The sequence below is a fragment of the Agrobacterium sp. P15N1-A genome, from assembly GCF_044626815.1.
Taxonomy (GTDB): domain Bacteria; phylum Pseudomonadota; class Alphaproteobacteria; order Rhizobiales; family Rhizobiaceae; genus Agrobacterium; species Agrobacterium leguminum.
Genome location: NZ_JBIUPF010000002.1, coordinates 668191 through 780490, shown reverse-complemented (window position 1 = coordinate 780490; position 112300 = coordinate 668191). Strand labels below are relative to the sequence as shown.

The 112300-nt window shown below is 61.0% G+C and carries 110 protein-coding genes and 1 tRNA gene (2 of these 111 running past the window's edge); 58 read left to right on the top strand and 53 right to left on the bottom strand.

Annotated elements, in window-relative coordinates; genetic code table 11:
* The 5 genes from nikC to ACIK7D_RS11745 form a co-directional block, all read left to right on the top strand.
* Positions 1–111, top strand: the end of a protein-coding gene (gene nikC / locus ACIK7D_RS11765; RefSeq protein ID WP_004433196.1) for a nickel transporter permease. 792 nt of this gene lie to the left of the window's left edge; only the last 111 of its 903 coding nucleotides appear in the window; its start codon lies beyond the left edge, outside the window; the stop codon is at positions 109–111.
* A 3-nt stretch (positions 112–114) separates the two neighbouring features.
* Positions 115–945, top strand: coding sequence for an ABC transporter ATP-binding protein (locus tag ACIK7D_RS11760; RefSeq protein WP_004433197.1), 831 nt, complete (start codon positions 115–117; stop codon positions 943–945).
* On the top strand, positions 942–1682 hold the full coding sequence (locus ACIK7D_RS11755) for an ABC transporter ATP-binding protein (RefSeq protein WP_065114131.1): 741 nt from the start codon (positions 942–944) through the stop codon (positions 1680–1682). Before ACIK7D_RS11760 ends, ACIK7D_RS11755 begins: the two co-directional genes overlap by 4 nt.
* 213 nt (positions 1683–1895) lie before the next feature.
* Positions 1896–3407, top strand: a complete 1512-nt coding sequence (locus ACIK7D_RS11750) for a serine hydrolase domain-containing protein (RefSeq protein WP_400156356.1) — start codon at positions 1896–1898, stop codon at positions 3405–3407.
* An 87-nt stretch (positions 3408–3494) separates the two neighbouring features.
* Positions 3495–4391: a LysR substrate-binding domain-containing protein gene (locus ACIK7D_RS11745; RefSeq protein WP_400156355.1), complete on the top strand. Its 897-nt coding sequence runs from the start codon at positions 3495–3497 to the stop codon at positions 4389–4391.
* Positions 4392–4456: 65 nt separating this feature from the next.
* Here ACIK7D_RS11745 and ACIK7D_RS11740 read toward each other — a convergent pair whose 3' ends face one another.
* The 9 genes from ACIK7D_RS11740 to ACIK7D_RS11700 all read right to left on the bottom strand — a co-directional run bounded on the left by ACIK7D_RS11740 (position 4457) and on the right by ACIK7D_RS11700 (position 13458).
* The gene (locus ACIK7D_RS11740; protein WP_065114128.1) at positions 4457–5323 is read right to left on the bottom strand and encodes a D-amino-acid transaminase; all 867 of its coding nucleotides are present in this window, start codon (positions 5321–5323) and stop codon (positions 4457–4459) included.
* A gap of 20 nt (positions 5324–5343) precedes the next feature.
* Complete coding sequence (locus ACIK7D_RS11735; protein WP_400156354.1) at positions 5344–6402, bottom strand: P1 family peptidase; 1059 nt, start codon at positions 6400–6402, stop codon at positions 5344–5346.
* Positions 6403–6546: 144 nt separating this feature from the next.
* Complete coding sequence (locus ACIK7D_RS11730) at positions 6547–7506, bottom strand: sugar kinase (RefSeq protein WP_400156353.1); 960 nt, start codon at positions 7504–7506, stop codon at positions 6547–6549.
* Between the two features lie 20 nt (positions 7507–7526).
* A complete protein-coding gene (locus ACIK7D_RS11725) occupies positions 7527–8585 on the bottom strand; it encodes an ABC transporter ATP-binding protein (protein WP_400156352.1) in 1059 nt (352 codons plus the stop codon).
* A gap of 100 nt (positions 8586–8685) precedes the next feature.
* The gene (locus tag ACIK7D_RS11720; RefSeq protein WP_170985890.1) at positions 8686–9507 is read right to left on the bottom strand and encodes a carbohydrate ABC transporter permease; all 822 of its coding nucleotides are present in this window, start codon (positions 9505–9507) and stop codon (positions 8686–8688) included.
* A 14-nt stretch (positions 9508–9521) separates the two neighbouring features.
* Entirely contained in the window at positions 9522–10460 is a 939-nt protein-coding gene (locus ACIK7D_RS11715; RefSeq protein WP_400156351.1) for a carbohydrate ABC transporter permease, read from the bottom strand.
* Positions 10460–11791, bottom strand: a complete 1332-nt coding sequence (locus ACIK7D_RS11710) for an ABC transporter substrate-binding protein (RefSeq protein WP_400156350.1) — start codon at positions 11789–11791, stop codon at positions 10460–10462. The genes ACIK7D_RS11715 and ACIK7D_RS11710 overlap by 1 nt, the downstream gene beginning before the upstream one ends.
* A gap of 104 nt (positions 11792–11895) precedes the next feature.
* On the bottom strand, positions 11896–12552 hold the full coding sequence (locus ACIK7D_RS11705; RefSeq protein WP_137452718.1) for a GntR family transcriptional regulator: 657 nt from the start codon (positions 12550–12552) through the stop codon (positions 11896–11898).
* A 21-nt stretch (positions 12553–12573) separates the two neighbouring features.
* Positions 12574–13458, bottom strand: coding sequence for a dihydrodipicolinate synthase family protein (locus ACIK7D_RS11700; RefSeq protein ID WP_137452719.1), 885 nt, complete (start codon positions 13456–13458; stop codon positions 12574–12576).
* A 306-nt stretch (positions 13459–13764) separates the two neighbouring features.
* On the opposite strand from ACIK7D_RS11700, the gene ACIK7D_RS11695 reads away from it, so the two are divergent.
* From ACIK7D_RS11695 to rutF, 7 genes are all read left to right on the top strand, one after another.
* Entirely contained in the window at positions 13765–14376 is a 612-nt protein-coding gene (locus ACIK7D_RS11695) for a biliverdin-producing heme oxygenase (protein ID WP_135397854.1), read from the top strand.
* A 461-nt stretch (positions 14377–14837) separates the two neighbouring features.
* A complete protein-coding gene (gene rutA / locus ACIK7D_RS11690) occupies positions 14838–15929 on the top strand; it encodes a pyrimidine utilization protein A (RefSeq protein WP_003524195.1) in 1092 nt (363 codons plus the stop codon).
* On the top strand, positions 15926–16666 hold the full coding sequence (gene rutB / locus ACIK7D_RS11685; RefSeq protein ID WP_003492071.1) for a pyrimidine utilization protein B: 741 nt from the start codon (positions 15926–15928) through the stop codon (positions 16664–16666). Before rutA ends, rutB begins: the two co-directional genes overlap by 4 nt.
* 25 nt (positions 16667–16691) lie before the next feature.
* Entirely contained in the window at positions 16692–17078 is a 387-nt protein-coding gene (gene rutC, locus ACIK7D_RS11680; RefSeq protein ID WP_003492069.1) for a pyrimidine utilization protein C, read from the top strand.
* Between the two features lie 13 nt (positions 17079–17091).
* Positions 17092–17883, top strand: a complete 792-nt coding sequence (gene rutD / locus ACIK7D_RS11675; protein WP_400156349.1) for a pyrimidine utilization protein D — start codon at positions 17092–17094, stop codon at positions 17881–17883.
* 16 nt (positions 17884–17899) lie between these two features.
* Positions 17900–18490: a malonic semialdehyde reductase gene (locus ACIK7D_RS11670; RefSeq protein ID WP_020810327.1), complete on the top strand. Its 591-nt coding sequence runs from the start codon at positions 17900–17902 to the stop codon at positions 18488–18490.
* A 26-nt stretch (positions 18491–18516) separates the two neighbouring features.
* Positions 18517–19041, top strand: a complete 525-nt coding sequence (gene rutF, locus ACIK7D_RS11665; protein ID WP_400156348.1) for an NADH-dependent FMN reductase RutF — start codon at positions 18517–18519, stop codon at positions 19039–19041.
* A gap of 272 nt (positions 19042–19313) precedes the next feature.
* Here the strand turns inward: rutF and ACIK7D_RS11660 are convergent, their stop codons facing one another.
* The 3 genes from ACIK7D_RS11660 to ACIK7D_RS11650 all read right to left on the bottom strand — a co-directional run bounded on the left by ACIK7D_RS11660 (position 19314) and on the right by ACIK7D_RS11650 (position 24434).
* Complete coding sequence (locus tag ACIK7D_RS11660; RefSeq protein WP_400156347.1) at positions 19314–20759, bottom strand: NAD(P)(+) transhydrogenase (Re/Si-specific) subunit beta; 1446 nt, start codon at positions 20757–20759, stop codon at positions 19314–19316.
* 19 nt (positions 20760–20778) lie between these two features.
* Entirely contained in the window at positions 20779–22353 is a 1575-nt protein-coding gene (locus tag ACIK7D_RS11655; RefSeq protein WP_127757678.1) for a Re/Si-specific NAD(P)(+) transhydrogenase subunit alpha, read from the bottom strand.
* 197 nt (positions 22354–22550) lie between these two features.
* Positions 22551–24434: an MFS transporter gene (locus ACIK7D_RS11650; RefSeq protein WP_400156346.1), complete on the bottom strand. Its 1884-nt coding sequence runs from the start codon at positions 24432–24434 to the stop codon at positions 22551–22553.
* A gap of 508 nt (positions 24435–24942) precedes the next feature.
* Here ACIK7D_RS11650 and ACIK7D_RS11645 point away from each other — a divergent pair.
* Together ACIK7D_RS11645 and ACIK7D_RS11640 are read left to right on the top strand one after the other, a co-directional pair.
* A complete protein-coding gene (locus tag ACIK7D_RS11645; protein WP_003522626.1) occupies positions 24943–25977 on the top strand; it encodes an aspartate-semialdehyde dehydrogenase in 1035 nt (344 codons plus the stop codon).
* A gap of 214 nt (positions 25978–26191) precedes the next feature.
* Entirely contained in the window at positions 26192–27007 is an 816-nt protein-coding gene (locus tag ACIK7D_RS11640) for a lytic transglycosylase domain-containing protein (RefSeq protein WP_080815871.1), read from the top strand.
* Positions 27008–27163: 156 nt separating this feature from the next.
* Here ACIK7D_RS11640 and ACIK7D_RS11635 read toward each other — a convergent pair whose 3' ends face one another.
* On the bottom strand, positions 27164–27805 hold the full coding sequence (locus ACIK7D_RS11635; RefSeq protein ID WP_035224474.1) for a carbonic anhydrase: 642 nt from the start codon (positions 27803–27805) through the stop codon (positions 27164–27166).
* A gap of 74 nt (positions 27806–27879) precedes the next feature.
* Positions 27880–28755, bottom strand: coding sequence for a pyridoxal kinase PdxY (gene pdxY / locus ACIK7D_RS11630; protein ID WP_080815873.1), 876 nt, complete (start codon positions 28753–28755; stop codon positions 27880–27882).
* A 225-nt stretch (positions 28756–28980) separates the two neighbouring features.
* Here pdxY and ACIK7D_RS11625 point away from each other — a divergent pair, with 225 nt between their 5' ends.
* A complete protein-coding gene (locus tag ACIK7D_RS11625; protein ID WP_080815875.1) occupies positions 28981–30441 on the top strand; it encodes a phosphatidylserine/phosphatidylglycerophosphate/cardiolipin synthase family protein in 1461 nt (486 codons plus the stop codon).
* A gap of 49 nt (positions 30442–30490) precedes the next feature.
* The gene (locus ACIK7D_RS11620; RefSeq protein WP_080815877.1) at positions 30491–31336 is read left to right on the top strand and encodes an endonuclease/exonuclease/phosphatase family protein; all 846 of its coding nucleotides are present in this window, start codon (positions 30491–30493) and stop codon (positions 31334–31336) included.
* A gap of 58 nt (positions 31337–31394) precedes the next feature.
* On the opposite strand, the gene ACIK7D_RS11615 is transcribed toward ACIK7D_RS11620, so the two are convergent.
* The 4 genes from ACIK7D_RS11615 to ACIK7D_RS11600 form a co-directional block, all read right to left on the bottom strand.
* The gene (locus tag ACIK7D_RS11615; protein WP_003522620.1) at positions 31395–31589 is read right to left on the bottom strand and encodes a hypothetical protein; all 195 of its coding nucleotides are present in this window, start codon (positions 31587–31589) and stop codon (positions 31395–31397) included.
* Between the two features lie 291 nt (positions 31590–31880).
* On the bottom strand, positions 31881–35075 hold the full coding sequence (locus ACIK7D_RS11610) for an efflux RND transporter permease subunit (RefSeq protein ID WP_400156345.1): 3195 nt from the start codon (positions 35073–35075) through the stop codon (positions 31881–31883).
* Between the two features lie 131 nt (positions 35076–35206).
* Complete coding sequence (locus ACIK7D_RS11605; protein WP_080850934.1) at positions 35207–36397, bottom strand: efflux RND transporter periplasmic adaptor subunit; 1191 nt, start codon at positions 36395–36397, stop codon at positions 35207–35209.
* A gap of 56 nt (positions 36398–36453) precedes the next feature.
* On the bottom strand, positions 36454–37260 hold the full coding sequence (locus tag ACIK7D_RS11600) for an alpha/beta hydrolase fold domain-containing protein (protein ID WP_080815883.1): 807 nt from the start codon (positions 37258–37260) through the stop codon (positions 36454–36456).
* A 247-nt stretch (positions 37261–37507) separates the two neighbouring features.
* Between ACIK7D_RS11600 and ACIK7D_RS11595 the strand changes: the two genes are divergently transcribed.
* The gene (locus tag ACIK7D_RS11595) at positions 37508–38407 is read left to right on the top strand and encodes a LysR family transcriptional regulator (RefSeq protein ID WP_003522616.1); all 900 of its coding nucleotides are present in this window, start codon (positions 37508–37510) and stop codon (positions 38405–38407) included.
* A gap of 9 nt (positions 38408–38416) precedes the next feature.
* Here ACIK7D_RS11595 and ACIK7D_RS11590 read toward each other — a convergent pair whose 3' ends face one another.
* Positions 38417–39316, bottom strand: coding sequence for a LysR family transcriptional regulator (locus tag ACIK7D_RS11590; RefSeq protein WP_400156344.1), 900 nt, complete (start codon positions 39314–39316; stop codon positions 38417–38419).
* Between the two features lie 161 nt (positions 39317–39477).
* On the opposite strand from ACIK7D_RS11590, the gene ACIK7D_RS11585 reads away from it, so the two are divergent.
* Positions 39478–40659 carry an MFS transporter gene (locus ACIK7D_RS11585; RefSeq protein ID WP_400156343.1) on the top strand — a complete coding sequence of 394 codons (1182 nt, stop codon included), beginning with the start codon at positions 39478–39480 and terminating at the stop codon, positions 40657–40659.
* Between the two features lie 61 nt (positions 40660–40720).
* A complete protein-coding gene (locus ACIK7D_RS11580) occupies positions 40721–41554 on the top strand; it encodes an aldo/keto reductase (protein ID WP_400156342.1) in 834 nt (277 codons plus the stop codon).
* Between the two features lie 137 nt (positions 41555–41691).
* Here the strand turns inward: ACIK7D_RS11580 and ACIK7D_RS11575 are convergent.
* Positions 41692–41766 (bottom strand) — tRNA-Gly (locus tag ACIK7D_RS11575).
* A gap of 383 nt (positions 41767–42149) precedes the next feature.
* Here ACIK7D_RS11575 and ACIK7D_RS11570 point away from each other — a divergent pair.
* A complete protein-coding gene (locus ACIK7D_RS11570) occupies positions 42150–42371 on the top strand; it encodes a hypothetical protein (protein ID WP_003522612.1) in 222 nt (73 codons plus the stop codon).
* Positions 42372–42449: 78 nt separating this feature from the next.
* Here ACIK7D_RS11570 and dps read toward each other — a convergent pair whose 3' ends face one another.
* The 9 genes from dps to ACIK7D_RS11525 form a co-directional block, all read right to left on the bottom strand.
* Positions 42450–42938: a DNA starvation/stationary phase protection protein Dps gene (gene dps, locus ACIK7D_RS11565; protein WP_003522611.1), complete on the bottom strand. Its 489-nt coding sequence runs from the start codon at positions 42936–42938 to the stop codon at positions 42450–42452.
* A 122-nt stretch (positions 42939–43060) separates the two neighbouring features.
* The gene (locus tag ACIK7D_RS11560) at positions 43061–43819 is read right to left on the bottom strand and encodes an ABC transporter ATP-binding protein (protein ID WP_400156341.1); all 759 of its coding nucleotides are present in this window, start codon (positions 43817–43819) and stop codon (positions 43061–43063) included.
* Positions 43816–44784 carry an iron chelate uptake ABC transporter family permease subunit gene (locus ACIK7D_RS11555; RefSeq protein WP_137003960.1) on the bottom strand — a complete coding sequence of 323 codons (969 nt, stop codon included), beginning with the start codon at positions 44782–44784 and terminating at the stop codon, positions 43816–43818. Before ACIK7D_RS11555 ends, ACIK7D_RS11560 begins: the two co-directional genes overlap by 4 nt.
* Entirely contained in the window at positions 44777–45742 is a 966-nt protein-coding gene (locus ACIK7D_RS11550; protein ID WP_400156340.1) for an ABC transporter permease, read from the bottom strand. The genes ACIK7D_RS11555 and ACIK7D_RS11550 overlap by 8 nt, the downstream gene beginning before the upstream one ends.
* Positions 45743–45962: 220 nt before the next feature.
* The gene (locus ACIK7D_RS11545) at positions 45963–46901 is read right to left on the bottom strand and encodes a siderophore ABC transporter substrate-binding protein (protein WP_400156339.1); all 939 of its coding nucleotides are present in this window, start codon (positions 46899–46901) and stop codon (positions 45963–45965) included.
* Positions 46902–47195: 294 nt separating this feature from the next.
* On the bottom strand, positions 47196–47453 hold the full coding sequence (locus tag ACIK7D_RS11540) for a hypothetical protein (RefSeq protein WP_137003958.1): 258 nt from the start codon (positions 47451–47453) through the stop codon (positions 47196–47198).
* 129 nt (positions 47454–47582) lie between these two features.
* Positions 47583–49100: a tripartite tricarboxylate transporter permease gene (locus tag ACIK7D_RS11535; RefSeq protein WP_020809148.1), complete on the bottom strand. Its 1518-nt coding sequence runs from the start codon at positions 49098–49100 to the stop codon at positions 47583–47585.
* Between the two features lie 106 nt (positions 49101–49206).
* The gene (locus ACIK7D_RS11530; RefSeq protein WP_065655556.1) at positions 49207–49701 is read right to left on the bottom strand and encodes a tripartite tricarboxylate transporter TctB family protein; all 495 of its coding nucleotides are present in this window, start codon (positions 49699–49701) and stop codon (positions 49207–49209) included.
* Positions 49698–50642 carry a tripartite tricarboxylate transporter substrate binding protein gene (locus ACIK7D_RS11525; protein ID WP_078051664.1) on the bottom strand — a complete coding sequence of 315 codons (945 nt, stop codon included), beginning with the start codon at positions 50640–50642 and terminating at the stop codon, positions 49698–49700. Before ACIK7D_RS11525 ends, ACIK7D_RS11530 begins: the two co-directional genes overlap by 4 nt.
* A gap of 298 nt (positions 50643–50940) precedes the next feature.
* On the opposite strand from ACIK7D_RS11525, the gene ACIK7D_RS11520 reads away from it, so the two are divergent.
* Positions 50941–51924, top strand: coding sequence for an alpha/beta hydrolase (locus ACIK7D_RS11520; RefSeq protein ID WP_400156338.1), 984 nt, complete (start codon positions 50941–50943; stop codon positions 51922–51924).
* A 10-nt stretch (positions 51925–51934) separates the two neighbouring features.
* Here ACIK7D_RS11520 and ACIK7D_RS11515 read toward each other — a convergent pair whose 3' ends face one another.
* The gene (locus tag ACIK7D_RS11515; RefSeq protein WP_400156337.1) at positions 51935–53032 is read right to left on the bottom strand and encodes an ABC transporter substrate-binding protein; all 1098 of its coding nucleotides are present in this window, start codon (positions 53030–53032) and stop codon (positions 51935–51937) included.
* A gap of 52 nt (positions 53033–53084) precedes the next feature.
* Between ACIK7D_RS11515 and ACIK7D_RS11510 the strand changes: the two genes are divergently transcribed.
* Positions 53085–53765, top strand: coding sequence for a response regulator transcription factor (locus ACIK7D_RS11510; RefSeq protein WP_127757669.1), 681 nt, complete (start codon positions 53085–53087; stop codon positions 53763–53765).
* Entirely contained in the window at positions 53762–55153 is a 1392-nt protein-coding gene (locus ACIK7D_RS11505; RefSeq protein WP_400156336.1) for a sensor histidine kinase, read from the top strand. Before ACIK7D_RS11510 ends, ACIK7D_RS11505 begins: the two co-directional genes overlap by 4 nt.
* 27 nt (positions 55154–55180) lie before the next feature.
* Here ACIK7D_RS11505 and purU read toward each other — a convergent pair whose 3' ends face one another.
* The 4 genes from purU to ACIK7D_RS11485 form a co-directional block, all read right to left on the bottom strand.
* Positions 55181–56065 (bottom strand): formyltetrahydrofolate deformylase, encoded by an 885-nt coding sequence (gene purU / locus ACIK7D_RS11500; RefSeq protein ID WP_035259300.1) that lies wholly within the window; start codon positions 56063–56065, stop codon positions 55181–55183.
* Positions 56066–56271: 206 nt separating this feature from the next.
* Positions 56272–57048 (bottom strand): YbaY family lipoprotein, encoded by a 777-nt coding sequence (locus tag ACIK7D_RS11495; protein WP_400156335.1) that lies wholly within the window; start codon positions 57046–57048, stop codon positions 56272–56274.
* A 176-nt stretch (positions 57049–57224) separates the two neighbouring features.
* The gene (hutX, locus tag ACIK7D_RS11490; protein ID WP_127757666.1) at positions 57225–57749 is read right to left on the bottom strand and encodes a heme utilization cystosolic carrier protein HutX; all 525 of its coding nucleotides are present in this window, start codon (positions 57747–57749) and stop codon (positions 57225–57227) included.
* Between the two features lie 9 nt (positions 57750–57758).
* The gene (locus ACIK7D_RS11485; RefSeq protein WP_400156334.1) at positions 57759–58106 is read right to left on the bottom strand and encodes an antibiotic biosynthesis monooxygenase family protein; all 348 of its coding nucleotides are present in this window, start codon (positions 58104–58106) and stop codon (positions 57759–57761) included.
* A gap of 186 nt (positions 58107–58292) precedes the next feature.
* Here ACIK7D_RS11485 and ACIK7D_RS11480 point away from each other — a divergent pair, with 186 nt between their 5' ends.
* From ACIK7D_RS11480 to ACIK7D_RS11470, 3 genes are read left to right on the top strand one after another with little or no spacing between them, the layout of a single operon-like run.
* Positions 58293–59186 (top strand): hemin ABC transporter substrate-binding protein, encoded by an 894-nt coding sequence (locus tag ACIK7D_RS11480; protein ID WP_400156333.1) that lies wholly within the window; start codon positions 58293–58295, stop codon positions 59184–59186.
* A complete protein-coding gene (locus ACIK7D_RS11475; RefSeq protein ID WP_400156332.1) occupies positions 59183–60271 on the top strand; it encodes a FecCD family ABC transporter permease in 1089 nt (362 codons plus the stop codon). The genes ACIK7D_RS11480 and ACIK7D_RS11475 overlap by 4 nt, the downstream gene beginning before the upstream one ends.
* On the top strand, positions 60268–61050 hold the full coding sequence (locus tag ACIK7D_RS11470) for a heme ABC transporter ATP-binding protein (protein WP_400156331.1): 783 nt from the start codon (positions 60268–60270) through the stop codon (positions 61048–61050). Before ACIK7D_RS11475 ends, ACIK7D_RS11470 begins: the two co-directional genes overlap by 4 nt.
* Positions 61051–61066: 16 nt before the next feature.
* Here ACIK7D_RS11470 and ACIK7D_RS11465 read toward each other — a convergent pair whose 3' ends face one another.
* Positions 61067–61423, bottom strand: a complete 357-nt coding sequence (locus ACIK7D_RS11465; protein WP_059754575.1) for a YbaN family protein — start codon at positions 61421–61423, stop codon at positions 61067–61069.
* 257 nt (positions 61424–61680) lie between these two features.
* On the opposite strand from ACIK7D_RS11465, the gene ACIK7D_RS11460 reads away from it, so the two are divergent.
* The 5 genes from ACIK7D_RS11460 (at position 61681) to ACIK7D_RS11440 (ending at position 65919) form a co-directional block, all read left to right on the top strand.
* Positions 61681–62076, top strand: coding sequence for a VOC family protein (locus ACIK7D_RS11460; RefSeq protein ID WP_080815914.1), 396 nt, complete (start codon positions 61681–61683; stop codon positions 62074–62076).
* Positions 62077–62094: 18 nt separating this feature from the next.
* Positions 62095–62808: a uracil-DNA glycosylase gene (gene ung, locus ACIK7D_RS11455; RefSeq protein WP_400156330.1), complete on the top strand. Its 714-nt coding sequence runs from the start codon at positions 62095–62097 to the stop codon at positions 62806–62808.
* A gap of 71 nt (positions 62809–62879) precedes the next feature.
* Positions 62880–63956, top strand: a complete 1077-nt coding sequence (locus ACIK7D_RS11450) for a siderophore-interacting protein (RefSeq protein ID WP_400156329.1) — start codon at positions 62880–62882, stop codon at positions 63954–63956.
* A 162-nt stretch (positions 63957–64118) separates the two neighbouring features.
* Positions 64119–65063 carry a VOC family protein gene (locus tag ACIK7D_RS11445; protein ID WP_400156328.1) on the top strand — a complete coding sequence of 315 codons (945 nt, stop codon included), beginning with the start codon at positions 64119–64121 and terminating at the stop codon, positions 65061–65063.
* Positions 65064–65304: 241 nt separating this feature from the next.
* Positions 65305–65919, top strand: a complete 615-nt coding sequence (locus tag ACIK7D_RS11440) for an alpha/beta hydrolase (protein ID WP_127757661.1) — start codon at positions 65305–65307, stop codon at positions 65917–65919.
* A gap of 189 nt (positions 65920–66108) precedes the next feature.
* Here the strand turns inward: ACIK7D_RS11440 and ACIK7D_RS11435 are convergent, their stop codons facing one another.
* Positions 66109–66693: a transglycosylase SLT domain-containing protein gene (locus ACIK7D_RS11435; RefSeq protein ID WP_003522586.1), complete on the bottom strand. Its 585-nt coding sequence runs from the start codon at positions 66691–66693 to the stop codon at positions 66109–66111.
* Between the two features lie 661 nt (positions 66694–67354).
* Between ACIK7D_RS11435 and ACIK7D_RS11430 the strand changes: the two genes are divergently transcribed.
* Entirely contained in the window at positions 67355–67888 is a 534-nt protein-coding gene (locus tag ACIK7D_RS11430) for a transglutaminase-like cysteine peptidase (protein ID WP_400156327.1), read from the top strand.
* Between the two features lie 52 nt (positions 67889–67940).
* Here the strand turns inward: ACIK7D_RS11430 and ACIK7D_RS11425 are convergent, their stop codons facing one another.
* On the bottom strand, positions 67941–68828 hold the full coding sequence (locus ACIK7D_RS11425) for a DMT family transporter (protein WP_400156326.1): 888 nt from the start codon (positions 68826–68828) through the stop codon (positions 67941–67943).
* Positions 68829–69069: 241 nt separating this feature from the next.
* Between ACIK7D_RS11425 and ACIK7D_RS11420 the strand changes: the two genes are divergently transcribed.
* Positions 69070–70368, top strand: coding sequence for an adenylosuccinate synthase (locus ACIK7D_RS11420; protein ID WP_174022807.1), 1299 nt, complete (start codon positions 69070–69072; stop codon positions 70366–70368).
* Between the two features lie 70 nt (positions 70369–70438).
* A complete protein-coding gene (locus ACIK7D_RS11415; RefSeq protein ID WP_400156325.1) occupies positions 70439–72739 on the top strand; it encodes a hypothetical protein in 2301 nt (766 codons plus the stop codon).
* Between the two features lie 320 nt (positions 72740–73059).
* Here the strand turns inward: ACIK7D_RS11415 and rpoH are convergent, their stop codons facing one another.
* The 3 genes from rpoH to ACIK7D_RS11400 all read right to left on the bottom strand — a co-directional run bounded on the left by rpoH (position 73060) and on the right by ACIK7D_RS11400 (position 76250).
* Positions 73060–73962 carry an RNA polymerase sigma factor RpoH gene (gene rpoH, locus ACIK7D_RS11410; protein WP_003522581.1) on the bottom strand — a complete coding sequence of 301 codons (903 nt, stop codon included), beginning with the start codon at positions 73960–73962 and terminating at the stop codon, positions 73060–73062.
* Positions 73963–74128: 166 nt separating this feature from the next.
* Positions 74129–74953 (bottom strand): class I SAM-dependent methyltransferase, encoded by an 825-nt coding sequence (locus ACIK7D_RS11405; RefSeq protein WP_003522580.1) that lies wholly within the window; start codon positions 74951–74953, stop codon positions 74129–74131.
* A 274-nt stretch (positions 74954–75227) separates the two neighbouring features.
* The gene (locus tag ACIK7D_RS11400; RefSeq protein WP_035259711.1) at positions 75228–76250 is read right to left on the bottom strand and encodes an RluA family pseudouridine synthase; all 1023 of its coding nucleotides are present in this window, start codon (positions 76248–76250) and stop codon (positions 75228–75230) included.
* A gap of 38 nt (positions 76251–76288) precedes the next feature.
* Between ACIK7D_RS11400 and ACIK7D_RS11395 the strand changes: the two genes are divergently transcribed.
* Entirely contained in the window at positions 76289–76681 is a 393-nt protein-coding gene (locus ACIK7D_RS11395) for a hypothetical protein (protein ID WP_137003945.1), read from the top strand.
* Entirely contained in the window at positions 76671–77525 is an 855-nt protein-coding gene (locus tag ACIK7D_RS11390) for an RNA methyltransferase (RefSeq protein WP_137003944.1), read from the top strand. The genes ACIK7D_RS11395 and ACIK7D_RS11390 overlap by 11 nt, the downstream gene beginning before the upstream one ends.
* 220 nt (positions 77526–77745) lie before the next feature.
* On the opposite strand, the gene ACIK7D_RS11385 is transcribed toward ACIK7D_RS11390, so the two are convergent.
* Both ACIK7D_RS11385 and ACIK7D_RS11380 read right to left on the bottom strand, forming a co-directional pair.
* Entirely contained in the window at positions 77746–78972 is a 1227-nt protein-coding gene (locus ACIK7D_RS11385) for a hypothetical protein (RefSeq protein ID WP_174022803.1), read from the bottom strand.
* A gap of 143 nt (positions 78973–79115) precedes the next feature.
* On the bottom strand, positions 79116–79712 hold the full coding sequence (locus ACIK7D_RS11380; RefSeq protein WP_003522931.1) for a DUF1134 domain-containing protein: 597 nt from the start codon (positions 79710–79712) through the stop codon (positions 79116–79118).
* A 251-nt stretch (positions 79713–79963) separates the two neighbouring features.
* Here ACIK7D_RS11380 and chpT point away from each other — a divergent pair, with 251 nt between their 5' ends.
* From chpT to ACIK7D_RS11365, 3 genes are all read left to right on the top strand, one after another.
* Positions 79964–80611 carry a histidine phosphotransferase ChpT gene (gene chpT, locus ACIK7D_RS11375; RefSeq protein ID WP_174022802.1) on the top strand — a complete coding sequence of 216 codons (648 nt, stop codon included), beginning with the start codon at positions 79964–79966 and terminating at the stop codon, positions 80609–80611.
* An 84-nt stretch (positions 80612–80695) separates the two neighbouring features.
* Positions 80696–81223 (top strand): GNAT family N-acetyltransferase, encoded by a 528-nt coding sequence (locus ACIK7D_RS11370; RefSeq protein WP_080815931.1) that lies wholly within the window; start codon positions 80696–80698, stop codon positions 81221–81223.
* Positions 81224–81437: 214 nt separating this feature from the next.
* On the top strand, positions 81438–82484 hold the full coding sequence (locus ACIK7D_RS11365; RefSeq protein WP_400156324.1) for an alpha/beta hydrolase family protein: 1047 nt from the start codon (positions 81438–81440) through the stop codon (positions 82482–82484).
* Positions 82485–82536: 52 nt separating this feature from the next.
* On the opposite strand, the gene ACIK7D_RS11360 is transcribed toward ACIK7D_RS11365, so the two are convergent.
* Positions 82537–83052, bottom strand: a complete 516-nt coding sequence (locus tag ACIK7D_RS11360; RefSeq protein ID WP_400156323.1) for a GNAT family N-acetyltransferase — start codon at positions 83050–83052, stop codon at positions 82537–82539.
* A gap of 228 nt (positions 83053–83280) precedes the next feature.
* A complete protein-coding gene (ctrA, locus tag ACIK7D_RS11355; protein ID WP_003522926.1) occupies positions 83281–83985 on the bottom strand; it encodes a response regulator transcription factor CtrA in 705 nt (234 codons plus the stop codon).
* A gap of 480 nt (positions 83986–84465) precedes the next feature.
* On the opposite strand from ctrA, the gene ACIK7D_RS11350 reads away from it, so the two are divergent.
* Entirely contained in the window at positions 84466–84816 is a 351-nt protein-coding gene (locus tag ACIK7D_RS11350) for a flagellar export protein FliJ (RefSeq protein ID WP_003491821.1), read from the top strand.
* A gap of 287 nt (positions 84817–85103) precedes the next feature.
* Positions 85104–85307: a DUF1059 domain-containing protein gene (locus tag ACIK7D_RS11345; protein WP_400156322.1), complete on the top strand. Its 204-nt coding sequence runs from the start codon at positions 85104–85106 to the stop codon at positions 85305–85307.
* A gap of 216 nt (positions 85308–85523) precedes the next feature.
* On the opposite strand, the gene ACIK7D_RS11340 is transcribed toward ACIK7D_RS11345, so the two are convergent.
* The 4 genes from ACIK7D_RS11340 to cysQ form a co-directional block, all read right to left on the bottom strand.
* Positions 85524–85805 carry a GNAT family N-acetyltransferase gene (locus tag ACIK7D_RS11340; RefSeq protein WP_003522924.1) on the bottom strand — a complete coding sequence of 94 codons (282 nt, stop codon included), beginning with the start codon at positions 85803–85805 and terminating at the stop codon, positions 85524–85526.
* Between the two features lie 223 nt (positions 85806–86028).
* Positions 86029–86304, bottom strand: a complete 276-nt coding sequence (locus tag ACIK7D_RS11335) for a DUF1153 domain-containing protein (protein WP_003491799.1) — start codon at positions 86302–86304, stop codon at positions 86029–86031.
* A gap of 191 nt (positions 86305–86495) precedes the next feature.
* Positions 86496–87536 (bottom strand): DUF2793 domain-containing protein, encoded by a 1041-nt coding sequence (locus ACIK7D_RS11330; RefSeq protein ID WP_400156321.1) that lies wholly within the window; start codon positions 87534–87536, stop codon positions 86496–86498.
* 357 nt (positions 87537–87893) lie between these two features.
* Positions 87894–88682, bottom strand: a complete 789-nt coding sequence (gene cysQ, locus ACIK7D_RS11325) for a 3'(2'),5'-bisphosphate nucleotidase CysQ (RefSeq protein ID WP_400156320.1) — start codon at positions 88680–88682, stop codon at positions 87894–87896.
* A gap of 334 nt (positions 88683–89016) precedes the next feature.
* Here cysQ and ACIK7D_RS11320 point away from each other — a divergent pair, with 334 nt between their 5' ends.
* From ACIK7D_RS11320 to ACIK7D_RS11295, 6 genes are all read left to right on the top strand, one after another.
* Positions 89017–89919, top strand: a complete 903-nt coding sequence (locus tag ACIK7D_RS11320) for a branched-chain amino acid ABC transporter permease (RefSeq protein WP_004430050.1) — start codon at positions 89017–89019, stop codon at positions 89917–89919.
* A gap of 49 nt (positions 89920–89968) precedes the next feature.
* The gene (livM, locus tag ACIK7D_RS11315) at positions 89969–91321 is read left to right on the top strand and encodes a high-affinity branched-chain amino acid ABC transporter permease LivM (protein WP_371733942.1); all 1353 of its coding nucleotides are present in this window, start codon (positions 89969–89971) and stop codon (positions 91319–91321) included.
* Positions 91321–92211: an ABC transporter ATP-binding protein gene (locus tag ACIK7D_RS11310; RefSeq protein WP_400156319.1), complete on the top strand. Its 891-nt coding sequence runs from the start codon at positions 91321–91323 to the stop codon at positions 92209–92211. The genes livM and ACIK7D_RS11310 overlap by 1 nt, the downstream gene beginning before the upstream one ends.
* Positions 92211–92939 carry an ABC transporter ATP-binding protein gene (locus tag ACIK7D_RS11305; protein WP_003522918.1) on the top strand — a complete coding sequence of 243 codons (729 nt, stop codon included), beginning with the start codon at positions 92211–92213 and terminating at the stop codon, positions 92937–92939. Before ACIK7D_RS11310 ends, ACIK7D_RS11305 begins: the two co-directional genes overlap by 1 nt.
* Positions 92940–93121: 182 nt before the next feature.
* Positions 93122–93475, top strand: a complete 354-nt coding sequence (locus ACIK7D_RS11300) for a DUF6867 family protein (protein WP_003522917.1) — start codon at positions 93122–93124, stop codon at positions 93473–93475.
* 119 nt (positions 93476–93594) lie between these two features.
* A complete protein-coding gene (locus tag ACIK7D_RS11295) occupies positions 93595–94713 on the top strand; it encodes a branched-chain amino acid ABC transporter substrate-binding protein (protein WP_004430064.1) in 1119 nt (372 codons plus the stop codon).
* Between the two features lie 135 nt (positions 94714–94848).
* Here ACIK7D_RS11295 and ACIK7D_RS11290 read toward each other — a convergent pair whose 3' ends face one another.
* The 5 genes from ACIK7D_RS11290 to ACIK7D_RS11270 all read right to left on the bottom strand — a co-directional run bounded on the left by ACIK7D_RS11290 (position 94849) and on the right by ACIK7D_RS11270 (position 102034).
* Positions 94849–95373, bottom strand: a complete 525-nt coding sequence (locus tag ACIK7D_RS11290; RefSeq protein WP_137003937.1) for an AAA family ATPase — start codon at positions 95371–95373, stop codon at positions 94849–94851.
* Positions 95374–95652: 279 nt separating this feature from the next.
* Positions 95653–96582 carry a response regulator gene (locus ACIK7D_RS11285; RefSeq protein WP_400156318.1) on the bottom strand — a complete coding sequence of 310 codons (930 nt, stop codon included), beginning with the start codon at positions 96580–96582 and terminating at the stop codon, positions 95653–95655.
* Positions 96579–99974 carry an ATP-binding protein gene (locus ACIK7D_RS11280; protein WP_400156317.1) on the bottom strand — a complete coding sequence of 1132 codons (3396 nt, stop codon included), beginning with the start codon at positions 99972–99974 and terminating at the stop codon, positions 96579–96581. Before ACIK7D_RS11280 ends, ACIK7D_RS11285 begins: the two co-directional genes overlap by 4 nt.
* Before the next feature lie 31 nt (positions 99975–100005).
* A complete protein-coding gene (locus ACIK7D_RS11275; RefSeq protein ID WP_400156316.1) occupies positions 100006–100776 on the bottom strand; it encodes an SDR family oxidoreductase in 771 nt (256 codons plus the stop codon).
* A 223-nt stretch (positions 100777–100999) separates the two neighbouring features.
* A complete protein-coding gene (locus ACIK7D_RS11270; RefSeq protein ID WP_400156315.1) occupies positions 101000–102034 on the bottom strand; it encodes a glutamine synthetase beta-grasp domain-containing protein in 1035 nt (344 codons plus the stop codon).
* A 481-nt stretch (positions 102035–102515) separates the two neighbouring features.
* Here ACIK7D_RS11270 and ACIK7D_RS11265 point away from each other — a divergent pair, with 481 nt between their 5' ends.
* The 11 genes from ACIK7D_RS11265 to ACIK7D_RS11215 form a co-directional block, all read left to right on the top strand.
* The gene (locus ACIK7D_RS11265; protein ID WP_065656767.1) at positions 102516–102722 is read left to right on the top strand and encodes a DUF2735 domain-containing protein; all 207 of its coding nucleotides are present in this window, start codon (positions 102516–102518) and stop codon (positions 102720–102722) included.
* 334 nt (positions 102723–103056) lie between these two features.
* Positions 103057–104346, top strand: a complete 1290-nt coding sequence (gene urtA, locus ACIK7D_RS11260) for an urea ABC transporter substrate-binding protein (protein WP_035219970.1) — start codon at positions 103057–103059, stop codon at positions 104344–104346.
* A 285-nt stretch (positions 104347–104631) separates the two neighbouring features.
* Positions 104632–106245 (top strand): urea ABC transporter permease subunit UrtB, encoded by a 1614-nt coding sequence (urtB, locus tag ACIK7D_RS11255; protein WP_400156314.1) that lies wholly within the window; start codon positions 104632–104634, stop codon positions 106243–106245.
* Positions 106242–107417 (top strand): urea ABC transporter permease subunit UrtC, encoded by a 1176-nt coding sequence (gene urtC, locus ACIK7D_RS11250; RefSeq protein WP_400156313.1) that lies wholly within the window; start codon positions 106242–106244, stop codon positions 107415–107417. Before urtB ends, urtC begins: the two co-directional genes overlap by 4 nt.
* Before the next feature lie 7 nt (positions 107418–107424).
* Positions 107425–108186, top strand: a complete 762-nt coding sequence (urtD, locus tag ACIK7D_RS11245) for an urea ABC transporter ATP-binding protein UrtD (protein WP_400156312.1) — start codon at positions 107425–107427, stop codon at positions 108184–108186.
* A 210-nt stretch (positions 108187–108396) separates the two neighbouring features.
* Complete coding sequence (gene urtE / locus ACIK7D_RS11240) at positions 108397–109092, top strand: urea ABC transporter ATP-binding subunit UrtE (protein ID WP_400156311.1); 696 nt, start codon at positions 108397–108399, stop codon at positions 109090–109092.
* Positions 109093–109347: 255 nt separating this feature from the next.
* Positions 109348–110601 carry an alpha/beta hydrolase family esterase gene (locus tag ACIK7D_RS11235; protein ID WP_400156310.1) on the top strand — a complete coding sequence of 418 codons (1254 nt, stop codon included), beginning with the start codon at positions 109348–109350 and terminating at the stop codon, positions 110599–110601.
* Entirely contained in the window at positions 110508–111359 is an 852-nt protein-coding gene (locus ACIK7D_RS11230) for an urease accessory protein UreD (RefSeq protein WP_400156309.1), read from the top strand. Before ACIK7D_RS11235 ends, ACIK7D_RS11230 begins: the two co-directional genes overlap by 94 nt.
* A gap of 105 nt (positions 111360–111464) precedes the next feature.
* Entirely contained in the window at positions 111465–111767 is a 303-nt protein-coding gene (locus tag ACIK7D_RS11225; protein ID WP_035219978.1) for an urease subunit gamma, read from the top strand.
* 11 nt (positions 111768–111778) lie between these two features.
* Complete coding sequence (locus ACIK7D_RS11220) at positions 111779–112036, top strand: DUF1272 domain-containing protein (RefSeq protein WP_142779660.1); 258 nt, start codon at positions 111779–111781, stop codon at positions 112034–112036.
* Between the two features lie 18 nt (positions 112037–112054).
* On the top strand, positions 112055–112300 hold the 5' portion of the coding sequence (locus ACIK7D_RS11215; RefSeq protein ID WP_003520607.1) for an urease subunit beta. 60 nt of this gene lie beyond the right edge of the window; the window shows 246 of its 306 coding nt (coding positions 1–246); its start codon is at positions 112055–112057; its stop codon lies beyond the right edge, outside the window.

Genomic DNA, 112300 nt, shown 5'->3' with positions numbered 1-112300 from the left:
GAACAATGGTGGGTCGCCACCATTCCCGGTATCGCCATCTTCCTCGTTTCGCTCGCCTTCAACTTCCTTGGCGATGGTCTGCGCGACGTTCTCGACCCGAAGGGACATTGAGCCATGCTGGTCGAAATCGAAAATCTGAAGATCGCTTTCCAGACCCGCACCAGCCGTTTCGAGGCGGTGCGCGGTGTCTCCATGAAGCTCGGCACTGAAAAGCTCGGTATTGTCGGCGAATCCGGTTCGGGCAAGAGCCTGACGGCGCGGGCGCTGATGAAGCTTCTGCCCTCCAATGCGGATATCCGCGCCGACAAGCTCGCCTTCGACGGCATCGACGTGCTGTCCGCCAGCGAAAGGCAGATGCGCCAGATCCGCGGCAAGCGGGCGGGTTTCATTCTGCAGGATCCGAAATATTCGCTGAACCCGGTGAAGACCATGGGTGCGCAGATCGCCGAAGCCTGGCGTGCCCATAAGGGCGGCAGCAAGCGTGCCGCCATGGAAGCGGCAATCGGCCTGCTCGATCAGGTGAAGATCCGCAATCCGCGTCAGGTCGCCTCGTCCTATGCGCATGAGGTTTCCGGCGGCATGGGCCAGCGCGTGATGATCGCCATGATGCTGGCGCCCGATCCGGAACTGCTGATCGCCGACGAACCGACCAGCGCGCTCGACGCCACGGTGCAGGCGGAAATCCTGCGGCTTATCGAGGAGCTGGTGTCGGAACGCGGCATGGGCCTTATCCTCATCAGCCACGACCTGCCGCTCGTTTCGCATTTCTGCGACCGCGTGGCCGTGATGTATTCCGGCCGGGTCATGGAGGAGCTGAAGGCGTCCGAACTCCTGAAAGCCGAACATCCCTATACAAAGGGACTTCTCAACTGCATTCCCTCGCTGACGCATCCGCGCGAGCGTCTTCCCGTTCTCAACCGTGATGCAGCGTGGTCCAGCCAATGATCGACGTCGATAATCTCCGTATCAAGTTCGGCGACCGCGAAGTGGTGAAGGGCGTGTCCTTTTCGGTGGAAAAGGGCGGCAGCTTCGGCATCGTCGGCGAAAGCGGCTCGGGCAAGTCCACCATCCTGCGCGCCATGGCGGGCCTCAACGAAAGCTGGGAAGGCCGCATCGCCTTTGCCGGCAAGGATGCACCGCTGAAGCGCACGCCAGAGTTCTTCCGGCAGGTGCAGATGGTGTTTCAGGACCCCTATGGCTCGCTGCATCCGCGCCAGACCATCGACCGCATTCTTAGCGAATTGCCGCTGGTACACGGCATGGACAATATCGAAAAACGCATCCAGCAGGCCTTGTCCGACGTGGCGCTGCCGCAGGCGGTGCGGTTCCGTTTTCCGCACCAGCTCTCCGGCGGCCAGCGCCAGCGCGTGGCGATTGCCCGTGCGCTGATCGCCGATCCGCAGGTGCTGCTGCTCGATGAGCCGACTTCGGCGCTCGATGTGTCGGTGCAGGCGGAAATCCTGAACCTGTTGCAGGACCTGCGCGCGGCGCGCAACCTCACCTATATTCTCGTCAGCCACAATCTCGCGGTCATCGCGCATCTGTGCCCGCAGGTTGGCGTGATGCTGAATGGCGACATGGTGGAGCAGCTGAGTGCCGGTGATCTGCGAGATGGCCGGACCAAACATCCGCATACGGAAGAGTTGCGTAGCTTGAGTATCCGGCTGGAAGAGCCGGCCTGAGTCTACGTTGCCAATAAATCGAGCGGGTGCCACGAGTTTCTTCTCCCCGAGGGGGAGAAGTCCGCGGCAGCGGGATGAGGGGGCAAGCTTCCCGTAAATCTCTACCGTTGCCCCCTCATCCGACCCTTCGGGCCACCTTCTCCCCCTCGGGGAGAAGAAACAAGCGGCGATGCCGAGGCTTTCTGTAAAGACGACAAGACACGAGACCGAGCCATGCCAAAAGAATTCGACTGGAACGCCGCTTCAACCCTTTCGCAAAGCTTCGTCTCGCAATGGGCGGACAATGAGCCTGGCGGGGCGGTCATCGGTTTTGATCTCGATGGCATCCGTTTTGCGCATGCCGGCGGTGTCGAAAGCCTCTCGACCTTCGCGCCCTTTACGCCGCAGAGCGTGGTGCGGTATGCCTCGGTCACCAAACATGCCTTCTGCGCCATGGTGCTTGCGCATTCCGATCTGATCGGCCTCGATGATCCACTCGGCAAACATCTGCCGGAGTTGCAGTCGCCGCTCCGCGACGTCACGGTGGGGCAGGCGCTGGATATGAGCGGTGGCCTGCCGGATACGCGTGAATGCCTCTCGCTGCTTGGCCTTTCCGTCTATACCGAAACGAAGGCCGGACCGCTTCTCGACTATCTGTCGCGGCTCAACCGGCTGAATTTCCCGGCCGGCAGTGAGGTATCCTATTCCAATACCGGTTACCGTCTGGTGGAAGCGGCGCTGGAGCGCCGGGGTTTCCGTTTCGATGATTTCGTCCAGGAACAGATTGCCGGCCCGTTCGGCGTGTTTCTGAAGGCGCCGGATGTCTGGAACGATCCAGTCGACGGGCTGGTGCCGGGTTACTGGAAAGCCGAAGACAACTGGCAGCTTTCGATGGCCGGCCTGCATATCTCCGCTTCGGGTAGCCTTGCGGGCAGCGCCGAAGCACTTACCCGTTGGTTGCAGGGTCTGATGCGGGGCGAGGGAGGCTTCGCGGGTGTTCTTGACGCGCTTTCGGCTGAACGACCGCTCGCCGATGGGCGGATGAGCGAATATGGCCTCGGCCTGCGCTGGTCGCATCTCGGTGACAGGCGTTTCGTCGGTCACGGCGGTTCGCATCCGGGTTACAAGACTTACTTTCTGCTTGATCCGGAAAACGGCACTGGCTTCGTTGTGGTGTCGAACCGCGAGGATACCAATGGTTTCAAGATCGCGCTGGAATGCATGGCGGCCTTGACCGGCCTGCCTTTGCCTAAACCCGCCGCCAGCCTGCCGGAAGGCCTCTATGTCACCGAAAGTGGGCCGTGGTGGCTGGAGATCAAGGGCAGCACATCCACCTTCATCGATGGTGACGACACGCTTTATGAAGATGTCGATGGCTGGGTCTCCTCCCGTTCCGCATCCTCTCCGATGCGTCTCAGGCTGGATGGTACCGCCATTGTCGGTGAGGCCGGCCACGCCGCCCGCCGCTTCCTGCCGGTCGGCCAGCATCTCGTGCCGGATGATCTTTCGGGCTTGTGGCGCTCGGATGAGGGCGCGGAATTTTCGATCAGCGGTTCGTCACTGACGATGGGCATCGGCCCCACGCGCCGGAGCATGCCGCTTACGGCGCTCGGCAACGGCCGTTTTCTCTTCACCCTCATCGACGGGCCGTGGACGAAGCGCGTCTGCCTCAACCGGCTGGGTGACGACCGGATCGAGCTGGTGTCCAGCCGGGCGCGGATGATCGAATATTCCCGCGCGCGGTAAAGGGGATTTCAAAGACGCCTGAATGCTCCTAATAAAGACCCGTGTTCCCGGCAGGCCGGGACAACATCTTTGTGGGAGAACAGGCCCTTGGAAGTCAAATGGCTCGAGGATTTCCTGGCGCTGGCCGGAACGCTCAATTTCTCGAAGGCGGCGGATGAGCGGCATGTGACGCAATCCGCCTTCAGTCGGCGCATCAAGCAGCTGGAAGCCTGGGTGGGGGCGACGCTGGTCGACCGCGCTTCCTATCCGTCGCGGCTCACCGAGGCCGGGGTGAAATTCGTGCCGGTGGCGCAGGAGATACTGAAGCAGCTTTACCATGCGCGGCGTACCCTGCTGCAGGAAGAGGGAGCCGATGCCAGAACCGTTCGGCTGACGGCGCTGCATACCCTGTCCTTCACCTTCTTTCCCGACTGGCTGAAACGGGTGAACGAGACGGCCGGGCCGCTGTTTTCGGTTCTGCGGCCGGATTCCGGCAGCATGGAGGAAAACCTCAATTCGCTGGTGGACGGGCAGAGTGATTTCCTTCTGACCTATGCCCATCCGGAAGTGCCGATGCTGCTTGATGCGCAGACCTTCGAGTTTCGAGTGCTGGGTGCAGAAAACATCATTCCGGTTTCCGCGCCGGCGAAAGATGGTTCACCGCTGCATGCGCTGGTGGAAAATGCGCGAAAACCCTTTGCCTATCTGGATTATGAAAAGGCTTCGTTCTTCGGGCCGTTGCTGCGCGATCTCCTGAGCGCGCGGCTGCCGCAATTCGAGCGGGTGCATGAGGGCAGCATGTCGGTGGGGCTGAAAGCCATGGCGATGGCCGGCTGGGGTGTCGCCTGGGTGCCGGAAAGCTTGATGCGGCACGAGCTGGATAGCGGCGCTCTGGTGCGCGCCGCTGATTCAAGTTTCGATATTGCCGTCGATATCAGGCTTTATCGCTCCAAGGAGAACCGCCGGCCCGTGGTTGAGCGCATCTGGGCGGTTCTCGAAAGTTAGAGCATTTCCGGGAAAAGTGGCCCCCGGTTTTCCATCCGGAAATGCGACAAACAAAACGCTTTCGATCAGATGGCGGTGCGGCGGGCGTTTTCGAGGTAGAGCGCGCGCAGGCGGCTCACCATCGGGCCGGGCTTGCCGTTACCCACCGGCTTGCCGTCGATCTTCGTGACCGAAACCACGAAGTTGGAGGCGCTGGTCAGGCAGGCCTCGTCGGCATTCAGCGCCTCTTCCAGCGTGAAGGGGCGTTCTTCCAGCGTGAAGCCGGCTTCCTTGGCCAGTTGCAGGGCGGCAAGACGGGTGCAGCCGGGCAGGGTCTTGTTGCTGTTGCCGCGGGTGATGATCTTCTTGTCGGCGGTGACGATATAGGCGGTCGAGGACGCGCCTTCGGTAACGAAACCATCCTCGATCATCCACGCCTCGTCGCAGCCTTCGGCCTTGGCAATGCGTTTTGCCATGACCTGCGGCAGAAGGCAGACGGTCTTGATATCGCGGCGCTCCCAGCGCTGGTCGGGAACCGATTTGACGGCGATGCCGGCTTCTTCGACCGGGGTGCCGATCAGCTTCTTGGCCTGGGTGAACATGACAAGCGTCGGCTTCAGATCAGCGGAGAACAGGAAGTTGCGGTCTTCGGCACCACGCGTCAGCTGCAGGTAGATCATGCCTTCGACGAGGTTGTTGTCGGCAATCAGGCGGCGCTCTGCCTCGACGATCTCTTTCGTGGTGACCGGCAGCGGCACGTCGATTTCGCGGGCGCTGCGCTCCAGCCGGGCCATGTGCAGGTCGCTGTCGATCAGCTTGCCTTCCAGAACGGAGGTAACTTCGTAGATGCCGTCGCCAAACAGGAAACCGCGGTCGAAGATGGAGAGGCGGGCGTCCGCTTCGGGCAGGAATTCGCCGTTGACGTAAACGATGCGACCGGATGGGCTAGTCATGAAAACTCCGTCTGGAAAAGTCAGGCTGAAAGAAGGGTTTTAAGGGCGTCGATGGAAATGGCCTCGACCGTGGAGGCCATGCCGGTGCCGGCATTGAAGCCCTTGGTCGTGGTTGCTGCGCAGAGCGAATTGAGGATCGCCTCCTCCGTCGCCTCAATCGCTGCTTCGAAGAGCGGCGAGATCGCATCGTTGGAAAGTTCCGGATAGTCTGCGACGGCCTTGCGGCGCGCAGGCGTGCGGCGCAGCCGCTCATCGGTGGAAAAGGCCAGAGCGTAATCGCCGGAGCCATTGCTGAGTGCTGCACCCGTGCGTGCCAGCCCGCCGAAGCTTCTGGCCGCCAGACGCTTCAGGTTGCGGGAGGAGAGTGGCGCGTCGGTGGCGATAATGATGACGATCGAGCCGTCCTTGTCCTTATGGTCAGGGCTGACATAGGGCTTGCCGCAGACCAGCAAATGGCCGCCGTAATTGGACTGGACAAGAATGCCGAGCGTATAGGTCGTTCCGGCGATGGTGACGATGCGGGATGCGGTGCCGATGCCGCCTTTCATGCCGAAAGCGACCGTACCGGTTCCGGCACCAACGCCGCCCTCGGCCACCGGGCCTGTGGCCGCGTTTTTGAGCGCGGCTGATATCTCATCGACCGTCGGACGGCCGGCACGGATGTCGTTCAGGCGGGAATCGTTGGTTTCGCCGACGACGGCATTGATCGAGACGACTTTCTCATTGCCCGGCTGTGCCAGCGTATGGTGGTTGATCGCCTCGATGGCCAGGCCTGTCGCCAGCGTATTGGTGAGGATAACAGGTGTTTCGAGTTCGCCGAGTTCCTCGATCTGGGTGGAGCCGGCAAATTTGCCGAAGCCGTTATAGACGGCGAAGGCCGCGGGCACCTTGTCCTGAAAGAGATTGCCGCCATGCGGCAGGATCGCGGTTGCGCCGGTGCGGATCGTGTCGCCTTCGATGACGGTCGAATGGCCGATGGTCACGCCTTCGACATCGGTGATGGCGTTGAGCGGGCCGGTCTCGAAATGGCCGGGCCGGAAACCGATATCGCGCAGTCTCGGGCGGGTCGTCTGATGCATCGGGCGATCACTTTTGCGGAATGCAGGCTCAAGGTGGAACAGGCGCGGCTTCATGAAAAGCTTTGCTCTGACTTGACGTTAGACTACTTCGCCGGGAAACGGCATCGCAAAAATGGAATAGTTTTATGCGGGCAATGGATGCGCTCAGGAGGCGCGCAGCGCGGCTTCGCCTTCACGCTCCAGCCATTGCCGCATCGTGTCTTCCGTCTCTTCGCGCGTCGGTGCGCCGATGCGGCCGCCGAATACGGTGCATTTCAGCGCGGCGGCAACGGAGGAGAGGCGGATGGCCGCGCGGCTTTGCATGCCTTCAGCCATCGCCAGCGCAAAGGTGCCGTGGAAGATATCGCCCGCCGCCAGCGTGTCCACCGCCTTGACCTGCATGGTCGTCTGGAAATGCACCGTGGGATCACCGGCCTCCGTCCACCAGCATCCTTGCGGACCGGCGGTGACGGCGATGAAGGTCTGCGGATAGCGCGAATGCAGCACCGGCAGCATGTCCTTCACCGTTTCAAGTCCGGTCAGCCGGGCGGCGGCGGGTTCGGAAAAGACGATATGGGTTGCGGCGGGCGCAAGCTTCTCCAGCGTTTCCACCGGCGCAACATCACCATCCAGAATGGCGGGTTTGCCAAGCGCGCGCGCTACGGTCAGCACATCGAGTGCCAGTTCCGGCCAGCGCACATCAACCAGAACGGCATCGAACGGGGCAATATCTGCCGGCGTACAGGAGCGTTTTTTCTCAAGCAGGCGATGATCGTAAAAAGGCACGATCAGCCGTTCTCCCCTGTCATCGATGATGATCGTCGACAGGGCCGAGCGCGCCCCGGCGGCGATGGTCATGCCGGTAACATCGATGCCGCTTTCGGCGAGATCGCGCAGGATGCGGGTGCCGGTTTCGTCGTCGCCCACCGCGCCCCAGAGGCTGGCGCGGCCGCCCATGCGATGCACGGCATAGGCAGCGCTCGACGCCATGCCTTCGGCGATCTGCAGCATCTCATAGGGCAGGACCTTGCCTTCGCCCTTCGGCATGTCATGCACACGGAACAGGGTGTCCAGCACGGCGGCACCCACGCAGAGCACATGCTTGCCGCCCGCTTCCTCTACCATTCTCTTCGCTCCTGCCCTGTTCAGATGCGCTTGCCGCTGTCCTTGTCGAACAGATGCACGGTTGCCGGATCGATGGCAATGTGGATCGTATCGCCGAAGCGGACATTGAGGCGCTCGCGGAACAGGCAGGCGATCTCGTCGCCCTTGCAATTGAGCTTGGCGTAGATTTCCGAGCCGGTACCTTCGACCAGTTCGACCCGGCCTTCGATGCCGGTCTCGGCGGCGCGGATGTGTTCCGGACGCACGCCGTAGACGAGGTCGCGGCCGCCCAGTTTGCCGATCTCGGCATTGGCGGGCAGCGGCAGGCTGAGGCCCTTTGCGGTGCGGAAGACGCCTTCCTCCACCCGGCCGCGAATGAAATTCATGGCCGGCGAACCGATGAAACCGGCAACGAAGAGGTTGGCGGGATTGTCGTAAAGCTCGAGCGGTGCGCCGATCTGCTCGATGACGCCATCATGCAGCACCACGATCTTGTCTGCCATGGTCATGGCTTCCACCTGGTCGTGGGTGACATAAATGGTGGTCGTGCCGATGCGCTGGTGCATGGCCTTGATCTCGCCGCGCATCTGCACGCGCAGCTTGGCATCGAGGTTGGAAAGCGGCTCGTCGAACAGGAAGACCTGCGGATCGCGCACCAGCGCGCGGCCCATGGCGACACGCTGGCGCTGGCCGCCGGAAAGCTGGCGCGGATAACGGTCCAGCAGCTTTTCCAGCCCCAGAATGGCGGCGGCCCTGTCGACCTTGACCCTGGTTTCCTCGGCGCTGACCTTCTTAAGCTTCAGCGCGAAGCCCATATTGTCCTTGACCGTCATATGCGGATAAAGCGCGTAGTTCTGGAAGACCATGGCGATATCGCGGTCACGGGCGGGCAGGTGGCTCACCTCGCGCGCGCCAATGTGGATTTCGCCATCGCTCAGCTCTTCCAGTCCGGCTATCATGCGCAGCAGGGTGGACTTGCCGCAGCCGGAAGGGCCGACGAGGACGACGAATTCTCCGTCCTTGATGTCGATATCGATACCGTGGATGACGTTGACCGAGCCGAAGCGCTTCTGGACGTTTTGAATATTGACCGGTGCCATGTTTTGGTTCCCGTTATGAGCAATTCCAGCAAAAGTGTGTCGCGGTTTTGCGTCCGGAATTGCGTTTAAAAAGCAAGGGCATGGAATGCCCTTTGTTGGTTCAGCCGCCCTTGACGGCGCCGGCGGTGAGACCCGCCACGATCTGTTTCTGTGCGAACATGGTGAGCAGCAGCACCGGCAGCGTGACGATGAGCGCGGCTGCGGCCAGCGGTCCCCAGCTGACCTGTTCGAAGGACAGCATATTGTAGACCGCGACCGGCAGGGTGCGCGTTTCACGGCTGGCCAGCACGATGCCGAAGACGAAGTTGTTCCACGAGAAGATGACCGCGAGGATGAAGGAGACGACGATGCCGGGCTTGGCAATCGGCAGCGCCACCAGCCGGAACACCTGCCAGGAGGATGCGCCATCGATGCTTGCCGCCTCTTCCAGTTCCTTCGGTGTGGTCTCGAAATAACCGATCATGATCCAGACGACGATCGGAACCGTCACGACAAGATGGATGATGATCTGCGGCCAGAGCGTGCCCAGGAGGTTCAGCCATTGGAACAGCAGGAACAGCGGAATGAGGAATGAGAGACCGGGCGTCATGCGGGCGATCATGATGACGACGGCGGATTTTTCCGCCTTCAGCCGGGCGATGCCGTAACCGGCGGGTACGCCGATGACGAGCGCCAGAATGGTGGCCGCACCGGTGACGAGCACCGAGTTCCAGAAATAGAGGAAGAAATTGTTCTCCTCGAACACCTTCACATAGTTCGACCAGGCAAACCGTTCGGGAATGAGAATCGGCGGATAGGCGCCGTTGTCGATCTCATATTTCAGCGAGAGCGAGATCATCCAGATGAAGAACAGGATGACTGGCGAGATCATCACCAGCGCCACGAAGAACAGGCCGATGCGGTCGAGATTTTTGCGTTTCAGGATTTTTCCAGACATCAGTGATCCTCCATCTCGTTCCACTGCGAGCGCTGGCGCACCATCAAAAGCACGAAGGACAGCGCCACGATGATGATGAAAAAGACGACGGCCATGGCCGAGCCGTAACCGATGTCGTAATAGGAAAACGCCGTATTATAGAGATAGATGTTGATGGTTTCAGACGCCGTGCCGGGCCCGCCTTGAGTCATCGCATAGATGATGTCGAAGCTTTTGACGGCATCGATGGAGCGGATGATGACGGCGATCATCAGAAACGGCGCAATCATCGGCATGGTCAGGTAACGGAATTTCTGCCAGGCGTTGGCGCCGTCGATTTCAGCGCTCTCATAGGGTTCGCGCGGCACTGCGGCCAGCCCGCCGAGCACGATCAGCATGACGAGCGGCGTCCACTGCCAGGTTTCCACCAGCACTAGCGAGGGAATGACGGTCGACTGGTTGTATATCCATTCCAGCGGTCCGATGCCGATGAGCGACAGGAGATAGTTCAGGACGCCGAGTTGCGGGTGGAACATCATGGTCCAGACGAGCGCGATGGCGACCGGGGTCGCCATCATCGGCATGACGAAGACGCCACGCAGAAAACCGCGCAGCGGAAATTGCGCATCGAAAACCAGCGCCGCCAATGTTCCGAGGAACAGTGGGGCGACGACCGACAGCACGGTATAGATCAGCGTGTGCCAGAGCGATTCCCAGAACCGGGCGTCGCTGGCGAGCCGGATGTAGTTCTCGAAACCGATAAAGCTCTGCTCCTGTCCGAGCGTCCAGCGGTGCGCGCTCATCCACAGGGTAAAGACCCATGGAAAAACGATAACCGCCGAAATGACGATAAGTGCCGGTATGACGAAGGGCCAGTAGTTGGGAGCAAGCCTTGCCGGCCTGCTCCCTTGTCTACGACTGACGCCTGTCTTGGTGTTTTCGATGCTCACGGAGGCCATTATCCCTCGCTACGTGCCAGAACGGGTGCGAACTGTTCCGTCGCCTTTTTCAGTTCAGCCGCCGGGTCCGCGCCGCCGATCATGTTGGTGAGGCCGACGCCGTAGATGTCGCGGAATTCCGTCACCGGAATGATGACGGGAAGCGCAAGCTGCGAGACCTTGCCGGAACCGACAACTGCGTCCAGCCAGGCGGCCGGCATCTTCACGCCTTCGCGGACTTTCTGGTCTTCGAGGATGGACTGGCGGAATGGAACGCCGGCGCCGGCCTGCAACAGACGCGCGCCCATTTCATGCGAGATCGCCCATTGGCAGAAGAGGTAAGCGGCTTCCTTCTTGCTGCTGGCTTCGACGACGCCGAGACCATCGCCAAACGTGCCGGCGGCCTGAACTGCCGGGCCTTTCGGCATGACGCCGTAACCGGCCTTGCCGACGACGCGGGATTTTTCCGGGTTCTCGATCGGCGGTGCAAAACCGACGCCATCGAACCACATGCCGATCTTGCCCTGCAGGAAAGCCGACTGCGCTTCGGCCCAGTTGAAGCCGGAGACGCCGGGAGGGGCGGCTTTGGTCATCAGGCGCTGATAGAGCTTGGCGGCTTCCACCGCTTCCTTGGATTCGGTAACGAGTTTGCCGTCCGCGCCGATGGGCTTTGCGCCGTAACCCAGCATCAGCGAGGTCCAGACCGGGGTATTGGCGTTCTTCAGGCCACGGGCGACGAAACCGTAGGTGTTGGTGGAAGGATCGGTGATTTTTTCCGCCGCCGTCACCAGTTCCTCGAAGGTCTCGGGGTATTTCAGGCCCTTGGCTTCGAAGAGTTCCTTATTCCAGTAGACGATCCAGTAGTCCACGGAGAAGGGCAGCGAGCGCAGCACGCCATCGCTATCCTTGGCAAACAACATGCCGGCTTCGGCGAAATCCTTTTCGACGAGCGACGGATCGGTAAGCGACGGATCCTTCAGGAAGCCGCTGATATCGGCCAGCCACTTGCCCTTTTCGAACTGACGCTTCTGGACGTGATAGCTCAGATGCACGACGTCGAAGCTCGGCTTGCCGGAAGAAAGCTCGATGACGACTTTCTGGCGCTGCTGCTGTTCCGGGGTTGCCTCGGCATTGACCTTGATGCCGGTCAGTTCTTCGAATTCGCCGAGATATTTGATCAGCGTTTCGCTGCGCGGGCTTTTGACGAGATTGACCTCAAGCGTGGTACCGGCGTGTTTTTTCCAGTTCACCGCCGCCGATGCCGGGCGAATGCCGAGCATCGCGCCGCCGCCAATCGCGGCCGTGCCTGCCAGAAAGGCGCGACGCGTGGGGTTGAGCAATGAATGCGTCATGTCAGTTCTCCTCCAGATTAGCCGGAAATTCTCCTCACCCCGGCTTGTTGCTTATTTTCCTGCAATCCCGGCGCAGGACCGTTTTCGACCCTGCCGGAACTGCCTTACACCGCCAGCGCCCTGTCCCTTGCGTTGCGGATATGGGCGGTCAGTCGTTCCACGGCGTCTTCGACAGATCGCCTCTCGATGGCTTCGAGAATGGCGAGATGTTCCTTCATCACCGATTTCACGTGACCGGCGATGCGGAAGCGCTCCTGATTGATAAGGCGCATCTTGATGGAATTGACCCGGTAGGCGTTCGAGATGATCGAATTGCCGAGCGCATCGATGAAGGCATCGTGCATGCCCCAGTCCACCTGTTGCGCATGCTCGTCCAGTTCCGGGGATTCCCCGCCATTTTCAGCCGCTTCGGCAATATCGCGATGCTGTTTCAGGAGCTTCGCGATGGCCTCGTCCGAGGCCGAGCGGGTAAAGAGCGCGACAGCCTCCTTTTCGAGAAAGATGCGGAACTGGAACGCCTCGCGGATGAGGTTGAGGTCGATATGGGCGACCTGCAACCCCCGCTGCGGCACAGTCTTGATGAGACCTTCCGCCTCCAGCCGTGGAATGGCCTCCCGGATCGCCCCCAGCGGCAGACCCGTCAATTCCACGAGGCGGCGTTGCGAGATGAACTGTCCCGGGCGAACGTCGCGCGAGAGAAGGTGATGCGTAAAGCTTTCATACGCCCGTTCCCGCAATGTCTGTTCGCCGGTCTCTTCCATGCTCAACCTTTCAAGGTCTGTTCAGGCGGCCTGCCTGCGAAACAGCGCATCGAACGCGCCTTCTATCTGCCGCCGGTCCTCGGGTGAAATGGCGACGAGCGGTGCGCGGACGTCCGACCAGATATTTTCCCCTGTCGTGTGTGATACCAGCACCTTGACCGCTGGCGTAACCGGAAATTTCAGAAGTTCCACAACAAGATCTTCGACGCGCTTGTCGTCCTTGCCATCGACGGCCATTGCACGGACTTCCTGTGTCAGGAAATTGGCGACGCCGGAGATCGCGCCCTGGCCGCCGAGGCGAACACCCTTCGCCAGATCGCGCTCATCGCCGATCAGGATGGCGAGGTCGCCATGTTCTTTCAGCAGGCGCTCGGTATGGCTCCAGTTGCCGGAGGAATCCTTGACGCCGGTGACGATGCCGGGGAATGCCTTTTTCAGCCGTCCAACCAGCTCGACCGATAATGTCACCATGGTCACGGAAGGAATGTTGTAGACGAGAATATCGCGAGCGCCCTTGCCGATCTTTTCGAACACCGCCGAGAACCAGGCAAACAGGCCGTCATCGCCGACATTCTTGAAATAGGAGGGCGGAGCAAGCAGAATGTTGCGGGCACCGGCCTTCAGGGCCTCGGCCGACTGGTCGGCCGCGTCCTCGATGGAATCCACCAGAACGCCGGTGACCAGACGGGAGGGCGCAACGCCCGCCTCGATGAAGCGGGAGAGAATGACCTGCCGTTCACGGCTGCCGACGGAGCATCCTTCGCCCGTAGTGCCGAAGAGTGTCACGCTGTCGCAGCCATTTGCGAGGCAGCGTCGGGCATGGGCGATCATGGCGTCGATATCGACCGTTCCGTCCTTTTTAAAAGGGGTGGTCAGGGCTGCCGAAAGGCCAAATTTCTGGGTCAAGTAAGATGCTCCTCGAAGGTGATTGCACATTGATAACGCTCTGACATGTTAGTTGTAAAGAGGTAATTGCATCTTGACTGTTCGGAAGACGGGAATCGGGGAATTCGCTTCGTCGTGTGTTGAGCGGCAATGCTGCGAGGCGTTGGGATGGAAGGGTTGTACAGGGGCAGGGGAGGCTGCTTACCGTGGCGACAGCGGGCTTATGCTCTTTGCAGGGCGAGCGGATAAATGCGAAAATAAAATTTGACTGTTGGAGTAAAGATTTTTATCAGCAATCTGAATATTAGGGATAAAGGGACCATCATCATGACCATTGCGGAGCCGTCAGCGCCTGTAGCAGACATTGAGCAGAGCCGCGTCAAGCGCCTGAAAGCTGCGACGCGCGGCGCGCATGGCGATCTCGATGCCTTCATCATGGCGTCGAAGCCGTTCGAGAGCCGGGACAACTTCGGCAAATTCGTGGAAACGCAATATCTTTTCCATCGTGACCTCGATGTCTTCTTTTCCAATGCGACGCTCGATGGCCTGCTTCCCGATCTCAAGGGACGCCGCCGTCTCTCCATGATCGAGCAGGACCTTGCCGATCTCGGCCTTTCCATTCCCGAAACGGCCGAGCCGCGCTTTACCGGTGAAACGCCGTTCGATCTGCCCGAGGCCATGGGTTGGCTTTATGTGGTCGAAGGCTCCAATCTGGGCGCTGCTTTCCTGCTGAAAGATGCTGCCAAGCTCGGTCTGAATGAAGAATTCGGCGCGCGCCATCTGGCCGGCGCTCCGGAAGGACGCGGACTGCACTGGCGCACCTTTACCGCCGCGCTCGATGAAATTTCGCTGACGGTCGAAGAAGAAGAGCGGGTCATCGCCGGTGCGGAAGCCGCTTTCCGGGCCGTGCATGCCTATGCGCAGCAGCGCCTCGTCTGAGATTTCGGCATAGCTTTGCGATTGTTCTCCTCATCGCGTAGACGTGCCCCGTTGCGCGTGTGTGTTCGATTGAGTCGTAAAATCCCTGCGCCGTCACCCCGGACTTGATCCGGGGTCCAGTGCGATCAAGTGCTTGATCGCGAAAGGCTCCTCTCACGGCGCGGACGCGCCGTGGCTGGATGCCGGCTCGAGGCCGGCATGACGGAAGAGAGGTCTTCGAATGCCATGCAGCGCTCCAAGACCGATGTAAGAGCCACCCATTCCCCACAGATTGCGTTCGATATTTGCCGAATAAACAGGCAAATAATTTTATCGAATGATAAAAATTTTATCTTTTGGTAAAAATAATTTGCCTCCAAAATTTTATCCATTTGATAAAATTATTTTATTTGGTCTGGCACAGAACCTGCTACTCTTTTGCCAAGTCAGGAGACACCTGATGCAAAAAAGGGAACAGCAAGATGGAAGTTGGTGTTTTTATCCCGATCGGGAACAATGGTTGGCTGCTGTCAGAAAACGCGCCGCAATACAAACCGAGCTTCGACCTGAATAAGGCCATCACGTTGAAGGCGGAGCAATATGGTTTCGACTTCGCGCTTTCGATGATCAAGCTGCGCGGCTTTGGCGGCAAGACCGAATTCTGGGACTATAATCTGGAATCCTTCACGCTGATGGCGGGCCTTGCCGCTGTCACCTCCAAGATCAAGCTCTTTGGCACGGCCGCGACGCTGGTCATGCCGCCGGCCATCGTTGCCCGCATGGCGACGACCATCGATTCCATTTCCGGTGGCCGTTTCGGCATCAATCTGATTACCGGCTGGCAGCGGCCGGAATACAGCCAGATGGGGCTTTGGCCGGGCGACGATTATTTCGGCGACCGTTATGAATATCTCGGCGAATATACCTCCATCTTGAAAGAGCTGCTGACCGAGGGCCAGTCGGACTACAAGGGCAAGTTCTTCCAGATGGAGGATTGCCGCATGAAGCCGGTGCCGCAGGGCGACGTCAAACTCATCTGCGCCGGCTCTTCCAATTCCGGCATGGCGTTTTCGGCCAAGTTCGCCGATTACAGCTTCTGCTTCGGCGTCGGCGTCAATACGCCGAAGGCTTTCGCACCCACCAATGAGCGGCTGCTGGCTGCAACGGAAAAGACCGGCCGCGAGGTGAAATCCGTCGTGCTGACGATGATCCTTGCCGAGGAAAAATCCGAGGATGCCTGGGCGAAATGGGAGCATTACAAGGCCGGTGCGGATGAGGATGCCATCAAGTGGCTCGGCCTGCAAAGCGCCGTCGATACCAAATCCGGCTCCGACACCAATGTCCGGCACATGTCCAATCCCGTCTCGGCGGTCAACATCAACATGGGAACGCTGATCGGCTCCTATGAGGAAGTGGCGGCCATGCTGGACGAGATGAGCGAAGTGCCGGGAACGGGCGGCGTGATGCTGACATTCGACGATTTCCTCGAAGGCGTCGAAAAATTCGGCAAATATGTGCAACCGCTGATGAAGAGCCGCGCGCATGTTCAGGCTGCACTGGAGGCTGCGGAATGAGTGAAGCCGTCGTGGCGGGTTACAAGGGGCCGGAAAGCCGTTCGGAAAGCGTGACGCTTCCCGCCCGGCCGGAGCCGATCACCCTCAAACCCAGCGAAACCGCCGTTGTCGTGGTCGACATGCAGAACGCCTATTCGACCGAGGGCGGTTATGTCGATCTGGCCGGGTTCGATATTTCCGGGGCCAAGGGCACCATCGCCAACATCAAGAAGACGCTGGATGCCGCGCGGGCGGCGGGCGTTCAGGTCATTTATTTCCAGAATGGCTGGGACAAGGACTATGTCGAGGCGGGCGGGCCGGGTTCGCCCAACTGGCACAAGTCCAACGCGCTGAAGACCATGCGCAAGAGGCCGGAGCTGCAGGGCCAACTGCTGGCCAAGGGCACGTGGGACTATGCCATCGTCGACGAGTTGCAGCCGCAGCCCGGCGATATTCTGGTGCCGAAGACGCGTTATAGCGGTTTCTTCAACACCAATATGGACAGCGTACTGCGCGCCCGCGGCATCCGCAATCTGGTGTTTGTCGGCATCGCCACCAATGTCTGCGTGGAAAGCTCGCTGCGCGATGCCTTCCATCTCGAATATTTTGGGGTGATGCTGGAGGACGCCACGCATCATCTTGGCCCGGACTATATCCAGCAGGCGACGGTCTACAATGTCGAAAAGTTTTTCGGCTGGGTCGCCACCGTCAATGATTTCTGCGGCGTCATCTCGCAGGCCGCACCCGTCAGCGCTTGATATCCAACCACAAGAGGAGAACGAAATGCCGAAGAAGATCGTCGTGCCCGCCGGCACCAGCAAACCCATCGCTCCCTTTTCGCCGGGAACCCTTGCCGATGGCGTGGTTTACGTTTCCGGTACGCTGCCTTTCGACAAGGACAATAATGTCGTGCATGTGGGCGATGCCAGCGCGCAGACCCGTCATGTTCTGGAAACCATCAAGTCCGTCATCGAAACCGCCGGCGGCACGATGGAGGACGTGACGATGAACCATATCTTCATCACCGACTGGGCGAATTACCAGGCCGTCAACACGGTCTATGCTGAATATTTCCCCGGCGACAAGCCGGCGCGTTATTGCATTCAGTGCGGCCTCGTAAAGCCCGACGCGCTGGTGGAAATCGCCACCGTCGCCCATATCGGCAAATAGGGCGAAACGGCAGATGATGCATTTCGAGGTTCATGGCCGGACTGATCCTGAGGCGCCCACAATCCTGCTGTCATCGGGGCTGGGCGGATCGGGAGCCTATTGGGCGCCGCAGATCGAAGCCCTTTCCGATCATTTTCGGATCGTCACCTACGATCATCGCGGAACCGGCAGGACCGGCGGCGAGGTGCCGCTGGATGGCGGCATATCGGCGATGGCGGATGATGTGCTGGAAATCGTCTCGGCGCTGAACCTCGAGAAATTCCACTTCATGGGCCATGCGCTTGGCGGTCTGATCGGCCTCGATATCGCGCTGCGCAGGCCCGGCCTTATCGACAGGCTCGTTCTTGTCAATGCCTGGAGCAAGGCCGATCCGCATTCCGGGCGCTGCTTCGATGTGCGGATCGAGCTTCTGGAGAAATCCGGCGTCGAGGCTTTCGTGAAAGCCCAGCCGCTGTTTCTTTATCCGGCCGCCTGGATGTCGGAACATCAGGAGCGGCTGGCGCGGGACGATGCCCATGGCGTCGCACATTTTCAGGGCAAGTCGAACGTGCTTCGGCGCATCGCGGCGCTGAGGTCCTTCGATGTGGATACTCGCCTCGGCGAGATCGGCAATCCGGTTCTGGTGATAGGCACGAAAGACGATCTTCTGGTGCCCTACACCCGCTCCTTGCGTCTCGTTGAGGGTTTGCCGCAGGGCGAACTCTGCCTTCTCGATTTCGGGGCGCATGCGGTCAATATTACCGAAGCTGACCTTTTCAACGCTCGGCTTTTGCAGTTTCTGCTACCGGCAACACGAACATTCTGACGGGATTTTTAGGACAATGACGACAGCACTCGACGACAAGGCACTTGCAGCACTTTTCACCGCGGCCCGCACCCATAATGGCTGGGCTGACAAGCCGGTCGGCGACGAGACGCTGAGAGAGCTTTACGATCTGACGAAGATGGGCCCGACCTCGGCCAATTGCTCGCCGGGGCGTTTCGTGTTCGTGCGCAGCCAGGAAGCGAAAGAAAAACTGAGGCCGGCGCTTTCGTCGGGCAATCTTGAAAAGACCATGGCGGCACCCGTCACCGTGATCGCCGCCATTGATCGCGAATTTTACGAGAAACTGCCGATGCTGTTTCCGCATGCCGATGCCCGTTCGTGGTTCACCTCCAGCCCGGCCGTGGCCGAGGAGACGGCCTTTCGCAACGCCACGCTGCAGGCGGGTTATCTCATCCTAGCAGCCCGCTCGTTGGGACTGGATACCGGGGCAATGTCCGGTTTCGACAAGGGCAAGGTGGATACGGCGTTTTTCGCAGGCACGACGTGGAAGTCCAATTTCCTGATCAATCTGGGCTATGGCGATCCGTCGAAGCTTTTCGGACGGTTGCCCCGCCTTGGCTTCGAAGACGCCTGTGTGCTGGCTTGATGGCCTGTTAAGGAAGGATGGGTTAGATGCAGATGATGTCTCTTGAAAAGGAAGCGGAAATGGAGACGAAGACTGCACAGCAGCGCAGCCTCGATTATAGAAACGCCATGGCGCGGCTCGGTGCGGCGGTCAATATCGTCACCACGGACGGGGCGGTAGGTCGTGCAGGCTTTGCAGCGACGGCGGTTTGCAGCGTTTCCGACAATCCGCCCACGCTTCTTATCTGCCTCAACCGCAATTCTTCCGCCTACAGGGTGGTGAAGGCCAATGGTGTCGTCTGCGTCAACACGCTCGCCGCCCATCACGAGGTGCTGAGCACGCTTTTCGGCGGCAAGACGCCGGCGGAGGAACGTTTCGCCGCCGGAAGCTGGGGTGTGCTTGAAACCGGCGCGCCGGTTCTGGAGGACGCGCTTGTGTCTTTCGACTGCCGCATCCGCGAGGCGCATGACGGCGGCACGCATGATATTCTGATCTGCGAGGTTGTGGATATGAAGATCAATGCGGGCGATGAGGCGCTGATGTATTTCAACCGGCGTTACCGGGTGCTTTGAGCGCGGTCTTTTGAAAGTTGGAAGTGGCGGCAGCCTATCGACAAAGTCCCGCGGAACGGTTCCGTTTGGCGCGGCCGTAGCATCCGCACACCTTCACCCCGGACTAGATCCGGGGTCCAGCGCGATCAAGGACTCGATCGCGTAAGACTCTTTTCACGGCGCAGACGCGCCGTGGCTGGATGCCGGATCAAGTCCGGCATGACGGACGAAACGTATCGTCGTTTCTCAGAAATTCGAAGGCGTTTCCGGCCTCCCGGAAACGCCCTTTTCATTTACTTGATCAGCGGCAGAAGATCGTTGATCGACTTCTTGGCGTCGCCGTAGAACATGCGGGTATTGTCCTTGTAGAACAGCGGGTTCTCGATACCGGAGTAACCCGTGCCCTGGCCGCGCTTGGAGACGATGACCAGTTTGGACTTCCACACTTCCAGAACCGGCATGCCGGCAATCGGTGAGTTCGGATCGTCCTGGGCGGCCGGATTGACGATGTCGTTGGAGCCGATGACGATGACGACGTCGGTACTGGGGAAGTCCTCGTTGATCTCGTCCATTTCCAGCACGATGTCGTAGGGCACCTTGGCCTCGGCCAAGAGCACGTTCATGTGGCCGGGAAGACGGCCTGCGACCGGGTGGATGGCGAAGCGCACGGTCTTGCCGTCGGCGCGCAGCTTGCGGGTGAGTTCGGAGACCGCGGCCTGCGCCTGCGCCACCGCCATGCCGTAGCCGGGAACGATGATGACGCTGTCGGCGTCATTCAGCGCGGCCGCCACGCCTTCGGCGTCGATCGCCACCTGCTCGCCCTCGATTTCCATCGCCGGACCCGTCGTGCCGCCGAAGCCGCCGAGGATGACCGAGATGAAGGAGCGGTTCATCGCCTTGCACATGATGTAGGAGAGGATCGCACCCGAGGAGCCGACCAGCGCGCCGGTGACGATCAGGAGATCGTTGCCGAGCGTGAAGCCGATGGCCGCCGCCGCCCAGCCCGAATAGCTGTTCAGCATCGAAACGACGACAGGCATGTCGGCGCCGCCGATGCCCATGATCAGGTGATAACCGATGAAGAAGGCGGCAAGCGTCATCAGCACCAGCGTCCACGCGCCGGCGCCGTTGCAATACATGATGAGCAGCACGAGCGACAGGATCGCAGCGCCGGCATTGAGCAGATGTCCGCCCGGCAACTTCTTCGCCTTGCCGTCCACCTTGCCGGCAAGCTTGCCGAAGGCGACGACGGAACCGGTGAAGGTGACAGCGCCGATGAAGACGCCGAGGAAGACCTCGACCTTCATGATCGCCAATTCCACCGGCGTCTTGTGGGCGAGGATGGCGGAAAAGCCCGTCAGCAGCGAACGCGCCGTCTCATCGAGCGAGGCGACATGCGCTTCCTCGATATGGGCGTTGAAGCCGATGAAGACGGCGGCGAGGCCGACGAAGGAGTGAAGGGCTGCAACAAGCTGCGGCATTTCGGTCATCTGCACGCGGCTTGCGACGAAGTAGCCGAGAACGGAGCCACCCGCCAGCATCAGCAGCACCACGAGCCACTGCCCGACGCCCTTGCTGATCTCAGGGCCGAAGACGGTGGCGACGATGGCGAGACCCATGCCGACAATGCCGTACCAGACGGCGCGTTTGGCGCTTTCCTGTCCGGAAAGACCGCCGAGAGAAAGGATGAAAAGAACGGCTGCGGCAACATAGGCCGCGGAAACGATACCAATGGTCATAAAGTGTCCCCTACACGGCTCAGGACTTCTGGAACATGGCGAGCATGCGCCGTGTCACGAGGAAACCACCGACGATGTTGATCGTCGCGATCAGGACGGAAAGCGAGGCGAGGATCACCACCAGCCAGTTGCCGGAACCGATCTGCAGCAATGCGCCGATGATGACGATGCCGGAAATCGCGTTCGTCACCGCCATCAGCGGCGTGTGCAGCGAGTGGCTGACATTCCAGATGACCTGGAAACCGACGAAGCAGGCCAGCACGAAAACGATGAAGTGGCTCATGAAGCTTGCCGGCGCGAAAGCGCCCACCAGAAGCAGGATCGCCGTACCGATGGCGAGCAGGCCGACCTGGCTTTTCGTCTGCGCCTTGAAGTCCGCATGTTCCTTGGCGTGCTTTTCTTCAGGCGTGAGTTCTTTTGCTCTTTCCTTCGGCTTCTGCGCGGCAATCGCCTGAATTTTCGGCGGCGGCGGGGGATAAGTGATTTCACCCTGATAGGTGACCGTCGCACCGCGGATGACGTCGTCTTCCATGTTGTGAACCGGCTTGCCGTCCTTTGCGGGCGTCAGGTCGGTCATCATGTGGCGGATGTTGGTGGAATAGAGCGTCGAGGCCTGTGTCGCCATGCGGCTCGGGAAATCCGTATAGCCGATGACGATGACGCCATTGTCGGAAACGACACGGCTGTCGGGAACCGTGAGGTCGCAGTTGCCGCCGCGTTCGGCGGCGAGGTCGATGATGACCGAACCCGGCTTCATCATCGCCACCATGTCGGCGAGCCAGAGTTTCGGGGCGTCGCGGCCCGGAATGAGCGCCGTGGTGATGACGATATCGATCTGCGGCGCGAGCTCGCGGAATTTCTCGAGCTGCTTCTCGCGGAACTCCGGCGAGGAGGGGGCGGCATAACCGCCGGTGGCGGCGCCGTCCTGCTGCTGATCGGCGAAATCGAGATAGACGAATTCCGCGCCCATGGATTCGATCTGTTCGGCCACTTCCGGGCGAACGTCGAAGGCATAGGTGATGGCGCCGAGCGATGTGGCCGTGCCGATGGCGGCAAGACCGGCGACGCCTGCGCCGATGACCAGAACCTTGGCGGGCGGCACCTTGCCGGCGGCGGTGACCTGACCGGTGAAGAAGCGGCCGAAATTATTGCCGGCCTCGATCACCGCGCGATAACCGGCGATATTGGCCATGGAGGACAGCGCGTCCATTTTCTGGGCGCGGGAAATGCGCGGCACCATGTCCATGGCGATGACATTCGCGCCCTTTTCCTTCGCCTGCTCCAGAAGATCCTTGTTCTGGGCGGGATAGAAGAACGAGATCAGCGTCTTGTCCGAAGACAGGCGATCAATCTCCGACGTTTCCGGCGGACGAACCTTGGCGATGATGTCGGAACCGGCGTAAAGCGCATCGGCGCTGTCGACGATCGTCACACCGGCTGCGCGATAGGCGTCGTCGGAAAAACCCGCCGCCTTGCCTGCACCGGTTTCAAGAATGCAATCATATCCGAGTTTCTGCAATGCCTGGGCGCTGTCGGGCGTCATGCCGACGCGCGCCTCGCCCTCATATAATTCCTTAGGTGTCCCGATTCTCAAAATGGCTCTCCCTCTGCCTGATAATATAGGGGGGTCATAACCTATTCAGGGGGGCTTTGTCTCCATATTGATTTTGTCTTGCCTGCGACGGAATGACAGCCCGCTGCGACAGTCTTGTTCGATATGCGGACGTATCGCGCAATAAAAGAACCCGGCGCTGAAGCGCCGGGTTCCGAAAATGTCAAATAGGGTATGGCTCAATCCATGGCGTGGATATCGCGATCCTTGGTTTCCGGCAGGAACAGCAGGCCGACGACCAGCGTGATGCCTGCGAAGATGATCGGGTACCAGAGGCCGTAATAGATGTCGCCCTTCGCCGCGCTCATCGCAAAGGCGGTGGCGGGCAGAAGGCCGCCGAACCAGCCGTTACCGATGTGGTATGGCAGCGACATGCCGGAATAGCGGATGCGGGTCGGGAACAGTTCGACCAGCAGGGCCGCGATCGGGCCGTAGACCATCGTCACGTAGATGACGAGGACGGTCAGGACCGCGATGATGACGACCCAGTTCACGGCGGCCGGATCGGCCACCATGGAGAAGGTGCCGCCGCCGGCTACGGTGTAGACGGCCATTTCCGCCGCACCTGCGGCTTCTGTCGGTGTCAGCAGCTTGTCCGCCACCAGCTTGTCGGTCGCGACCATTTTCTTGTCGGCAGCGCGAACGGCCTCCGCATTGAGGTTAAGCTCCGGGTTTGCGGCAATGAAGGCATCCAGTTTCGCGTCCGGCACCTGTGCCGCGCCGCGCACCAGCGGGTAGCCGCCATCGTGAAGCGCCATGTTGACCTGCTTCTGGAAGGCCTTGTCCTTGGCTGCCGCATCCGCGCCGGCAGTGGCCGCGTCGTAGCTGGCGATGGTCGCATCGCCGATCTTGATGCTGGCCGGCTGGCCAGCTGCCCCTGCAACCACGTCATAGGGAACGGAGTTGCGCGTCAGGAACGAGGTGGCGATATCGCAGGATGTGGTGAACTTCGCCGTGCCGGTCGGGTTGAACTGGAACTTGCAGTCGCCGGGGGCTGCGGTCACGGTGGCGCGAACGCTGGACTGGGCTTGTGCAAGCGCCGGGTTGCCGGCCCATGTCAGTGCCTTGAACAGCGGGAAGTAGGTCAGCATGGCGAGGATGAGACCGGCCATGATGATCGGCTTGCGGCCGATCTTGTCGGAAAGCCAGCCGAAGATGACGAAGAAGCTGGTGCCGAGGATGAGGGCCGCCGCCACCATGATGTTGGCGGACTGGCCGTCGACCTTCAGAATGCTCTGCAGGAAGAACAGTGCGTAGAACTGGCCCGTATACCAGACAACGGCCTGGCCGATGACGGCGCCGACGAGCGCGACGAGCGCGATCTTGGCGTTTTTCCACTGGCCGAAGGCTTCGCTCAGCGGCGCTTTCGAGGTCTTGCCTTCTTCCTTCATTTTCTTGAAGGCCGGAGATTCGTTCATTTTCAGACGAATCCAGACCGACACGCCGAGCAGCAGAACGGAGACGAGGAAGGGAATGCGCCAGCCCCAGGCGGCGAAGGCTTCCTTGCCGAGTGCGAACTGCACGCCGAGAATGACGACCAGCGACAGGAACAGGCCGAGCGTCGCTGTCGTCTGGATCCACGAGGTGTAATAGCCCCTGCGGCCGTTCGGTGCGTGTTCGGCGACGTAGGTTGCCGCACCGCCATATTCACCGCCGAGCGCCAGGCCCTGCAGCATGCGCAGAACGATCAGGATGATCGGAGCGGCAATGCCGATCTGCGATGCGCCGGGCAGGACGCCGACGAGGAAGGTCGAAACGCCCATGATGAGGATGGTGATGAGGAAGGTATATTTGCGGCCGACAATGTCGCCCAGACGGCCGAATACCAGCGCGCCGAAGGGGCGCACGAGGAAGCCGGCGGCGAAGGCCAAAAGCGCAAAGATGTTGCGTGTCGTTTCCGGATATTGGCTGAAGAAGTTCGCGCCGATATAGATCGCGAGCGAGCCGTATAGATAAAAATCGTACCATTCGAAGACTGTTCCGAGAGAAGAGGCGAAGATCACCTTCTTCTCTTCACCCGTCATTGGACGGGCGGCGCCGCTCACGGCTGCAACATTTGCCATTGTCTGTCCTCCACAGATGTCCCAATCGGCGCATTGCGGAGCCCATCTCTCTCCTCCGGACTCCCCATAAGGGTGCAATGCGCGGAGTGTCAGAGTGACAGAAAATTAACTGCAATAAGAGCGATGCTTTCGGATTATGACTTTAGTCTAATGCAAGACGTCCCGAAAATGTCGCGAGGCCGATTTGGCGTCTTGCGCAAGGCGTCTCCAAACGCGCCTTTTTTCTTGACACAACCGAGAAACCTTCTAATAGCTTCTCGCGAAGAAGGAGCATCACCTTGCGCATGCATGTTGCAGACATGTTCGTCATGGAAGGACCGGCACAATTGGCCGGCGATGATCCGCGCCTTTCTCATTCTACCCGAATTACGGCCAAAACGACGATTAAAACCGTCTAACGTCTCTGGCCACCGCTCTCTCCCCGGTTTGGCTGGGGATCGAGGAAGCCGCAATGCGATGCGGGTTCCCACCTCACCAAAAAGAGGAGAGACAGAAAGAGAGCTTGATCATGGGTTTCAAAGTTGCAATTGCAGGCGCCACCGGCAACGTCGGTCGCGAAATGCTCAATATCCTGGCCGAACGCGGTTTCCCCGCCGATGAAGTCGTGCCGCTCGCTTCCGCCCGCTCGCAGGGCACGGAAGTCTCCTATGGCGACCGCACGCTGAAGGTCTCGAACCTCGAGAACTACGATTTTTCCGACACGGATATTTGCCTGATGTCGGCCGGCGGCGATGTTTCCAAGAAGTGGTCGCCGAAGATCGGCCAGCAGGGCTGCGTCGTCATCGACAACTCTTCCGCATGGCGCTACGACCAGGACGTTCCGCTGATCGTTCCGGAAGTCAATGCCGATGCGGTTGCGGGCTTCACCAAGAAGAACATCATCGCCAATCCCAATTGCTCCACGGCGCAGCTCGTCGTCGCGCTGAAGCCGCTGCATGACTTCGCCAAGATCAAGCGCGTCGTCGTCTCCACCTACCAGTCGGTTTCCGGCGCCGGCAAGGAAGGCATGGACGAGCTGTTCCAGCAGACCCGCGCCGTCTTCGTGGCCGATCCGGTCGAAGCCAAGAAGTTCACCAAGCGCATCGCCTTCAACGTCATTCCGCATATCGACGTCTTCATGGAAGACGGCTACACCAAGGAAGAGTGGAAGGTTCTGGCCGAAACCAAGAAGATGCTCGATCCGAAGATCAAGGTAACCTGCACGGCCGTGCGCGTTCCTGTCTTCATCGGTCATTCGGAATCGGTCAATATCGAGTTCGAAAACGAGATCACCGCCGATCAGGCGCGCGATATCCTGCGCGAAGCGCCGGGTTGCCTCGTCATCGACAAGCGCGAAAACGGCGGCTACATCACCCCGGTTGAATCCGCCGGTGAGGACGCGACCTATATCTCGCGCATCCGCGAAGATGCGACGGTCGAAAACGGCCTCAACCTGTGGGTTGTTTCCGACAATCTGCGCAAGGGTGCGGCTCTCAACGCCGTCCAGATCGCCGAACTCTTGATCAATCGTGGTTTCATCAAGCCCCGCAAGGCGGCTGCCTGATACCATTTTTTAAGGTTCGTTAAGTATAACCCGTCTGTTCTGTGTGGGGCAGGCGGGTTTCATAATTGGCGACGATCACGGCCAGTTTATTTGCAGGCCTTGCTGCCGAAAGGCAATTTAGGCCGCCAAAAAGCAATTTGGCACCTGAATCATACAGTATTGACGGTTTGGTTCTCGGGAAAAATTCCCCAAAGGATATCGAAGGCAGATTTTGATGCGGGCAATGAAGGTAATTCTGGCTGGTGCGGCCATGGTTTCGGTTCTGGCAGCGACGCCGGTTATGGCCGCGCAATGCGGCAACACTTCGGCGGGCTTCGATGCCTGGGTCGGCGCCTTCAAGCAGGAAGCGGCGGGCCGCGGCGTCAGCGCCTCGGTGCTCGACCGTGCTTTCTCCGGCGTCTCCTACAACCAGGCGACGATCCGCGCAGACCGCGGCCAGCACAGCTTCAAGCTCTCCTTCGAACAATTCATGCAGAAGCGCGGCGGTCAGACGATCATTTCGCGCGGCAAGACCATGAAGAAGAACAACGCTTCTCTCTTTGCTTCCATCGAGCGCGCCTATGGCGTGCCGGCCGGTCCGCTGCTCGCCATCTGGGGCATGGAAACCGGCTTTGGCGGCTTCATGGGCAACCAGCACACGCTTTCCGCCGTCGCGACGCTCTCCTTTGATTGCCGCCGGTCGGATTATTTCACCGAGCAGCTTTATGCGGCCCTCAAGCTCGTCGGCAGCGGTTCGCTGAACGTCAACGCCAAGGGTGCTGCCCATGGTGAAATCGGCCAGACGCAGTTCCTGCCGCTGAACGTCGTGCGTTACGGCGTTGATTTCGACCGCGACGGCCGGATCGATCTCGTCGGTTCGCGCGCCGATGCGCTGGCTTCCACGGCAAACTTCCTTGTCGGCCATGGCTGGCAGCGCGGCGCCGGTTATCAGCAGGGACAGGCGAACTACGCCGCCATCCAGGGCTGGAACGCCGCAAGCGTCTACCAGCAGGCCATCGCCTTCATCGGCAAGGCGATCGACGGCCAATAAGGTCGCTTTTCACGGGCTAAAATTTCGCTTCCGTCATGCCGGACTTGATCCGGCATCCAGCCACGGCGCGTCTGCGCCGTGGAGAAAGTCTTTCTCTATCAAGGACTTGATCGCGCTGGACCCCGGATCAAGTCCGGGGTGACGAGGCTTTGAAAATCACAGATCCGGACGACGAAAATCGCCCGTCTTGCCGTCCATCACCCACAATTCGCCGGTCGAAATATCGAACCATGCGCCGTGCAGCTTCACCTTGCCGGCGGTTTCCTGCGCCTTGACGAAGGGGAAGCCGCGCAGATTGGCGATGGAGTTGCGGATGGAAACGCGTTCCAGCGCGGTCTGGCGCTCGGAGGCGGTCATGACATCGTTGCTCTGGATCTGCTCGGCCGCGGATTTGACCATGTTCATCCATTTGCCGATGAAGTCACCCGGCGACAGCGGCTCGAGATTGGGATCGAGCGCTGCCTGGATACCGCCGCAGCGGCCGTGGCCCATGACGACGATATCCTTCACCTTCAGAACCTGAACGGCATATTCGATGGCGGCAGAGGTGGCGTGGTACTGCCCGTCCGGCTCGAAGGGCGGCACCATGTTGGCGACGTTGCGGACGACGAAAAGCTCTCCCGGGCCGCAGTCGAAAATGGTTTCCGGCGCGGAGCGGGAGTCACAACAGGCAATGAACAGGGTCTGCGGCTTCTGTCCGGTGTCGGCCAGAACGCGGTATCTTTCGCGCTCGTCGACATAGCGGCCGCTCATGAAGTTCTTGTAGCCGTTGAGAAGGGTTTCCGGAAAATCTTTCATCTATCGCAGTACCGTTGTGGTTGGACCGAGATCTAGAGAAGAACCCGGTGCGTTGAAGACCAATCCTTGAGCCGCTATTTGCGCTTGCTGCGCGAAGGATGCAAGAGATGACGCATCTGCACCATGGCCATGGGTGTGGAGAGGCTCGAAGAGTCCGTCTCCAGCGTCAGTTCGTTCATCTCGCGTTTTTTGGTGCGGGCCAGAATTTCGAACACGCTGGCGGTTGCGAGCTGCAGCGCCTTTTCGTCATCCATGCCTTCCAGCAGGCGGGCGAGGAACAGCGCCGACATCAGATCGCCAAGCCCGTTCGGCGCATTCTCAATGGCGCGATGTTCGGCAAGCAGCGCATGGCGGCCGCTGAGATAAAGATTGCCGGTGCCGCCCGTCATCATCGGCACGGCCGAGGTAACCAGCATTTTCGGCGGGCCCAGCGCAAGTGCGGCATCCATGATGGCATTGTTGGTCTCGAGCTCCGCGCCGCTCATCCAGGCCAGTTCATATCGGTTCGGCGTGGCGACGGTGGCAAGCGGAATGAGGTGATCGCGGATGGCTTCTGCGGTCTCGAGCGGAATGTAAAGCCCGCCCAGATCGCCCATGACCGGGTCGCAGGCGTAGATCAGCGCCGGGTTCTTTTCCTTCAGATTGCGGATCAGCCTTGCGACGGAGCGCACCTGCGCCGCACTGCCGAAATAACCGGTCAGAACAGCCTTGACCTCGCCGATCCATTTGGCGTTTTCGAGGTCGGTCATCGCCTTGTCGAAATCGTCGTCCTGAAAGCGCATCCGGGTGGAAGGGCCGTGGCCGGGATGCCAGGGCAAAACGATGGTGGGCACCGCCCAGACGGGATAACCGAGTGTCTCCAGCGCAAAGACCGCGGCGCGATTGCCGACGGAACCACGCATGACATGGCTGGAAATGACGATGACGGCGCCCTGTGTATTTTCCTGCATCACGGCCTTCTTGCTTTCAAACGAGGCAGAAAGCCCGCAAGTGCACCCCGCCTTGCCACTGCCCAAAGATCAAGATGCGCTCTCATGACATATCGCAAGGCCGGTTTCCACCGTTAATCCCGCAAGGGTCTGTCCCGCAAAAGCATGGCGCGGTCAGGTTCTTTGTCTCTGCCAGCGCTGCCCGCCTGTCATTGCGAGATTGCCGAAGTACTTTATAGTTGTACCATGCTCGATCTCGTCATTGCCTATTGGCCGCATATTCTTGCCGTTCTCTCGATTTTGATGGGAACCGTGGCGGCCGTGCATGCCACGATGACGAAGGAGGAGGTTCGCTCCGCGCTCGGTTGGGTCGGCGTCATCGTGCTGTCGCCCATCGTCGGCGCGGTCATCTATGCCATTGCCGGCATCAACCGTATTCGCCGGTCCAACATCACGCAGCAGCGGTCCTTCATGCAGGACGAGATCATGGATCGCGTGGCGCGTCTGGATGCCAGCGGCGAATTGATCGCCACGCGGTTCGGACGGCGTTTCGAGGCGATGAAGACGCTGGGCGACCGGGTGACGCGCCATGCGCTGACGACCGGCAACGGCATCGAGCCGCTGGTGACGGGGGATGCCGCCTATGCCGCCATGCTGGAGGCTATCGACGAGGCGAAGCGGTCGATCATTCTCGAAACATATATTTTCGACAATGACCGGATCGGCGCCCGCTTTGTCGCCGCACTCGAAAGGGCGAAGTTTCGCGGCGTGGAGGTGCGGGTGCTGGTGGATGCGGTGGGTGCGCGTTATTCCGTGCCGAGCATCCTGCCGACGCTTAGGGAAAAGGGCATCGTCTGCGATGTCTTCAATGGCAACGTCATCATGGGGCTGCGGCTGCCCTATGCCAATCTGCGTACCCACCGCAAGATCCTCGTGGTGGACGGGCGCATCGCGTTCAGCGGCGGCATGAATATCCGCGAGGGGTTCACCCTTGAGTTCGGCGGCGAAAGCCAGTCGCACGACACGCATTTCAAGACCACCGGGCCGGTGGTTTCGGATTTTTTCTCCATCGCGGCGGAGGACTGGCGGTTCACGACGGGCGAGCTTCTGGATGCGCCGGTCTGGGATATCGCCATTCCCGATGCCGTGCCGGGTTCGCAGATCGTCGCCCGCGTCTGCTCCTCCGGGCCGGACAAGAGCATCGAGACCAGTCACAAGATGCTGATGGGCGCGTTTTCCGTCGCGCGCTCCTCCATTCTCATCATGTCGCCCTATTTTCTCCCCGATCGGGAGCTTATTTCGGCGCTCATAACCGCAGCAAGGCGGGGAGTCGTGGTGGATATCATCGTGCCGAAAAGCAACAATCTGGTGCTTGTGGACAGGGCGATGACGGCGCAGTTCGACCAGATGCTGAAGAATTACTGCCGCATCTGGCGGGCGACGGGGGCTTTCAATCATTCCAAGCTTCTGGTGATCGACGGGCGCTGGAGCTACATTGGCTCTTCCAATCTCGATCCGCGTTCGCTGCGGTTGAACTTTGAGATCGATCTCGAAGTTATGGATGAGGAATTCGCCGCGACAATCGGCGAGCGCATCCGGGATGCAAGGGCAACCGCCTTGCCCGTGCGGCTCAGCGAACTGAATGCGCGGCCATTCGTTGTCCGTTTTGTGGAGCGTGTCCTGTGGCTCGCTTCGCCTTATCTTTAGAGTGCGGTGCGTCCGGCAGGGCGCTGCGCGAAACCGGAGGCATCGACGCGTGAAAAAGAACGGTTTGCTGGATGATGAAAAAACGGCCTTGACGAAAAACACCAGCCTGTCCGCCTTCGTCATGCAGTCGCTGCGCGACCGCCGCCAGCGCCAGAATGCGGCGCCAGCGACCAAAGACCATTCCTTCCCCGTCATCGCCTCCTACAATGTGCACAAATGCGTCGGCCGCGACCGCAAGTTCGACCCTGATCGCACCAGCCGCGTCATTCAGGAAATCGGCGCTGATATCATCGCGCTTCAGGAGGCGGACAGCCGTTTCGGCGAGCGTACCGGCCTGCTCGATCTCGCACGGCTGGAGCGGGAAAGCGGCCTCATCCCCGTGCCCGTGCAGGCCGGCGTGAAGGCGCATGGCTGGCACGGCAATGTCGTGCTGTTCAAGGAAGGGGCGGTGAGGGATGTGCATACGCTGAAATTGCCGGGGCTGGAGCCGCGCGGCGCGCTCGTCGTGGAGCTGGATCTGAAAAGCGGCGGCACGCTGCGGGTCATCGCCGCCCATTTCGGCCTGCTGCGGCATTCCCGCGCCCAGCAGGCGAAGGCGCTGATCGGCCTTCTGGAAGCACGCAACGAATGCGCGACCATCCTGATGGGAGACCTGAACGAATGGCGTCTCGGCAACGGGTCGTCGCTCAATACGTTCCGGGATGCTTTCGGCGCTTTGCCGCCGGCGGTGCCGAGTTTTCCGTCCAACCTGCCGGTGCTGGCGCTCGACAGGATCATCGCCAATCGTGAAGGGCTGATCGAGCAGGTGGAGGCGCATGACAGCGCGCTGGCGCGCATCGCCTCGGATCACCTGCCGTTGAAGGCCGCGGTGCGGACCGACCTGCTTCCGGCCTGATCCCGCTGCGGATGAGATGCCGCAAGCAGGAGAGCGGACCCAGGCAAGTGGGAAGTCGTTACGCTGCCGTCAGATGGCTGCGCGAACGGGCTTCCAGCAACGATGTGCGAATGGCTTCCATCAGCCGCTCACGGTTGTTTCTGGTCTTGCTTCTGTCCAGGTTCTGCGCGGAAAGCGCCAGATCCAGACCTTCATGCATCACTATCGAATAGGCAACGGTCGTTGCCCAGTTTTCGTATTCCTGCTCCATCATGCAGCCCCTGAACTAAATCATTTAGTCCGAATCACCCTGTTCTTGAGAATTTACCACAAAATACAAAGCATAAAATAGCATCGTTTCTTGCCGCTCCGTCGAGTTGGTTTGGATATATTGATTTTTGACAGGTTCAATGCGGGACAATATAGGTGATTTTTCCGCTTAAGCATTTGAAACTGATTCTATTTCAGTAGAGCCGCATAGACATTTCCAGCCATAAAAAACGCCGCGCATCTGATGATGCGCGGCGGGCTTGCTTCGAAGGTGGCGGTGGATGGGAGTGCGGTCTCAGCCGGCCTTTTCGAGCTTGTAGTCCGAATTGGCCGGTTCTTCCTGCTTGTGCTGGATGAGCGGACGATTGCCCGCCAGCCTGCGCACCAGCACGTAGAAGACCGGTGTCATGAAAATGCCGAAGAACGTTACGCCGATCATGCCGGAGAACACCGCGACACCCATGGCCGCACGCATTTCCGCACCTGCACCGGTGGAGACGACCAGCGGCACCACGCCCATGATGAAGGCGAGCGAGGTCATCAGGATCGGGCGCAGGCGAAGCCGGCTTGCCTCGATGGCCGCCTGAAGCGGCGTTCGTCCTTCGAATTCCAGTTCCCGGGCGAATTCCACGATCAGGATCGCGTTTTTCGCCGAGAGACCGACAAGGACGACAAGGCCGATCTGCGTAAAGATGTTGTTATCCCCTCCCGTCAGCCAGACACCCGTGAGGGCCGCAAGCACACCGAGCGGGACGATCAGGATGATCGCAATCGGCAAGGTGAGGCTTTCATATTGCGCGGCGAGCACGAGATAGACGAGCAGCAGCGCCAAGGGGAAGACCACGATGCTGGAATTGCCGGCCAGAATCTGCTGGTAGGTCAGGTCCGTCCATTCGTAGTCGACACCGGCGGGCAGGGTTTCGGCAAGGATTTTTTCAATCGCCGCCTGCGCCTGTCCCGAAGAGAAGCCCGGTGCCGGACCGCCGTTGATATCGGCCGCAAGGAAGCCGTTATAACGGTTGGTGCGCTCCGGCCCCGTCGTCGCATTTACCTTCAAGAGCGTCGACAGCGGGATCATTTGACCCGATGCGGAGCGAACCTTCAGGCGACCGATATCTTCGGCATGGGCGCGGAACTGGGAATCCGCCTGGACCCGCACGCTGTATGTCCGTCCGAAAGCATTGAAGTCGTTGACATAGAGCGAGCCGAGATAAATCTGCAGCGTCTGGAAGACGTCGCTGACGGAGACACCCAGCTGCTCGGCCTTGGCGCGGTCGAGATCGGCGAAGAGCTGCGGCACGTTGATCTGATAGCTGGAGAAGATGCCCGCCAGCTCCGGCGTCTGATAGGCCTTGCCGATCACTGCCTTCGCCGCTTCATCCAGCGTCTGATAGCCGTAGCCGGCGCGGTCTTCGATCTGCAGCTTGAAGCCGCCCGTCTGGCCGAGGCCGTTGACCGGCGGCGGCGGGAACATGGCGATGAAGGCATCCTGAATGCCCGCATATTTCTGGTTCAGCTGCATGGCGATGGCGCCGCCGGACAGTTCCGGTGTCTTGCGTTTTTCGAAATCATCGAGAACCGCAAAGACGATGCCGGAATTGGAGCCAATGGTGAAGCCGTTGATCGACAGGCCGGGGAAGGCGATGGCGTGGCTGACGCCGGGTGTTTCGAGCGCGATGTCGCTCATCCGCTTGATGACGCTTTCCGTGCGGTCGAGCGTTGCGCCGTCCGGAAGCTGGGCAAAACCGATCAGGTACTGCTTATCCTGCGCCGGCACGAAGCCGCTCGGGACGGTGGTGAACATGCCGTAGGTGGCGGCCACCAGTGCCATATAGACCATCATGACAAGGCTCTTGCGCGTCACCAGCCCGCCCACGGTCTTGCCGTAGCCATTGGAGGCCGCACCGAAGGCACGGTTGAAGCCGCGGAAGAACCAGCCGAGGATTTTGTCCATGAAGCGGGTCAGCCAGTCTTTCGGTGCGCCGTGCTCCTTCAGCAGCAGGGCTGCAAGAGCGGGCGACAGCGTCAGCGAGTTGATGGCCGAAATGACGGTGGAGATGGCGATGGTCAGCGCGAACTGCCGGTAGAACTGGCCGGACAGGCCGGAGATGAAGGCGAGCGGCACGAAAACGGCGACCAGAACCAGCGCGATTGCGATGATCGGGCCGGACACTTCGCGCATGGCCTTATAGGTGGCGTCACGCGGCGAGAGCCCGTTTTCAATGTTTCGCTCGACGTTTTCGACGACCACGATCGCGTCATCCACCACGATGCCGATGGCCAGCACAAGGCCGAACAGGGTCAAGGCATTGATGGAGAATCCGAAGGCATACATGACGGCGAAGGTGCCGATGATTGAGACCGGAACGGCGATCAGCGGAATGATCGACGCGCGCCAGGTCTGCAGGAACAGGATGACGACAAGCACCACGAGGCCAACGGCCTCGAGGAGTGTATCAACGACCTTCTCGATGGAGGAGCGCACGAATTTCGTCGTATCGTAGACGATCTCGTATTTCACACCATCAGGCATCGCCAGCTGCAGATTGTCCATCGTGGCGCGGACATTGTCGGCGATTTCGATGGCATTGGAGCCGGGGGCCTGAAGCACGGCGACAGCCACGGCGGGTTCGCCGTCGAGCAGCGAGCGCAGCGTGTAATCGGCCGCACCCAGTTCGATGCGGGCGACGTCACGCAGGCGGGTGATTTCACCATTGGCGCCGCTCTTGACGATGATGTTGCCGAATTCCTCCGGCGTCGTCAGACGGCCCTGCGCATTGACGTTGAGCTGCAGGTCAACACCATTAGGGCTTGGCGAAGCGCCGATGACGCCGGCTGCGGCCTGCACGTTCTGCTGGCGGATGGCGTCGGAGACGTCGCTGGCGGCCAGATCATGCTCTGCCACCTTCTGCGGATCGAGCCAGACGCGCATGGAATAGTCGCCTGCGCCGAAGACCTGCACCTGGCCAACACCTTCGATGCGGGCAAGGCGATCCTTGACGTTCAGCGTCGCATAGTTACGCAGATAGGTGATGTCATAGGCGTCGGTCTTCGAGACGAGGTTGACGACCATGATGAAGTCGGGCGAGCTCTTGACCGTCGTGATGCCGAGTGCGCGGACTTCCGCCGGCAGGCGCGGTTCGGCCTGCGACACGCGGTTCTGCACCAGCTGCTGCGCCTTATCGGGATCGGTGCCGAGCTTGAAGGTGACGGTCAGCGTCAGCACGCCGTCAGAGGTTGCCTGGCTGCCCATATAGAGCATGTCCTCGACGCCGTTGATCTGTTCTTCCAGCGGTGTCGCGACGGTTTCGGCGATAACGGTCGGGTTCGCGCCGGGATAGGTGGCGCGCACGACGACGGATGGCGGAACGACTTCGGGATATTCCGAAATCGGCAGGGCGCGCATGCCGAGAAGGCCTGCCACCACAATCAGGATCGACAACACGCCGGCGAATACCGGCCGGTCGACAAAAAATCTGGAAATATTCATATCCAGTCCCTCTCCGGGTCTTTGGGAATGCGAAGGCCGTTCCGGCGGCTATCCTGCCGCCGGTGAAGGCCGGTTCTGTCTGAAGGGGCGTCTCGCGAAAGCGCGGGACGCTTGCTGATCAAAGAGGCGGGTTACTGCGAAGCAGCAACCTTGTCTTCCGCCTGCGGTGCGATGGTGGCGCCGGGGCGAATGCGCTGCAGGCCGTTGACGACGATCGTATCACCGGCGGCAAGGCCGCTTTCGATGATGCGCTGGCCATCGGCCGGTGCGCCCGGCTTGATCTGGCGGTAGCTCACCTTGTTTTCGGCATCGACCACGAAGACGAAGCGCTTGTCCTGATCCGTGCCGATGGCGCGGTCGCTGATGACGATGCGGTTTTCCGGCTTCGGTTCACCCATGCGCACCCGCACGAACTGGCCCGGAATGAGCCTGCCGTCCGGATTTTCGAAGACGGCGCGGACACCGATGGTGCCGCTGGCGGAATCCACCTGGTTGTCGATCAGGTGCAGCGTGCCCTTGATCGGCGTGCCTTCATCCGAAAGCGTACCGATTTCCACCGGGATCTGTTCGAGAGCCGGCAGGGCGCCATCCGTCTGCGGCAGTTCGGCAAGCGCCTTGGCCACCACGCCTTCGCTGGCGTTGAAGCTGGCATAGATCGGGTTGACCGATACCAATGTCGTCAGCGCCGGCGAGGTCGAGCCGGCGGCGACGAGGTTACCGGCGGTGATTTCGATGCGGCCGACGCGGCCGGAAACCGGGGCGAGGATTTCGGTGTAACCAAGATCGAGCTGCGCCGTGGTCAGTGCGGCGCGGGCGGCGCGAAGCTGGGCTTCGGCATCCGCAAACGAGCTTTGACGCTGGTCGAGATCGCTCTGGGAGATGGTGCGATTGTCGGAAAGCCTGCGGCCACGGTCGAGTTCCGTTTTCGCAAGGCTGACCTTGGCTTCAGCCGAAGCGACCTGGCCCTCAGCGCCGGCAACGGCGGCCTGATAGGGGGCGGGATCGATGGTGAAGAGAGGATCGCCTTCCTTCACCAGCGCGCCTTCGCGGAAATGCACGGCCTTGATCTGGCCGGCGACGCGGGAGCGGATCTGCACCCGGTCAACGGCTTCGAGACGGCCGGAAAACTCTTCCCAGCGCATGACGTCGCGGCTTTCCACCTTGGCGACGGTGACCGGGATTGCCGGCGTTTCGGCAGGCGTGGAGGCAGCCGTGGCGTTGCGGCTGGTGGGGAGGTCGAAAAACAGTGCTGCGGCTGCAACGGACATAGCAAGCCCGATACCGGCGCCCGTCAGGGCCCGGCGCTTTGTGTTCAGCGTCATGGGTGTCTCCTTCGCCCCCGATCGGGAGCAGGTCGTTCATAAATAAATGCGAATTTTCAGTGTTTTAACTGGTCAACGAAGGTCTTGAACTCCGAACAGACGGATGAGACCCATCCTCCGCCCTCTCCTTGATAAAGCCCCGTCCAGCCGACACCGGCGGGGAAAACATGCTGCCGGACGCAGACGCCTGAGGCGATGAGCCTGTCAGCATAACCGACCGTTTCGTCGCGCAGAGGGTCGTCCTCGGCGGTAAAGATCAGCGCCGGCGCCACCCGGTTCAGCCGCGTGCACTGGCAAGGCGCGGCATAGGGGTGGAAAAACCCGCACGCCTTGGCAAGGTAATGGCTCCAGCCATCGGCCCAGCGCTGGCGCATGCCGATCCTGTCCGCGTCGCGGAAGGATTCCGTCGTCATCATCGGGTCGATCATGGGCGACAGAAGAATCTGGCCTGCGAGTTTACCGGGCATGCGGTCACGGGCCTTCAAGGCAAGCCCCGCCGCCACATTGCCGCCAGCCTCTTCGCCGGCCACGAACAGCAGCGATTTCGCGCCGCCATAATGCTTGCGATCCCGGCTCAGATGATCGAGCGCCTCATAGGCGCAGTCGATGACCATCGGAAACTCGTTGCCGGACGGCTTGCTATAGTCGGCCTCCACGACCACTGCGCCGCTTTCCGCAAGCGCGCGGGCCACCGGAAGCTCGGGGCAATTGCCGCCCGGCTCGAGACCGGGTTCCAGAAACGATCCGCCGCGCAGATAAAGCACCACAGGCGGATGGCTGCAGAGGCAGGAACCTTCATAACGGCGCACGGAGAGCTTCGACGCGGACGTCTCGCTACCCATATTTTCCCAATGCGCGTTCATGAACCCAGATCCTTTGCGCCACCACTTAAAGCGTGTTGCGATCTTCTGGATAGCACCTGCGCTTTAAGTCTTTACCTTGCCGCATGTCGTCACCGCAAAACCGCCGCGCACTTTTGCGCGACATGCTCGAGACGGATCATATTGCAAAATCTGAAATCCATATTATTGTTCGGATCGAAACGATCAAGCATGAAAATTTGAAAACACTATTCCGAAATAACGGATAATCGTATCTCCGAGGCAGTGAATGGATCAGCTCTCCGCCATGCGGGTTTTTACGCGGGTCGTGGAAACCGGCAATTTCAGCCGCGCCGCCACCGCGCTGAACATGCCGAAAACCACGGTTACCAATATGGTGCAGGCGCTGGAGGCGCATTTGCACACCACACTTCTTAACCGCACCACGCGCCGGGTGATGCTAACAACGGACGGCGCTCTCTATTATGAGCGGGCCTCACAGATTTTATCGGAAATCGAAGAACTTGACGGCAGCATGTCCAGCGCGCAGGTGCAGCCATCCGGCCGGTTGCGGGTGGAAATGGCCGGTGTCTTCGCGGACCTGGTGGTTATCCCACATCTTTGCGAATTTTACCAGCGTTATCCGCAAATCCGTCTCGATCTCGGTGTCGGCGACCGTCTGGTCGATTATATCGCGGAGAATGTCGACTGTGCGCTGCGGGTCGGCGTGCTGCGCGATCAGTCGCTGATTGCCCGTAAAGTGGGCGAACTCCGGTTCGAGACATTCGCCTCGCCATCCTACATCGAAAATTTCGGCATGCCGCAAGAACCGGAGGATCTGGAGAAGGAGCATTATTCGGTGGGCTACCTCAATGCCACCACCGGCCAGATCATGCCGGCCTCCTTCGACAATGGCGTGCGCAGCGTCGAGTTGACCCCGAATTACGTTGTCTCGGTCAATGACAGCCGCACCTATCTCAATGCGGCGCTGGCCGGCATGGGCATCGTGCAGCTTCCCGTCTTCATGGTGAAGGATGCGCTTTCGCGGGGCGAGCTGGTGCCGGTGCTTTCCGAATGGCGGCGCGAGGCCATGCCGATCTATGTGGTCTATCCCCAGACCCGTCATGTAACCAACAAGGTCCGCGTTTTTGTCGACTGGCTGGCCAAGCTGGTGCACGGCCTGGTGTGAGGCGGCCAGTCACCGCCCGACCCTTGCTGCGACAAAATCGATGAAGGCGCGCACGCGGGCGGCCAGATGTTCGTGACCGGCATAAACCGCGTGGATCACCTCCATCTCCTCGGCATTATAGTCTTCCAGCACCGGCACGAGCAGGCCCGCCTCGATATCCGGCTCGATATGAAATTCGCCGACCCTTCCCAGCCCCAGGCCCGTCAGGCAGAGCCTTCGCATGGCCATGCCGCTGTTGACCGAGACGTTGCCCGTTACGGGCAGGCGGTAGACTTCCCCAGAGCCGAGGTTGCGAAACGGCCATTCGTTGAGGCTGCGGCTGAAATTGAAGCTGAAGCAATTGTGCCGCGCCAGATCCTGCGGTGTTTCCGGCATGCCGTGTTGTTCGATATAGGCCGGGGAGGCGACGATGACCCGGCGCACCTCTTTAAGCTTTCTCGCCTTCAGGGATGAATCTCCCATCGCGCCCGAGCGGATGGCGATATCGGTGCGTTCCTCGATCAGGCTGATGACGCCGTCGGTCAGCGAGATATCCAGCTCGATTTCCGGATAAAGCGACAAAAATTCCGGCGCAAGCGGCAGGAGATAACGTTCGCCGAAGCCCAGCGTGGCGTTGACGCGCAAAAGGCCGCGCGGCACCACCTTGCCGCCGCTCGCCACGATCTGCTCGGTCTCGGCTATGTCGGCGAGAATGCGCCTTGCCCGTGCAAGATAGACTTCGCCCTCCGGTGTGAGCGTGACAAGCCGGGTGGAGCGGGCAAGCAGCCGGGTGCCGAGGCGGTCTTCGATACGGGTGACGAGCTTGCTCACCGCCGAGGGTGAAAGCTTCAGCCTGCGCCCGGCGGCGGAAAAGCTGCCGAGCTCCGCCGCCGCCACGAAGACTTCCATTTCTCCGGCCCGATTGTCCATCGTCGCACCACCTGTGAAATCAATTCAAAGGTATTTATCCGACCTTACCGATTATCATGCAAGTCTCCTTCGCCCATATTGCGTCCATAGATTTGATCCAACCGGACGGCGTCGCTGTCCAGAACGCCCGCGATCCCGCTCCGGGCGAAGAGGTATTCGTCATGCCATTGGCCATATTTGCCCTGACGATCGCGGCCTATGCGATCGGCACCACGGAGTTCGTGATTGTCGGCCTTCTGCCGACGGTTGCCAACGATCTTCACATTACCCTGCCGCTTGCCGGCCTCATCGTCAGCGTTTATGCGCTGGGCGTCACCTTCGGTGCGCCGATCCTGACGGCGCTGACCGGCAGGATCGAAAGAAAGCCGCTGCTGCTCGGCCTGATGGCCCTGTTCATCATCGGCAACAGCGCTGCAGCCCTGTCGCCCAGCTATGAGATGCTGCTTGTCGCCCGCGTCATCGCCGCCTTCGCCCATGGCGTCTTCTTCTCGGTCGGCTCCACCATCGCCGCCGATCTCGTGCCGGAAAATCGCCGCGCCTCGGCCATCGCCATGATGTTCATGGGGCTCACGGTCGCCATCGTCACCGGCGTTCCGCTCGGCACCTATATCGGGCAGGTCTTCGGCTGGCGCGCGACCTTCTGGGTCGTTGCCGCCCTTGGCGTCATCGCCTTCTTCGGCATCGCAGCGCTTCTCCCGAACACCCTCAAGAAGGCGCCGCCGGCGAGCCTCTTCGATCAGGTCCGTGTTCTCGGCTCCGGTCGCCTGCTCATCGTTTTCGCCATGACCGCGCTCGGTTACGGCGGCACCTTTGTCGCCTTCACCTTCCTTGCGCCGATCCTGCAGGATGTCACCGGCTTTTCGGAAAAGAGCGTCAGCCTGATCCTCGTGCTTTATGGCATCGCCATTGCGGCCGGCAATATCGGCGGCGGCAGGATCGCCAACCATAACCCGGCAAGGGCGCTGATCGGCCTCTTCCTGGCGCAGGCCATCGTGCTGCTCGTCTTTTCCTTCACGGCCGTCTCGCCGGTGCTGACGCTCATCACGCTTGCCGCCCTCGGTTTCCTGTCCTTCGCCAATGTTCCCGGCCTGCAGCTTTATGTGGTGCAGCTTGCCAAGGAACATCGCCCCGGCGCCGTCGATGTCGCCTCGGCGCTCAACATCGCCGCCTTCAACCTCGGCATCGCCATAGGCGCATGGCTTGGCGGTCTGGTGGTGGAATCACCGATGGGGCTTGCCGCAACCCCGTGGGTCGGCGCCATTCTCGTCGCCGTGGCCCTGCTCTTGACCCTCTGGAGCAGCGCGCTCGACCGCCGCGCCGCGCTGACCCTGAAAACCGCCTGAACTTTCCATAAAATTCCCGGCCGCTCCCAAGTCGGCCGGGCCGCTTCAAAGGAGAAAATATATGTTTGATGTCACCGCAAATGGCGCTTCGATCCCGGCACTGGGTTTCGGCACGTTTCGTATTCCCGGTCCCGATGTGCTGCGCATCGTTCCCCATGCGCTGAAAGCCGGCTTCCGCCATATCGATACCGCCCAGATCTACGGCAACGAAGCGGAAGTTGGTGAAGCCATTGCTGCTTCGGGTGTGGCGCGCGGCGAAGTGTTTCTCACCACCAAGGTCTGGGTCGAGAACTACAGGCACGATGCCTTTCTCGCCTCCGTGGATGAGAGCCTGAAAAAGCTGAAGACCGATTATGTCGACCTGCTGCTGCTGCATTGGCCGAATGAGGCGGTTTCGCTTGCCGAACAGATCGGCGCGCTGAACGCGGTTAGGCAAGCCGGCAAGGTTCGTCATATCGGCGTTTCCAACTTCAGCACGGCGCTGATGGCCGAGGCGGTAAAGCTGTCCAGGGCCCCGATCGTGACCAACCAGATCGAATACCACCCCTATATCGATCAGGACGTGGTCATTGCCGCGGCAAAGGCCGCCGGCATGTCTGTGACGGGGTATTACGGCATGGCCGATGGCAAGGTCTTCACAGATCCGGTGCTGAAGGAAATCGCCGCAGGCCGTGGCAAGTCGGTGGCGCAGGTGGTGCTGCGCTGGCTCGTGCAGCAGCAGGGTGTCATCGCACTATCGAAAACGGTCAGCGAAGCGCGCGTCGATGAAAATCTCGCCATCTTTGATTTCGAGCTTTCCGCCGATGAAATGGCGGCGATCCGCGCGCTTGCCAGACCGGATGGCCGCATCGTTTCGCCGGAAGGGCTTGCACCCGTCTGGGATCAGGCCGCCTGAGAATGATGACCGGGGAGGGAACGCCCTTCCCGGTTTCCCCATGCATGGAATCCTCGCGCATTTCGCGCGGCACAGCCCATGGAAACGACGCGTCTCACATCGGGTGCAGTGAAGATTTATCTGCTGTTCTGGAAATTTGGAGCGGGCGAAGGGATTTGAACCCTCGACCCCAACCTTGGCAAGGTTGTGCTCTACCCCTGAGCTACACCCGCTCAAATCCACCGGTCCGGGGTAGTTCGCTGAACCGTGGGCCGCCAAGCGGCGACGGGTGCTATATCGCTCAATCGTTTTTGGAATGCAACAGTTTCTTTTGCGGTTTCGGTGGAAATCCGCCTGTGTGCGGATTTATCCGAAATCTAACGGCCATCGCGGGCTGAAGCGCAGGGAATTTCCGCTGAAGATATTGTTTCAGCTGGTTTTTATCTCCCTGTTCCGGGGTGGCGGCCGGCGGGAAGGCCAGAAAATAACCTATTTACATTTGGTTAAAATCTGATTCGACAAGTGATTCGTTCGGGTGTACAAATTCCCTGTCCACAAAAAAATCGAAACGATATTGGGAACGATACTTGGCATATCATCATCGGGAGGATGAGCCTTGTCGTACGCAGCTTTTGAACGGGTTGGCGCACAATTGTCGCCGGAGCAGATCACCGATCTGCAAACTATTTTCGATGGCGTATGTTTCGAATGCTTTCAAGACCGCAGCAGCCATGTTGCCAATGAGTGCGCGGCGGTTTTGATCCGTAGCGCCCAGCGCGGCATTCTCGACCATGAGATGTTGCGCGATATCGGTCTTGCGGTTTTACGTCGGCACTGATTGCGCCATATGACAATAAAAAAGCGCCCGAGCATCTCGGGCGCTTTCGTGTGTGTTGTAGCAGGAGCCGCTTCCGGCTTAGCTCTTTTCCTGCACATGCGCTTCAAGGAACCAGAGCGACTTGTCGAGATCGCGCGAGGCGGCGGTGAAGATGTCCGCCGTCGTCGGGTCGCCCGCCTCGTCGGAATCGTCGATCGCCTTGCGGATCATGTTCGCGACCTCGCCATAACGCTCGATCAGTTCGTCGAGATGGTCGTGGATCTTGTAGATATCGGTCGGATAGGCCTTGAGCTTCGTCGTCGAAGAGACCGATTGCAGGCTGCCGAGCGCGGTGCCGCCAAGCTGCACGACGCGTTCGGCAATCGTGTCGCCGTGATTGTCGAGCTGGGTGCGGAAAGTGTCGAGAAGTTCGTGGACGGCGATGAATTGCGGGCCTTTCAGGTTCCAGTGCGCCTGCTTGGTGATGAGCGCAAGGTCGATCACCGAGGCCAGCGATTCATTCAGAATGCCGATCACGGTCGATTTCGCGTTGGAAGGCAGATCGTTTTTCGTCTTGTGCGTCTTCATCGATGTCTCCTGAAGTTGCGGACGGAATGCCGCTTTGGAAAAGTCCGTCGTTTAACGTCCGGGCCTGAGGCCCTGTTCCATGTTAGGCAACATGACAGCGAAAATCCTGCACAATCATCATGTCATTCGTAAAACAGGCAGATGCGCCGGCCGTCTATCTCATTGACGCGGATCGGCATGTCGTAGATGTCCTTGAGGACGTCCGGCCGGATGATCTCTTCCGCCGGCCCCTGATGGCAGATGCGGCCCTCGCGCATGGCGATGATGGTGTCGGAATACCAGGAGGCGAAGTTGATATCGTGCAGCACCAGAACCACGGTCTTCTTCAGCTCGTCAGCGGCCTTGCGCATGATCTTCATCATGCTGGAAGCGTGTTTCATGTCGAGATTGTTGAGCGGCTCGTCGAGCAGCACGTAGTCAGTATCCTGGCACAGCACCATGGCCACGAAGGCGCGCTGGCGCTGGCCGCCGGAAAGCTCGTCCAGAAAGCGGCCGGCCAGCGGTTCGAGATTGAGATATTCCAGCGCCCGGTCGATATGGACCTTGTCCTCGATGGTGGGGCGGCCCTTGGAATAGGGGTAGCGGCCGAAACCGACGAGATCGCGCACCGTCAGGCGCGAGGAGATGTGGTTGTCCTGCCGCAATATGGAGAGCCGCTTGGCCAGCGTGTCGGAAGGGGTTTTCGTGACATCCAGACCGTCGACGGTCACGGTTCCGGCGTCCATCGACATCAGCCTTGCGACGATGGAGAGCAGCGTCGATTTTCCCGCACCGTTCGGCCCGATGATGGAGGTGACGCCGCCTGCCGGAATGGAGACGGAGACGCCATCGACGACGAGGCTGTCGCCATAGGATTTGCTGATCTGACTGGCGATGATCATCGCGCACCCCGCTTCAGAATAAGACCGATAAAGACGATACCGCCCAGAAATTCGATGATGATCGAGAGCGCCGTATCGAAGGCGAAGACCCGCTCCAGCACCACCTGACCGCCGACGAGGCAGATCACGGCGATGAGGATCGCCGCCGGTAGCACATAGGCGTGTTTGCCGTTGCCGGTGAGATAATGGGCAAGGGCCGCGACCAGCAGCCCGAAGAACATGACCGGGCCGACGAGCGCGGTGGAGACGGCGACCAGCACGGAGACCAGCACGAGGATGATGGTGACCGTACGCTTATATTCGACCCCGAGGCTGATGGCCGTTGCGCGGCCGAGCGAGAGGACGTCGAGCGTGTGCATGAGCCTGAGCCCGATGATGGTCACCACGCCGATGATGACGGCGGAGACGGCAAGAAGCGTCGGATCGATGGAATTGAAGCTGGCGAACAGCACATCCTGCAGCACCGTATATTCATTGGGGTCGAGCACGCGCTGCATGAAGCCCGAGAGGCTGCGGAAGAAGACGCCGAAGACGATGCCCACCAGCACCAGCAGATGCAGGCTGCGTTCCGCGCCGACGAAAAGCCAGCGATAGAGCAGGGCGGAAAAGGCGACGAGCAGCGCGGTCTCCGTGAGAAATTTCAGTTGCGGATCGATCAGGACGACGGTTGCCGAGCCGAAGACGAAGATCAGCCCGGTCTGCATCAACACGTAAAGCGAATCGAAACCCATCACCGAAGGGGTGAGGATGCGGTTGTTGGTGACCGTCTGGAACAGCACGGTGGAGACCGCGATGGCATAGGCCACCAGCAGCAGCGACAGAAGTTTGATGCCGCGAAACGGCAGCACGAAGCTCCAGCTCCCCTTGGCGCCCAGCGTCATGAAGGCGGCCATGGAGATGAGTGCGAATGCTGCAAGCACGAGCAGAACGGTTTTTGCACGCCGGTCGGGATGTCTCTCACGCATGGTGGCGTTTCCGCAGCAGAAGATAGAGGAACAGCGCGCTGCCAATGACGCCGACCACGGTTCCGATGGGTATTTCGTAAGGCGCACGCACGGTCCGGCCGATGATGTCGCAGGAAAGCACAAAGACCGCGCCGAGCGTCGCCACCCAGGGCACCGAGCGGCGCATATTGTCGCCGATCATCAGGCTGACGACATTCGGCACGATCAGCCCGAGAAAGGGGATCATGCCGACGGTGACGACGACGACCGCGCTCACTAGCGAAACGATGGTGAGGCCGAGCGCCATGACCCGGCGATAGTTCAGACCGAGATTGGTGGTGAAGTCGCGGCCCATGCCGGCCACGGTGAAGCGGTCTGCGGCGAGATAGGCGGCGATGGCGAAAAGGAAGCCGACCCACAGCAATTCATAACGGCCGCGCAGCACCCCGGAAAAATCTCCCGTCATCCATGCGCCGAGCGATTGCAAGAGGTCGAAACGATAGGCGAAGAAGGTGGTGACGGCGGAGATGACGCCGCCCAGCATGATGCCGATCAGCGGCACCAGCAGCACGTCGCGCAGCGGCACCTGCCTCAGGATACGCAGGAACAGCGCAGTGCCGGCGAGCGCGAAAACGGCGGCCACCAGCATCTTGCCGAAGATCGGCGTATCCGGCGCCAGCAGGGTGATGGTGAGCAGGCCAAGGCCGGCGGATTCGGTGGTGCCCGCCGTCGAAGGTTCCACGAAGCGGTTACGCACCAGCATCTGCATGATGAGCCCGGCAATCGCCATCGAGCTTCCGGCCAATATCAGCGCCAGCGTGCGCGGAATGCGGCTGACGAGCAGCACGCGCAGCGCGTCCGCGCTGGTATCAGGCGAAAAGAGCGTGGCGAGCGAGACATTGCTGACGCCGACGAACAGGCTGGTGATGGCGAGCACCAGAGCCAGAAGAAGGGCAAGGATGAGGGACAGAGATTTCACTTCGGCGATTTTTCGAAAATGATGAAAGCTCCCGGCGACCCCGCAGGTTACGGAGAGGCTACAAGCTTCTCTCCGTCATCCTCGGTCCCCGGAACAAGCCCGAGGATGTCCCGAGGATCTGCAACCTATTGATTTTACGATACCTTGGTAGATCCTCGGGTCAAGCCCGAGGATGACGTCGAGTATGGAGCAGCCTTCAGAAGCGGATGCCTAGAGGCTTTTACGATTTCTTCTCCGAGACGGCCTTGTAGACCTGATCGAGCAGGGTGGAGAGCGCCGTATAACCGCTGCTGACGATATAGGCCGCCTGCGGGTCGAGATAAACGATCTGCTTTTTCTTCCAGGCATTGGTCTGGTGCACCAGCTCGTTGTCCAGCACCTGGGCTGCCGCCTTGCCGGGATCGGTGGCGCGGCCGATGCCGGCGTCGCGGTCGATCACGAACAGCCATTCGGGGTTGACCTCGGCCAGATATTCGAAGGAGACGACATCGCCGCGGTCGAAGCGGTCGTCGATGTCGGCTGCGACCGGCTTGAAGCCGATTTCGGTGTGCAGCCAGCCGGTGCGCGAGCTCGGGCCATAAACGCCGACCTTGCCGGCATTGGTGACGAGGATCATCGCCGTGCCGGAATTGGGTGCGATTTCCTTCAGCTTGGCCACTTTTTCATCGATGGCGGCATCAAGCTTCTTGGCTTCTTCCTGCTTGCCGAAGATATCGCCGAGCTTGGTGATATTGGCTTTGACGCTGCCGATGAATTCCTTGGAATCCACCGACATGTCGATGGCGGGCGTGATCTTCGCAACGTCCGGATATTTCGCCCGCGAACGGCCGCCGACGATGACGAGATCGGCCTCGGCCGCATTGATAGCCTCATAATCGGGCTCAAACAGCGTGCCGACCTTCAGATATTTGCCGTCGGCATATTTCTGCAGATAGGTGGGCAGGTTGGAGCCGACGACACCGGCGGGCTCGACGCCGAGCGCATCGAGATTGTCGAGCGAGGGAATATCGAGAACCAGAACCTTCTTCGGCACCGCCTTCAGCACGGTCTCGCCCTGCGCATGCTTGATCGTCATTTCTTCGGCACTTGCCGTCATTGCGCCAAGGCTGAAGGCCGCTGCCGCCAGCAGCCGAAGGGGGAAGGTGAAGTTGATGGCCACTTATATGTCCCTTGCACTATGTTCCGGGCCGGTGGAAACGATCCCACCGGGTTAACTTGATGTTGGCGATCAGCTTTATTGGCAAGGTCGGCGGAAATCAAAATTATGTTTTAGAACGGTTCTGAATTGCCGTGAGCGGGAAAGGGGAGCCGCGCATAGCAAGACTCGTTGTGATCGCCGGACCCAGGACGCAGCCTAGCCACGACATCCGTCATGCCGGATCAAGTCCGGCATGACGGCAAGATTGGTCAGTCGTAGTAGAAGCGGGAACCACATCAAGGCCCATATCTTCCATCAATCCGGCGGCCAGTCGCCGACGATTTCGCGTCTCTCCAGTTTAAGGGAGCGGTCCGGTTGCACGCGGTAGGTCTCGATCGCCAGCCGCCCGTCGCCCATCACGAATTCATTGCTGAGGGTGCTGCCGATGGGGGATTTTGTGAGTTTGGTGCGAGGCTGTCCGCCATAGGTGATGCTGCCGGGAATGGGCTCGACATCGGGGGCGGTGGTGCAGCCGGCAAGCGCCAGAACCATCATGATCGCAATCATGCGCATGTCTTTCTCCTGCGTTTGGAGCGGAATCATATCATGGCCGCGCCTGTGCCACACATCCCGTTGGCGTGAATAAAAAAGGCCCCGTATCCGGAGATACGGGGCCAGTTGCCTTGGGAGGTTCTTTGTTTCTCAGTCCTCGTTGGCGGCAAGCTGCGTCAGCACCTCGCCACGGCCGCGGATACGCATGATAAGCGGGATGATGAAGGCGGCGGCTGCCACGATGAAGAGGCCAACGGCAATCGGCGAGGTGAACAGCACCGTCGGATCGCCCTGACCGATGGCGAGCGCGCGGCGCAGCTGCTGTTCGGCGAGCGGGCCGAGGATGAGGCCGACGACCGCAGGCGCAATCGGATAACCGAAGATGCGCATGATATAGCCGAGGATACCGAAGGCGAGCAGCATGCCGAGTTCGAAGACCGACGGGTTGGCGCCGATGGTGCCGAGCGTCGCAAACAGCAGGATGCCGGCATAAAGCCAGGGCTTCGGAATGGTCAGCAGCTTCACCCAGAGGCCGACGAGCGGCAGGTTGAGCACCAGCAGCATCAGGTTGGCGATGAACAGGCTGGCGATCAGGCCCCAGACGAGCTGCGGATTGGTGGCGAACAGCAGCGGGCCGGGCTGAAGGCCATATTGCTGGAAGCCGGCGAGCATGATGGCGGCGGTCGCCGTCGTCGGCAGGCCGAGCGTCAGCAGTGGCACCAGCGTGCCGGCGGCAGACGCATTGTTGGCGGCTTCCGGACCGGCCACGCCTTCGATGGCGCCATGACCGAATTCTTCCGGATATTTGGTCAGCTTCTTTTCGGTGGCATAGGACAGGAAGGTGCCGATTTCAGCACCACCCGCCGGCATGGCGCCGATGGGGAAGCCGATCAGCGTGCCGCGCAGCCAGGCTTTCCAGGAGCGTGCCCAGTCCTGCGCGCTCATCCAGACCGAGCCCTTGACGGCCTCGACCTTGTCGGGGCCAGTGCTGCCCTGAGCGACGATGAACAGCGTTTCGCCGATGGCGAACATGGCGACCGCAAGCGTCGTCACCTCCACACCGTCGAGCAGGTCGGGAATGCCGAAGCTCATGCGGGTCTGGCCGGTCAGCTGGTCGATGCCGACGATGGCAAGCGCAAAACCGATGAACAGCGAGGTGAGGCCGCGCAATGCCGAATCCCCGAAAGCGGAGGAAACGGTGACGAAGGCGAGCACCATCAGCGCGAAATATTCACGCGGGCCGAAGACCAGCGCCAGCTTGACGATATAGGGTGCGATGAAGGCGAGAGCGATGGTGGCGATGAGGCCGGCGACGAAGGAGCCGATGGCGGCGGTGGCCAGCGCCGGGCCGCCTCTGCCCTTGCGGGCCATCTTGTTGCCTTCGAGCGCGGTCACGATCGAGGCGCTTTCGCCCGGCGTGTTGAGCAGGATCGAGGTGGTCGAGCCGCCATACATGCCGCCGTAATAGATGCCGGCGAACATGATGAGCGAGCCGGCGGGGTCAAGCCTGTAGGTGACGGGCAGAAGCAGCGCCACGGTCAGCGCAGGCCCGATGCCGGGCAGAACGCCGACGGCGGTGCCGAGCGTGACGCCGATCAGCGCATAGAGCAGGTTCATGGGTTGGGCGGCAACCTCAAGACCGTGCAGCAGGAATTCAAAGGTACTCATGGACAGATGTCCCCCAAGTGGACCCGATGGGCGGGCGGAACGGCTGGCATATGCGTCATTGCGCGCCTGCGGTTTCCTGTGATCTCGAATTTGGTCGGAATGGCTGTTAGAACAACAGCCGTTCCAGAGGCCCGGCGGGCAGCGAAAGCTGCAGCAGCCGCGCGAAGATGAACCAGATGAAGAAGCTCAGGGCGATGCCGATGGGGATCGAATACCAGAGCTTGCGTTTGCCGAAGGCGCGCGCCGTAAAGGCGAAAAGCAGGCCGGTGGCAATGGAAAAACCCGCGACGTTGAGCAGCAACATCTGCGCGGCAAGGCCGGCGACGACCCAGATAACCGGGGCGATTTCCTGTTTGTCGCGTTCGGGAAAATCACCGCGCCAGGCCTCGATGGCCGTCCACAGCGCCAGGCCGATAAGACAGAAGCCGATGGCATAGGGCACCGTTGCCGGGCCGACCGGCGAATAACCGGTGACGCTGGCGAGACGGGCGCTATCCCAGAAGATCACGCAGGCGATGATGACGAGGAAGATGGCGATCGCCAGCGCCGCCCAGTCAGGGCGGCGCTTTTGATGCTGCGAAGGGTTGGAACCCTGGCTCATTTTACCAGTCCGATGTCTTTGAGGATGGCGGCGGTGGCGTCGGTATCCTTGGCGAGCTGCGCCTTGAATTCGTCACCGGCGAGATAGGTGTCCATCCAGCTCTTGGTCTTCAGGGTTTCCTGCCACTTGGCGGACTTCACCAGCTTTTCGATGTCGGCATTGACGGCCTTTTCCTGCTCCGGCGTCAGGCCGGGAGGAGCGGCGACCATGCGCCAGTTCTGGACGACGACATCAAGGCCGCTTTCTTTCAGCGTCGGCGCATCGACGCCTTCCAGCTTCTCTTCGCTGGAAACCGCGAGCAGGCGCAGCGTGCCGGCCTTTACCTGGCTTTCGAATTCGCCGTAGCTCGAAATACCGGCGGTTACCTGCGAACCGAGGATCGAGGCAAGCGCTTCGCCGCCGCCGGAATAAGCGATGTAGTTGATCTTGGTCGGATCGACGCCGGCCGCCTTGGCGATCAGGCCAACGGCGATATGGTCGGTGCCGCCGGCGGAGCCGCCGCCCCAGGAAACGCTGCCCGGATCCTTCTTGAGCTGGTCGATGAGGTCGCCAATGGTCTTCAGCGGCGAAGATGCCGGAACGACGATGGCTTCATATTCGCCGGTCAGACGGGCGATCGGCGTTACTTCCTTAAGCGTGACGGGCGCGTTGTTGGTGAGGATCGCACCGACCATGACGTAACCGCCGACGATGAGGGCGTTCGGGTTGCCCTTCTGCTGGCTGGCGAACTGCGCAAGACCGATGGTGCCGCCGGCGCCCGGTACGTTCTGCACCTGAACGCTCTTGGAAATGCCTTCTTCCTGCAGCACGGTCTGCAGGGAACGCGCGGTCTGGTCCCAGCCGCCGCCGGGATTGGCCGGGGCGATGATGGTGTAATCCGCTGCAACCGCCGGAAGCGCGATCACGCCCGCCAGGAATGTGCCGATAAGAAAATGCTTCACTTGGAAAACCCTCCTCAGGATGCCCTTTTGGGCGTCGTTTTTCGTTTATGCGGAAGGGGGCTTCAGGGCGCATCTGTGCCGGCGCTGAATGCTCAGCGTGGGGCCTTGGCAATCCTCAAGATTTCCTCCCGCATCTTCTTCCGCCTCCACGGAATGAAGAAGGATTGCAGAGCATCACAAAAAGCTGTCATCTAACTGACGCTACGCAAGTCCTTGCGCATTTACTCTCTATTAATTTGTGCCAGGCGTCTACTGTGGCGTGTGGTGCCGAGCGGTCTTGACGGGAAGAGGGGTTGAAATGGCATTCACCGAAAGAGACTGGAGCGTGGAGCGCTCCGGTTTTACCCTCAGCGGCAGCCTGTGCCTGCCCGGCGGCGGCGGTCCTTATCCCGTTGTCCTCATTCTTCAGGGAAGCGGTCAGGTCGACCGCGACGGCAATGCGCGCGGAGGCGGCGCCAGCCTTTATGCCCAGCTCGCGACGGCTCTTGCCGGATATGGCGTTGCGAGCTACCGCTACGACAAGCGAGGCGTCGGCTCCAGCGGCGGTCATTTCCTTTCCGCCGGTTATCTGGACCTTGTCGAAGACGCCGAGGCATGCTGGGAGGCGCTTACCGTCGCGCCCTTTGGCGACCCAGGCCGCATGTATATGCTCGGTCACAGCGAAGGGACCGCAATTGCCGCCCAATTGTCGTCGCGGCTCGCCCGCCCGCCGCGTGCGCTCATCCAGCTCTGCCCTTTCGACGACAGCGCGGAGACCATGCTGATCCATCAGGCGGAAGGGATAGACCGCGAGCTGCCCGGCGTGCCCGGTTTGCTGGGTTTCCTGTTGCGTCTCGGGCGGCGCATCATTGGCCCTTACGGTCGGCACATGCGGCGGAAGCTCGCGCATGTGCGCAAGCTTGACGGCGGCACGATCCGTCTTGGCCCCACACGCGTCAGCGCCCGCTGGCTGCGTGAATTGATCGAACTGGATGTCGACGGTCTCTACCGCGCCGTGCCTTGCCCCATGCTGTTGATCGCGGGTGAAAAGGACTTGCAGTGCACCCCGGAAAGCGCCGAACGTCTGGCCCGGCTGGCTTTCGCGCCAGTGGAATTCCATGTGGTGGCGAATATGATCCACCATCTGTCGGTCCGAGAAGGGCAGCCGGCGCTTCTGGATATGCGCGATATCACAGCACTTCCGCTTGCGCCGCAATTGCTGTCTTTTCTCGAAGGCTGGTTTGCCCGCGAAAGAGCCGGCGATGCGCCGGCCGGCCCCAACGCATCGGCAGCGCCGGCCTGAAACATCAAACCTATTGCGAGCGCAACGCCTCATTCCAGCGCTCAATCAGGCGGCTGCGTTTCACCTGATCCAGATAGACCATCAGGCCGGGGCTGACGGGCACGGGGCGCAGTTGCGCGCCGTGGATGGCCTGCATGGTGTTGGCGGTGTTTTCGCCCGCCACTTCCGGGCTGACGGCGGGGATCTGCAGCTGCCGGGCCATGATCGTCTGGCCCTCCTTGGACATAAAGAATTCCAGATAACGGCGGCCGAGCGCCGGGTTGGCGGCGGCTTCCGGCACTAGTCCGATACGCGACATGACGACGGTATAGTCTTTCGGCAGCACGATGCCGACATCGGGGTGGCGCGAGGCCCAGTCGGCCGCATAGGAGCCGAGAATATTGTAACCGAGCACGAAACGTCCGTCGGAAACGCGCTCCAGAATGGCCGAGGAGGTGGAGTAGACCTTCACGCCCGCCGCGCCCATCGCCTTGATGACGTTCCATATATCGCCGAACTGCTCCTGATCGCGCGACATGAACAGGAAGCCGACGCCGGAGCGTTCGATGTCGTAAGTTGCGATGCGGCCATGCACTTGCCTGGCGTGGCGTTCGAGATAATCGACGAATTCGGCGCGGCTGGCTGGCGGTTCTTCGGTGGTGAAGCTCGGCTTGTGATAAACGAAAACCGCCGGCTCGAAGGTCAACGCGTAAGCGGTGTTGCGCCAGTTGGCCCAGGCGGGCCAGCGGGCGCTCATGGCGAGATCCGAGCGCTGGGCATAACCGTCATTGCTCAGCTTCACCTGCAAATCCATGGCAGAGGAAAAGGCGAAATCGGCGGTTTTTTTGCCGGCGTCGGTTTCCTTCACGATACGGTCGTAGATTTCGCCGGTCAGCATATCCTCATAATGGACGGCGATATCGGGGTTGGCCTTCTGGAAACCCTCGATCATCGGCGTCGCCAGCGGTTCATCCAGCGAGGAATAGACCACCAGCGTTTCGGCATCCGCCTTGCCGGAGGGTGCCGGAAAGATGGCGACTTGCGCAAGCGCCGGCGAGGCCATGCAAAGACAGAGACAGAGAAGAAGGCAGATACGCATGGAAAAGATCATGCAGCAGGCGCGGGCCATTCACAAGCGGTAAGGGTCTGGTTAAACTCGGCAATGCTGTGGGAGGGAAGATTTGCGTATTTTGCTGGTCGAGGACAATCAGGTGCTGTCGGAGGGATTGTCGGCGCTGCTGCGCGGCACCGGTTATGCGGTGGATGTGGTGTCCGATGGCGCTTCCGCCGATGCGGCGATTGCAGCGGAAAGTTTCGATCTGGTCATTCTCGATCTCAACCTGCCGGAAATGGACGGCATCGAGGTGCTGCGCTCCATGCGATCGCGCCAGGACAAGGCGGCGGTGCTCATCCTGACGGCGCGCGGCACGCCGGAGGAAAAGGTCAAGGGGCTCGATCTCGGCGCCGACGACTACATGATCAAGCCTTTCGACATCACCGAATTCGAGGCGAGGGTGCGGGTGCTCCTGCGCCGCAACGCCGGCCTGCGCTCCTCGGCGCTGAGTTTTGGCAAGGTGCTGTTCGATCTCAATTCCCGCACCTTTTCGGCGGATGGGCGTCCGCTCGATATTCCGGCGCGCGAGGTGGCGCTGCTGGAAGTGCTGTTCATGCGGGCCGGCAAGGTCGTCGCCAAGGAAGCCATCGTGCAGTCGCTGACCGGTTTCGACGACGATATTTCCGCCAATGCCATCGAGCAATATGTCAGCCGCCTGCGCAAGCGGCTCGCGCCCCACGGGCTGACGGTGAAGACTGCGCGCGGCATCGGTTATTATCTCGAAAAGCTGCCGGAGATGGCTGAATGAGACAGGCCGCCTATTCGCTCAGGCGGCGACTTTTAGGCTGGCTTCTCATTTCCACCGCCATCATCGGCTGCGTTGCGCTGACCGATACCTGGCGCGAGGCGGTCAATACCGCCAATGTCGTTTCGGACCGGGTACTATCAGGTTCGGCGCTCGCCATTGCCGAGCGGGTGGTGGTGGCCGAGGACGGCTCGCTGGAAGTCGACATTCCCTATGTCGCGCTGGAAATGCTGACATCGGCCGCACAGGACCGGGTGTTTTACCGTGTCGACGGGCCGAACGGGCAATTCCTCACCGGCTACCAGAACCTGCCGACGGTGGAGAACCCGAAGGGCGATACCCCGGCCTATCGCGATGCCGTGTTCCGCGACGAGCCGATCCGCATCGCCGCCATCAGGCGTTTCGCTTCCACCGGCATCAATTCCGTGCCCTTTTCCGTAACGGTCGCCGAAACCACCATTGCCCGCAGCCAGCTGGCGCAGGCGATCATCCTGCGCTCGGCGCTGCGCCTGCTGTTGATGATCGTGGGGGCGGCGATCATCGTCTGGATCGCGGTGACGATTTCGCTCAGACCGCTTTACCGGCTCAGCGAAGCCATTGCCGAGCGCAGCCCGAATGATCTGCATCCCATCCGTCAATCCGTGCCGGTGGAGGTGGAGAACCTGGTGGAGACGGTCAATTCTTTCATGGTGCGGCTGCAATCGGCGCTCGATGCGCTCCGGCATTTCACTGGCAATGCCAGCCACCAGCTGCGCACGCCGCTTGCCATCATCAGCACCCAGCTTGCGCTTTCCGCCCGCGCCGCAAGCCTTGAGGAGGCGCAGGCGGCGGCGCTGAAGGGTGGCGCTTCGGTGGCCCATGCCGAACATATCCTCGCCCAGCTGCTGCGCATGGCCAATATCGATGCCGCCGGTTCGAGTGAAAAGCATGATTTTTCCGCAATCGATCTTGTGGCCGTTGCGCAGAATGTGACGGCCGATTTCGTGCCGCGGGCGGCGGAGGCCGGCATCGATCTCGGTTTCGAAGGCGAGGGCGAGGTTGCCATTGCCGCCGAGCCGCTCCTGATCGGCGAACTGATCGGCAATCTCGTTTCCAATGCCATCAATTATGCCGGTCGCGGCGCGGAAGTCACCGTCCGTGTCGGCAGGCAGGCGGGCGATGTCTGGCTGGAAGTGGAGGATAACGGCCCCGGCATTCCCCCGGAAAAACGCGCCATGGTGCGCCAGCGCTTTGCCCGCGGCGAAGCCAACGCCGCCCCCGGCGCCGGCCTCGGCCTTGCCATCATCGAAGAGATTGCCGGGCTGTTCGGCGGGCGGCTGACGCTCGAGGATGGCGCGGAGGGGCGTGGGCTGAGGGCGCGGGTGGTGTTTGGTGGGCGGGGGGACGCTTAAGGATAATGTCGCCCAGACTGCCGGTGCTTACCCCATCCGCTCGGAAGCATAACTTCCCGGGCTTGGCGGGAAGACGACGGTGCGGTTGCCGTTGATGAAGGTGCGGTGGTGGATATGGGCGTGGATGGCGCGGGCCAGCACCTGGCTTTCCACATCGCGACCGAGCGAGACATAATCGTCGGCCGATTGCGCATGGGTGATGCGCACCGTGTCCTGTTCGATGATCGGGCCCTCGTCGAGATCGGCGGTGACGTAATGGGCCGTTGCGCCGATCAGCTTCACACCGCGCTCATAGGCCTGCTTGTAAGGGTTGGCGCCCTTGAAGGAGGGCAGGAAGGAATGGTGGATATTGATGATTTTGCCAGACATCTTCCGGCACATGTCGTCGGACAGAACCTGCATGTAGCGCGCCAGTACCACGAGTTCCGTGCCGCTGGTCTCGATCAGGTCCATCAGCTGGGCTTCTGCTTTGGGCTTATTCTCCTTCGTCACCCTGATGTGGTGGAAGGGAATGTCGTGGTTGACGACGACCTTCTGGTAATCGAAATGGTTGGAGACGACACCGACGATGTCGATCGGCAATGCGCCGATCTTCCAGCGATAGAGCAGGTCGTTGAGGCAATGGCCGAAACGGGAGACCATCAACAGCGTCTTCATGCGCTGGCCGTCCGGATAGATATCCGCCTCCATGCCGAATTTTTCCGCCACCGGCTTGAAGCCGTCGGTGATGGCCTCAAGGGTGGCGCCTTCTTCGGAGATGAAGGAGACGCGCATGAAGAACTTGCCGGTCTCGAGGTCGTCGAACTGCGAACTGTCGACGATGTTGCAGCCTTTTTCCGCCAGATAACCGGAAATCGCGGCCACAATGCCACGGGTCGATTTGCAGGCTACGGTCAGAACATAGGATGTCATTCGTTTTCCCTCAAAGACGTCGCGCCGGCATCAGCCGGCGCAGTTCGGCGCGTTCCATAGCGCAGCTTGGCAGCGGAGCAAAGCGCCAAGGCGATGTAGCCAAAGTCATAGGGCGGGAAACGGGCACGCGCCGTGCCGGAAGCGACATGGAATGTTCCATGGCCAGCACGGCGGCGTCGGCTGTTTCAGCAGTGCCGTTGCCGGCCTCAGGCGCGGCGCAGGCGCATCGCCGTGCGGCCGCGACCGTCGAGCAGTTCCAGCGTGCCGCGGCGCGGCTCAAGCCTGAAGGAGCGGGCGCCTTCCAGCGCTTCGATGAACTGCCGTTCCTGGCGCATGATGTCGGGCGCGCAGGCCATCTGGGTGGAAATCATCCGGCCGAAATCGACGCGGTTGCGGTTGATCTTCACCTCGCCGCCGATGCCGTTGCAACCGGCATTGCCCGAAACGCGGCCCTCGCGGGTAATTTCCAGCGTCGCCTGACGGCGGCCGCGAACCCGCTCGCCACGGATGTCCTGCACCAGCCAGCGCCCGTCGATACCGGCTTCCGGCTCCGGCCGGCCCGGACCCGCGCCGACGCGCTCCAGTACCAGATCGGTATCGTCGCGACCGCCGGTCAGCACCGAATAACGGCGGGTTGTGGTGAAGAGTGGCCGGTCGCGGTCGCGGATTTCGGCGCTCAGCGCATAGGAGCGGCGGCCACGGATGTCGCGGTCATCATAACGCAGCACGAAGGGCACCGGCACCTGGCCACGCGGGCGAATGGTGGTTTCGGCAATCGTCTGCGACGGCGCATCCGCCAGCGAAACGTCGATCAGGCGCACGGTGACGGTCGCGCCCGGCGGCAGGGCGATGCGCTCGCGATAGGAAACGCTGCCGCGCAGGCTTGCCGGTGCGGCAGCCGCGCCGCCCGCCGCAAAAAGCGGCGCAAGCGCGACAAGCCCGGCGAAACTGCGGCGAGAAAGAAGAGGTTGGCGGTCGGTCATGGTGCTTGCTCCGTGCTGGTGCCGATCAAATTTCAGCGGATGATAAAAAACGGCACTGAACGGGCGATGAACCGGTGGTTGTTTTCTCACGCGTGAGCCGGAGAGGTCCCGGGCGAATGATGACGCGTGCGATTTTGAAAGCAGTGGGGAGGCAGCAGGCAGCCTCCCCACCGGTCTCAGGCGCGGAAACCGTCCCGCAGCGCTTCGAACTTCGCCAGCTGCCCGGCCAGCAGTTCCTTGTTCTCGTCCCGGCGGACGAAAATCTTGAACATGGCGCTGCCGGCGGCGTTCATGAACCAGACGGAACAGGAGCGGCGGCCGTGGAAGCCGCGGTCGACGAAGGTGATGCCGGCGCAATTGTCCTTCTTGATGTGACCGCCGATGGGGCTGTCGCCGTGGATGTTGAACCAGCCGTGGCTTTCGCTGCCTTCCGGCAGGTGGCCCGGCACTTCGAACACGATATCGCCGGTCTGCACGATCATCAGGACTTCGCCCCAGCCGCGCATCTCGTTCCAGATGGCGTCGAAGCGGTCGGCGGCAGCGGAAACGGCGGCACCTTCCGGCAGGATCGCCAGAATTTCGGCCGGCGTCACCTCGGCCTTGGCGGCGATGGCCTCCACGATACCGTCAGGCTTTTCGGCGAGCGCGGCGGCGGCGCGGGCCTGCCTGTCGTCGTCGGTCTTTTGGGCTGCAATGCTCATCGGGCGGCCTCAGGCGGCAATCGAACGGCGTTCGCCATTCTTGTCTTCATGGATGATGACGTCGAAGCCTTCGAAATGCGGGCCGGAGAGATATTCCACCTTGCCGCGGTTTTCGCCGGCCTTGGCGTGGGCGGCGCGGAACTGTTCGGATTTCGTCCAGGCGAGGAAATCGTCCCTGGTGGCCCAGACGGTGTGCGAGGCATAAAGCGTGTGGTCATCCGCCTTCGGGCCTTTCAGCATGTGAAATTCGATGTAACCCGGCAATTCGCTCAGATGCGATTTGCGCTCGCGCCAGATGGATTCGAAGGTTTCCTCATAACCCGGCACGACACGAAAGCGGTTCATTGCGATAAACATGAATTCTCCCTTTAAGTTTCCAGTTTGAGTCAGGATATCCAGCCGCAGGGAGGTTGGAAAGGGGTTCACGACAAAGCGAACAAATTTACTCCACTTATCGATTGCGCCGCCCATAAACATGTGTAAAGAACTCAAGATTAAATGGCGCGGGCTAAGCCGCGCCGGGTCGTGTTTCAGGATAGCGCCATGTTGAATTCCCGCCTTCGTTTCTTCGTTTTCGCCGCCCTCGTGCCCGCCGCAATCGCCTTTGCCGCACCTGCCGCCATGGCTTCGGACAAGGGCAATCCGGAAGCGAAACGCATCGTCGCGGTGGGCGGCACGGTCACCGAAATCCTTTATGCGCTGGGCGCAGGAGACCGAGTCGTTGCGCGTGACAGCACCAGCAGCTATCCGGCCGATGCATTTGCCAAGCCGGATATCGGTTACATGCGGGCGCTCTCGTCCGAAGGCATCCTGTCGCAGAAGCCTGATCTCATCCTCTCCGAAGACGGGTCCGGCCCGGCCGATGTCATCGCCATCCTGAAGGCAAGCGCCGTGCCTTTCGTCACCGTCGATACGCCGCCGAGCGGCGACGCCATCCCCAAAAAGATCGAGGATGTGGGCGCGGCGGTCGGTCTTTCTGACAAGGCGAAGGCGCTGGCTGCCGAGACCAGGGCCGGGCTCGATGCGCTCGCCAAGGATGTTTCGGCCGTGCCGGAAAAGGGCAGGAAGCGGGTTCTCTTCGTGCTTTCCACCGCCGGCGGCCGCATCATGGCGGCGGGCAAGGATACCGAAGCGGCCGCGATCATCGAAATGGCGGGCGGCATCAATGCGGCGCAGGAGATCAACGGTTACAAGCCGCTGACAGATGAGGCGGTCATTGCCGCAGCACCCGATCTGGTGCTGACCATGGCGCGCGGCGACCATGCCGCCAAGGCGGAAGAGATTTTCGCGCTGCCGGCCTTCCAGTCCACGCCGGCCGCCGCCAGCAAGGCGCTCATCAGCATGGATGGGCTTTATCTCATCGGTTTTGGCCCGCGCACGCCCGCTGCGGGCCGCGAGCTGGCAGCCAAGCTCTATCCTGAGGTGGTGAAGCCGTGAGCCTTGCTGCCTTGAGTTCCGCTGAAGGCAGGGTTGCGGGCGACAGATCCCGCCAGGGGGTCGTCACCCTCGCCGTGCTCGTCGGCATCCTGCTGTTTGCCTGTGGCGTGTCGCTGGTCAGCGGACCCACGGGCGTCGGCATGTCCGAACTCTGGGCTTATTTCACCGGCGGCGCGGATCAGCTCGATGCGCGCGACAGGATCATTCTGGAGGCGGTGCGCCTGCCACGCACGGCGCTCGGCATGTTGATCGGCGCGGGGCTTGCCGTTTCGGGGGCGATGATGCAGGGCCTCTTCCGCAATCCGCTGGCCGATCCCGGCATTGTCGGCGTCACCTCGGGTGCTGCGCTGTTTGCGGTCGCGGCCATTTCTCTCGGGGAAGGCGCGCTTGCCACCGTCGCCGTGTTTTTCGGCCCGCATTTTCTGCCGCTGATGGCGTTTTTCGGCGGGTTGCTGAACACCTGGGTGCTTTACCTGATCGCGACGAAGGATGGCGCCACCTCCACCACCACGCTCATTCTGGCCGGCATTGCGGTGGCGGCGATCAGCGCTGCGCTGATGGGGCTGATGATTTTCATGGCCGATGACCGGGCGCTGCGCGACATTACCTTCTGGTCGCTCGGTTCGCTCGGCGGGGCCACGCCCGCCAAGGTGTTCGCCACCTTGCCCTTCATCATCATCGTGCTTGCCATCATTCCCTTCGTTGCGCGCGGGCTGGATGCGCTCATTCTCGGCGATGCCGCCGCCTTTCACATGGGCATTCCGGTGCAACGGCTGAAGCGAATCGTCATTCTGGCCGTTGCCGCCGCCTGCGGGGCAAGCGTGGCGGCGGCCGGTTCAATCGGTTTTGTCGGCATCGTCGTGCCGCATCTTCTGCGGCTCGCCATCGGCCCGTCGCACCGCTTCCTGCTGCCGGCCTCCGCACTTGGCGGGGCGGCGCTTCTGCTTCTGGCCGATAGTTTCGCCCGCACCGTCGCGTCGCCGGCGGAACTGCCCATCGGCGTCGTCACGGCGCTCATCGGTGCGCCGGTCTTCCTGTTCCTGCTATTGGGACGCGGCGGCTTTTCCATGCGGAACATGTCATGATCCGGGCCGAAAAACTCACGCTCATCCGTTCCGGCCGCCGGCTTCTCGATGCGGTCAGCGTCGATCTGAAGCCCGGCAAGGTCAATGTCATCATTGGCCCCAACGGTGCGGGCAAATCCACGTTGATGAAGGTTCTCTCGGGCGAAATGCGCGCCGAGGGCGGTTCGGTGACCTATAACGACATTGACCTGCCGGCCTTCACGCCGGTCCAGCTCGCCCGTCTCAGGGCCGTGCTGCCGCAGAGCACCCAGCTTGCTTTCCCCTTCACCGCGCTCGAAATCGTGCGGATGGGGGCTGTCGCACAGGGCTCCCGCGCGTCGGAAGAGCAGGCCCGCCGCGCGCTCGCCAGGGCCGGGCTGCGCGGTTTCGAGCAGCGGTCCTACAACATGCTCTCCGGCGGCGAACAGCAGCGGGTGCAGTTTGCCCGGGCGCTGGCGCAGGTGCCGAACCCGATGGAAAATGGCGAGGCACGGGCGCTCTTCCTCGACGAGCCCACCGCAAGTCTCGATATCGGCCACCAGATCGCCGTGCTGGAAACGGCGCGCGATTTTGCAAGCGGCGGCGGGCTGGTGCTCGCAATCCTGCACGATCTCAACCTTGCGGCGGAATTCGCCGATCAACTTATCGTCATGCATGGCGGCCGGGTGACGGCGAGCGGCCCCTCGCTGGAAACGATCAGCGACGAGACGATTGCAAGGGTCTATGGCATTGGCGGTGTCGTCGGCCGGCTGCCGGCGCGGCATATTCCTTACGTGTTGCCGCAGTCGCGCCACCGTTAAGGACCTGTCCTTCGCCTCAGCTTTCCGGGCGGGTGGCGATGAAGAGCGCCGAGCCGAGCATGACGGCGGCGACGATGGCCGCGCGCAGCGGCGGCGGCTCGCTCAGAAACCAGAAAGCGGCGTAACTGACGGACATGGCAGAAAGTGCTGCGACCTTGGCGTTGCGGGCGATTGCGCCGCGTTCGCGCCATCGCCGCAGCGAAGGGCCGAATCTAGGGTGGGCCAGCAGCCATGCCTCGAGTTTTGGCGAGGAGCGGGAAAAACACCAGAGCGCCAGAAGCAGGAACGGCGTGGTGGGCAAAACGGGAAGAAACGCGCCGACAATGCCGGTCGCGACCATAAGCCAGCCAAGACAGAGGTATAAAAGGCGCATGCCTAGCCGGTATCATGAGTTCACCACTCAGGATAGAGCGGCAGAGCCAAAACCCTGCGGTCTCGTTGCCGCAGGTCCCAACCGCACCGAAAAAACTAAGGGGTTTTTGCCATCACATTTGCCGTGATCGGGCCGTTACGTCCTGTCGCAGAGTGCCTTTAGGGTTGAAAGCGAAGCACGCAGTCTTTATCCCCTTGGGCCGCGATGCCCGGAGCATAACCGGGCCGTCAAAGCTTAAGAAGAAGAAGGAAAACACCATGGCCAAGCTGATCCACTCGATGGTCCGGGTGCTAGACGAAAAGCGTTCGGTGGAATTTTACAGGCAGGCTTTCGGGCTTGAGGTTGCGGAACGCGCCGAGTTCGAAAACTTCACGCTGATCTATCTCAGCAATGCCGAGGGCGATTTCGAGCTGGAACTGACCGTCAACCGGGGTCGCGAAGTGCCCTATGCGCTGGGCGACGGCTATGGGCACCTCGCGGTCAGCGTGGCCGATGTGGATGGCGAGCACCAGCGCTTCACCGAGATCGGCCTTTCCCCCGGAAAAATCATCGAAGCCGATTATAAGGGCCAGCCTTTCGCGAAATACTTTTTCATCTGCGATCCGGACGGTTACAAGATCGAAGTGCTGCAACGCGGCAACCGGTTCAAATAAGCTCTGATGGAGGCGGGCATGGCAGAGGCAGGCGTCAAACTCGAAGATAGCTGGAAACGCGTTCTTTCCGGCGAATTCGCCAGCCCCTATATGCTCAAGCTGAAAGAGTTCCTGCTTGCCGAAAAGACCGCCGGCAAGCGCATCTTCCCCAGGGGTGCGGAATATTTCCGGGCGCTGGACCTCACGCCTCTCGATGAGGTTAAGGTCGTCATTTTAGGCCAGGACCCCTATCACGGGCTCGGCCAGGCGCATGGGCTTTGCTTTTCCGTCCAGCCCGGCGTGCGCATTCCGCCCTCGCTCGTCAATATCTACAAGGAATTGCAGAGCGATCTCGGCATTCGCCCGGTGGGTCACGGCTTTCTGGAAAGCTGGGCGAAACAGGGCGTGCTTCTGCTCAACAGCGTGCTGACGGTGGAAGAATCCCGCGCAGCCTCCCATCAGGGGCAGGGCTGGGAAAGGTTCACCGACGCCGTCATCCGCGCCGTCAACGACGAATGCGACCATGTCGTCTTCCTGCTCTGGGGTTCCTATGCCCAGAAGAAGGCGGCCTTCGTGGATCAGCGCAAGCATCTCGTGCTGCGCTCGCCGCATCCGTCCCCGCTTTCGGCCCATAACGGCTTTTTCGGCAATGGCCATTTTTCCAAGGCAAACGCCTTTCTCGTCTCCCATGGCCGCGATCCGATCGACTGGCAATTGCCGGAAACGGTGGGAAGCAACAAAAACCTTCTCTAGACACTCATAAAATACCTTTACGCTTTGCGGTTGTCGGGATTAAAGATAACCGGACTACGAAGTGAAGGATTATGCCCGTGTCTCTCCTGTCTGCCGAAACCTCCGTCTCGCTGCCCGATCCGCTGTCGATCGTCGATGCTTTCGAGGATCATTTTTCCGAGCATATGGAGATGGAACGCGAAGGCGCGACAGTGCGGTTCAAGACGGAATACGGCCATGGCAGCTTCAGCGCCGAGGGCGGGCGTTTCGCCGCAAGGGTGAGCTGCATTTCCGAACATATATTGATGTCGGTAAAGGCCATGGTGGCCGAGCATATCGTCGAATTCTCCGGCGAGACGGGGCTGGATTTCCGCTGGAGCGGCCATGGCGCGCAGCAGCGTGAGCTGCCCAATCTCTTCGTCGGCAAGGTTGCCCGCGCCTATAATCTGACGCCGCATATGCGCCGGCTGGTGGTTTCCGTCGAAAGCGGCATCGAAAGGCTGCTCTCCGGCGGCATGCATGTGCGGCTGCTGCTGGTGCCGGATCAGGCCCGCGCGCCGGTCTGGCCTTATCTTGCGCCCACCGGCGCCATCGTCTGGCCGGCGGGCGACGATCTTCTCACGCGGCGTGTCTACACCATCCGTTCCGGCGATATCGCGCGCGGTGAAGTCGATATCGATTTCGTCATGCATGAGGGCGACCACATGCCGGGTGCGACCTTCGGCGCGACGGCGAAGCCCGGCGATGTTCTCGGCATCATCGGCCCGAGCGGCGTCTGCCCGGAAGCCGAGCGTTATGTCTTTGCCGGTGACGAGACGGCGCTGCCGGTGATGCTGCGCATGGCAGCCGAAATGCCGGCCGGGAAAAAGCTCAGCGTCTATGCCGAGATCGACGATGAAGCCGAGCGGCAGGAGATCGTCTGCGCGGCAAATGTCGAGTGGACATGGCTTTATCGCCGCGGCAAGCCCGCCGGCACATCCGGCCTCATCGAGAAGGCGTTGCGTGACCACGCCTGGAGCGCGGATCATGACGGTCTGCATGTCTTTGTCGCCTGCGAAAAATCCGAGGCGAGGGCGGCAAAATCCTTCCTCACCGACGAGATTGCTTTCCCGAAAGCATCGCTGCGCGCCGTCGGCTACTGGACTTTGGGCGTCGCCGACGATCATTGAGCTGCCTAGCGGGCCCGTTGAACAGTCGGTTTTATCGTTCATCATCCGGGAACAATCCGTTCCCGTTGTCCACTCTATGCCTGAGAGCGCTGTTACCCCATCTTTACGCCATGAACAGGGCAGGCCCCAACCGTGAGGCCTGCCAGGCAAAAGGGGTTTATCATGCTCAACCAGATCAAGGGCCTGCACCACGTCACGTCCATGGCGGCGAGCGCGCGCCAGAACAACAGTTTTTTCACCGATACGCTCGGCCTGCGCCGGGTGAAGAAGACGGTCAATTTCGACGCGCCTGACGTCTATCATCTTTATTATGGCGATGAAGTCGGCACGCCCGGCTCCGTCATGACCTATTTTCCGTTCCCGCATATCGCCCGCGGCCGTCCCGGCACGGGTGAAGTGGGCACGACGCTGTTTTCCATTCCGGAAGGATCGCTCGGCTACTGGCAGGACCGTCTTTCCAAGGCCGGCGTGGATGGGTTGAAGGCCGATGAAGCCTTCGGCAACAAGCGCCTGCATTTCGCGGGTCCCGATGGCGACGGTTTCGCGCTGGTCGAGGTCAGGGATGACAACCGTGCGCAATGGATCGGCAATGGCGTCGGCGCGGATCAGGCGATCCATGGTTTTCAGGGTGCGTCGCTGCGTCTTCGCGATGAAGGTGCGACGGCCGAGCTTTTGAAATTCATGGGCTATCAGGAGGTGGATCGTCAGGACGGCGTTCTGCGCCTCGGCATTCCCGGCGGCAACGGCGCCGACTTCATCGACATCGAAACCATGCCGAATATTTCTGGCGCGCGGCTGGGCGCGGGGTCCGTGCACCACATCGCCTTTGCGGTCGAAAACCGCGAAAAGCAGCTGGAGGTGCGCAAGGCGCTGCTGGATACCGGCTATCAGGTGACACCGGTGATCGACCGCGATTATTTCTGGGCGATCTATTTCCGCACGCCGGGCGGCGTGCTGTTCGAAGTGGCCACCAACGAACCCGGTTTCGACCGCGACGAGGACACCGCCCATCTCGGCGAGGCGCTGAAGCTGCCCAGCCAGCACGCGCATCTGCGCTCCGTGCTGGAAGAGCATCTGGAGCCGCTGGGGGACGAAAAGGGGGCTTAACCTCTCGATAGCGCTTGGCAGGAAATTGCCGCGTCCTTCTTCTCCCCGTTTGGGGAGAAGGTGGCCCGAAGGGTCGGATGAGGGGGCAACGTTGCCGAATTTCACGACCCTTGCCCCCTCATCCCGCTGCCGCGACCTTCTCCCCGGCGGGGAGAAGAAGCAGGCGGCACCCGCTCGCTCCACATGGCTGAAGAAGCCGTGCGGAAGCCGTTAAACCTCTCCTTCCAGAAAGGATTATCCGATGAACAAGGACACCTATTTCCACAAATCCCGCGCCGGTGCCGCCGGTGCGCCGCTTTTCCTGGTGCTGCATGGCACGGGTGGCGATGAGAACCAGTTCTTCGACTTTGGCTCCCGTATTTTGCCGCAGGCCACCGTCCTCTCACCCGTCGGCGATGTTTCCGAACATGGCGCGGCGCGTTTCTTCCGGCGCACGGGCGAGGGCGTTTACGACATGGTCGATCTTGCCCGGGCAACCGCGAAGCTGGCAGATTTCGTCAAGGCAAACCGCGAGCATTACCAGTCCGGACCAATCATCGGTCTCGGCTTTTCAAATGGCGCGAATATTCTCGCCAATGTGCTGGTCGAACAACCCGAGCTTTTCGATGCCGCAGTGCTGATGCATCCGCTTATCCCGTTCGAGCCGAAGATTTCCCCGGCAAAACCCACACGCCGGGTGTTGATCACGGCGGGAGAGCGGGATCCAATCTGCCCGGTGCCGCTGACGCAGGCGCTGGAAAAGAACCTTCAGGCGCAGGGTGGAACCGTGGAGACGGTATGGCATCCGGGCGGGCATGAAATTCGCTCCAGCGAGATCGATGCCGTGCGGGAATTTCTCTCGGTTTACGGGGAGTGATGCTGTCTTCCGTCATGCCGGGCTTGACCCGGCATCCAGCCACGGCGCGTCTGTGCCGTGGAAAGAGTCTTTCGCGATCAAGGACTTGATCGCACTGGACCCCGGATCTAGTCCGGGGTGACGGAGTGTGGGTGATGTGCCGTCAAGTAATTCTTCGCCGCAGGCAGGTTAAATCGACCTGCACCCGCCTCAGCGATATCCGCATTGCTGCAACTGCGCCTCGTAACGCAGCGCCATGTTGGCGGAGCGGCGGGCGGCCTTCTGGACCGCGGAATTGTTGCGCCAGCTGCCCTTGGCATAACCAGCATGGCCGGAATAATAGGCGAGGTAGAGATTATAGGGGTCGTTCAGCGAAATGCCGTTTTCGCGCCGGCTCTTGGCATGATACCAGCCGACGAAGTGGATGGCGTCGGTGAAATCGGTGCGGCTTGCCGACCAGCGGCCGGTTTCACGCTGGTAAACGCTCCATGTGCCGTCCAGCGCCTGTGCATAACCATAAGCGCTCGACTGGCGTGTCCAGGGAATGAAACCGAGAAGCTTGGTGCGCGGCGGGCGCGCATAGGGGCGGAAGGCGGATTCGGTATAGATCGTTGCCATCATGACAGGCACGGGCACGCCGAATTCGCGCTCGGCCGCTTTCGCATCGCGCCGCCAGTTGTTGAAGATGCCGTTCCGCTGTTCGAAAATCGCACAGGCATTGGTCACCTGCGACGGTGCGGTGGCGCAGCCGGCCAGAACGAGCATCAGAAAAACAACGGCAAATACGCCACGCATAACGGAACCCTTTCGTTCCGCTATTCTTAAATTGCTAACCATTAACGTCGGGTTTTAAGACAAGGTTAATTCAAATGCCGCCGATCAAGGCCCTGTTAACCCGCTGAAAATTCCTGTGGCCGGGATGGGGCGAAACCGCCTCCCGAGCGCCTTTTTTAAGAAGCGTTCATCCCCGCGCGTCCACGGTCCCGCCGACCCGGCTATACTTGGCCCATCCCGGTCATCAGGCGTGCGCGCGGCGCAAGGTGGACGGGGCAGGCGGCCGAAACCGGGGAATTTCCCGATGTCACGGTTGAGGCGGCCGGCATGTGCCCATCCTCCAAACAGGAACCGGTTTGGCGGGCGGGTCATATGTTTCAAGCCGGGGCCGCATCGTCTGCAAACCCTGCAATACCCTTTGATACCCCCGCAGCGATGCGGCCCCTATATCGCTTGCCAACGTTGCCGCGGAATTCGCGGTGACGGTATCGGCGCATATTCGAAAGAAAGCGTCCGCTGTACAAAAATGAAAACCGATAAAATTGTAGCAATCGGCTTAAAGCGGCTGAAAACAGTGCTGTGTCATTGTGGGATCACAGACGGGGAGCGGCCCTTCAAGAGGCGCTCCACAAACAGAAATCGAGACCGGCACAAGCCGGCGGATCGCAAAACGGGGTATGAAATGCTGAAGAAGATTATTGCTGCCGCCATCTGCGGAATTGCCGTTGCTTCCATGTCCAATCATGCCGACGCGGCTGGCGCTGCCGGTTTTGCCCGCGGTTTTGCCGCCGTCGAGAAGTCTGCGGTGACGCAGATCGGTGTTTCCGCGCCGGGCGGTTTTGATGGCTGCGTTCTTTCCGCCGGCCAATGCGTCTCCACCATCGCCGCGCCGCTGACCGGTGAGCGTCGCGAGGAACTGCTGCGCGTCAACCGCGATGTGAACGCCACCATGGGCGCGCTCGACGATTATTTTTCCGGCTTCGCAACCGATGTCCCGGCGACCCCTTCCGTCAGCCTTGGCGATTGCGGTGACTGCGCCGCCATCAAGCGCATGGCCCTTGCTGGCGCGGGCTGGTCCTCCAGCGCGCTGCGCCTTGCCTTTTCGCTGAACAATGACGGATCGCTCGAAAAAGTGCTGATCGTCACCACCGATAAGGGCGATATCGTCCTCGGCAATGCCGTCTTTTCTCCGGCCGAGCGCGAAACCGCGCTTTAAGCCCATCTTTTCATGCCTGCCAGACTGCGCCGGTTTTCCTGACCCTGTTGGTTCAGGAAGCCGGCGATTTTTTTCGTTCCGCGACGGCAATGCCCGCCAGCGCCATGATGAGAGCGACGATCTGATAGGTATGCAGCGTCTCGCTGAGCACGATAACCGATAGCAGGGTGCCGAAGACGGGCACGAGGTTGATGAAGAGGCCGGCGCGGTTGGCGCCGATCTGCTCCACGCCCTTGATGTAGAGGATCTGCGCGATGAGCGACGCAAAAATGGCGGCATAGACCACCAGCACCCAGCCCTTCTGATCCGGCCAGACGACGCTGTCGCGCGACATTTCCCAGAAGACCAGCGGCACCGAGGTGATGAGGGCGAAGAAAGCGGGGATGGCCATCAGCGTGCGCCAGTCGACCGCCGGTTTCCAGCGCAGGATGACGGTGTAGATGGCATAGACCAGCACGGCGAGCAGCATGACGGCGTCGCCGACATTCATTTCCAGCTGCAGCAGCGAGATCGGGTCGCCGTGCGAGGCGAGCAGCGCCACGCCTGATATGGTGAGACAGAAGCCGACGATCTGGCCGAACAGCACGCGGGTGCGGAACAGGATGAAGTTCAGGACGAAGATGACCATGGGAATGCCGGCCTGAATGACGGCGGCATTGATGGCAGAGGTGTGCTGCAGGGCCGTGTAGAGAAACACGTTGAAGGCGGTGTAACCGACGCTGCCGAGCACTAAGAAATAGGGCAGGCGTTTTTTCACCACCGGCCAGTCCTTGATCAGCTGCGGCACGGAAATGGCGAAGATGATGGCGACGGCGAAGACCCAGCGCAGGGAGGTGAAGGCCATGGGGCTGATGTGGCCGACGGCGAGCTTGCCGGCAACGGTGTTGCCGCCCCAGCAGAGCGTGGCGATGATGAGGGCGATATAGGCTTTGGAGGACACGCTGATGTTTCGCTTCTTCACGGGGCGGGAAAACGGCTAAGGGGTGAATGGCGGTCTTGCGCCCGCGCCTGGCCCCCATGGGGCGAGATAATGCGGGAAATCCGCGCCTTGTCACGGAAAAAGCAAAATTCTCCATAAGAAACAGGGTCGCTTTCCGTAAAACAACACAGTATACATTCGCGGGTTTGGGTTTCCCATCGGGTTATCGGGCGCGCAAGCGCCATGAGCAGGAAAGCAAGAAATGACGAATGTTGTGGTGGTCGGCTCGCAATGGGGCGACGAAGGCAAAGGCAAGATTGTCGACTGGCTGTCCGAGCGGGCAGATGTCGTCGTGCGGTATCAGGGCGGCCATAATGCCGGCCATACGCTTGTCATCGATGGCATCAGCTACAAGCTTTCGCTTCTGCCGTCCGGCGTCGTGCGTCCCGGCAAGCTCGCGGTCATCGGCAATGGCGTCGTGGTCGATCCGCATGCGCTGATCGCCGAAATCGGCCGTCTGGAAGCGCAGGGCGTCAAGGTTACGCCGGAAAACCTGCGTATCGCCGACAATGCCACGCTTATTCTTTCGCTGCACCGCGAGCTGGACGGCATGCGCGAAGACGCCGCCTCCAACAGCGGTACCAAGATCGGCACCACCCGTCGCGGCATCGGCCCGGCTTACGAAGACAAGGTTGGCCGCCGCGCCATCCGCGTCATGGATCTGGCCGACATGGAGGCGCTTTCCGCCAAGGTTGACCGTATCCTCACGCATCATAATGCCCTTCGCCGCGGTTTCGGCGCGGCCGAAGTCTCGCATGAGACGATCATGGAAGAGCTGGGCTCGGTTGCCGAGCGCATCCTGCCGTTCAGCGAAACCGTCTGGCTGCTGCTCGACAAGAAGCGCCGCGCCGGTGCGCGCATCCTGTTTGAGGGCGCTCAGGGCTCGCTGCTCGATATCGACCACGGCACCTATCCCTATGTGACCTCTTCCAACACGGTTGCCGGCCAGGCGGCTGCCGGTTCGGGTATGGGTCCGGGTTCGCTGGGTTACATTCTCGGCATCACCAAGGCTTACACCACCCGCGTTGGCGAAGGTCCGTTCCCGACCGAGCTGAATGACGAGATCGGCCAGTTCCTGGGCGAAAAGGGTCATGAATTCGGCACCGTCACCGGCCGCAAGCGCCGCTGCGGCTGGTTTGACGCCGCACTGGTGCGCCAGTCGGTCGCCACCAACGGTATTACCGGCATCGCACTCACCAAGCTTGACGTGCTTGACGGTCTCGACGAGCTGAAAATCTGCGTCGGCTACAAGCTTGACGGGCAGGAAATCGACCATCTTCCGGCCAGCCAGGGCGCGCAGGCGCGCGTCGAGCCGATCTACATCACGCTGGAAGGCTGGAAGGAATCTACCGTCGGTGCCCGAAAATGGGCGGATTTGCCTGCTCAGGCAATCAAATATGTCCGTCAGGTCGAGGAATTGATCGGGGCGCCTGTCGCACTTCTGTCGACAAGTCCGGAGCGTGACGACACCATACTTGTGACTGATCCGTTTGAGGATTAATGTCCTCGGCGATCTAGATTCATAAACCATATCGGGCCGGTACGTCGCCGGTCACGACGAGAAAGTGCTTATGGCGGATTTTGTAGCAGTCATTCGCAAGGCCGTGGATGGCTTGGCGAACAATACTCCCGAAAACCGGGCGAAGGTTTACGACAAGGCGCGCAGTGCGGTTGTGCGCCAACTCGAGAATATGAAGCCACGTCCGCCGGAAGAATTGTTGCGCCGGCAGATCGCCAAGCTGGACGCCGCCATAGCCGAGGTGGACAGCGAATATGCCGAGGCGCTTCCGGCGCTGGAGGATGATGACGCTGTCTCTCCCGCTGCGGAAGAGACGGCGGCATCCTATTACCAGCAGGATGCTGCCGACGAAGACGAGGCCCGCGGCGCCGAGCCGGCGGAGGATGCCGACCGGGAAGAGGCGCGGCACGAGCCGGTCTACGAAGAGCCGGCATCCGTTGAACCCGCGCAATCGGAGCCGGCTTACGAAGACGCGGCCGAAGAGGAAGAGCCCCGGCACGCTGACGCCGCTGCCGATGAGGAGCCGCATCGCGGCGACCGCGCGCCGGAAGAGCTTTATGATGCGCCGGAAACGGTTCATGCCGCTCCCGCCCCGGCACACGCCTCCGACGAAGCCGTCGGCACCTATTTCACACGGACGGACGAAGAGCCGGCTCACCAGCCGGAGCCTGAAACGGCGCTCGGCGCCGCCGATGATTCCGTTCCCTCCCATTGGGCGCAGCCGGTGGATGAGGATGACTGGCGCAAGCTCGATGAAGCGCAGGACGACGATGTGCGTCCGGCCGCCGAGGAATATGAAGAGGTTCGCAACGAGACCGACGAACGTCCGCTCGTTGCCGGTTATGCCGCGCAGCATTACCAGGAACCGGAAGTAAGCTTCGAGCCCGCCCCTTACGAAAAGGATGAGCGGCGCGAGGCGGACGACCATTTCGGCCCCGCCGCCGTGGAGCATGCTCCGGCGTTTGGCGGTCGGCACGATTTTGACGACCATCGCCAGCCGGAAGAGCAGGCTCCGAAAAAGGCGGCCGTGGTCGAGGATTTCTCGTCCTATTTCCAGGATGCGGATATTGCCATTCCCGCCAAGGACGCGCCGGCGCTGCCGCGCGCGGATAACGATCTCTTCGGCGATCAGGCAGCGGCAAAGGATAACAAGGAACGCACGCCCTGGGACGATCTGGACGAGCTGATCGGTTATGACGGCGCGTCGTCGTCCACCCGTCAGGCTTCGGGCGAAACGAATGGCGTGGGCGCTGCCGCCGCGACGCCCGCCTATATGGTCAAGAAGAAGCCGCGCCGCAATTATGCGTCGCTGGTTCTGGCCCTTGTCGGCGTGGCGCTGCTTGCCGGCGGCGGTTATGCCGTGTGGATGAACCGCGATGCGCTGAACGATATGGTCGGCGGGCTGGTCAGCTCCGCACAGAACGGCGGCACCAGCCAGACGGCTTCGAACGGCACGGGTGAGGCGCAGACCTCGACACCGCCGGCGACCCAGCAGCCGCCCGCCACGGGGCAGCAGCCGACAACCCCGACGAACCATCAGACCCCGACCCATGGCGATGACGGCTCCGTCACCGGCACCAAGTTCACCCAGCGGCTTCTGGCCGACGGCACCGAGCGTGACGAAGGACCTGCCGCCGGTGCGAACGGCCAGCCGGTCACCGCCGAAGGCCAGTCGGTTTATGAGCAGAATGTCGCGCCGCCGCCCGCTGGCGAGGCTCCGGCCAATAATGCCGGTGCGCCCGCCGGAACGCCTGCCGGCACGCCGCCGGCGCAGCAGCCCGCCGCCGCCGCTGCCGGCGACCGCATGTTCCTTTATGAGGAAGTGCTGGGCCAGACGGTGCCGACCGCCATTCAGGGCAGTGTTTCCTGGTCGCTGCAGCAGGAAAATGACGGTGACGGTAAACCTTCTCCGACCGTGCAGGGCCAGATCACCGTTCCCGGCCGTGGCCTCAGCGCGCTGATCACCTTCAAGCGCAATACCGACCCGTCGCTGCCGGCCAGCCATCTGATCGAGATCGTCTTCTCGGTTTCGCCCGGCTTCGAAGGTGGCGCTATCGACAGCGTCCAGCGCATCGCGATGAAGAGCACCGAGCAGGATCGCGGCAACGCGCTGATCGCGGTTCCGGCCAAGATCACCGACGATTTCCACATGATCGCGCTCAACGACTTCCCGGATGCGATGAAGACCAATCTGGAGCTTCTGAAGAGCCGCAACTGGATCGACATCCCGGTTTCCTACCGCAACGGCCGGCGTGCGCTGCTGACCCTGCAAAAGGGCAATGACGGCATCGCCGCCTTTGACAAGGCGCTTAGCGAATGGGCGGCGGCGGCACCTGCTGCCGGCGGTCAATAAGGATTGAAAGGGCGGCTCGGGTCGCCCTTTTCGTTATATGGCTACGGCGGTGTCTTTGCGTTTGTCGGGTGATGGGTGGGTTAGTTGGTGCTGGTGGGTGTGGCTCACCCCCTCTGCCCGGCGGGGCAGAGGGGGGGTGAGCGGCATCCCCCGAAGCATGGATATTTTTCCTGCCGGTTTTCCTCCAGCGCAATCGCCGGTCTCGGATGGCAGGCCATTTCCAGTCGTCAGTCTTTTACCGACAAAAAATCCCCGGCCGAGGGCCGAGGATGATCCATGGCACGGACGCAAAACTGCTCCGCACTTTTGCTGGATATGCTTTACGCATCCACCACGCGCAAGGCGCGCGCAGCTTCCAGCGCTTCCTTCTGCACCGCTTCCTGCACCTTCTCGAAGGCGCGAACCTCGATCTGGCGCACGCGTTCGCGGCTGATGTCGAACTCGGAGGAGAGTTCCTCCAGCGTCACCGGGTCTTCGGCCAGCCGGCGGGCCTCGAAGATGCGGCGTTCGCGGTCGTTCAGCACGCCCATGGCTTTCGCCAGCATGCGGCGGCGGGTTTCCAGCTCGTCCTGTTCGATCAGCACGTCTTCCTGGCTGTCATGGTCGTCCACCAGCCAGTCCTGCCATTGGCCGGACTCGCCTTCGGACGCCTTGATCGGCGCATTCAGCGAGGCGTCGCCATGCAGGCGGCGGTTCATCGAGATGACTTCTTCTTCCGACACCTGAAGCTTCGTCGCGATTTCCTTGACGTGCTCCGGCTTCAGATCGCCATCGTCGATTGCCTGGATGCGGCCCTTCAGACGGCGCAGGTTGAAGAACAGGCGCTTCTGGTTGGCGGTCGTGCCCATCTTCACCAGCGACCAGGAGCGCAGGATATATTCCTGGATCGAGGCCTTGATCCACCACATGGCATAGGTGGCGAGACGGAAACCGCGCTCCGGATCGAACTTCTTTACCGCCTGCATCAGGCCGACATTGCCTTCGGAGACGACTTCGCCGATGGGCAGGCCGTAACCGCGGTAACCCATGGCGATCTTGGCCACGAGACGCAGGTGGCTGGTGACGAGTTTATGCGCGGCGTCGCGGTCGCCATGCTCGGCGTAACGCTTGCCAAGCATGTATTCTTCCTGCGGCTCCAGCATCGGAAATTTACGGATTTCGTCGAGATATCTATTGAGACCGGCTTCGCCGGCTGTAATTGTAGGCAAACTATTGCGGGCCATAAAGCACCCCCTTATCTATGGTCTGGAACGGCACCCTCTTTGATCGGCGACTGACCCGCCGGAGGCACACCGTAAGCTGCGGGTCGTTACCGACCCCGCACGAACCCATGTGACAGATATGTACGCGCCCGCCGCGTTTCAAGCGAACGCTGCGTTCACACATGCGTTATGTTCCAGTGACACCTTCTTTGACCTGTTTAACTTTCGAACGGTAGATTCGTTCCGAAAAACCGCCAAGGCCGGAGCGCACCATCAGCTCATACATCACCCGCCGGCGCATGGGATTGTGCAGGCGCATAACCTTCGAGCCAAGGAACTGCGTCTCCACATGGGCAAGCGCCTGCAGATCGGGATCGGCGGCAATCGCGTCCGCATAGGTCGCGTGAAATTCCCGGCGGCAGACATAGGTTTTGTATTTCGTCATGCCGAAGCAGACGAGGCTGTGGCCGTGGGTGCGCAGGAAATCGGCGACGCCGACCGTCACCTCCGGCCAGGCGGGGTTGAAGGTGTCGTCGAAGACGATGACGCCATGCGGCGCGATCACCTCCATCGCCAGTTTCGCATCGGCCAGCACGTGGTGCAGGTTGTGGCCGCCATCGATGCTGAAGAAGCGCGCGGGGCCGATGCGGGAGGTGATATCGGCGGGCGCCAGCTGCGTGCTGTCGCCCCTGATGATCAGCTCTTCATCCATGGCGAAACCCAGCCGACGGCCGTTTTCCATCAGGCGTTCATATTGGTCGAGGCTGCCATCTTCGGGCGGATCGAGATCGAAGAGATCGACGCCCAGCACCTTTTCCTGCCTCCCGGCGAATTTGCGCAGCAGGAAATAGGAGCGGCCGTAATAAACGCCGATTTCCGCCATGCCGCCATGGAGGCCGCTTTTTGTCTGGGCCTGCAACAGCGCCTTGAAGACGAGCGCATCGGGCGGGTCGATATAGCCTTCGACGCTGCGCAACTCCTGAAAGATAAACCGGCGGTCTTCGATATTCATGCGATAGATCCCGTCATCATGCCGGTTCCGTTCGGGGGCGGATCGAACGGATGGCGTCCCTGCGGTTTTATTTGACAGGCTTGAAATCGGCACGATTTAACGGCGGCGATTTCAGGCTTTGCGGGGCCGAGGAGGTGTGACGATTGAAGCGAAATTGGGGCGGTCTATAAAAAGGACCGACTGCGGAATATCGCTATCCGCTAATCTTTTTTTATTATCCGGGGCTTCCGGCGAAATACATGGCGCAGTTTTTTTGACCGCGCCATGCAGGTTTTCAGCCACGCAATGCGGCGGTCAGCGCTTCCATGTCATCCGGCAGGTCGGTTTCGAATTCCATCACCTCGCCGGTGCGCGGATGTTCGAAAGCGAGCAGATAGGCATGCAGGGCCTGGCGCGGAAAGCCGCGGACGGTGCTCTTTGCCGGTTCTTCGAGAAGGTTCGCCTTGGTGCGGAAGGCCGCGCCATATTCGGGATCGCCGATCAGCGGATGGCCGATATGGGCCATGTGAACGCGGATCTGGTGGGTGCGGCCGGTTTCCAGCCGGCATTCCACCATGGAGGCGAGGCAGGTGGCGTCCGGCCGCTCATGGTAACGTTCCATCACCTCGTAATGGGTGATTGCCTCGCGGGCATCGTCCGAATCCTCGTGCTTGACGGCGCGTTTGGTGCGGTCGGCGCTGCGGCCGAGTGCGGCGTCGATGGTGCCGCGCAGGGTGCGCGGGCGGCCCCAGACAACGGCCTTGTAGGCGCGTTCCAGCGGGCCGGTGCGGCCATGGTCGGCAAATTGCGCGGCGAGATGGCGGTGGGCATTGTCGTTCTTCGCCACGACCATGACGCCGGAGGTTTCCTTGTCCAGCCGGTGCACGATGCCCGGCCGCCTGACGCCGCCAATGCCGGAGAGGCTGTCGCCGCAATGGTGGATGAGGGCGTTGACCAGCGTGCCGGTCCAGTTGCCGGCGCCCGGATGCACAACGAGACCGGCGGGCTTGATGAGCACGATCAGGTCTTCATCCTCATATTCCACGTCGAGCGGAATGTCCTCGCCCTTGGGTTCCGGGTCTTCCGGCTCGGGCATGACGATTTCGATGCGGTCCTTCGGATGCACCTTCTTTTTCGGCTCCGTCACCGGCTGGCCGTTGATGGAGACCGCGCCCTGCTCGATCAGTGCTTTCAGCCGGCTGCGGGAGAAGTCGCCACCCACTTCGCCCGCCAGCCATGAATCGAGGCGGCCTTCGGCGTTTTCCCCGGCAATCAGGACTTTCCTTGCGTCTCCGCCTTGTTTAAAGGGGTCGTTCATTCTTATTTTTCCGATCCATCAGCATTTCAGGGAACCCGATGACGCAGATCGAGCAAGACGAACAGGAAGACAAGCCGCTTGATCCGGCCATGGAAAAAGTTCGCCGCAAGATGATCCGTTTGCAGATCGTGTCGGGCTCCGTGATGTTTATCAGCCTTATGGCCGTCTTCGGTGCGGTTGTCTACAAGGCGATGGGGCCGTCGAAGGCGGTTCAGACGCAGGGCGAAGCGCCGAACCTGGCCGTTCCCACCGGCAACGGGCCGCTGGCCGTCACCGCCAGCCTGCCGCAGGGCTTCACGATCGACAACGTCAGCTATTCCGGCGGCGACATGCTGTTTTACGGCCGGCTCGCCAACGGTACCCGCAAGGCGCTGGTCTTCAACGTCGCGGCCGGCCGGTTCCTCGCCGATGTGACGGTCGATGGCCAGTGAGGCCGATAAGCTGCTGGACGGGCGGGCGCTGATCCCGGTCGAAGATCCGGCAGATCCGCGCATCGCCGCCTTTCGCGATATTCGCGAGCGCGACCTGACCGGGCGGCAGGGCCGCTTCATTGCCGAAGGCACGGTGGTGCTGCGCATGCTGGCCGCCGCCCATAAAGCGGGCGGCGCCTTTGCGGCCGAGAGCATCCTCATCCTCAGAAACCGGCTTTCGGGCGTCGCGGATATCCTTGCTGATTTCCCGCCGGATGTGCCGGTTTATGTAGCGGAAGCGCCGGTGCTGGATGGCATCGTCGGGTTCCACCTGCATCGCGGCATTCTGGCGCTTGGGCGACGGGTTCAGGATCGCGGACTGGAAGAGATGACGGCGGCACTTCCCGCCTCGTCGCTGGTGCTGGTCGGTTGCGGCATTTCCAATCACGATAATCTGGGTGCGATGTTCCGCAATGCGGCGGCGTTTTATGCCGATGCGGTGTTGCTGGACGAGACCTCATGCGATCCGCTTTATCGCAAGGCGCTACGCGTTTCCGTAGGCTCGGTGCTTTCGGTTCCCTGGCATCGCGGCGGCGGGGCGGTGGAGATGCTGGAGCGGCTTTCCGAGGCCGGTTTTGCTATCTGGAGCCTTTCGCCTGGTGGCGAGACCGAGATTCGCGATATTCCCCGGTCCGAGCGCATGGCGCTGGTGATCGGCACGGAAGGCGAGGGGCTGCCGCAATCGGTGCTCTCGCGGTTCCATACGGCGCGGATTGCGCAGTCGCCGCAGCTGGATAGCCTGAATGCGGGGACGGCTTCGGGGCTGGCGCTTTATCAGATGGCGGGGGTTATGGGGCGGGTTTAGGGGCTCGGTGGGTGCGGCTCACCCCCCTCTGCCCTGCCGGGCATCTCCCCCTCAAGGGGGGAGATCGATCTGCGGGGAGGTCGCGCCCATCTCAACATTGGCGAATGAAGTGATGGTAGCGCTTCTTGCCGATCTCCCCCCTTGAGGGGGAGATGCCCGGCAGGGCAGAGGGGGGTAAGCCACACACTCAACGCGGGGCACAACCACACCCACCGAAGGCCTAATGTTTCCGCTTCTCCATCACCACCTTCGCCCGCTTCGCAAGGCTCTCCCGCCCCGATGAGCCGGAGGCCTTGGCAAGCAGCCCAGGAATCGGCGATTTCTCGCCCTCCTGCGCCGCCGTGAGCGCGATCATCTCGGCGGCGATCCTTGCGATTTCGCGGCGGATGGGTTCGTCATTGCCGGTGCCGCGCACGTTCAGCAGGCGTTCGGTGAGCGCTGTGCCTTGATTGCGGATATCCTCGATTTCCTGCTCCAGACCTTGCGACGCCGCTGGCTCCGTCACGACCGGGGGGGCCGGCTCCTCTGCGGCCATCGCCGGTGCCGCCTCTTCTTCGGCGGGTGCGGTTTCAAGCGCGGCGGCTGGGGCAGGGGCCGTCGGTTGCGACGGGCTAACCGTTTTCTCGACCGGCACGGCGGGGTTCGGCAGGCGAATGATCATGTCGTTGGCGCGGCCGCCGGTTGCGGCAAGCTGTTCCTTGAGGCGGGCGACTTCCTGGTTGCGCAGCGTCAGCATCGTGTCGAGATCGGCATTTTTCGCCATGAGGGTCGCGACCTGTTCCTCGAGCCGGGTGACCTTGCGGCTTTCGCGCGCAACCGCCGTCATCGCTTCCTTGTTGCGGGCCGCCACATCCTGCAATTCGCGGGTCGCGGTCTCGCCTTCCTTGCGGAAACGCGTGGCGCTCTGCTTGGCCTGTTCGGCTTCCAGATCGCGGGTGGCGGCAAGGATTTTCGAATCATCCAGCTCGCGCGTCAGATTGGTGAGGCGGGCGGTGAGATCGGACATCTGGCCGGCGCGCTCGTTGGCGGCCTGCTCCTGCTGTGCGAGGTTCGCCTGTACGACGCCGGCGTGTTCTTCGGCGGCATCGAGGGCCGCGCGCAATTCGCCGATTTCCAGCGTCAGCTCTTCGATTTTCAGGGAGAAGCTGCGGTTCTGTTCGCCCAGCCGATAGGCATCGCTGGAGGCGGCCTCGTTGGCGAGACGCAGCGAGGTGTTCTTTTCCCGTTCCGTATCCAGTTCCTGGCGGACCTTGGCGTTTTCGGCCGCATAGAGCGCACGCGCCATGTCCTTCTGGGCGCGCACTTCCTGCGGGCTGATGGGCATTGTCGCGCGTATGCGGTTTTCCGTATAGGCGACGATGCGGCGGTGGATCGCGGGTGCGATCAGCAGGGCCAGCAGGGTTGCGGTGAGAAAACCCAATCCGAAGAGAATGGCATATTCGATCACGCGGGACAGTCTCCGAAACTCAGATACGCGCGCATTCGGAAAGAGGGGCGCGAAAGCACGTTACGCTATTATTGCAACCGTGGGGAGGGGTGTCGCACCGTCAAAACCGGCCCGTTATTTCCTCCCGCCCCGGCTTTAGCGAATCAGAAGGGGTTCCAGGTCGGCTGCTGGGTGAGCTTCAGGTAACCGACATTGATGCCGAGGCGCGCGCCGATGCCGGTGCGGATGGGGGCAAGCGTCACGTCGCTGCTCTTCAGATAGGTCATGCCGACGCCGGCGACGATGAAGGCGGAGCCGCTCACACCACCGTAACGGCGGTAAAGCGCATCGACGGAAGGCAGGTTGTAGACCAGCATCATGGCGCGGGTGCCCTGGCCGCCATAATCGAGGCCGAGGGAGGGGCCCTGCCAGAAGACGGGGTGCTGGCCGGCATTCTTGGTGTAAAGCGTGCCTTCGCCATAGGTGAGACCCGCGACGAAGGCGCCGGAGCCTTCCTGGCCCAGAATGTAACCGTTCGGAAGACCGTATTGCTGGAAGGCGCGCTCCACCACCTTGGCAAGGCCGCCGGTGGTTTCACCGAAGAATCCGTGGCCTGCATCCACGACTTCCTGGAAAGAATATTGATCGCTGTTCTGGGCCGCGGCCGGTGCGACCCATATCAGGAGGCTCGCAAGGAGCGCGACGATCTTTCCCAGTCCGAGGCGTGCAATGGTGCGGGTTTTCGTAAGGCGCATCGTCATGTCCGTCCGTCTGTTTCGTTAGCGCATCGGTTCGAAAATCCGAATCGGTTTTCGAAAAGGCCGATACGCAGAGTCAAAGTTCTACAGCATGTTTCGCGCATCCTTGCGGATACACGGGGCTCCAGTGTGGCCTGTTAAGGCATTTGGCATTTTGAAACCATCCTATTAACAATCGGTTTACCAAATATGGTGTCATTATGGCTTAACAATTTCCACACCGTCCGCGCCTCCCTTGCGCAGGAGAGAATTTTATGACGAGCAAACTCAATATCACGCTGTCCGGTCCCGATCTGGCGGCTCTTCTGTGCAGCCGTGTGTGCCATGATGTGATTTCTCCTGTCGGCGCCATCAATAACGGCCTCGAACTTTTGGACGAGGGCGGCACGGATGACGATGCGCTCGATCTCATCCGCACGTCAGCCCTTAACGCATCCGTGCGGCTGAAGTTCGCCCGCCTTGCTTTCGGCGCTTCCGGCTCCGCCGGCGCGTCCATCGACACCGGCGAGGCCGAAAAGGCCGCCCAGGATTTCGCCGCCGCTGAAAAGAAGGCGGAGGTGAGCTGGAACGGCCCGCGCGCCATCGTTGCGAAGAATCGTGTCAAACTTCTGCTCAACCTTTTCCTCGTGGCTTATGGCGCAATTCCGCGCGGCGGCAATGTGGATGTGCTGCTGGAAAGCCCCGACGGCGACGCCAGGTTCGAAATCACCGTCAAGGGCCGGATGATGCGCGTGCCGGCCAAGTTCGTGGAAATTTACGAAGGCAGGCTGGAAGAGGCGGTCGACGCCCATTCCGTTCAGCCCTATTACACGCTGCTTCTGGCCGAGGAGGCCAATATGGCGGTGGAATACAAGGTGCATGACGACCGCATCGTGTTTACCGCCAAGACGGTTGCCGCGTGACCGTTCAATCGCCGATCTGAATTTGTGAAGGGCCGGGACCGCGTCTGCCGACGCGCCGGCCTTTTTCGTTTGGGGAGCATGTTCATGACCCGTCTGACAACCGCTCGCCTTGTCCTGCGGCCGCATGCCATCGCGGATGAAGCGCTTTATCGCGCCTTCTGGGGCGCGGATGTTCCGCAGATCGAAGGGGTCGTATCGATTGCGCCGCTGGACCCGGAACTCGCCTTCGCCCGGCTTTTGCGTTTTCTGGGCCATTGGTCCGCTTTTGGCTTCGGCCCCTTTGTGGTGGAAGAGCTTGCCACGGGGCGCATCGTGGGCGAGGTGGGTTTTGCCCATATGCGCCGTGGCAACGGTGAGGATTTCGACGGCGTGCCCGAGGCGATGTGGAAAATCGACGGGGCGCTGGTGGGCAAGGGTGTCGCGACCGAGGCGGTGGAGGCGGCGCTGCGATGGTTCGACGGTCGCGGGATTTCGCAGCGGACCGTCTGCATGATCAATCCGCTCAACAGCCCGTCGCTGGCCATAGCCGCCCGATTCGGCTTCCGGCCATTTCGCGATACGGCGTTCCGCGACAGTCCCGTTCGGCTTTTCGAGCGGATCGCGGATATCTAGAGCATTTCCAGTAAAAGTGCGAAGCGGTTTTACGTCCGGAAAATGCGTGAAAACAAAGAGGCAGAGCATTTCTGAGTAAAGTGCGACGCGGCTTTCTCCAGCGCCCGGTGTTGCTGTCTCGAATCGCGTTTCAGGACGACCTGAAACCTGTTTGAGGTCTCGGCGGGCGGCGGATTGAACCAGGAGTTGGTCCATATCAACTCCGGAGCATCCCATGCGCTATCTTCTTCTGGCGGTCATCGTCATTTTTTCCACTGTCCAGTCCGCAGCGGCGGAAAGCGGCATCGGCTTTAAACAGATCGAATTGCCGGATGAGGCCGGTTCGAGAACGCTAGCCGTCTCATTGTGGTACCCGGCCGCGCCGTCGGGCAAAAGCGAGATCGTCGGCGAAAATGCCGCCTTTTACGGCCTTGAGGTTCAACCGGGCGCTTCCCTTCTTGACGGTTCACGTCCTCTCATATTGCTGTCGCACGGTTTCGGCGGAAGCTGGCGCAATCTGAACTGGATTGCCGGTGAGCTTGTGCGGGAAGGTTATGTCGTGGCCGCCCCGGATCACGGCGGCGAATCGTTCACCGAAGAAAATGCGACCGAGATCGTTCCATTGTGGGAACGGCCGCGCGACATCAGCAGAACGCTGACCGCATTGCTCGGCGATGACCGATTCGCCGGCAGCATCGACGCGAAGCGCATCGCCGTAATCGGCCATTCCCTCGGCGGCTGGACCGCAATGGAGCTGGTTGGCGCGCGATACAGCGCCGATCTTGCCCTGAAGGATTGCCGCGGGGAGAAGCGCCCGCCGCAATGCAAGGCTCCGCGGCTGCTCGCCAAAGTCGGGGTTGCCAGTGACGGCAGGGCCGATCCGCGGCTTTCGATGGATTTGAAGGATACCCGCATCCGCGCCGCCATTGCGCTCGATCTCGGGCCGGCCGCCGGTTTCCTGCCGGAGACGCTGAAAGCCGTCGGCGTGCCGGTTCTGGTTCTGGCCGCGGGTGTGGAAACACCGGAGATCGCCGCCATCAAGGCCGATTCCGACTATATCGCCCGGCATCTGCCAAAGGCAACGACCGTTTATCGGGAAATACCGGATGCCAGCCATTTCAGCTTCATGCAGATTTGCAGGCCGAACGGCGAAAAGATCGTGGAGGAGCTTTCACCGGGCGAAGGTTTCGTCTGCCGGGATGGCGGCGGCAGGGACCGCGCGGCCATCCATGCGCAGATCGCGGAGGCAATCCTCGGCTTTCTGAAAGCGGAAATGCGCTAGGTCGGATTTTCCGGACGCCTCGTGGCCGGGATGGTCCTGAGGCGTCCGTTTTTCAAACGGCGTTTGCCGGATTGTGCCGATAAACGAGGTCTTCGGGATCGGAACGGGGTGCTGCCGGGTCGAGCCTGCCGCCGATTCGTTCGGCGACGGCCGCGGATTTGCGGTTCTGCGGCGAGACGTAGCTGACAAGCGTGGGCAGGTTCAGGGTCTTGAAGGCCCAGTCGCGCAGCGCCGAGGCGGCTTCCGCCGCATAGCCGCGCCCTTCATGGCCCTCGTAAAGCAGCCAGCCCAGTTCCTTTTCCGGAAACAGCGGACCGTGGTTGATGCCGACCTGGCCGACACATTGCCCCGTTGCATCAAGCTCGATCATCAGTGCGCCATGGCCGAAAAAGTACCAGTTGGCCTGATCGTGGCAGAACACGCCCCATGTCGAGGGCAGGTCGTAGGGACCGCCGACACCGATGGAGCGCAATGACGTCATGAAATCCCGATAGGCTGGAAAGTCCGTGATCGCCAGCGGGCGCAGCGTCAGGCGTTCGGTCCTGAGGGTAGGGATGGGGTGGTTCATCTGCCGTCGTCCTCTGGCGATGCGTGGCTAGGTCTTTCTCCCCCTCATTCCTGTGCTTGTCACAGGAATCCAGTCGACGCGCGTCTGCGCGGCGGAAGAATCCTTTCAGCCCAAGGACTTGGGCTGGCTGGATTCCTGTGACAAGCACAGGAATGAGGGAGAGAAAATCACAACAAAAACCCGCCGTTGCCAGCGGGTCTTTTAAAAACTGTCCTGTTCCGGAATGGATCAGGCGGTTTCGAGGAATTCCGTCGCGCCATCCGGCTCGCGCAGAACATAGCCGCGGCCCCAGACGGTTTCGATGTAGTTTGCGCCGCCGGCGGCGTTTGCGAGCTTCTTGCGCAGCTTGCAGATGAAGACGTCGATGATCTTCAGTTCCGGCTCGTCCATGCCGCCATAGAGGTGGTTGAGGAACATTTCCTTGGTCAGCGTCGTGCCCTTGCGCAGCGAAAGCAGCTCGAGCATCTGATATTCCTTGCCGGTCAGGTGAACGCGCTGGCCGCCCACTTCAACCGTCTTGGCATCGAGATTGACGATCAGCTCGCCGGTGGCGATGACCGACTGTGCATGGCCCTTGGAACGGCGGACGATGGCGTGAATGCGGGCAACAAGCTCGTCCTTGTGGAACGGCTTCGTCATGTAATCGTCTGCGCCGAAGCCCAGGCCGCGAACCTTGTCCTCGATGCCGGCCATGCCGGACAGGATGAGGATCGGCGTCTTGACCTTGGAGAGGCGAAGCGTTCTCAGAACCTCGTAACCCGACATGTCGGGCAGGTTGAGGTCGAGAAGAATAATGTCGTAATCATAGAGCTTGCCGAGGTCCACGCCTTCCTCACCGAGGTCGGTCGTGTAGACGTTAAAGCTCTCCGACTTGAGCATCAGTTCAATGCTCTGCGCTGTCGCGCTGTCGTCTTCAATAAGTAGAACCCGCATAATTATCCCCTTTGCCGCCCGCGAACCGGTAAATCATTGCCTCGCGCGATGCGGATCCAGACGTTGCCTGATTTGCAGGCTGCCACCAAATGGTTAACAAATTCTAATTGCCTTTGGCAAGGTGTATCGAATTTATTAAGCAAAGTAGGCATTTCGCTGTTTTTGCACGTGAATCCACCATCGCCAAAATTGAAGCTTAACGTGAGGAAATCCCGTTAAGTGATTCAATCGACTCTTACATCGTCGGGTCCATTTTTTTGGACCTGGCATTTACCGACCCTTAAATGATCGTCGTTATCATTAACGATGCCCGTAAACGAAAGGTTAACGACGGCGGTTTTTTATTAACGTCGGGTAACTTTTGGGAATCATTCCGGGACAGGGGTCAACCCTTACGGAAAAACGGGCGGGTTAAACGGGCCGATCAGGGTGGCATAGTGCCTTTTTGATCCGGGTCTCGCTATCCATGGAGTATTGCGTATGAAGTCGCGTGACAGCCTGGTTCGCCTGAAGGAATTTCAGGTCAATGAAAAACGCCGGCAGCTTAACCAGCTGCAGCAGATGATGTCCGAGTTCGAGCGGATGGCAAAGGAACTGGTGCATCAGATATCTCTGGAAGAGAGCAAGTCGGGCATTACCGATCCGACGCATTTCGCCTATCCGACCTTCGCCAAGGCCGCGCGCCAGCGGGCGGATAATCTTCAGGTCTCGATCCGTGAGCTGAAGGCCCAGCAGGAAGCTGCCGAAGCTTCGCTGGAAGAGGTGCAGGCCGAATATGAAAAGGCCGCTGCCCTCGAAAACCGCGACGGAGCCATCCGCGCCCGCGCCTGACCTATGGGCGCAGGAATTTACGAAGATCGTCCTCATTGACGGCTGCCGGTGGATCAGGAGGCGGCTTTCAATGACGGGACGCCATGCATTTTTTCGAAAGGCCGCTCCTTAAGGGCGGCCTTTTGTTTTGCCGCGTTGCCGGTGTTTTCCGCCGGGACGGTCGGGCCTGATTTCGATTGTCCGGAGGTGGGGAAAGGCGTATTTTACCGGGGTTCCGACCGTGAGCCGGAGGCTTTTACGCGCACGCGCCCCGGGCGGGTGCGGGCGGCACTTGCAGGGAGGAAAAAATGGCCCGCCAATATATCGATTGCCGCGAATTCCCCAGTGAAAGCAGATGCACCGTCGCCATCTCCGCCGATTCTCCGGAGGAACTTATGGAAGCGGCCGTGCAACACGCCGTGGCCGTGCATGGGGCAAAGGATACGCTCGAATTCCGTGAAGAAGTCCGCCGGAGCATGCATGCCGGGACGCCGCCGTTGAAGGTGGCGTGATTTCTGGCGCACCCGAATATCTCCGCCGTCGTGCCGGACTTGATCCGGCATCCAGCCGGCGCGCGTCTGCGCGACGAGAAGAGTCTTTTCAGCTCAATGACTTGAGCTTGCTGGACCCCGGCTCAAGGCCGGGGTGACGGCGCGTGGATGCTCCGTTTTGGCCAAAACATCCGTCGATACGTAGATAACTGACATAACGCTCGTTATGTCTGCCATTTACCCCTGAATAACATCCGCCCATTCGGCATGGCGCAATGTCTGGGCCTTGAAGAACGGGCAGAGCGGAATGATTTTCCAGCCGCCCTTGCGGGCTTCATCGATCGCATGGGCGGCAAGCGCCTGGCCGACGCCTTTACCGCGCAGCGCATCGGGCACGCCGGTATGGTCGATGATGATGAGGGAAGGGGAGGTGCGCGAATAGGTCATCTCCGCCTTGTGGCCGTCGATGGTCGCCGAATATTCGCCGTGCGATCCGGTTTCGGTTGTCTTGATGTCCATGATGAGCGCCTTCCGCATTGCTGTTCGTTGTCGCCACTGTAACGGCTTCAGCCTGAATTGAAACAGCGGGATTGCGAACGCAGCGGACACAAACCGGCGACAATCGCCGGCTCTGTGGGGCAGTTTTCAGGGGAATCCGAAATCAGACCGAAAGCCCCGTCGATAATCCGGCGGGGCGTTCTGGAAACTCGGTCTGGGCGCGTTTTCGCGCCGGCGCACTGTTTTAGTGGCGATATTGCTGAATGCGCGTGGTGCGCAGGCCGGCAAGGCCATGATCGGCAATCGAGGACTGCCAGGACAGGAATTCTTCAACGGTGAGCGTATAACGCTCGCAGGCTTCCTCGAGGCTCAACAGTCCACCGCGTACCGCTGCAACCACCTCCGCCTTTCTGCGAATGACCCAGCGACGGGTATTGGCAGGCGGAAGATCCGCGATCGTCAGAGGGCTGCCATCGGGGCCGATGACATATTTAACTCGTGGGCGTATCATTTCGGTCATTGGACACTCTATACAAACTCAAGACCATATGACGGGAACTCTATCCCGGTACCTTTAAAAATTGCCTAAGCAGCTCTAGACAATTTATTAAGAATTTGAACGGTTTCGCCTGATTTGTTCGAGTCGCCTTATTTTGCCGGGAAAAAATTTTTCCAAAAATCGCAATTTTTCTCTCTCATCGGTTGTTTCCATCAGAGCGCCGCAAGCGAAAGGCACGTTTTCCCGCTGCCCTGGGTAAATTCCGCCGTTCCCTCATGCTGCAGCCGCAGGCGGTCGCCGGCGTCGAGGTAAAGGATGGAGGTTGCCGACTGCGATGTGCCTGACGTCGATGCATTGCCGGCGATGCCGAAGCTGGCCGCCGCACCGTTGATGAAAAGCGTCACCCGGTGGCCGGAGGAAGAGACGACGGCGAGCGTCATGGCCGCCAGATAAGGGCCCTTTGCCGGAACCACGAGTTCACGCCCGCCGCCGCTCACCGCATCGCCGAGCGCAAATCCGCCCTCGGCGATGGAGAGCACGGAAAAACCTGCCGCCGCGCCATTGGCGGGTTTCGTCGTGCCCGCCGGCAGGCCGGCAACCGCGAGCGGGCGGTTCGGCATCGAGACCCGGCCGTCGCCGCTGCAGAGAAGTGCAGTGTGCCATGAGGCGCCATCCTTGCTGGTCTTGATCGAAAACCCGTCATTGCCGGCAAGGCCCATTTCCGCCCGGCCGCTCCAGCCGGACTGGAACAGCAGCGAGGCGGTATCGCCCTTGCCCGCCTTGTTGATCGTCATGCGGTGGCTGCCGCCTTCTTCGGCATGGGTGAAGAGGCTGGCGGGCGAGGTGAGCGCCAGCCGGTTGGTGGCGTCGGCCTCCGTGCCGATGCCCAGCCGTTCCAGCCGGCCGGCAGCCGGCAGCGGCATGTCGCGCCAGTTGCCGTCGCGCAGGATGCGATATCTGCTCTCGGCCGTAAACCACGCCGTCCAGCCCGGCTGCGGCGCGATCGAGAGCCAGGCGCCATCCTGCCGGAAAACGAGCCTGCCGCCCTTGCCCGCCCAGTCGCCCGCGGCATCGGCGGAGAGGAGGAAACAATCTCCTTCCGCTGCGTTATCGGGCGGCGCGGTGACGATGGCCTTGATGACCAGTTGCACGATCGCATCCAGCCTTTGCAGGGCTTCGTTATGGGTGACGTGTTTCTGGGCCTGCGAGGGGAGGATATAGGGAAGCCGAAGTCTCGCCGTCTGTTCCGTCATGATGTGCCTTCCGCGCCGTGGGGTTTCGTTGCGGGGGCATTGTGGGGTGGTGGCGTGGGGTGGGGATGAGCGGGGAAGAAATTTGTCCGCGCTGATCGGTATGAGGATGTTTTTGGGGCTTCGGCGTATGCGGCTTACCCCCCTCTGCCCTGCCGGGCATCTCCCCCTCAAGGGGGGAGATCGGCAGGAGGCGCTACCGCCACTTCATTCGCAAACGTTGAGATGGGGAAGACCTATCCGCAAGTCGATCTCCCCCCTTGGGGGAGATGCCCGGCAGGGCAGAGGGGGGTAAGCCGCACCCACCGAAGCTCACCAATGCCGCGCGTCACCAATGCCGCAGCAAACGCCGAGCACCTGTTACCCCGCGTGTTCCACCGCCATCGCCCCCTCGGCAATGAAATCCGGATTGGCCAGCGCATCCTCGCCGTCACCCCTCACCGCATATGCAAGCGGCCTGCCCTCGCAATCGAGCGTCCTGCCGCCCGCAGCGCGCAGCACGGCGTCGCCGGCGGCCGTGTCCCACATCATGGTGCGGCTGAAGCGGGGGTAGATATCGGCGGCGCCCTCCGCCAGCATGCAGAATTTCAGCGAAGAGCCGACGGAGATGCAGTCCTTCAGGCCGTGTTCGGCCACGAAGGCTTCCGTTTTCGCCGTGCAATGCGAGCGGCTGATCAGTGCCACGGGGGAAGCGCCGCGCTGGCGCGCGCGGATGGGGTGGCTCGACAGGATGGCGCCTTCGCCGGAAATAGCGAGCTTTTCGGCGGCGTTGTCCTCGCCCGTCCATGCCTGCCCGCGGCAGGGGGCGTAAACCACGCCGGCCACCGGAACGCCGTTGCGGATGAGCGCGATGTTGACGGTGAAATCGTCCTTGCCGGAAATGAATTCCTTGGTGCCATCCAGCGGATCGACGAGGAAGAATTCCGCACCGGTTTTAGGCAGGATGCCGCTCGATACCGCCTCTTCGGCAACCACGGGGATATCGGGAAAATGGGCGGCGAGCGCCGCAAGAATGATCGTCTCGGCGCGCTGATCGGCCTCGGTCACCGGCGAGCAGTCGTCCTTATACGACACATGCGGGCCGGCACGGTGGACCGCCATGATGGCCTGCCCGGCGTCCAGCGCCGCTTTCGTCAAAATGTCGATCATCTCTTTGCCAATTGATCCCGTCTGCGGGATATCGCCGTTCCGATCTTCGCTACTCCTTTGCCCGCGGCCCGTCAAATAAAGGCGTCGGACAATGCTGAAATAAGCATCCGGCCGTCATTTTTTCAGCACTTCCTGCCAAAATCATGGCTCTTTTGACCGGGAAAGCGGCAGTCCATGTGGAAATTCCAAATTTTGTGCAGAATCGCCCGTTTTTGACTTCACATTTTTAACGAACACGATATGCATTTTGGGGGTGGGGGCCTGCCTGCAAGGGCGCTCCTATAATTAACATAACGAGGCGTGGCCCATTCGAGGTCGTGCCCGGGGGAAAGACATGGAGTATTTTATCCAGCAGCTCATCAACGGGCTGACTCTTGGATCGATCTACGGCCTCATCGCTATCGGCTATACGATGGTTTACGGCATCATCGGCATGATCAACTTCGCCCATGGCGATATTTTCATGCTCGGCGGCTTTGCCGCGCTGATCGTTTTCCTGATCGTGACATCCTTTGTCGCCGGCATTCCGGTGGCGCTTCTTCTGCTTCTGATGATGGTCGTCGCCATGCTGATGACCGGCCTGTGGAACTGGGTGATCGAACGCGTCGCCTATCGCCCGCTCAGAGGCTCCTTCCGTCTTGCACCGCTGATCACGGCCATCGGCATGTCGATCGCGCTGTCCAACTTCATCCAGGTGACGCAGGGTCCGCGCAACAAGCCGATCCCGTCGATGGTGACGGAAAGCTATCATTTTGGCGCCATTACCGTGTCGCTGAAGCAGCTCATCATCATGGTCGTCACCTCGGTGCTGCTCTTCGCCTTCTGGTATATCGTCAACAAGACCCCGCTCGGCCGGGCGCAGCGCGCCACCGAACAGGACCGCAAGATGGCGGCGCTGCTTGGCGTCGATGTCGACAAGACGATCTCCATCACCTTCATCATGGGTGCGGCGCTCGCCGCTGTCGCGGGCACCATGTATCTGATGTATTACGGCGTTGCCTCCTTCAGCGATGGCTTCATTCCCGGCGTCAAGGCGTTTACGGCGGCCGTTCTCGGCGGCATCGGCTCGCTTCCGGGCGCTGTTCTCGGCGGTCTCCTGATCGGCCTCATCGAATCGCTGTGGTCGGCCTATTTCTCCATCGCCTACAAGGATGTCGCGGCATTCGGCATCCTGGCTTTCGTGCTGATCTTCAAGCCGACCGGTATTCTCGGTCGTCCGGAAGTCGAGAAGGTGTGATCCCATGACCAATATCGCTTCCGACAACGCTGCTTCCAGCCCGAGCCTGATGGCGACGGCTGTGAAGGAGGGCCTGATTGCGGGCCTCATCTCGTTCGGCATGTTCATTCTTTATGTCGGCATCGTCACCTATCAGGATATCAACAACCAGCTGATCTGGGGCACCCGCTGGGGGCTTCTGGCGGTTTTCGTCGGCATTGCTGCTGTCGGCCGCTTTCTCGTTGTCGGCTTCATCAAGCCGTCGCTGGATCGTCGCAAGCTGGCCAAGGCCAAGAGCGGCGTGCTGGAGATTTCCGAGGAAAAGGGCTTTTTCCACAAGCACTTCCTGAAGCTGGCGCTGGTCCTGCTGCTGCTTTATCCCGTTATCGCCGTGCAATTGTTCGGCTTTCAGGGTTCGCTGAAATTCGTCGACAATTTCGGCATCCAGATTCTGATCTATGTGATGCTGGCCTGGGGCCTCAACATCGTCGTCGGGCTGGCCGGCCTGCTCGATCTCGGTTACGTGGCCTTCTACGCGGTCGGCGCCTATTCCTATGCGCTGCTCTCCAGCCATTTCGGCCTGTCTTTCTGGGTGCTCCTGCCGGTCGCCGGCATTCTCGCGGGCTTCTGGGGCATCATTCTCGGTTTCCCGGTGCTTCGTCTTCGCGGCGACTATCTGGCGATCGTGACGCTCGCCTTCGGTGAAATCATCCGCCTCGTGCTTTTGAACTGGACGGATGTGACCAAGGGCACCTTCGGCATTTCCGGCATCGCCAAGGCCTCGGTCTTCGGAATCTGGTCCTTCGATGTCGGCGCGTCGAACAATTTCGCCAAGGCCTTTGGCCTGTCGATGTCGTCGGCCTATTACAAGATCTTCCTGTTCTACGTGATCCTGCTGCTTTGCATGCTGACGGCCTATGTCACCATCCGCCTGCGCCGCATGCCGATCGGCCGCGCCTGGGAAGCGCTGCGCGAGGACGAGATCGCCTGCCGTTCGCTCGGCATCGATACCGTCATCACCAAGCTCACCGCCTTTGCGACGGGCGCGATGTTCGGCGGTTTTGCCGGTTCTTTCTTTGCCGCGCGTCAGGGTTTCGTTTCGCCGGAAAGCTTCGTCTTCCTCGAATCCGCCGTTATTCTCGCCATCGTCGTTCTCGGCGGCATGGGCTCGCTGACGGGTATCGCCATTGCGGCGCTGGTCATGGTCGGCGGCACCGAGCTTCTGCGCGAAATGGAGTTCCTGAAGCATGTCTTCGGGCCCGACTTCACGCCTGAACTTTACCGTATGCTGCTCTTCGGCCTTGCCATGGTCATCGTCATGCTGTTCAAGCCGCGCGGCTTCGTCGGCTCGCGTGAACCCACGGCCTTCCTTAAGGAACGCAAGGCCGTCTCCGGCAGCTTTACCAAGGAAGGTCACGGTTGATGGCTTCCGGAACGGCAACAATGACATCCAATACAACTGGCAATACGACTGGCGATACGATCCTCAAGGTCGAACATCTCTCGATGCGCTTCGGCGGCCTGATGGCCATCAACGACTTCTCCTTCGAGGCGAAGCGCGGCGAAATCACGGCGTTGATCGGCCCCAACGGCGCGGGCAAGACCACGGTCTTCAACTGCATCACCGGCTTCTACAAGCCGACCATGGGCATGATCACCATGCGCCAGCAAAGCGGCGAGGCGCATCTTCTCGAGCGCCTGCCGGATTTCGAAATCACCAAGAAGGCCAAGGTGGCGCGCACCTTCCAGAACATCCGCCTGTTTTCGGGCCTCACCGTTCTGGAAAACCTGCTGGTGGCGCAGCACAATGCGCTGATGAAGGCTTCGGGTTACACGATCCTCGGTCTTCTCGGCCTGCCTTCTTACCGGCGGGCGGTGGATGCCTCCATCGAAAAGGCCAAATACTGGCTGGAAAAGGCCGATCTGATCGACCGCGCCGACGACCCGGCCGGCGACCTTCCCTATGGCGCGCAGCGCCGTCTGGAAATCGCCCGCGCCATGTGCACGGGGCCGGAGCTTCTGTGCCTCGACGAGCCGGCCGCCGGCCTCAACCCGAAGGAATCGCTGGCGCTCAACGCGCTCCTGCGCGGCATTCGCGACGAAGGCACGTCGCTGCTTCTCATCGAGCACGACATGTCCGTGGTGATGCAGATTTCCGACCATGTGGTGGTTCTGGAATATGGCCAGAAGATTTCCGACGGCACGCCGGACCATGTGAAGAACGACCCGAAGGTCATCGCCGCCTATCTGGGTGTCGAGGATGATGAAGTGGAAGACGTGATTGCGGAAGAACTCGACGGAGGAGCGGCCTGATGTCCGGTGAACCGCTTCTGAAAGTCCAGGGTGTCGAAACCTATTACGGCAATATCCGTGCTCTGGCCGGTGTCGATGTCGAGGTTAAAAAGGGTGAGATCGTCAGTCTGATCGGCGCCAACGGCGCCGGCAAGTCGACGCTGATGATGACCATCTGCGGCAGCCCGCAGGCGCGCGCCGGCCAGGTGATCTTCGACGGCGAGGACATTACCCATCTGCCGACCCATCTGATCGCCCGCAAGCGCATTGCCCAGTCGCCCGAAGGCCGTCGGATTTTCCCGCGCATGACGGTGCTGGAAAACCTGCAGATGGGCGCCAATCTCGATAACCTGAAATATTTCAAGGAAGACGTCGAGAAGATCTTCGTGATGTTCCCGCGCCTGAAGGAGCGCCAGAGCCAGCGCGGCGGCACGCTTTCCGGCGGCGAGCAGCAGATGCTCTCCATCGGCCGCGCGCTGATGGCACGGCCGAAGCTCCTGCTGCTGGACGAGCCGTCGCTCGGTCTTGCACCCTTGATCGTCAAGGGCATTTTCGAGGCGATCAAGAAACTCAACCAGGAAGAGGGGCTGACCGTCTTCCTCGTGGAGCAGAACGCCTTTGCCGCGCTCAAGCTTTCCGACCGGGCTTATGTGATGGTCAACGGCAAGGTGACGATGAGCGGTTCGGGCAGGGAACTGCTCGCCGATCCGCAGGTGCGCGCCGCCTATCTCGAAGGCGGACGGCACTGAAAGATTTTACTTGCGCCGGAAATTTTGCGGCGCAAGACTGCAAACAGCGGCCTGTCGTCCTTTCGGCAAAACCTTAAGGAACCATGGCGGGGTGCAAACAATAAAATGCCCGGCGGGAAAACGACGGGACGACAGACAAGGCAGGGTCAGGGCGTTTCAGCCCGGCACTGATGGGGAAAGAGATGCAGGGCCTTTTTTTCGAAACGGATAACGGCGTGCGGTATGTTCTGCGCGCGCTGGTTGTTCTTCTGGGTTTCTGGACGGCATGGCGCACGGGCAAGTCCGTGGCCGATGGCTGGGGCGGTTATACGCGGGTGGTGATCTATACGCTCGCTCTGGGTGTGGTGATGCGGTTTCTGCATCACGCGCTGTTCAACGGGCCGTTCATCAACGGCTTCTATTACGTGTTTGACGTCGTTCTTCTTCTGGTTTTTTCCAGCGTCGGTTTCCGCACGCGCCGGACAAGCCAGATGGTCAATAACTACTATTGGCTTTACGACCGGACATCGGCGTTTTCCTACAAGAAGAAAGATTGACAGGCGGATTTTTCCGGCTGAACAATGCTCGTCAGAGTGGAACAGTTTCCTGTTCAGTGAAGGTGGGTACTGAACAGGTCCTTGCAATCAACCCATCCAAAGGAACTGGGAGTAAAGTAATGAAGAAGTCTCTTCTTTCCGCTGTTGCGCTGACCGCCATGGTCGCGTTTGGCGGTTCGGCCTGGGCCGATGTCGTGATCGCTGTCGGCGCACCGCTGACCGGCCCGAACGCTGCTTTCGGCGCTCAGATCCAGAAGGGTGCCGAACAGGCCGCGAAAGACATCAATGCCGCCGGCGGTATCAATGGCGAGCAGATCAAGATCGTGCTGGGCGACGACGTATCCGACCCCAAGCAGGGTATTTCGGTTGCCAACAAATTCGTCGCTGACGGCGTGAAATTCGTTGTCGGTCACTTCAACTCCGGCGTTTCCATTCCGGCTTCTGAAGTTTACGCTGAAAACGGCATTCTCGAAATCACACCCGCCGCAACCAACCCGGTCTTTACCGAGCGCGGCCTGTGGAACACGTTCCGTACCTGCGGCCGTGACGACCAGCAGGGCGGCATTGCCGGCAAATACCTGGCCGATCATTTCAAGGACGCCAAGGTCGCCATCATTCACGACAAGACGCCTTACGGTCAGGGCCTTGCCGATGAAACCAAGAAGGCTGCCAATGCCGCTGGCGTGACGGAAGTCATGTATGAAGGCGTCAACGTCGGCGACAAGGACTTCTCCGCGCTGATCTCCAAGATGAAGGAAGCCGGCGTTTCCATCATCTACTGGGGCGGCCTGCACACCGAAGCCGGCCTCATCATCCGTCAGGCGGCTGACCAGGGCCTGAAGGCCAAGCTCGTTTCGGGCGACGGTATCGTCTCGAACGAACTTGCTTCCATCGCCGGCGACGCCGTCGAAGGCACGCTCAACACCTTCGGCCCCGATCCGACGCTGCGCCCGGAAAACAAGGAACTGGTAGAGAAGTTCAAGGCCGCCGGCTTCAACCCGGAAGCCTACACGCTCTACTCCTATGCCGCGATGCAGGCGATTGCGGGTGCGGCGAAGGCCGCCGGTTCCGTGGAGCCGGAAAAGGTTGCCGAGGCCCTGAAGTCCGGCACCTTCCCGACCGCGCTCGGCGACATCTCCTTCGACGAGAAGGGCGACCCGAAGCTTCCCGGCTATGTCATGTACGAATGGAAGAAGGGTCCGGACGGCAAGTTCACCTACATCCAGCAGGGCAGCTAAGCCCTTCTGCGACACCCTATCGAAGCCCGGCAGCGATGCCGGGCTTTTTGTTTGCGGTCTCGACGCGGGTTTGAGTTTGTCACCGTCTCGCAATTGCTCGAAAATCGCTGAAGCCCATTCTCTTGCCAGAGCGGTTCAGTCGATCCGGGTCAGAATAAAGTCCGCACGTTCCCCTATGCCGGATTTCGGAAGCACGGAAATATCGTAGCCAAGCTCGTCATAGTCGCGGAGCAAGCGCTCATATTCCTCGATCGCCGCATCGAAGCCATGCTTGCGCTCGCTGTCGCCCCTGTAGATTTCCGGCCAAGGCGGGGTGAGGAAGACCAGACGGTTATAGCGGTGTGCAGCCCGCAGCGTCTCGATGAAGGCATCGCCATTTATATGACGAAGCGCCGAGGCGGCGTCGATCAGGCCGCGGTCGAAGAAGACCGGGCCTTCCGGCGGGGCCTTTTGCCGGTCTTCGAGCGCCATGGCGATGGCGCGGCGGGCGAAGGCTTCGATGTCGATCCACGGCAGGGCCGTGCCGCCATTGCGGGTTTCTTCGATGACGATGCGGCGGCCGGGCTCTTCCACGGTGGCGAAACCGCGCCGGGCAAGTTCGGCAAGAAGCGTGGATTTTCCGCCGCCGGAGCAGCCGGAAAGGATGATAAAACGGTCCATGGATTTCTATCCTGTGACAGGGTTCAGGTGGGCTTGGGTGGTGATTTTTTTTGGGTGGGGGATGCCGCCTGTTTCTTCTCCCCGCCGGGGAGAAGGTGGCCCGAAGGGTCGGATGAGGGGGAAACGTTGCCGGATTTCGGAGGGCGAGCCCCCTCATCCCGCTGCCGCGGACTTCTTCCCGGCGGGGAGAAGAAACAAGCGGCGGACGCTCGCCCAATAAGCGGACGCCGTGAACTCAAGCGGAATATGTCGGACAACCTACCATAATAATGGCTGGCGTCACCCCTGATGCAATATATGTGCTGCTTTCACGGCCGCGGACGCCCGGTTTTCCACCCCGAGCTTCACATAGATCTGCTCCAGATGCTTGTTCACGGTTCTCGCGGAAAGGCCGAGAATGTCGCCGATATCGCGGTTAGACTTGCCCCTGGCGATCCACAGCAGCACTTCCGATTCCCGCGCGGTGAGGGAAAAATGCTCGCGCAGCAGGTGGTCGCCGGATTTCTCATTGGCGGCGGTGAGGCGGAAGAGGAATTCATCCGGCCCCATGGCGCCGAGGAAGGACAGTTGCAGGGCGGGCCGCCCGGCCTCGGTGATCGTCAGCGGCACGTCGCGGCCGGTTTCCGCCGCCGCCCGTTCTGCGAGCCAGCGGCCGATATGGCTGGTGACGATCTCCATGCCGTCGTCGCGGCCGGTGGCGGCGTTGACGAGCCGCGTCGCCTGTGGCGTCGACCAGTGGATCGCCCCAGTGGCGCGAACGGCAAGCAGGTGGCGGCCGGCGGCGTCGAGCGCCACGCGGGCGCTCTGCGCCGAGCGGGCATTGGAAAGATGCACGCGGATGCGGGCGCGCAGCTCGTCTATATTGATCGGCTTGGTCAGATAATCGACACCGCCGGATTCGAGCGCCCGCACCACATGTTCGGTCTCGGTCAGCCCGGTCATGAAGATGACGGGCACCTGCGCCACCGCCGCATTGGCCTTCAGGCGGCGGCAGGTCTCGAAACCGTCCATGGCCGGCATGACGGCGTCGAGCAGGATGATATCGGGCGTGATGCGTTCGGCAATGTTGAGCGCGGCCTGTCCCGAGGTGGCGATGAGGGCGGAAAAGCCTGACTGTTCCAGCGCATCGGTGAGGAACCCGAGCGCTTCCGGGCTGTCATCCACCAGCAATACGATGTCTCTCGGGGCCGCCGCCGCCTGACCGCTCATGCCTTGCCGTCTCCCGTGTCTCTATCCGCAAACCGTTTGAGAAAATGCGCGTAACCGGCCAGATCGAAGGCCTGCACATAGGTGCCGAGCTCCTGCGTGAAGGGCAGGTTTTCCGTGTTGCGGGCAAGATCGGCGAGTTTCGCCTCGATGCCGCGTATGTAGCCTATTTCGCCGAGCCGCTGCAAATCCTGAATGTGAATTGCGCCGGGATGGACGATCTGCGCCACCGGCGGCGGCGATGGCGGGGGCGGCATATCCGCCTCGTAAATCCATTTCAGGCCGAGATGCACGGCAAGCCTGTCGCAAAGCTGGCGGATATCGACAGGCTTGGCGATGGCGTCATTGTGGTTGTCTTCGCCTGCGCCCGCGACATTGCCGTCGCCGATATTGGCTGACAGCATGATGAGCGGGGCGGTCTGGCCGGCTTCACGCAGTTTCGTCACAAGCTGCCAGCCGGTCATGCCGGGCATGGAAATATCGATGAGGAAAAGATCGGGCTTCACGCCTTCGATGAGCGTCAGGCATTCCGGTCCGCTTTGCGCCGTCAGCACGACGAAATCCAACGGCGAGAGCACCTGCCGCATCAGCTCGCGATGATCCTCGTTGTCATCGACCACGACGATGGTGCGGCGCGGCCCGGAATAGGAGCGGATGGTCTTTTCCGCCGCCAGCGCCGTGCTTGGCCGGTGCACGGCTGACAGCATCAGGCGGACGCGGAAGGTGGAACCCTCGTCCTTTTCGCTCGAAACGGAAATCTCGCCGCCGAGTGTGTTGGTCAGGAGCCGTGTGATGGTGAGGCCAAGGCCGAGACCCGGCATCGGTCGCACGCTGTCTGCCTCGCCGCGCTGGAAGGGCTCGTAGATGCGGGCGAGGTCCTTCTGTGCGATGCCACGGCCGGTATCTGAAACGGTGAAACTCGCCACCTGGCTGCGATAACCGACGTCGAAGGTGACGGCGCCCTCATCGGTGAATTTGATGGCGTTGGAGATGAGGTTGACGAGGATCTGGCGCAGTCGCTTTTCATCGGTGCGGACATATTGCGGCAGGGCGCGGGAGCGGTCGTGGCGGAATTCCAGCCCCTTGGCCTGCGCCTGCGGGCGGAACATGTCGACGATCTGGTCGAGGAAATCCTGAATATTGATCTCGTTGGAATAGACCTGCAGCCGGCCCGCCTCGATCTTGGAAATATCGAGAAGCCCGTCGATCAGGCCCGACAGGTGATCGGCTGAGCGGCGAATGACCTTGATCGCTGATTGCCGGGGAGGGGGAATGGTGTCGTCGCGTTCGAGAATCTGGGCATAGCCTAGAACGGCATTGAGCGGCGTGCGCAATTCATGGCTGAGGCCGACGACATAACGGCTCTTGGCGCGGTTGGCGGCCTCAGCGGTTTCCTTGGCGTCCTGAAGGGCGGCATCGGTCTTCTTGTGGGCGGCGATCTCCTTCAGCAGCAGCGTGTTCTGGCGGGAAGATTCCTCTTCCGCCACCACACGGCTGTCATGAGCAAGCACAAGGAACCAGCAGACGATGCCGGCAATGACGGCGAAGACAAAAAACACGATGAGGATGGTGCGGTTCACCACATCGGCCGTTGCCGGCGAGGCGGTGCCGACCTGATGGGCGATCATCGCCAATATGCCGCCGATGGTGGTGACGGCAATGGCCGCCGCCATGCCGTAACGTCCGAGCCGGGTGGCGAGCTTTGCTACCAGTTGTGCGGGCAGGAAGGATTTCGCGACGGTCGCGACCTGATAATTCAGTTTGGCCTTCGGCTTGCACATGTCATGGCAGCGGCTGTCCAGTGAGCAGCAGAGCGAACAGATCGGCGCGGCATAGGCGGGACACCAGGCCATATCCTCCGGCTCGAACGGGTGTTCGCAGATGGAGCAGGTGATGCTGCTTTCTTCACGCCATTTCTGGCGCGGCTTGCGGGCGAGATAAAATTTTCCTTTCGTGCCCCATGCGATCAGCGGCGAGGCGATGAAGGCGACGATGAGCGTCAGATAGGGCGCGAGCGAGGCGGCAAGCGGGCCGAAGGCGCCGAAATGCGCCATGAGCGCAATGGTGGCCGAAAGCGCCATGGAGCCGACGCCAACGGGATTGATGTCGTAAAGATGGGCGCGCTTGAATTCGATGCCTGGCGGGGCAAGGCCAAGCGGCTTGTTGATGAAGAGATCGGCGGAAATGGTGCAGAGCCACGCCATGGCTATGATGGAGAAGATGCCGAGCGTTTCTTCCAGCAGCCGGTAGATGCCGAGTTCCATCAGAAGCAGCGCGATCGCGACATTGAAGACCAGCCAGACGACGCGGCCGGGGTGGCTGTGGGTAAGCCGCGAGAAGAAGTTCGACCAGGCGAGCGAACCCGCATAGGCATTCATGACATTGATCTTCAGCTGCGAGACGACCACGAAGGCGACCATCAAAAGCATGGCCGCTGTCTCGTTGGGGATCATGTAACCGAAGGCGGTGAGATACATCTGCGCCGGATCGGCGGCGCGGTCCACCGAGACGCCGGAGCTGAAGGTCAAGACCACGAGGAAGGAGCCGGCCAGCAGCTTCGGCACGCCGACGACCACCCAGCCGGCGCCGGCCAGAAAGACGGCGATGCGGTGGCGCAGGCGGCTTTGCCCCTCGGCCGGCAGAAAGCGCAGGAAATCCACCTGCTCGCCGATCTGCGACATCAGCGCCAGAATGACGGCCGAGGCCGCGCCGAATTCCACCAGATTGAAATCCGCGACCGTGCCCGGCGGGCCGGAGGCGTGGTGGATGCCGGCAAAGGCACGCCACAGATCGTATTTCTCCCAGTCCATCAAAGCGATGAAGACGAAGGGCAGGATGTTCAGGACGATCCAGAAGGGCTGGGTGATGATCTGAAAACGGCTGATGAGGCGCACGCCATGGGTGACGAGCGGAATGACCATGACGGCCGAGATGATGTAGCCGATCCACAGGGGAATGCCGAGCGCCAGTTCCAGCGCGCCGGACATGATCGACGCTTCGATGGCGAAGAGCATGAAGGTGAAGGCGGCATAGATCAGCGAGGTGATGGTGGAGCCGATATAACCGAAGCTCGCGCCGCGCGTCAGAAGATCGATATCGACGCCGTGGCGGATGGCGTAGCGGCTGATCGGCAGGCCGACGGCGAGCATGGCGATGGCGGCGGCGAGGATGGCGTAAAAGGCGTTGGTGGTGCCGTAGGAGAGCGTGATCGCCCCGCCGATGGCTTCCAGCGCCAGAAAGGAAATCGCGCCGATGGCGGTGTGGGAAATGCGGTTGGAGGAAAATTGCCGGGCGCTTTTGGCGGTGAAGCGCAGCGCATAATCTTCCAGCGTCTGGTTGGCGACCCAGCGGTTATATTCGCGCCTGACGGGGATGATGCGTTGCCGTGCGGCCATGCCTATCGCGTGCCTTTCCGCAAATGCCCTCTCACAGTCGCACCGACATGCCGCCATCCACCGTCAGCACATGGCCGTTGACGAAGGAGGCCACGTCGCTGGCCAGAAACAGGGCCGCACCGGCAATCTCGTCCGGTCTGCCCCAGCGCTCCAGCGGTACGCGCAGCTTGGCAAAGGCCACCATCTCAGGCTTTTCGGCAAGGGCGGCGTTGGTTTCGGTAGCGAACATGCCCGGCGCAATGGCGTTGCTGGTGATGCCACGCGCGCCATATTCGACGGCGATGGCCCGCATCAGGCCCGTCAGCCCCTGTTTGGCGACGGGATAGATCGCATCGCCCGGCCGCACGATGTGGCCAAGAATGGAGGTGATGGTGATGATGCGGCCATAGGTCTTTGCCGCCATGGCTTCCGCCGCATCCCGCGACAGGGAAATGGAGGAGGTGAGGTCGGTGCGGATCAATTCCAGCACGTCCTCATCGCTGAACTCGGACAGCGGGCGGCGGTCGCGCGCGCCGACATTGTTGACGAGAATATCGAGGTGGCCGAGTTCGCTCATGATGCGGTGGACGAGCGCCGCCCCGGCTTTGGTATCGGCAATATCAAAGGCGGCATAATCCGCCTTTCCACCCGCTTCGCGCAACGTGTCGACCGCCTGTTGCAACGTCTCGGCATTGCGGCCGGTCAGCCAGACATGGGCGCCAGCTTCGGCAAAGGCCTTGGCGATTTCAAAACCGAGACCGCGGCCGCTGCCGGTGATAATGGCGATGCGGTTTTCGAGAGAGAATTTGTCGAGAATGCCCATCGTTCACCTTTCTGCTCGAAAGCACATGGCCTGCTTTGAGGCACCGGGGCGAACCCTGTCCGGGTCAAGGAAGTGACGATGCCATCGCTCAAAACCACGCAGATGCCTGCGCCGGGATGACTATGCCGCATGTGGCGACGGGCGAAAGGTCACCTGTCCGCCTGGCCGTTCGGTGGACAGAAAAATGGCGTCGCCCTGTTCGGGCGACGCCATCAGTTCGATATCAGGCAGCAGCCGACTTTGCGAGCGGCACTTCTGCGATCGTCTTCAGAACGACGGAAGCGATCTGGTAAGGGCAGCCCTGCGAGTTCGGACGACGGTCTTCGAGGTAACCCTTGTAACCGTTGTTGACGAAGGAGTGCGGAACGCGGATCGACGCGCCACGGTCGGCAACGCCGTAGGAGAACTTGTTCCACGGAGCGGTTTCGTGCTTGCCGGTCAGGCGCAGGTGGTTGTCCGGACCGTAAACGTCGATGTGCTCTTTCCAGTTCTTGGCGAAAGCGGCCATGAGGGCTTCGAAATATTCCTTACCGCCAACTTCGCGCATGAACTTGGTGGAGAAGTTGCAGTGCATGCCCGAACCGTTCCAGTCGGTGTCGCCGAGCGGCTTGCAATGGAATTCGACGTCGATGCCGTACTGTTCGCACAGACGCAGCAGCAGGTAACGGGCGATCCAGATCTGGTCGGCGGCGCGCTTGGAGCCCTTGCCGAATACCTGGAATTCCCACTGGCCCTTGGCCACTTCGGCGTTGATGCCTTCGTGGTTGATGCCGGCTTCGAGGCAGAGGTCGAGGTGTTCTTCAACGATTTCGCGGGCAACCGAACCGACATTCTTGAAGCCGACGCCGGTGTAATAAGGACCCTGCGGGGCCGGGTAACCCTGTTCCGGGAAGCCGAGCGGGCGGCCGTCCTGGTAGAAGAAATATTCCTGTTCGAAGCCGAACCATGCGTCTTCGTCGTCGAGGATGGTTGCGCGGCTGTTCGAAGCATGCGGGGTGACGCCATCGGGCATCATGACTTCGCACATGACGAGCGCACCATTGGTGCGGGCCGGGTCGGGATAGATCGCAACGGGCTTCAGCACGCAATCCGACGAATGGCCTTCAGCCTGCTGGGTGGACGAGCCATCAAAACCCCAAAGCGGCAGTTGCTCGAGTGTGGGGAATTCGTCGAATTCCTTGATCTGGGTCTTGCCGCGCAGGTTGGGGACCGGCTTGTATCCGTCCAGCCAGATGTACTCGAGTTTGAACTTAGTCATTACGAACCTCTCATAGGTAACAATGCGAAGCCTTGAGGCCTCCCGTGGCTTTGGCCACCGAAGCACATTCGCGTTCAAGGGCTGACCCCTTAGATGCATGCCGCGTGCCAGATTGGCGATATCAGGCAATTTTTTCGAAAAATCTTTCAGGCCCCCTGTCGCGCAGGAGCCTGGATATCGCGCGGGCATGGTTCTGCTGCACTGCGGAAGGCAAATTCACCCCTCATGTTTCACCATTGAATCCTGATAGATAGCCGGCGTCTCCCGGCGGAATGCCCTGCTGCGGCGCAATGATTTCGGTTGCGCGCGAGGGATTGGCATTTGCCCCAAAAAGCGGCGCTTTCGGAATGGTTTTTCTTGTAGATGGGACGATTAATGCCTATATTTTTCGCAAGGTGATTTTTTTTTAATCAAACGGAGCGAATCCGGGCTTTACGGGTTTGCTCCTGATACCAAAGTGCTTCGATGCAAACAGAGTGAGATGACCGAAATGGCGACTGGCTTTCATCGTGAGACGGCAACGATCTATCAATTCCCGATTGGCGGGCGCGCGGGCGTGTCCAAATTCCGCAACAGCGGGCTGAGTGACCTCGAGCGCGAGGCGCGCGAGCCGCATGTGGATTTCGGCTCGTGGTACCACGACGAGGCGATCCGCGACGAAGAGCGGAACGACAAGCCGCATTCCTAATGTGAGACCGTGCCGCGCATTTCTTCTCGCCGGCGGGAAGAAGGTGGCCCGAAGGGTCGGATGAGGGGGCAACCCTTCCGTATATCTCGACGCTCGCCCCCTCATGCTGCTGCCGCGGACTTCTCCCCCGCGGGGAGAAGAAACAAGTTGAGACCTCCCGCTCCACACAGGCCGCTCTGGTCCGGTAGTCCCGCCCCCCTGCATCTTTCGCCACCCCGCCTACGTCAATTGACGTATACGGTTTCGCGTCTGCGAGATCGATAGTCCCTCCCAGCAGCGGCCGCAGATGCCGCTGAGCCTCCACGAGAGGCCAACAAGGAGAGGGGTTCTTCCGATGATATTCCGCAAGACGCTTAGTGCCGCGCTGCTTGGCGCGATCCTGTCCACCACCGCCTTCCATGGCGCTTTTGCCGCTGACGACACCATCAAGGTCGGCGTGCTGCATTCGCTGTCCGGCACCATGGCCATTTCAGAGACGACGCTGAAGGACGCCATGCTGATGCTCATCGACGAGCAGAACAAGAAGGGCGGCGTGCTCGGCAAGAAGCTCGAAGCCGTGGTGGTCGATCCGGCTTCCGACTGGCCGCTGTTTGCCGAAAAGGCCCGCCAGCTGATTTCGCAGGACAAGGTCGCCGCCGTTTTCGGCTGCTGGACGTCTTCCTCCCGCAAATCCGTTCTGCCGGTCTTCGAGGAACTGAACTCGATCCTCTTCTACCCGGTTCAGTACGAGGGTGAAGAATCCTCGCGCAACATCTTCTATACGGGTGCGGCGCCGAACCAGCAGGCCATTCCGGCCGTCGATTATCTCGCCAATACCGAAGGTGTGGAGCGCTGGGTTCTGGCCGGTACGGACTATGTCTATCCGCAGACCACAAATAAGATCCTGAAGGCCTACCTGATGTCGAAGGGCGTCAAGGAAGAGGACATCATGATCAACTACACGCCGTTCGGCCATTCCGACTGGCAGACGATCGTGTCCGACATCAAGAAGTTCGGCTCGGCCGGCAAGAAGACCGCCGTTGTCTCCACCATCAACGGCGACGCCAACGTGCCTTTCTACAAGGAACTGGCGAACCAGGGCATCAAGGCCGAGGATATCCCGGTCGTCGCCTTCTCGGTCGGTGAAGAAGAACTTGCCGGTCTCGATACCGCACCGCTGGTCGGCCACCTTGCCGCCTGGAACTACTTCCAGTCCGTCGATGCGCCGGTCAATGCCGAATTCATCAAGACCTGGCATGCCTTTACCAAGAACGACAAGCGCGTGACCAACGACCCGATGGAAGCCGCCTATATCGGCTTCAACGCCTGGGTAAAGGCCGTCGAATCCGCCGGCACGACGGATACGGACAAGGTTCTGGACAGCATCATCGGCGTTTCCGTGCCGAACCTTTCGGGCGGTTACTCAACCGTCATGCCGAACCACCACATCACCAAGCCGGTGCTGATCGGCGAAATTCAGGCGGATGGGCAGTTTGAGATCGTGCAGCAGACGCCGCAGGTGGTGGGGGATGAATGGTCGGATTATCTGCCGGACTCGAAGGATCTGATCTCGGACTGGCGGAAGCCGATGTCTTGCGGGAACTTTAATGTGGCCAGCGGCAAGTGCGGCGGTAAGGGTAGCTGATTAACGGGGTGGGTGCCGCCCCCTTGCTCGGGGGGCGGGCCTATTTGAAAACTCAGCAAGAATTACCCCCCTCTGCCCTGCCGGGCATCTCCCCCTCAAGGGGGGAGATCGGCAAGATGCTTTCTCGCCACTTCATTCTCGAACATCGAGGTGGGCGAGACCTCGCCACAGGTCGATCTCCCCCCTTGAGGGGGAGATGCCCGGCAGGGCAGAGGGGGGTAAAGCCGCATATTCAGGTCGCGCAAAATTCAAACGCCCCGTCGCAAACCGCCCAAGGAACCCCACATGACGATCCGATCTTTTCTCGGAGCCATCTTCCTCTGGCTCACCCTGGGGATCGCCGCCCAATCCTTCGCGCAAAGCGAGCCGAAGGCGCTGATCGATGCGCTCGGCACGGCGGATTTCAAGCAGGCCGAAGTGCTGATCGGGCAGATCGCCGCCACGGGCGATGCGCGTGTCGTGCCGGCGCTCGAGGCTTTTGCGGCGGGCGATCTTTACGTGCGCAAGGCCGACAATCTGGTTTTCATGACGAAACCGGCAGGTTCCAATTTTACGCTGATCGATCCGCTGACGGGCGAAAGTGCGGGTGAAGCGCCGAAGGCGGCTGTCAGCAAGATCAAGGTCAACAACAATCTGCGCCGCGTCATCCGCGCCGCACTCGGCGGGCTGACCCTGCTGAGCCCGGAAAAATCCGTGCGGCTTTCCGCGGCAGACGCCGTTCTGAAAGCGCCAAGCGCTGAAAATCTCGAATTGCTGGAAGCGGCCATCGCCAGGGAGGCCGATACTGAGGTGCGGACCCGGATGGAGGAGGCGCGGGCTGTCTCGCTGCTCTCCTCCGAACGGTCGCTCGAAGAGAAGAGGCAAGCAATCGCCACCATCAAGAGCCTTGGCGGGCGCGATGCCATCGGCATTCTGATGGCGGCCTCATCGTCGGTGGATCAGAGCCTGAAGCCGGATATCGACAGCGCCATATCGAGCATCGAAAGCTCCCTTGCCTTCTGGGACTATGCGCAGAATGTCTGGTACGGCCTGTCGCTCGGTTCCGTGCTGCTGCTCGCCGCCATCGGCTTGGCAATCACCTTCGGCGTCATGGGCATCATCAACATGGCGCATGGCGAGATGGTGATGATCGGCGCTTACTCCACCTTCATGGTGCAGGAGGTGATCCGCACGCATTTCCCCGGCCTGTTCGACTGGTCGCTCGCCATCGCTCTGCCCGCCGCCTTTCTGGTAACGGCCTTTGTCGGCCTCGTGATGGAGCGCGGCGTTATCCGCTTTCTTTATGGGCGGCCGCTGGAAACGCTGCTCGCCACCTGGGGCATCTCGCTCATCCTGCAGCAGGGCGTGCGCTCCATCTTCGGCCCCACCAATCGCGAAGTCGGCAGCCCGAGCTGGATGTCCGGCTCCTTCAGCGTCGGTTATCTCAATTTCACCTGGAACCGCGTGTGGATCGTCTGCTTCTCGCTTTCGGTATTCTTCGCCCTGCTGGTTCTCCTGAAGCGGTCCGCCTTTGGCCTGCAGATGCGCGCCGTCACGCAGAACCGCCGTATGGCCTCCTCCATGGGCATTCGCACCCCTTGGGTGGATGCCTTTACCTTCGCGCTCGGTTCTGGCGTTGCTGGCCTTGCCGGCGTGGCGCTGTCGCAGATCGACAATGTTTCTCCCAATCTCGGCCAGAGCTACATCATCGACAGTTTCATGGTGGTGGTGTTCGGCGGCGTCGGCAATCTCTGGGGAACCTTGGTCGGGGCGCTGTCGCTCGGCGTGCTCAACAAGTTCCTCGAGCCGACGGTGGGCGCCGTACTCGGCAAGATCCTCGTGCTCGTCCTCATCATCCTGTTCATCCAGAAGCGGCCGCGCGGCCTCTTCGCACTCAAGGGAAGGGCGATCGAAGCATGATTACCGGCTTCCTCCTGCGCGCGCTCGACCGCCGCATCTCCATCGCCATCGGCATCATCCTTACCATCGCCGTGCTGGTGCCGGCTTCCAACCTGCTGTTGCCAGCCGACAGCGCGTTCCGCATCCCGACCTACATCATGTCGATGCTGGGCAAATATCTGGCCTATGCGCTGCTAGCGCTCGCGCTCGATCTGGTCTGGGGATATTGCGGCATTCTCTCGCTCGGCCACGCCGCCTTCTTCGCGCTCGGCGGTTATGCCATGGGCATGTATCTGATGCGCCAGATCGGCACGCGCGGGGTTTATGGCCATCCGGTCCTGCCCGATTTTATGGTGTTCCTCAACTGGAAGGAACTGCCGTGGTTCTGGCAGGGCTTCGACATGTTCTGGTTTGCGGCGCTGATGGTGCTTGTCGTGCCGGGGCTGCTGGCCTTCGTGTTCGGCTGGTTCGCCTTCCGCTCGCGCGTGAACGGCGTTTATCTCTCGATCATCACCCAGGCGATGACCTATGCCCTGCTGCTCGCCTTCTTCCGCAACGATATGGGTTTCGGCGGCAATAATGGCCTCACCGATTTCAAGGATATTCTCGGCTTTTCCGTGCAGGCGGATGGCACACGCGCCGTGCTGTTTGCCGTAACCGCCGTGATGCTGGCGATCTCGCTGCTGATCGCATCCGGCATCGTCAATTCCAAATTCGGCAAGGTGCTGGTGGGCGTGCGTGATGCCGAAAGCCGGGTGCGCTTCCTCGGTTTCCGGGTGGAAAACATCAAGCTCTTCACATTCGTCGTTTCGGCCATGATGGCGGGCATTGCCGGTGCGCTGTTCGTGCCGCAGGTGGGCATCATCAATCCCGGCGAATTTTCGCCCGCCAACTCCATCGAAGTGGTGGTGTGGACGGCGGTGGGCGGGCGCGGCACGCTGATCGGGCCGATTATCGGGGCGCTGCTCGTCAACGGCGGAAAAAGCTATTTCACTGGCGCTTTCCCGGAATTCTGGCTGTTTGCGCTGGGCGGGCTCTTCATCGCGGTGACGCTGTTCTTCCCCAAGGGCATCGTCGGCACCCTGCAACACTATCTGGCCCGGCGGCGCGAAAAGCGGGTTGCGCTTGCGGCAGGCGACGCTCAGCCGGGCAATGACAGCGGCTCGACAGTGGCGCAACAGGCGGCGGAGTGAGGCGGACATGAACACGATTTCCGAAAACAGAACGAAAAGCCTGCTCTATCTCGACGGCGTCTCGGTGTCCTTCGATGGTTTTAAGGCGCTCAATTCCCTCTCCTTCGTGGTGGAACCGGGGGAGCTTCGCGCCATCATCGGCCCGAACGGTGCTGGCAAGACGACGATGATGGACATCATCACCGGCAAGACAAGGCCGGATACGGGCACGGTGCTGTTCGAAGACAGCATCGACCTCACCAAAAAGGACGAGGCGGATATCGCCCAGCTCGGCATCGGCCGGAAGTTCCAGAAGCCGACGGTGTTTGAGAGCCATACCGTCTGGGACAATCTGGAACTGGCGCTGAACCGCAAGCGCGGCGTTTTCGCGACGCTGTTTTACCGGCTGACGGAGGAAGACAAGGCCCGCATCGAGGAAATCCTCGCCACCGTGCGCCTTAACCACCGCCGCGGCGATCTCGCCGCCAACCTCTCGCACGGCCAGAAACAATGGCTGGAAATCGGCATGCTCCTGGCGCAGGAGCCGAAGCTGCTGCTGGTGGACGAGCCGGTGGCCGGCATGACGGATGCGGAAACAGCCGAAACCGCTGTGTTGCTGAAGGAAATCGCCAAGACCCGTTCGGTGGTGGTGGTGGAGCACGACATGGGTTTCATCCGCGAGCTGGGGGTGAAGGTGACGTGCCTTGCCGAAGGTTCCGTGCTGGCGGAGGGGTCGATTGATTTTGTGTCCAGCGATCCGAAGGTGATCGAGAATTATCTGGGGCGGTGATGGTGGTGTTTGCGCCCGTGATACCCCCCTCTGCCCTGCCGGGCATCTCCCCCTCAAGGGGGAGATCAGATGCCGCAACCGCCCGTTCCCTCGCCTACTGGTCATGGGGCAGAGTTTTCGCCGCTTGCCGATCTCCCCCCTTGAGGGGGAGATGCCCGGCAGGGCAGAGGGGGGTAACGCCTCCCACCAATGCGCCAATGGAGTTTCACCATGCTGACAGTCGACAACATCAACCTCTATTACGGCGCGGCGCAAGCGCTCCGCGGCGTTTCGCTGACGGCGGAGATGGGCAAGATCACCTGCGTCCTCGGCCGCAACGGGGTGGGCAAAAGCTCGCTGCTGCGGGCCGTTACCGGCCAGCACGCCATCAGTGGCGGGACGATCAGCTTTGAAGGGGCGGCGCTGGATGGGCTGGCGCCTTACCACCGGGCCAAGCGCGGTGTCGGCTACGTGCCGCAGGGGCGGGAGATTTTTCCGCTGCTCAGCGTGCAGGAGAATCTCGAAAGCGGCTATGCGCCGCTGCCGCGTAAGGAACGGTTCATTCCGGATGATATTTTCAGCCTGTTTCCGGTGCTGCAATCCATGCTGGGAAGGCGCGGCGGCGATCTCTCCGGCGGCCAGCAGCAGCAGCTCGCCATTGGCCGGGCGCTGGTGACGCGGCCGAAAATCCTCGTTCTCGACGAGCCGACCGAGGGCATCCAGCCGTCGATCATCAAGGATATCGGCCGGGCGATCAAATATCTGCGCGATTCCACCGGCATGGCCATCCTGCTGGTCGAGCAATATCTGGATTTCTGCCGCGAGCTAGCCGATTACGTCTACATCATGGACCGGGGTGAAATCGTGCATCAGGGCCTGGCCGAAACGCTGGATACGCCGGAAGCGCGGCGTCATCTGACAGTATAAATCGAGACTAAAAATGCTGCGCGCCGATCACGGCGTGCAAACGGCCGATTAATATTTTGAAAGCCTATGCGTCTCGACATGGCTTTCATGCGTAATTTTAGCATTTCATTGAATAATTGCCTGTGATATTGGCAGCGCAAATGCTGCATGCGAGACACAGGAAAAGTCTATTCGCACGCCGCGACAGTTGATCCCTTACATTCCACGCACGTCCGACGTATCGTCGGGAAAACCGTGCCCAATAAAGGCGTGTCAATGCATCAAGACTTTGCCATTGGCCGGGCCGCCCGGCTGTTCCGCTCCGCCCGCACCCTGTTTCTGGGTCTTGCGATGTGCGCGAGCGCCGGTGTCGCAGCGTCGGCTTCAACCTGCGGTCAGTTGCCCGGACCCGGCATGGAACCGGGCAGGCACGATTTTTCCATTCTCTCCAACGGTGAAAAACGCGACGGCGTCTATTTTGTTCCCTCGGCCTATGATGGAAAAAAGCCGCTGCCCGTGGTGTTCGATTTTCATGGCTCCAACAGCAATCCGCATGGCCAGATGAACCGCAGCGGCTGGGACAAGCTGGCCGAACGTGACGGTCTGGTGGTGGTGGCGCTGGCCGGCAGCCTGAATGGCGAATTGCCCGGCACCCATGCCTGGAATGTTCCCGGTGTCACCAAGCGTCCGGGCGGGCTGGACGAGGTCGGTTTCATTCGCGATGCCATTACCATGGTGAAGGGCAAGTTCTGCGTGGATGAGGAGCGTTTTTACGGTTCCGGTTATTCCGGTGGCGGGCGCATGCTGTCGCAATTCATCTGCAATGGCAGCGCGGATTTCACCGCTGCCGGTTTCGTCGCCTCGCTGCGCGCGGGTTATCCGCTGGAGACCGAGGGCAAATGGGGACCGGATGCGGCAAGCTGCACGCCGGCGCGGCCGATGTCGATCATCGCCTTTGCCGGGTTGAAGGATCCCGCCAACCCCTATCAGGGCGGCGGCAAATCCTATTGGCAATATGGCGGCGAGACGGCGCTGAAGCGCTGGGCCGAGATGGACGGCTGCAAGGGCGCCGCCAAAAGCAAGGTGGGCGAAAGTTTCACCGTCAATTCCTATGATGTCTGCAAGGCTGGCGCACGCATTCAGTCCTATGTCATCAACGACTGGGACCATGCCTGGCCGCGCGCCACGATGAAGGCGGAAGTGCTGGCCGCAAGCGCCGTCGTCACCCGCAAGCCGGGCCGCGAACAGACGCCGAAGGCGGAACCGGCCGTGGAGCGCAAGATGCCCACAGGCGAAGTAACGCGCACGGTTGATGCGGCGGAAAGAATGTGGGATTTCTTCCGCAATACGGAAGGGCAGCTGGTCGTGGATGCCGTCGTCAAGAAGGATTGCGGCGCAAAGGCCTCTTCCGCTTCCGCAACCGCTTCGGAGACCGCGTGCAGCCAGAACAGCAAGCCATCAGCCCTTCCGGTCGCCAAGACGCTCAACCTGTCCGGCAGCAGCGCGCCCGTGGCAGAGGATGCATTGTAACCAAAGCGGTTGAAGGGCGCAGCCGGCTGGAGGAATTGTTCCAGGAAGGCTGCGCCAAAATCCGTCTGCCGGAAACCTTTTCGAACGAAGCTGAAGCCATTCTCATCAATTCCTCCGGCGGCCTGACCGGCGGAGACGAACTCGAATGGCAGGCGGTTGCCGGCGCCGGCACCTCGCTTGTCGTGACGACGCAGGCCTGCGAGAAGGTCTACAAGGCATCCTCCGGCACCGCCACCGTTACCGCCCGCGTTTCCGCCGGGCCGGGCGCCAGATTGCACTGGCTGCCGCAGGAAACCATTCTCTTCGACCGGGCGTCGCTGACCCGCCGGCTGGAAGCCGATCTCGACCAGTCTTCCGAATTCATCGCTGTCGAAGCCGTGCTGCTCGGCCGCCAGGCCATGGGCGAGGCGATGACGCATGGTCTTTTTCGCGACCTCTGGCGCATTCGCCACGGGGGTAAGCTGGTGCATGCCGAAGAGCTTCTGCTGGAAGGCGAGGTAGCGGCGCTGACCGCGAAACCGGCGGTTCTGGCCGGTCAGGTCGCCTTTGCGACGCTGCTTTATATCGGGCCTATGGCCGAGGCGTTTCTGCCTAAAATCCGGGCTATTGCCGGGGAAAGCGGCGGCGCCAGCGAATGGCAGGGCAAGCTTGTCGTTCGCGTCTCTGCCGAAGATGGTTTCTCCTTGAGAAAATTACTTTTTCCGATCATTTCGCTCTTGCGAAACGGCGCGCCAGTGCCGAAAGTCTGGAATCTGTAAACCCTTCGGATCGTCGGCAACCGGCGGCCTTCGGGGTCTGTCAACATGTCGGATCTGCTTGCCGCAACCATGCTTGCGGAACAGGTTCCAAGCTGCGGGACCACGATGAACCTTAGCCCAAGAGAAAAAGACAAGCTGCTGATTTCCATGGCCGCCATGGTGGCGCGCCGCCGGCTGGAACGCGGCGTGAAGCTGAATTATCCCGAAGCGATTGCGCTGATTACCGATTTCGTGGTCGAGGGCGCACGCGACGGCCGCGCCGTGGCGGAGCTGATGGAAGCCGGCGCGCATGTCATTTCCCGCGACCAGGTGATGGAAGGCATCGCCGAAATGATCCATGATGTGCAGGTGGAAGCGACGTTTCCCGATGGCACCAAGCTGGTGACCGTTCACGAACCGATCCGGTAAAGGGGGCGAATATGGCGCTGGAGCTTCGGCCCAATTGCGAATGCTGCGACCGCGATCTTGCCCCCGACAGCCGGGATGCGATGATCTGCTCGTTCGAATGCACCTTCTGCGTCGATTGCGTGACGGATGTGCTGCACGGCGCCTGCCCCAATTGCGGCGGTGAGCTGGTTCGCAGGCCCGTTCGCCCGGCGGCGAAACTCGTCAATAATCCCGCGTCGACACGGCGCGTCCTGAAGGCCGAAGGCTGCACGGCGGCCAACGCTGCCTGAGACAAAAGGGGAAATACCATGAAACCCGGCGAAATCATTGCCGCAGAGGGCAGCATCGAACTCAATGCCGGCCAACCGACCGTGACCATCGAAGTCGCCAATTCGGGCGACCGGCCGGTGCAGGTGGGCAGCCACTATCATTTCTATGAGACCAATGCGGGTCTTCTCTTCGACCGCGACAAGGCGCGCGGCATGCGCCTCGATATTCCGGCCGGCACGGCGGTTCGTTTCGAACCCGGCCAGAAGCGGGAAGTGACGCTGGTG

Coding starts and splice junctions, on each gene's coding strand:
- ACIK7D_RS11470 (WP_400156331.1), top strand. CDS start 60,268: ATGATCCGGGCCGAAAAACTCACGCTCATCCGTTCCGGCCGCCGGCTT.
- ACIK7D_RS11535 (WP_020809148.1), bottom strand. CDS start 49,100: ATGAGTACCTTTGAATTCCTGCTGCACGGTCTTGAGGTTGCCGCCCAA.
- ACIK7D_RS11335 (WP_003491799.1), bottom strand. CDS start 86,304: ATGACCGAAATGATACGCCCACGAGTTAAATATGTCATCGGCCCCGAT.
- ACIK7D_RS11270 (WP_400156315.1), bottom strand. CDS start 102,034: ATGACTAAGTTCAAACTCGAGTACATCTGGCTGGACGGATACAAGCCG.
- pdxY (WP_080815873.1), bottom strand. CDS start 28,755: ATGCAGGAAAATACACAGGGCGCCGTCATCGTCATTTCCAGCCATGTC.
- ACIK7D_RS11265 (WP_065656767.1), top strand. CDS start 102,516: ATGACCGAAATGGCGACTGGCTTTCATCGTGAGACGGCAACGATCTAT.
- ACIK7D_RS11695 (WP_135397854.1), top strand. CDS start 13,765: ATGACCATTGCGGAGCCGTCAGCGCCTGTAGCAGACATTGAGCAGAGC.
- ACIK7D_RS11610 (WP_400156345.1), bottom strand. CDS start 35,075: ATGAATATTTCCAGATTTTTTGTCGACCGGCCGGTATTCGCCGGCGTG.
- ACIK7D_RS11730 (WP_400156353.1), bottom strand. CDS start 7,506: ATGGTAGAGGAAGCGGGCGGCAAGCATGTGCTCTGCGTGGGTGCCGCC.
- ACIK7D_RS11495 (WP_400156335.1), bottom strand. CDS start 57,048: ATGACCGACCGCCAACCTCTTCTTTCTCGCCGCAGTTTCGCCGGGCTT.
- ACIK7D_RS11755 (WP_065114131.1), top strand. CDS start 942: ATGATCGACGTCGATAATCTCCGTATCAAGTTCGGCGACCGCGAAGTG.
- ACIK7D_RS11580 (WP_400156342.1), top strand. CDS start 40,721: ATGTTTGATGTCACCGCAAATGGCGCTTCGATCCCGGCACTGGGTTTC.
- ACIK7D_RS11430 (WP_400156327.1), top strand. CDS start 67,355: ATGCTGAAGAAGATTATTGCTGCCGCCATCTGCGGAATTGCCGTTGCT.
- ACIK7D_RS11645 (WP_003522626.1), top strand. CDS start 24,943: ATGGGTTTCAAAGTTGCAATTGCAGGCGCCACCGGCAACGTCGGTCGC.
- ACIK7D_RS11400 (WP_035259711.1), bottom strand. CDS start 76,250: ATGAACGACCCCTTTAAACAAGGCGGAGACGCAAGGAAAGTCCTGATT.
- ACIK7D_RS11735 (WP_400156354.1), bottom strand. CDS start 6,402: ATGCATCAGACGACCCGCCCGAGACTGCGCGATATCGGTTTCCGGCCC.
- rutF (WP_400156348.1), top strand. CDS start 18,517: ATGCAGATGATGTCTCTTGAAAAGGAAGCGGAAATGGAGACGAAGACT.
- ACIK7D_RS11660 (WP_400156347.1), bottom strand. CDS start 20,759: ATGACCATTGGTATCGTTTCCGCGGCCTATGTTGCCGCAGCCGTTCTT.
- ung (WP_400156330.1), top strand. CDS start 62,095: ATGGCAGAGGCAGGCGTCAAACTCGAAGATAGCTGGAAACGCGTTCTT.
- ACIK7D_RS11405 (WP_003522580.1), bottom strand. CDS start 74,953: ATGAATATCGAAGACCGCCGGTTTATCTTTCAGGAGTTGCGCAGCGTC.
- ACIK7D_RS11360 (WP_400156323.1), bottom strand. CDS start 83,052: ATGAACCACCCCATCCCTACCCTCAGGACCGAACGCCTGACGCTGCGC.
- ACIK7D_RS11225 (WP_035219978.1), top strand. CDS start 111,465: ATGAACCTTAGCCCAAGAGAAAAAGACAAGCTGCTGATTTCCATGGCC.
- ACIK7D_RS11485 (WP_400156334.1), bottom strand. CDS start 58,106: ATGTTTATCGCAATGAACCGCTTTCGTGTCGTGCCGGGTTATGAGGAA.
- ACIK7D_RS11310 (WP_400156319.1), top strand. CDS start 91,321: ATGGCTTCCGGAACGGCAACAATGACATCCAATACAACTGGCAATACG.
- rutB (WP_003492071.1), top strand. CDS start 15,926: ATGAGTGAAGCCGTCGTGGCGGGTTACAAGGGGCCGGAAAGCCGTTCG.
- ACIK7D_RS11605 (WP_080850934.1), bottom strand. CDS start 36,397: ATGACGCTGAACACAAAGCGCCGGGCCCTGACGGGCGCCGGTATCGGG.
- ACIK7D_RS11345 (WP_400156322.1), top strand. CDS start 85,104: ATGGCCCGCCAATATATCGATTGCCGCGAATTCCCCAGTGAAAGCAGA.
- rutD (WP_400156349.1), top strand. CDS start 17,092: ATGATGCATTTCGAGGTTCATGGCCGGACTGATCCTGAGGCGCCCACA.
- ACIK7D_RS11715 (WP_400156351.1), bottom strand. CDS start 10,460: ATGGCCTCCGTGAGCATCGAAAACACCAAGACAGGCGTCAGTCGTAGA.
- ACIK7D_RS11235 (WP_400156310.1), top strand. CDS start 109,348: ATGCATCAAGACTTTGCCATTGGCCGGGCCGCCCGGCTGTTCCGCTCC.
- dps (WP_003522611.1), bottom strand. CDS start 42,938: ATGAAGACGCACAAGACGAAAAACGATCTGCCTTCCAACGCGAAATCG.
- ACIK7D_RS11740 (WP_065114128.1), bottom strand. CDS start 5,323: ATGACTAGCCCATCCGGTCGCATCGTTTACGTCAACGGCGAATTCCTG.
- rutC (WP_003492069.1), top strand. CDS start 16,692: ATGCCGAAGAAGATCGTCGTGCCCGCCGGCACCAGCAAACCCATCGCT.
- ACIK7D_RS11365 (WP_400156324.1), top strand. CDS start 81,438: ATGCGCTATCTTCTTCTGGCGGTCATCGTCATTTTTTCCACTGTCCAG.
- ACIK7D_RS11710 (WP_400156350.1), bottom strand. CDS start 11,791: ATGACGCATTCATTGCTCAACCCCACGCGTCGCGCCTTTCTGGCAGGC.
- ACIK7D_RS11480 (WP_400156333.1), top strand. CDS start 58,293: ATGTTGAATTCCCGCCTTCGTTTCTTCGTTTTCGCCGCCCTCGTGCCC.
- ACIK7D_RS11635 (WP_035224474.1), bottom strand. CDS start 27,805: ATGAAAGATTTTCCGGAAACCCTTCTCAACGGCTACAAGAACTTCATG.
- ACIK7D_RS11460 (WP_080815914.1), top strand. CDS start 61,681: ATGGCCAAGCTGATCCACTCGATGGTCCGGGTGCTAGACGAAAAGCGT.
- ACIK7D_RS11705 (WP_137452718.1), bottom strand. CDS start 12,552: ATGGAAGAGACCGGCGAACAGACATTGCGGGAACGGGCGTATGAAAGC.
- urtD (WP_400156312.1), top strand. CDS start 107,425: ATGAACACGATTTCCGAAAACAGAACGAAAAGCCTGCTCTATCTCGAC.
- ACIK7D_RS11560 (WP_400156341.1), bottom strand. CDS start 43,819: ATGATCATCGCCAGTCAGATCAGCAAATCCTATGGCGACAGCCTCGTC.
- ACIK7D_RS11370 (WP_080815931.1), top strand. CDS start 80,696: ATGACCCGTCTGACAACCGCTCGCCTTGTCCTGCGGCCGCATGCCATC.
- urtE (WP_400156311.1), top strand. CDS start 108,397: ATGCTGACAGTCGACAACATCAACCTCTATTACGGCGCGGCGCAAGCG.
- ACIK7D_RS11395 (WP_137003945.1), top strand. CDS start 76,289: ATGACGCAGATCGAGCAAGACGAACAGGAAGACAAGCCGCTTGATCCG.
- ACIK7D_RS11390 (WP_137003944.1), top strand. CDS start 76,671: ATGGCCAGTGAGGCCGATAAGCTGCTGGACGGGCGGGCGCTGATCCCG.
- urtB (WP_400156314.1), top strand. CDS start 104,632: ATGACGATCCGATCTTTTCTCGGAGCCATCTTCCTCTGGCTCACCCTG.
- ACIK7D_RS11540 (WP_137003958.1), bottom strand. CDS start 47,453: ATGCGCATGATTGCGATCATGATGGTTCTGGCGCTTGCCGGCTGCACC.
- ACIK7D_RS11585 (WP_400156343.1), top strand. CDS start 39,478: ATGCCATTGGCCATATTTGCCCTGACGATCGCGGCCTATGCGATCGGC.
- ACIK7D_RS11650 (WP_400156346.1), bottom strand. CDS start 24,434: ATGGCAAATGTTGCAGCCGTGAGCGGCGCCGCCCGTCCAATGACGGGT.
- ACIK7D_RS11760 (WP_004433197.1), top strand. CDS start 115: ATGCTGGTCGAAATCGAAAATCTGAAGATCGCTTTCCAGACCCGCACC.
- ACIK7D_RS11380 (WP_003522931.1), bottom strand. CDS start 79,712: ATGACGATGCGCCTTACGAAAACCCGCACCATTGCACGCCTCGGACTG.
- ACIK7D_RS11280 (WP_400156317.1), bottom strand. CDS start 99,974: ATGGCCGCACGGCAACGCATCATCCCCGTCAGGCGCGAATATAACCGC.
- ACIK7D_RS11420 (WP_174022807.1), top strand. CDS start 69,070: ATGACGAATGTTGTGGTGGTCGGCTCGCAATGGGGCGACGAAGGCAAA.
- ACIK7D_RS11725 (WP_400156352.1), bottom strand. CDS start 8,585: ATGGCACCGGTCAATATTCAAAACGTCCAGAAGCGCTTCGGCTCGGTC.
- ACIK7D_RS11340 (WP_003522924.1), bottom strand. CDS start 85,805: ATGGACATCAAGACAACCGAAACCGGATCGCACGGCGAATATTCGGCG.
- urtA (WP_035219970.1), top strand. CDS start 103,057: ATGATATTCCGCAAGACGCTTAGTGCCGCGCTGCTTGGCGCGATCCTG.
- ACIK7D_RS11290 (WP_137003937.1), bottom strand. CDS start 95,373: ATGGACCGTTTTATCATCCTTTCCGGCTGCTCCGGCGGCGGAAAATCC.
- ACIK7D_RS11350 (WP_003491821.1), top strand. CDS start 84,466: ATGAAGTCGCGTGACAGCCTGGTTCGCCTGAAGGAATTTCAGGTCAAT.
- rutA (WP_003524195.1), top strand. CDS start 14,838: ATGGAAGTTGGTGTTTTTATCCCGATCGGGAACAATGGTTGGCTGCTG.
- ACIK7D_RS11505 (WP_400156336.1), top strand. CDS start 53,762: ATGAGACAGGCCGCCTATTCGCTCAGGCGGCGACTTTTAGGCTGGCTT.
- cysQ (WP_400156320.1), bottom strand. CDS start 88,682: ATGATCGACATTTTGACGAAAGCGGCGCTGGACGCCGGGCAGGCCATC.
- ACIK7D_RS11750 (WP_400156356.1), top strand. CDS start 1,896: ATGCCAAAAGAATTCGACTGGAACGCCGCTTCAACCCTTTCGCAAAGC.
- ACIK7D_RS11615 (WP_003522620.1), bottom strand. CDS start 31,589: ATGATGGAGCAGGAATACGAAAACTGGGCAACGACCGTTGCCTATTCG.
- livM (WP_371733942.1), top strand. CDS start 89,969: ATGGCGACGGCTGTGAAGGAGGGCCTGATTGCGGGCCTCATCTCGTTC.
- ACIK7D_RS11520 (WP_400156338.1), top strand. CDS start 50,941: ATGGCATTCACCGAAAGAGACTGGAGCGTGGAGCGCTCCGGTTTTACC.
- ctrA (WP_003522926.1), bottom strand. CDS start 83,985: ATGCGGGTTCTACTTATTGAAGACGACAGCGCGACAGCGCAGAGCATT.
- urtC (WP_400156313.1), top strand. CDS start 106,242: ATGATTACCGGCTTCCTCCTGCGCGCGCTCGACCGCCGCATCTCCATC.
- ACIK7D_RS11330 (WP_400156321.1), bottom strand. CDS start 87,536: ATGACGGAACAGACGGCGAGACTTCGGCTTCCCTATATCCTCCCCTCG.
- ACIK7D_RS11530 (WP_065655556.1), bottom strand. CDS start 49,701: ATGAGCCAGGGTTCCAACCCTTCGCAGCATCAAAAGCGCCGCCCTGAC.
- ACIK7D_RS11595 (WP_003522616.1), top strand. CDS start 37,508: ATGGATCAGCTCTCCGCCATGCGGGTTTTTACGCGGGTCGTGGAAACC.
- ACIK7D_RS11450 (WP_400156329.1), top strand. CDS start 62,880: ATGCCCGTGTCTCTCCTGTCTGCCGAAACCTCCGTCTCGCTGCCCGAT.
- purU (WP_035259300.1), bottom strand. CDS start 56,065: ATGACATCCTATGTTCTGACCGTAGCCTGCAAATCGACCCGTGGCATT.
- ACIK7D_RS11445 (WP_400156328.1), top strand. CDS start 64,119: ATGCTCAACCAGATCAAGGGCCTGCACCACGTCACGTCCATGGCGGCG.
- ACIK7D_RS11465 (WP_059754575.1), bottom strand. CDS start 61,423: ATGCGCCTTTTATACCTCTGTCTTGGCTGGCTTATGGTCGCGACCGGC.
- chpT (WP_174022802.1), top strand. CDS start 79,964: ATGACGAGCAAACTCAATATCACGCTGTCCGGTCCCGATCTGGCGGCT.
- ACIK7D_RS11415 (WP_400156325.1), top strand. CDS start 70,439: ATGGCGGATTTTGTAGCAGTCATTCGCAAGGCCGTGGATGGCTTGGCG.
- ACIK7D_RS11435 (WP_003522586.1), bottom strand. CDS start 66,693: ATGCGTGGCGTATTTGCCGTTGTTTTTCTGATGCTCGTTCTGGCCGGC.
- ACIK7D_RS11295 (WP_004430064.1), top strand. CDS start 93,595: ATGAAGAAGTCTCTTCTTTCCGCTGTTGCGCTGACCGCCATGGTCGCG.
- ACIK7D_RS11670 (WP_020810327.1), top strand. CDS start 17,900: ATGACGACAGCACTCGACGACAAGGCACTTGCAGCACTTTTCACCGCG.
- rpoH (WP_003522581.1), bottom strand. CDS start 73,962: ATGGCCCGCAATAGTTTGCCTACAATTACAGCCGGCGAAGCCGGTCTC.
- ACIK7D_RS11220 (WP_142779660.1), top strand. CDS start 111,779: ATGGCGCTGGAGCTTCGGCCCAATTGCGAATGCTGCGACCGCGATCTT.
- ACIK7D_RS11275 (WP_400156316.1), bottom strand. CDS start 100,776: ATGGGCATTCTCGACAAATTCTCTCTCGAAAACCGCATCGCCATTATC.
- hutX (WP_127757666.1), bottom strand. CDS start 57,749: ATGAGCATTGCAGCCCAAAAGACCGACGACGACAGGCAGGCCCGCGCC.
- ACIK7D_RS11300 (WP_003522917.1), top strand. CDS start 93,122: ATGCAGGGCCTTTTTTTCGAAACGGATAACGGCGTGCGGTATGTTCTG.
- ACIK7D_RS11305 (WP_003522918.1), top strand. CDS start 92,211: ATGTCCGGTGAACCGCTTCTGAAAGTCCAGGGTGTCGAAACCTATTAC.
- ACIK7D_RS11515 (WP_400156337.1), bottom strand. CDS start 53,032: ATGGCCCGCGCCTGCTGCATGATCTTTTCCATGCGTATCTGCCTTCTT.
- ACIK7D_RS11555 (WP_137003960.1), bottom strand. CDS start 44,784: ATGCGTGAGAGACATCCCGACCGGCGTGCAAAAACCGTTCTGCTCGTG.
- ACIK7D_RS11625 (WP_080815875.1), top strand. CDS start 28,981: ATGCTCGATCTCGTCATTGCCTATTGGCCGCATATTCTTGCCGTTCTC.
- ACIK7D_RS11320 (WP_004430050.1), top strand. CDS start 89,017: ATGGAGTATTTTATCCAGCAGCTCATCAACGGGCTGACTCTTGGATCG.
- ACIK7D_RS11590 (WP_400156344.1), bottom strand. CDS start 39,316: ATGGACAATCGGGCCGGAGAAATGGAAGTCTTCGTGGCGGCGGCGGAG.
- ACIK7D_RS11440 (WP_127757661.1), top strand. CDS start 65,305: ATGAACAAGGACACCTATTTCCACAAATCCCGCGCCGGTGCCGCCGGT.
- ACIK7D_RS11600 (WP_080815883.1), bottom strand. CDS start 37,260: ATGAACGCGCATTGGGAAAATATGGGTAGCGAGACGTCCGCGTCGAAG.
- ACIK7D_RS11285 (WP_400156318.1), bottom strand. CDS start 96,582: ATGAGCGGTCAGGCGGCGGCGGCCCCGAGAGACATCGTATTGCTGGTG.
- ACIK7D_RS11640 (WP_080815871.1), top strand. CDS start 26,192: ATGCGGGCAATGAAGGTAATTCTGGCTGGTGCGGCCATGGTTTCGGTT.